The sequence below is a fragment of the Streptomyces sp. NBC_00354 genome, from assembly GCF_036106915.1.
Classification (GTDB): Bacteria; Actinomycetota; Actinomycetes; order Streptomycetales; family Streptomycetaceae; genus Streptomyces.
The window spans coordinates 1-113277 of record NZ_CP107983.1 but is presented as its reverse complement, the minus strand read 5'-3'; the positions used below and the strand labels follow the sequence as shown (position 1 = coordinate 113277).

Annotated in this window: 108 protein-coding genes and 13 pseudogenes (1 of these 121 only partly in view); 67 read left to right on the top strand and 54 right to left on the bottom strand. The window is 68.3% G+C overall.

The genetic code is table 11. The annotated features are described in order from the left end of the window. Positions 1 to 169 carry the end of a hypothetical protein gene (locus OHT74_RS00600; protein ID WP_328618887.1) on the top strand. The gene continues 185 nt to the left of window position 1, outside the view, so 169 of the gene's 354 nt are visible here — the last part of the coding sequence; its start codon lies off the left edge, out of view; it ends in the stop codon at positions 167 to 169. A 152-nt stretch (positions 170 to 321) separates the two neighbouring features. Beyond that, the gene (locus tag OHT74_RS00595) at positions 322 to 534 is read left to right on the top strand and encodes a hypothetical protein (RefSeq protein ID WP_328618886.1); all 213 of its coding nucleotides are present in this window, start codon (positions 322 to 324) and stop codon (positions 532 to 534) included. Positions 535 to 898: 364 nt separating this feature from the next. Here OHT74_RS00595 and OHT74_RS00590 read toward each other — a convergent pair whose 3' ends face one another. Next, entirely contained in the window at positions 899 to 2017 is a 1119-nt protein-coding gene (locus OHT74_RS00590) for a fatty acid desaturase family protein (RefSeq protein WP_328618885.1), read from the bottom strand. A gap of 7 nt (positions 2018 to 2024) precedes the next feature. Next, positions 2025 to 3080 (bottom strand): ferredoxin reductase, encoded by a 1056-nt coding sequence (locus OHT74_RS00585; RefSeq protein WP_328618884.1) that lies wholly within the window; start codon positions 3078 to 3080, stop codon positions 2025 to 2027. Between the two features lie 87 nt (positions 3081 to 3167). On the opposite strand from OHT74_RS00585, the gene OHT74_RS00580 reads away from it, so the two are divergent. From OHT74_RS00580 to OHT74_RS00520, 13 genes are all read left to right on the top strand, one after another. Continuing rightward, on the top strand, positions 3168 to 4307 hold the full coding sequence (locus tag OHT74_RS00580; RefSeq protein ID WP_328618883.1) for a PucR family transcriptional regulator: 1140 nt from the start codon (positions 3168 to 3170) through the stop codon (positions 4305 to 4307). A gap of 922 nt (positions 4308 to 5229) precedes the next feature. After that, on the top strand, positions 5230 to 5415 hold the full coding sequence (locus tag OHT74_RS00575; protein WP_266659460.1) for a hypothetical protein: 186 nt from the start codon (positions 5230 to 5232) through the stop codon (positions 5413 to 5415). A 283-nt stretch (positions 5416 to 5698) separates the two neighbouring features. Next, the gene (locus tag OHT74_RS00570) at positions 5699 to 6112 is read left to right on the top strand and encodes a trypco2 family protein (RefSeq protein WP_328618882.1); all 414 of its coding nucleotides are present in this window, start codon (positions 5699 to 5701) and stop codon (positions 6110 to 6112) included. Between the two features lie 260 nt (positions 6113 to 6372). Continuing rightward, positions 6373 to 6861, top strand: a complete 489-nt coding sequence (locus tag OHT74_RS00565) for a contact-dependent growth inhibition system immunity protein (protein ID WP_328623228.1) — start codon at positions 6373 to 6375, stop codon at positions 6859 to 6861. A gap of 232 nt (positions 6862 to 7093) precedes the next feature. Further along, positions 7094 to 8212, top strand: coding sequence for an IS630 family transposase (locus OHT74_RS00560; protein ID WP_328618881.1), 1119 nt, complete (start codon positions 7094 to 7096; stop codon positions 8210 to 8212). Between the two features lie 401 nt (positions 8213 to 8613). After that, a complete protein-coding gene (locus OHT74_RS00555) occupies positions 8614 to 9249 on the top strand; it encodes a hypothetical protein (RefSeq protein ID WP_328618880.1) in 636 nt (211 codons plus the stop codon). A gap of 511 nt (positions 9250 to 9760) precedes the next feature. Then, the gene (locus OHT74_RS00550) at positions 9761 to 10834 is read left to right on the top strand and encodes a DNA polymerase III subunit beta family protein (protein ID WP_328618808.1); all 1074 of its coding nucleotides are present in this window, start codon (positions 9761 to 9763) and stop codon (positions 10832 to 10834) included. A 40-nt stretch (positions 10835 to 10874) separates the two neighbouring features. Next, a complete protein-coding gene (locus OHT74_RS00545) occupies positions 10875 to 11528 on the top strand; it encodes a hypothetical protein (RefSeq protein WP_328618809.1) in 654 nt (217 codons plus the stop codon). 234 nt (positions 11529 to 11762) lie between these two features. Further along, positions 11763 to 12932 (top strand): IS630 family transposase, encoded by a 1170-nt coding sequence (locus OHT74_RS00540; RefSeq protein ID WP_328618810.1) that lies wholly within the window; start codon positions 11763 to 11765, stop codon positions 12930 to 12932. A gap of 611 nt (positions 12933 to 13543) precedes the next feature. Then, a complete protein-coding gene (locus OHT74_RS00535; RefSeq protein ID WP_328618879.1) occupies positions 13544 to 13918 on the top strand; it encodes a hypothetical protein in 375 nt (124 codons plus the stop codon). Between the two features lie 398 nt (positions 13919 to 14316). Beyond that, the gene (locus tag OHT74_RS00530; RefSeq protein ID WP_328618878.1) at positions 14317 to 14580 is read left to right on the top strand and encodes a hypothetical protein; all 264 of its coding nucleotides are present in this window, start codon (positions 14317 to 14319) and stop codon (positions 14578 to 14580) included. Next, positions 14577 to 14942 carry a hypothetical protein gene (locus OHT74_RS00525; protein ID WP_266659454.1) on the top strand — a complete coding sequence of 122 codons (366 nt, stop codon included), beginning with the start codon at positions 14577 to 14579 and terminating at the stop codon, positions 14940 to 14942. The genes OHT74_RS00530 and OHT74_RS00525 overlap by 4 nt, the downstream gene beginning before the upstream one ends. Before the next feature lie 91 nt (positions 14943 to 15033). Then, a complete protein-coding gene (locus OHT74_RS00520; protein WP_328618877.1) occupies positions 15034 to 15216 on the top strand; it encodes a hypothetical protein in 183 nt (60 codons plus the stop codon). Between the two features lie 94 nt (positions 15217 to 15310). Here the strand turns inward: OHT74_RS00520 and OHT74_RS00515 are convergent, their stop codons facing one another. The 5 genes and pseudogenes from OHT74_RS00515 to OHT74_RS00490 form a co-directional block, all read right to left on the bottom strand. Continuing rightward, positions 15311 to 16768 carry a non-reducing end alpha-L-arabinofuranosidase family hydrolase gene (locus OHT74_RS00515; RefSeq protein ID WP_328618876.1) on the bottom strand — a complete coding sequence of 486 codons (1458 nt, stop codon included), beginning with the start codon at positions 16766 to 16768 and terminating at the stop codon, positions 15311 to 15313. A 420-nt stretch (positions 16769 to 17188) separates the two neighbouring features. After that, on the bottom strand, positions 17189 to 17902 hold the full coding sequence (locus OHT74_RS00510) for an IS110 family transposase (RefSeq protein WP_328618875.1): 714 nt from the start codon (positions 17900 to 17902) through the stop codon (positions 17189 to 17191). 299 nt (positions 17903 to 18201) lie between these two features. Further along, positions 18202 to 18996, bottom strand: a pseudogene (locus OHT74_RS42030) (IS630 family transposase); the annotation flags it as partial. Positions 18997 to 19165: 169 nt separating this feature from the next. Next, a complete protein-coding gene (locus OHT74_RS00495; protein ID WP_328618807.1) occupies positions 19166 to 19933 on the bottom strand; it encodes a transposase in 768 nt (255 codons plus the stop codon). A 56-nt stretch (positions 19934 to 19989) separates the two neighbouring features. Next, the gene (locus OHT74_RS00490) at positions 19990 to 20442 is read right to left on the bottom strand and encodes a hypothetical protein (protein ID WP_266659442.1); all 453 of its coding nucleotides are present in this window, start codon (positions 20440 to 20442) and stop codon (positions 19990 to 19992) included. A gap of 221 nt (positions 20443 to 20663) precedes the next feature. Here OHT74_RS00490 and OHT74_RS00485 point away from each other — a divergent pair. Together OHT74_RS00485 and OHT74_RS00480 are read left to right on the top strand one after the other, a co-directional pair. Beyond that, positions 20664 to 22097 (top strand): annotated as a pseudogene (locus OHT74_RS00485) (NF041680 family putative transposase). Positions 22098 to 22277: 180 nt separating this feature from the next. After that, a pseudogene (locus tag OHT74_RS00480) lies at positions 22278 to 22957 on the top strand (IS630 family transposase); the annotation flags it as partial. A gap of 111 nt (positions 22958 to 23068) precedes the next feature. Here the strand turns inward: OHT74_RS00480 and OHT74_RS00475 are convergent. After that, positions 23069 to 23632 carry a GNAT family N-acetyltransferase gene (locus OHT74_RS00475; protein WP_328618871.1) on the bottom strand — a complete coding sequence of 188 codons (564 nt, stop codon included), beginning with the start codon at positions 23630 to 23632 and terminating at the stop codon, positions 23069 to 23071. Between the two features lie 419 nt (positions 23633 to 24051). Between OHT74_RS00475 and OHT74_RS00470 the strand changes: the two genes are divergently transcribed. Continuing rightward, positions 24052 to 24192, top strand: a complete 141-nt coding sequence (locus OHT74_RS00470; RefSeq protein ID WP_422071002.1) for a hypothetical protein — start codon at positions 24052 to 24054, stop codon at positions 24190 to 24192. Between the two features lie 107 nt (positions 24193 to 24299). Here OHT74_RS00470 and OHT74_RS00465 read toward each other — a convergent pair. Next, positions 24300 to 24440 (bottom strand): annotated as a pseudogene (locus tag OHT74_RS00465) (IS110 family transposase); the annotation flags it as partial. A gap of 154 nt (positions 24441 to 24594) precedes the next feature. On the opposite strand from OHT74_RS00465, the pseudogene OHT74_RS00460 reads away from it, so the two are divergent. After that, positions 24595 to 24879, top strand: a pseudogene (locus OHT74_RS00460) (DUF6766 family protein); the annotation flags it as partial. Positions 24880 to 24922: 43 nt separating this feature from the next. Here OHT74_RS00460 and OHT74_RS00455 read toward each other — a convergent pair. From OHT74_RS00455 to OHT74_RS00435, 6 genes and pseudogenes are all read right to left on the bottom strand, one after another. Continuing rightward, positions 24923 to 26194 carry an IS256 family transposase gene (locus OHT74_RS00455; protein WP_328618870.1) on the bottom strand — a complete coding sequence of 424 codons (1272 nt, stop codon included), beginning with the start codon at positions 26192 to 26194 and terminating at the stop codon, positions 24923 to 24925. 249 nt (positions 26195 to 26443) lie between these two features. Next, positions 26444 to 26896 carry a hypothetical protein gene (locus tag OHT74_RS00450; RefSeq protein WP_328618869.1) on the bottom strand — a complete coding sequence of 151 codons (453 nt, stop codon included), beginning with the start codon at positions 26894 to 26896 and terminating at the stop codon, positions 26444 to 26446. Between the two features lie 55 nt (positions 26897 to 26951). Beyond that, entirely contained in the window at positions 26952 to 27191 is a 240-nt protein-coding gene (locus tag OHT74_RS42025) for a hemerythrin HHE cation-binding protein (protein ID WP_443047765.1), read from the bottom strand. A 91-nt stretch (positions 27192 to 27282) separates the two neighbouring features. Beyond that, positions 27283 to 27498 (bottom strand): annotated as a pseudogene (locus tag OHT74_RS42020) (hypothetical protein); the annotation flags it as partial. A gap of 89 nt (positions 27499 to 27587) precedes the next feature. Further along, positions 27588 to 27983: an STAS domain-containing protein gene (locus OHT74_RS00440; RefSeq protein ID WP_266659430.1), complete on the bottom strand. Its 396-nt coding sequence runs from the start codon at positions 27981 to 27983 to the stop codon at positions 27588 to 27590. Between the two features lie 63 nt (positions 27984 to 28046). Beyond that, positions 28047 to 28715 carry an HSP18 transcriptional regulator gene (locus tag OHT74_RS00435; protein WP_266659428.1) on the bottom strand — a complete coding sequence of 223 codons (669 nt, stop codon included), beginning with the start codon at positions 28713 to 28715 and terminating at the stop codon, positions 28047 to 28049. 127 nt (positions 28716 to 28842) lie between these two features. Between OHT74_RS00435 and OHT74_RS00430 the strand changes: the two genes are divergently transcribed. The 3 genes from OHT74_RS00430 to OHT74_RS00420 all read left to right on the top strand — a co-directional run bounded on the left by OHT74_RS00430 (position 28843) and on the right by OHT74_RS00420 (position 30268). Further along, entirely contained in the window at positions 28843 to 29277 is a 435-nt protein-coding gene (locus OHT74_RS00430) for an Hsp20/alpha crystallin family protein (RefSeq protein WP_328618868.1), read from the top strand. Positions 29278 to 29376: 99 nt separating this feature from the next. After that, positions 29377 to 29772 carry a DUF2267 domain-containing protein gene (locus tag OHT74_RS00425; protein ID WP_328618867.1) on the top strand — a complete coding sequence of 132 codons (396 nt, stop codon included), beginning with the start codon at positions 29377 to 29379 and terminating at the stop codon, positions 29770 to 29772. A gap of 52 nt (positions 29773 to 29824) precedes the next feature. Beyond that, the gene (locus OHT74_RS00420; RefSeq protein ID WP_328618866.1) at positions 29825 to 30268 is read left to right on the top strand and encodes a DUF2267 domain-containing protein; all 444 of its coding nucleotides are present in this window, start codon (positions 29825 to 29827) and stop codon (positions 30266 to 30268) included. A gap of 1065 nt (positions 30269 to 31333) precedes the next feature. On the opposite strand, the gene OHT74_RS00415 is transcribed toward OHT74_RS00420, so the two are convergent. Next, complete coding sequence (locus OHT74_RS00415; protein ID WP_443047680.1) at positions 31334 to 32140, bottom strand: IS3 family transposase; 807 nt, start codon at positions 32138 to 32140, stop codon at positions 31334 to 31336. Next, complete coding sequence (locus OHT74_RS42015) at positions 32059 to 32520, bottom strand: transposase (RefSeq protein ID WP_443047235.1); 462 nt, start codon at positions 32518 to 32520, stop codon at positions 32059 to 32061. Before OHT74_RS42015 ends, OHT74_RS00415 begins: the two co-directional genes overlap by 82 nt. A gap of 56 nt (positions 32521 to 32576) precedes the next feature. On the opposite strand from OHT74_RS42015, the pseudogene OHT74_RS00405 reads away from it, so the two are divergent. Further along, a pseudogene (locus OHT74_RS00405) lies at positions 32577 to 33158 on the top strand (transcriptional regulator); the annotation flags it as partial. A gap of 323 nt (positions 33159 to 33481) precedes the next feature. Next, complete coding sequence (locus OHT74_RS00400; RefSeq protein WP_328618864.1) at positions 33482 to 34207, top strand: dienelactone hydrolase family protein; 726 nt, start codon at positions 33482 to 33484, stop codon at positions 34205 to 34207. 292 nt (positions 34208 to 34499) lie between these two features. Here OHT74_RS00400 and OHT74_RS00395 read toward each other — a convergent pair whose 3' ends face one another. From OHT74_RS00395 to OHT74_RS00380, 4 genes are all read right to left on the bottom strand, one after another. Beyond that, complete coding sequence (locus OHT74_RS00395) at positions 34500 to 36086, bottom strand: family 20 glycosylhydrolase (protein ID WP_328618863.1); 1587 nt, start codon at positions 36084 to 36086, stop codon at positions 34500 to 34502. Beyond that, entirely contained in the window at positions 36065 to 36673 is a 609-nt protein-coding gene (locus tag OHT74_RS00390) for a hypothetical protein (RefSeq protein WP_328618862.1), read from the bottom strand. The genes OHT74_RS00395 and OHT74_RS00390 overlap by 22 nt, the downstream gene beginning before the upstream one ends. Before the next feature lie 248 nt (positions 36674 to 36921). Beyond that, positions 36922 to 37191 carry an aldehyde-activating protein gene (locus OHT74_RS00385; RefSeq protein WP_328618861.1) on the bottom strand — a complete coding sequence of 90 codons (270 nt, stop codon included), beginning with the start codon at positions 37189 to 37191 and terminating at the stop codon, positions 36922 to 36924. Between the two features lie 152 nt (positions 37192 to 37343). Continuing rightward, positions 37344 to 38624, bottom strand: a complete 1281-nt coding sequence (locus OHT74_RS00380) for a nucleotide sugar dehydrogenase (protein ID WP_328618860.1) — start codon at positions 38622 to 38624, stop codon at positions 37344 to 37346. A gap of 154 nt (positions 38625 to 38778) precedes the next feature. On the opposite strand from OHT74_RS00380, the gene OHT74_RS00375 reads away from it, so the two are divergent. The 6 genes from OHT74_RS00375 to OHT74_RS00350 are packed head-to-tail and all read left to right on the top strand — an operon-like array spanning position 38779 to position 44589. After that, positions 38779 to 39750 (top strand): NAD-dependent epimerase/dehydratase family protein, encoded by a 972-nt coding sequence (locus tag OHT74_RS00375; RefSeq protein WP_328618859.1) that lies wholly within the window; start codon positions 38779 to 38781, stop codon positions 39748 to 39750. A 23-nt stretch (positions 39751 to 39773) separates the two neighbouring features. Then, on the top strand, positions 39774 to 40856 hold the full coding sequence (locus OHT74_RS00370; RefSeq protein ID WP_266673740.1) for an MraY family glycosyltransferase: 1083 nt from the start codon (positions 39774 to 39776) through the stop codon (positions 40854 to 40856). Between the two features lie 44 nt (positions 40857 to 40900). Continuing rightward, entirely contained in the window at positions 40901 to 41659 is a 759-nt protein-coding gene (locus tag OHT74_RS00365; RefSeq protein WP_328618858.1) for a WecB/TagA/CpsF family glycosyltransferase, read from the top strand. Continuing rightward, positions 41656 to 42432, top strand: coding sequence for an FkbM family methyltransferase (locus OHT74_RS00360; protein ID WP_266673744.1), 777 nt, complete (start codon positions 41656 to 41658; stop codon positions 42430 to 42432). The genes OHT74_RS00365 and OHT74_RS00360 overlap by 4 nt, the downstream gene beginning before the upstream one ends. Continuing rightward, positions 42429 to 43553: a glycosyltransferase family 4 protein gene (locus tag OHT74_RS00355; RefSeq protein WP_328618857.1), complete on the top strand. Its 1125-nt coding sequence runs from the start codon at positions 42429 to 42431 to the stop codon at positions 43551 to 43553. The genes OHT74_RS00360 and OHT74_RS00355 overlap by 4 nt, the downstream gene beginning before the upstream one ends. Beyond that, positions 43540 to 44589, top strand: a complete 1050-nt coding sequence (locus tag OHT74_RS00350; RefSeq protein WP_328618856.1) for an LCP family protein — start codon at positions 43540 to 43542, stop codon at positions 44587 to 44589. Before OHT74_RS00355 ends, OHT74_RS00350 begins: the two co-directional genes overlap by 14 nt. Here the strand turns inward: OHT74_RS00350 and OHT74_RS00345 are convergent. Genes OHT74_RS00345 through OHT74_RS00315 form a run of 7 tightly spaced genes read right to left on the bottom strand, consistent with a single transcriptional unit; the run spans position 44586 to position 52546 of the window. Beyond that, positions 44586 to 45614, bottom strand: coding sequence for a glycosyltransferase family protein (locus OHT74_RS00345; RefSeq protein ID WP_328618855.1), 1029 nt, complete (start codon positions 45612 to 45614; stop codon positions 44586 to 44588). The genes OHT74_RS00350 and OHT74_RS00345 overlap by 4 nt on opposite strands. Continuing rightward, complete coding sequence (locus OHT74_RS00340) at positions 45611 to 46768, bottom strand: glycosyltransferase family 4 protein (RefSeq protein WP_328618854.1); 1158 nt, start codon at positions 46766 to 46768, stop codon at positions 45611 to 45613. The genes OHT74_RS00345 and OHT74_RS00340 overlap by 4 nt, the downstream gene beginning before the upstream one ends. Next, positions 46735 to 48318, bottom strand: coding sequence for an oligosaccharide flippase family protein (locus OHT74_RS00335; RefSeq protein ID WP_328618853.1), 1584 nt, complete (start codon positions 48316 to 48318; stop codon positions 46735 to 46737). The genes OHT74_RS00340 and OHT74_RS00335 overlap by 34 nt, the downstream gene beginning before the upstream one ends. Continuing rightward, positions 48315 to 49394, bottom strand: coding sequence for a glycosyltransferase family protein (locus tag OHT74_RS00330; RefSeq protein ID WP_328618852.1), 1080 nt, complete (start codon positions 49392 to 49394; stop codon positions 48315 to 48317). Before OHT74_RS00330 ends, OHT74_RS00335 begins: the two co-directional genes overlap by 4 nt. Next, positions 49391 to 50392 carry a GDP-mannose 4,6-dehydratase gene (gene gmd / locus OHT74_RS00325; protein ID WP_266673758.1) on the bottom strand — a complete coding sequence of 334 codons (1002 nt, stop codon included), beginning with the start codon at positions 50390 to 50392 and terminating at the stop codon, positions 49391 to 49393. The genes OHT74_RS00330 and gmd overlap by 4 nt, the downstream gene beginning before the upstream one ends. Next, on the bottom strand, positions 50382 to 51683 hold the full coding sequence (locus tag OHT74_RS00320) for an O-antigen ligase family protein (protein WP_328618851.1): 1302 nt from the start codon (positions 51681 to 51683) through the stop codon (positions 50382 to 50384). The genes gmd and OHT74_RS00320 overlap by 11 nt, the downstream gene beginning before the upstream one ends. Beyond that, positions 51680 to 52546 (bottom strand): glycosyltransferase family 2 protein, encoded by an 867-nt coding sequence (locus tag OHT74_RS00315; RefSeq protein WP_266673762.1) that lies wholly within the window; start codon positions 52544 to 52546, stop codon positions 51680 to 51682. The genes OHT74_RS00320 and OHT74_RS00315 overlap by 4 nt, the downstream gene beginning before the upstream one ends. Positions 52547 to 52649: 103 nt before the next feature. Here OHT74_RS00315 and OHT74_RS00310 point away from each other — a divergent pair, with 103 nt between their 5' ends. The 3 genes from OHT74_RS00310 to OHT74_RS00300 are packed head-to-tail and all read left to right on the top strand — an operon-like array spanning position 52650 to position 54937. Then, positions 52650 to 54095, top strand: coding sequence for a polysaccharide biosynthesis tyrosine autokinase (locus OHT74_RS00310; protein ID WP_328618850.1), 1446 nt, complete (start codon positions 52650 to 52652; stop codon positions 54093 to 54095). Beyond that, the gene (locus tag OHT74_RS00305) at positions 54085 to 54705 is read left to right on the top strand and encodes an arsenate reductase/protein-tyrosine-phosphatase family protein (protein ID WP_328618849.1); all 621 of its coding nucleotides are present in this window, start codon (positions 54085 to 54087) and stop codon (positions 54703 to 54705) included. The genes OHT74_RS00310 and OHT74_RS00305 overlap by 11 nt, the downstream gene beginning before the upstream one ends. Before the next feature lie 43 nt (positions 54706 to 54748). Further along, positions 54749 to 54937 (top strand): DUF6381 family protein, encoded by a 189-nt coding sequence (locus tag OHT74_RS00300; RefSeq protein ID WP_328618848.1) that lies wholly within the window; start codon positions 54749 to 54751, stop codon positions 54935 to 54937. Between the two features lie 213 nt (positions 54938 to 55150). Here the strand turns inward: OHT74_RS00300 and OHT74_RS00295 are convergent, their stop codons facing one another. Both OHT74_RS00295 and OHT74_RS00290 read right to left on the bottom strand, forming a co-directional pair. Continuing rightward, the gene (locus tag OHT74_RS00295) at positions 55151 to 56404 is read right to left on the bottom strand and encodes an outer membrane protein assembly factor BamB family protein (RefSeq protein WP_328618847.1); all 1254 of its coding nucleotides are present in this window, start codon (positions 56402 to 56404) and stop codon (positions 55151 to 55153) included. A 404-nt stretch (positions 56405 to 56808) separates the two neighbouring features. Then, the gene (locus OHT74_RS00290) at positions 56809 to 57090 is read right to left on the bottom strand and encodes a hypothetical protein (protein ID WP_328618846.1); all 282 of its coding nucleotides are present in this window, start codon (positions 57088 to 57090) and stop codon (positions 56809 to 56811) included. Positions 57091 to 57307: 217 nt separating this feature from the next. Between OHT74_RS00290 and OHT74_RS00285 the strand changes: the two genes are divergently transcribed. Continuing rightward, the gene (locus OHT74_RS00285) at positions 57308 to 58225 is read left to right on the top strand and encodes a DUF6891 domain-containing protein (protein WP_328618845.1); all 918 of its coding nucleotides are present in this window, start codon (positions 57308 to 57310) and stop codon (positions 58223 to 58225) included. 58 nt (positions 58226 to 58283) lie between these two features. Here the strand turns inward: OHT74_RS00285 and OHT74_RS00280 are convergent. Beyond that, positions 58284 to 59033, bottom strand: a pseudogene (locus OHT74_RS00280) (NF041680 family putative transposase); the annotation flags it as partial. Between the two features lie 813 nt (positions 59034 to 59846). Further along, positions 59847 to 60134 (bottom strand): annotated as a pseudogene (locus OHT74_RS00275) (HAD-IA family hydrolase); the annotation flags it as partial. A gap of 16 nt (positions 60135 to 60150) precedes the next feature. Here OHT74_RS00275 and OHT74_RS00270 point away from each other — a divergent pair. The 3 genes and pseudogenes from OHT74_RS00270 to OHT74_RS00260 form a co-directional block, all read left to right on the top strand. Further along, positions 60151 to 60333 (top strand): annotated as a pseudogene (locus OHT74_RS00270) (IS5/IS1182 family transposase); the annotation flags it as partial. Between the two features lie 28 nt (positions 60334 to 60361). Beyond that, entirely contained in the window at positions 60362 to 61177 is an 816-nt protein-coding gene (locus OHT74_RS00265) for a hypothetical protein (RefSeq protein WP_328618844.1), read from the top strand. A 262-nt stretch (positions 61178 to 61439) separates the two neighbouring features. Further along, positions 61440 to 61754, top strand: a complete 315-nt coding sequence (locus tag OHT74_RS00260; protein WP_266673959.1) for a hypothetical protein — start codon at positions 61440 to 61442, stop codon at positions 61752 to 61754. Between the two features lie 428 nt (positions 61755 to 62182). On the opposite strand, the gene OHT74_RS00255 is transcribed toward OHT74_RS00260, so the two are convergent. The 6 genes from OHT74_RS00255 to OHT74_RS00230 form a co-directional block, all read right to left on the bottom strand. Next, positions 62183 to 62989, bottom strand: a complete 807-nt coding sequence (locus OHT74_RS00255) for an aminoglycoside phosphotransferase (RefSeq protein WP_328618843.1) — start codon at positions 62987 to 62989, stop codon at positions 62183 to 62185. Positions 62990 to 64109: 1120 nt separating this feature from the next. Next, the gene (locus OHT74_RS00250; protein WP_266673963.1) at positions 64110 to 65186 is read right to left on the bottom strand and encodes a terpene synthase family protein; all 1077 of its coding nucleotides are present in this window, start codon (positions 65184 to 65186) and stop codon (positions 64110 to 64112) included. After that, a complete protein-coding gene (locus OHT74_RS00245) occupies positions 65183 to 66136 on the bottom strand; it encodes a terpene synthase family protein (protein WP_266673964.1) in 954 nt (317 codons plus the stop codon). The genes OHT74_RS00250 and OHT74_RS00245 overlap by 4 nt, the downstream gene beginning before the upstream one ends. A gap of 96 nt (positions 66137 to 66232) precedes the next feature. Further along, positions 66233 to 67318, bottom strand: a complete 1086-nt coding sequence (locus tag OHT74_RS00240) for a polyprenyl synthetase family protein (protein ID WP_328618842.1) — start codon at positions 67316 to 67318, stop codon at positions 66233 to 66235. A gap of 752 nt (positions 67319 to 68070) precedes the next feature. Then, complete coding sequence (locus OHT74_RS00235) at positions 68071 to 68274, bottom strand: hypothetical protein (protein ID WP_328618841.1); 204 nt, start codon at positions 68272 to 68274, stop codon at positions 68071 to 68073. Between the two features lie 536 nt (positions 68275 to 68810). Next, positions 68811 to 68975, bottom strand: a complete 165-nt coding sequence (locus OHT74_RS00230; RefSeq protein ID WP_328618840.1) for a hypothetical protein — start codon at positions 68973 to 68975, stop codon at positions 68811 to 68813. Here OHT74_RS00230 and OHT74_RS00225 point away from each other — a divergent pair. Continuing rightward, positions 68974 to 69699 carry a hypothetical protein gene (locus OHT74_RS00225; RefSeq protein ID WP_328618839.1) on the top strand — a complete coding sequence of 242 codons (726 nt, stop codon included), beginning with the start codon at positions 68974 to 68976 and terminating at the stop codon, positions 69697 to 69699. The genes OHT74_RS00230 and OHT74_RS00225 overlap by 2 nt on opposite strands. Before the next feature lie 51 nt (positions 69700 to 69750). Here OHT74_RS00225 and OHT74_RS00220 read toward each other — a convergent pair whose 3' ends face one another. Further along, positions 69751 to 69924 (bottom strand): DUF6233 domain-containing protein, encoded by a 174-nt coding sequence (locus OHT74_RS00220; RefSeq protein WP_328623227.1) that lies wholly within the window; start codon positions 69922 to 69924, stop codon positions 69751 to 69753. 1723 nt (positions 69925 to 71647) lie between these two features. On the opposite strand from OHT74_RS00220, the gene OHT74_RS00215 reads away from it, so the two are divergent. Next, positions 71648 to 72460: a hypothetical protein gene (locus tag OHT74_RS00215; RefSeq protein WP_328618838.1), complete on the top strand. Its 813-nt coding sequence runs from the start codon at positions 71648 to 71650 to the stop codon at positions 72458 to 72460. Positions 72461 to 72763: 303 nt separating this feature from the next. After that, positions 72764 to 72910 (top strand): hypothetical protein, encoded by a 147-nt coding sequence (locus OHT74_RS00210; protein WP_328618837.1) that lies wholly within the window; start codon positions 72764 to 72766, stop codon positions 72908 to 72910. Between the two features lie 80 nt (positions 72911 to 72990). On the opposite strand, the gene OHT74_RS00205 is transcribed toward OHT74_RS00210, so the two are convergent. Then, positions 72991 to 73503 carry a hypothetical protein gene (locus OHT74_RS00205; RefSeq protein ID WP_328623226.1) on the bottom strand — a complete coding sequence of 171 codons (513 nt, stop codon included), beginning with the start codon at positions 73501 to 73503 and terminating at the stop codon, positions 72991 to 72993. 253 nt (positions 73504 to 73756) lie between these two features. After that, positions 73757 to 74532, bottom strand: a pseudogene (locus tag OHT74_RS00200) (helix-turn-helix domain-containing protein); the annotation flags it as partial. Positions 74533 to 74638: 106 nt separating this feature from the next. On the opposite strand from OHT74_RS00200, the gene OHT74_RS00195 reads away from it, so the two are divergent. Further along, positions 74639 to 75286, top strand: a complete 648-nt coding sequence (locus OHT74_RS00195; protein WP_328618835.1) for a hypothetical protein — start codon at positions 74639 to 74641, stop codon at positions 75284 to 75286. Positions 75287 to 75301: 15 nt separating this feature from the next. Here OHT74_RS00195 and OHT74_RS00190 read toward each other — a convergent pair. Continuing rightward, positions 75302 to 76233: pseudogene (locus tag OHT74_RS00190) on the bottom strand (IS5 family transposase). Positions 76234 to 76286: 53 nt separating this feature from the next. Then, entirely contained in the window at positions 76287 to 76901 is a 615-nt protein-coding gene (locus tag OHT74_RS00185; protein ID WP_328618834.1) for a hypothetical protein, read from the bottom strand. A gap of 28 nt (positions 76902 to 76929) precedes the next feature. Between OHT74_RS00185 and OHT74_RS00180 the strand changes: the two genes are divergently transcribed. Further along, positions 76930 to 77112, top strand: a complete 183-nt coding sequence (locus tag OHT74_RS00180; RefSeq protein WP_328618833.1) for a hypothetical protein — start codon at positions 76930 to 76932, stop codon at positions 77110 to 77112. Positions 77113 to 77613: 501 nt separating this feature from the next. Here the strand turns inward: OHT74_RS00180 and OHT74_RS00175 are convergent. Further along, positions 77614 to 78117: a DUF6233 domain-containing protein gene (locus OHT74_RS00175; protein ID WP_328618832.1), complete on the bottom strand. Its 504-nt coding sequence runs from the start codon at positions 78115 to 78117 to the stop codon at positions 77614 to 77616. 449 nt (positions 78118 to 78566) lie between these two features. Here OHT74_RS00175 and OHT74_RS00170 point away from each other — a divergent pair, with 449 nt between their 5' ends. The 5 genes from OHT74_RS00170 to OHT74_RS00155 all read left to right on the top strand — a co-directional run bounded on the left by OHT74_RS00170 (position 78567) and on the right by OHT74_RS00155 (position 83326). Further along, positions 78567 to 79493 (top strand): MerR family transcriptional regulator, encoded by a 927-nt coding sequence (locus OHT74_RS00170; RefSeq protein ID WP_328618831.1) that lies wholly within the window; start codon positions 78567 to 78569, stop codon positions 79491 to 79493. Further along, positions 79490 to 79822 (top strand): hypothetical protein, encoded by a 333-nt coding sequence (locus OHT74_RS00165; RefSeq protein ID WP_328618830.1) that lies wholly within the window; start codon positions 79490 to 79492, stop codon positions 79820 to 79822. The genes OHT74_RS00170 and OHT74_RS00165 overlap by 4 nt, the downstream gene beginning before the upstream one ends. A gap of 954 nt (positions 79823 to 80776) precedes the next feature. After that, positions 80777 to 81304 carry a hypothetical protein gene (locus OHT74_RS00160; protein ID WP_328618829.1) on the top strand — a complete coding sequence of 176 codons (528 nt, stop codon included), beginning with the start codon at positions 80777 to 80779 and terminating at the stop codon, positions 81302 to 81304. 571 nt (positions 81305 to 81875) lie between these two features. Continuing rightward, positions 81876 to 82520, top strand: coding sequence for an RICIN domain-containing protein (locus OHT74_RS42010; RefSeq protein WP_443047679.1), 645 nt, complete (start codon positions 81876 to 81878; stop codon positions 82518 to 82520). Positions 82521 to 82897: 377 nt separating this feature from the next. Next, positions 82898 to 83326, top strand: coding sequence for a DUF6086 family protein (locus tag OHT74_RS00155; RefSeq protein ID WP_328618828.1), 429 nt, complete (start codon positions 82898 to 82900; stop codon positions 83324 to 83326). Positions 83327 to 83374: 48 nt separating this feature from the next. On the opposite strand, the gene OHT74_RS00150 is transcribed toward OHT74_RS00155, so the two are convergent. Continuing rightward, positions 83375 to 84976 carry an ISL3 family transposase gene (locus tag OHT74_RS00150; RefSeq protein WP_328618827.1) on the bottom strand — a complete coding sequence of 534 codons (1602 nt, stop codon included), beginning with the start codon at positions 84974 to 84976 and terminating at the stop codon, positions 83375 to 83377. A gap of 453 nt (positions 84977 to 85429) precedes the next feature. Beyond that, positions 85430 to 85675, bottom strand: coding sequence for a hypothetical protein (locus OHT74_RS00145; protein ID WP_328618826.1), 246 nt, complete (start codon positions 85673 to 85675; stop codon positions 85430 to 85432). 718 nt (positions 85676 to 86393) lie between these two features. On the opposite strand from OHT74_RS00145, the gene OHT74_RS00140 reads away from it, so the two are divergent. Further along, a complete protein-coding gene (locus OHT74_RS00140; RefSeq protein ID WP_328618825.1) occupies positions 86394 to 86708 on the top strand; it encodes a DUF6207 family protein in 315 nt (104 codons plus the stop codon). A gap of 53 nt (positions 86709 to 86761) precedes the next feature. Beyond that, on the top strand, positions 86762 to 87811 hold the full coding sequence (locus OHT74_RS00135; RefSeq protein WP_328618824.1) for a hypothetical protein: 1050 nt from the start codon (positions 86762 to 86764) through the stop codon (positions 87809 to 87811). 879 nt (positions 87812 to 88690) lie between these two features. Here OHT74_RS00135 and OHT74_RS00130 read toward each other — a convergent pair. Beyond that, positions 88691 to 88999 (bottom strand): annotated as a pseudogene (locus tag OHT74_RS00130) (leucine zipper domain-containing protein); the annotation flags it as partial. 1440 nt (positions 89000 to 90439) lie between these two features. On the opposite strand from OHT74_RS00130, the gene OHT74_RS00125 reads away from it, so the two are divergent. Together OHT74_RS00125 and OHT74_RS00120 are read left to right on the top strand one after the other, a co-directional pair. Continuing rightward, complete coding sequence (locus OHT74_RS00125) at positions 90440 to 91297, top strand: IS630 family transposase (protein WP_443047233.1); 858 nt, start codon at positions 90440 to 90442, stop codon at positions 91295 to 91297. A 442-nt stretch (positions 91298 to 91739) separates the two neighbouring features. Further along, positions 91740 to 92282 (top strand): hypothetical protein, encoded by a 543-nt coding sequence (locus OHT74_RS00120; protein ID WP_328618823.1) that lies wholly within the window; start codon positions 91740 to 91742, stop codon positions 92280 to 92282. An 8-nt stretch (positions 92283 to 92290) separates the two neighbouring features. On the opposite strand, the gene OHT74_RS00115 is transcribed toward OHT74_RS00120, so the two are convergent. Further along, positions 92291 to 92488, bottom strand: a complete 198-nt coding sequence (locus tag OHT74_RS00115; protein WP_328618822.1) for a hypothetical protein — start codon at positions 92486 to 92488, stop codon at positions 92291 to 92293. Positions 92489 to 92502: 14 nt separating this feature from the next. Between OHT74_RS00115 and OHT74_RS00110 the strand changes: the two genes are divergently transcribed. Continuing rightward, on the top strand, positions 92503 to 92709 hold the full coding sequence (locus OHT74_RS00110) for a hypothetical protein (RefSeq protein ID WP_328618821.1): 207 nt from the start codon (positions 92503 to 92505) through the stop codon (positions 92707 to 92709). A 601-nt stretch (positions 92710 to 93310) separates the two neighbouring features. Further along, positions 93311 to 94489 (top strand): IS3 family transposase, encoded by a 1179-nt coding sequence (locus tag OHT74_RS00105; RefSeq protein WP_328618820.1) that lies wholly within the window; start codon positions 93311 to 93313, stop codon positions 94487 to 94489. Between the two features lie 127 nt (positions 94490 to 94616). Here the strand turns inward: OHT74_RS00105 and OHT74_RS00100 are convergent, their stop codons facing one another. Next, positions 94617 to 94892: an EF-hand domain-containing protein gene (locus OHT74_RS00100; RefSeq protein WP_328618819.1), complete on the bottom strand. Its 276-nt coding sequence runs from the start codon at positions 94890 to 94892 to the stop codon at positions 94617 to 94619. 328 nt (positions 94893 to 95220) lie between these two features. Between OHT74_RS00100 and OHT74_RS00095 the strand changes: the two genes are divergently transcribed. From OHT74_RS00095 to OHT74_RS00050, 10 genes are all read left to right on the top strand, one after another. After that, a complete protein-coding gene (locus tag OHT74_RS00095; RefSeq protein ID WP_328618818.1) occupies positions 95221 to 95427 on the top strand; it encodes a hypothetical protein in 207 nt (68 codons plus the stop codon). A 79-nt stretch (positions 95428 to 95506) separates the two neighbouring features. Beyond that, the gene (locus tag OHT74_RS00090) at positions 95507 to 95782 is read left to right on the top strand and encodes a hypothetical protein (RefSeq protein WP_328618817.1); all 276 of its coding nucleotides are present in this window, start codon (positions 95507 to 95509) and stop codon (positions 95780 to 95782) included. Between the two features lie 356 nt (positions 95783 to 96138). Beyond that, positions 96139 to 96360 carry a hypothetical protein gene (locus tag OHT74_RS00085; protein ID WP_283454507.1) on the top strand — a complete coding sequence of 74 codons (222 nt, stop codon included), beginning with the start codon at positions 96139 to 96141 and terminating at the stop codon, positions 96358 to 96360. Positions 96361 to 96541: 181 nt separating this feature from the next. Continuing rightward, the gene (locus OHT74_RS00080; RefSeq protein WP_079403197.1) at positions 96542 to 96931 is read left to right on the top strand and encodes a hypothetical protein; all 390 of its coding nucleotides are present in this window, start codon (positions 96542 to 96544) and stop codon (positions 96929 to 96931) included. A gap of 232 nt (positions 96932 to 97163) precedes the next feature. Continuing rightward, positions 97164 to 97700 (top strand): HNH/endonuclease VII fold putative polymorphic toxin, encoded by a 537-nt coding sequence (locus OHT74_RS00075; protein ID WP_328618816.1) that lies wholly within the window; start codon positions 97164 to 97166, stop codon positions 97698 to 97700. Further along, entirely contained in the window at positions 97701 to 98129 is a 429-nt protein-coding gene (locus OHT74_RS00070; protein WP_328618815.1) for a hypothetical protein, read from the top strand. A gap of 171 nt (positions 98130 to 98300) precedes the next feature. Continuing rightward, a complete protein-coding gene (locus tag OHT74_RS00065; protein WP_328618814.1) occupies positions 98301 to 98711 on the top strand; it encodes a hypothetical protein in 411 nt (136 codons plus the stop codon). 527 nt (positions 98712 to 99238) lie between these two features. Beyond that, positions 99239 to 99907, top strand: coding sequence for a DUF4097 family beta strand repeat-containing protein (locus tag OHT74_RS00060; protein ID WP_328618813.1), 669 nt, complete (start codon positions 99239 to 99241; stop codon positions 99905 to 99907). A 138-nt stretch (positions 99908 to 100045) separates the two neighbouring features. Continuing rightward, positions 100046 to 100855 carry an alpha/beta fold hydrolase gene (locus OHT74_RS00055; protein ID WP_328618812.1) on the top strand — a complete coding sequence of 270 codons (810 nt, stop codon included), beginning with the start codon at positions 100046 to 100048 and terminating at the stop codon, positions 100853 to 100855. 637 nt (positions 100856 to 101492) lie between these two features. Continuing rightward, positions 101493 to 102167, top strand: a complete 675-nt coding sequence (locus OHT74_RS00050) for a hypothetical protein (protein ID WP_328618811.1) — start codon at positions 101493 to 101495, stop codon at positions 102165 to 102167. A gap of 1008 nt (positions 102168 to 103175) precedes the next feature. On the opposite strand, the gene OHT74_RS00045 is transcribed toward OHT74_RS00050, so the two are convergent. The 4 genes from OHT74_RS00045 to OHT74_RS00030 form a co-directional block, all read right to left on the bottom strand. Further along, complete coding sequence (locus OHT74_RS00045) at positions 103176 to 104345, bottom strand: IS630 family transposase (protein WP_328618810.1); 1170 nt, start codon at positions 104343 to 104345, stop codon at positions 103176 to 103178. Positions 104346 to 104579: 234 nt separating this feature from the next. Next, entirely contained in the window at positions 104580 to 105233 is a 654-nt protein-coding gene (locus OHT74_RS00040; RefSeq protein WP_328618809.1) for a hypothetical protein, read from the bottom strand. A 40-nt stretch (positions 105234 to 105273) separates the two neighbouring features. Then, positions 105274 to 106347: a DNA polymerase III subunit beta family protein gene (locus OHT74_RS00035; RefSeq protein WP_328618808.1), complete on the bottom strand. Its 1074-nt coding sequence runs from the start codon at positions 106345 to 106347 to the stop codon at positions 105274 to 105276. 186 nt (positions 106348 to 106533) lie between these two features. After that, on the bottom strand, positions 106534 to 107301 hold the full coding sequence (locus OHT74_RS00030) for a transposase (protein WP_328618807.1): 768 nt from the start codon (positions 107299 to 107301) through the stop codon (positions 106534 to 106536). 1593 nt (positions 107302 to 108894) lie between these two features. Here OHT74_RS00030 and OHT74_RS00025 point away from each other — a divergent pair. Beyond that, positions 108895 to 109590 (top strand): hypothetical protein, encoded by a 696-nt coding sequence (locus OHT74_RS00025; protein WP_328618806.1) that lies wholly within the window; start codon positions 108895 to 108897, stop codon positions 109588 to 109590. 671 nt (positions 109591 to 110261) lie between these two features. Here OHT74_RS00025 and OHT74_RS00020 read toward each other — a convergent pair. Then, entirely contained in the window at positions 110262 to 110537 is a 276-nt protein-coding gene (locus tag OHT74_RS00020; RefSeq protein WP_328618805.1) for a hypothetical protein, read from the bottom strand. A 107-nt stretch (positions 110538 to 110644) separates the two neighbouring features. Here OHT74_RS00020 and OHT74_RS00015 point away from each other — a divergent pair, with 107 nt between their 5' ends. The 3 genes from OHT74_RS00015 to OHT74_RS00005 all read left to right on the top strand — a co-directional run. Further along, positions 110645 to 111088, top strand: a complete 444-nt coding sequence (locus tag OHT74_RS00015) for a hypothetical protein (RefSeq protein WP_328618804.1) — start codon at positions 110645 to 110647, stop codon at positions 111086 to 111088. Between the two features lie 215 nt (positions 111089 to 111303). Further along, entirely contained in the window at positions 111304 to 112308 is a 1005-nt protein-coding gene (locus tag OHT74_RS00010) for a DUF932 domain-containing protein (protein ID WP_328618803.1), read from the top strand. A 232-nt stretch (positions 112309 to 112540) separates the two neighbouring features. Continuing rightward, positions 112541 to 113277, top strand: a 737-nt coding sequence (locus OHT74_RS00005) for a hypothetical protein (protein WP_328618802.1), incomplete at its 3' end; no start/stop codon positions are given.

Below are 113277 nucleotides of genomic sequence, written 5' to 3'. Positions count from 1 at the left end.
CCACGCCCTCATACACCTGCGCACCCGCCTGCACACCACACTCCGCGCAACGACGGGCCTGCGCCCGCCACCACGCTCCCGTTTGCGCCTGGAGGCCGCAGTGCGCTGCGGGGTGCCGGCCTACGCCAGGGTGCTCGGCCGGCAGGCCGACTCTCTTGTGGAGGGGTGACGTGGAGGCGGCCGGATCGTTTCAGCTGATGTGAATGATGCATTCCGCTTTTTCGTTCCGGGCTTCCGCCGTCCGGTCCGCACCAGCATGCCGGGCTGGGCCCTAGCGTCCGCGGTGGCAGTCGTGGCGCGTCCGCGGGAGGGGGCGCCGGGGTGAGGGGGCGGTCGTTCTACTGGTGTCGCTCCTGCCGCGGGCCTCTCTACGTCACCAGTTCCCTCGCGATTCCGGCCGGCTGGGTCTGGGAGATCGACCATCAGCAGCCCGGCGACTGCGCCAACGGGCACCTGATGCCCCTGACCGGCACCGCCACCGTCCCTGAAGACCTGCCCAACGCACCCCGCGTGCTGCTCGTCCTCGGATCCTGACCCCGAACCGCCGGCGCCCAAGGCAGGCATACCCGTCACCCCGTTGCGGGTCTCCTGGTGACGGTCGGGATACGGGCCGCCACGGCGCCCGGCGTGGGGTCGTTGGGCTGCTTATGGACCACAGGAACGTTCCAGCGCAGAGAAGTTTCGCCGACGTGCGGGCGGGCGGCGGGTGGGTGTCGGACTCTCCGATCTACGACGCCCTCGAGCGGCAGTGGCGCCAGGAAGGCCGGGAGGTTCCTGGCGGCGAAGGAACCGCGCCAAAAGGAAGGCACCGGTCGGCAGGCGCAGACCTGTTCCACCGCGGCTGACCGGACCGGCGGTGCCGCCAGTACGGCCGAAAGATCTGAACCAATACCGGGAATCAGGCCGCGACGAGCTCCTGCTCGCGGTCCGGCGTTTTGACCTTGGGCTTCTTGTTCGGCAGTGAGAGCCGGAAGACCTTGCGCCACGCGGAGAACACCTGCTTGGGGAGCGGCCCGGTGACGTACTCCAGCTCGTACTTCTCGAACAGCGCGCGCACCTTCACCGCGACCTCGGCGTACCGGTTGCTCGGCAGGTCCGGGAACAGGTGGTGCTCGATCTGGTGCGACAGGTTGCCGGTCATGAAGTGCATGGCCCTGCTGCCGCTGATGTTCGCCGAGCCCATCATCTGGCGCAGGTACCACTGGCCGCGCGTTTCGTCCTTGATCGACCGGCGCTCGAAGACCTGTACGCCCTCGGGGAAGTGCCCGCACATGATCACCGAGTGGGACCAGATGTTGCGGACCAGGTTCGCGGTGAACGTGGCGGCGAGCGTGGTGAGGAACGACGGGCCCGACAGCAGCGGGTGGATCACGTAGTCCTTGAGCACCTGCTTGCGGATCTTGCGGCCCACGGCCTTGGCCCGCGCGCGGAACTCCGGGTTCTTGCGGCGGCGCTTGTGCAGGTTCTTGGCGAGCTCCAGGTCGTACGCTGCGATGCCGTACTCGAAGAAGCAGGCGTTGATGAAGTTCCACAGCGGCTGGCCGAGGTGGAACGGGTGCCACTTCTGGTCCTCGTCGACGCGCATGATGCCGTAGCCGAGGTCGTTGTCCTTGCCGATCACGTTGGTGTACGTGTGGTGCAGCTCGTTGTGCGAGTGCTTCCACTGGTCGGCTGGCGAGACGTGATCCCAGTCCCAGGTGGTGGAGTGGATCTTCGGGTCCCGCATCCAGTCCCATTGGCCGTGCAGGACGTTGTGGCCGATCTCCATGTTGTCCATGATCTTCGCCACGGACAGACCGGCGGTGCCGAGCAGCCACGCGGGCGGGAAGAAGGAGAACAGCAGCACGCCCCGGCTGACCAGCTCGAGCTTGCGCTGCGCCGAGATGACCTTGCGGATGTAGGCGGCGTCCTCCTCGCCGCGGCTGGCGATCACCTCGTCGCGGATCGCGTCCAGCTCGCGTCCCAGCTCCTCGATCTGCTCCGCGGTCAGGTGGGCGGTGGGGTCGATGGCGGTCAAGGTGCTCCTACCGTTCGATGTCGCAGGGGCCCGCCGCGGCGGACACGCAGGTCTGGATGAGGACGCCCGGCTCGGCCTCGGTGATCTCGCCGGTGCGCAGGTCGCGGACGGCGCCCGCCTTGAGCGGCGTGATGCAGCCGAAGCAGATGCCCATCCGGCACCCGGAGGGCATGAGCACGCCGGCCTCCTCGCCGACGTCCAGCAACGGCGTGGCGCCGTCCGCGTAGACGGTCTTGCCGGTGGCGCTGAACGAGACCTCGCCGCCGTCGCCGGTGACGACGATGCCGGCGCGGAAGCGTTCGGTGTGCAGGCGTTCTGGGACGCCGTGCTCGCTCCAGTGCTTCTCGGCGGCGTCGAGCAGGCCTGCGGGCCCGCAGGCCCAGGTCTCGCGCTCGGCCCAGTCGGGCACGAGTTCGTCGAGACGGGCGATGTCGAGCATGCCGTCCGTGTCGGTGTGCACCTCGGTGAGCCGCAGCTTCTTGTCCGCGGCCAGGTCGTGCAGATCGTTGCGGAAGATCACGTCGTGCGGCTGTGGCGCGCAGTGGACCATGACGACGTCGTCGAACTCGGTGTCGCGCAGCATGCCCATCACGGGCGTGATGCCGCTGCCGGCCGTCAGGAAGAGCACCTTGGCGGGCTTGGCCTGCGGCAGCACGAAGTCACCGGTCGCCTGGTCGAGCTGGATCAGCGTGCCCGGTTTCGCCCTGCGGACCAGGTGGTTGCTGACCTTGCCGTCCGGGATCGCCTTCACGGTGATCGTGACGCGGCCGTCCCGGCGGTTTGTCGGTGAGGTGATGGAGTAGGCACGCCACAGGCGCACCCCGTCGACGTCGACCCCGATCCGCACGTACTGACCGGCCGTGTGGCCGCGCCAGCCCCGTCCCGGCCTGATCACGACAGTCGCGGCGTCACCCGTCTCGGGGTGCACGGCCTCGATGCGCCCACGCAGGTCAGCGCCCGCACGCAGCGGGCTGACCAGGTCGAGGTAGTCCGACGGCAGCAGCGGCGTCGTGACCATCTCCAGCAGTTTCCACGCCCTGCTGCGGAGGGCTGCACTCGTCATGACTCCAGCTTGCTGCGACTCAAGGGGTAAAGTCCTGACCGGATGACGTAAATCTGATCGGCTGAATTGTTCGCAGGGAATAAAATCGTGAGCCATGCAATCCGGAGGGCTGGCGAACTGGCCCTGGATGAGACGACGGTCACCGCGCTTCGGGCCGCACTGAAGACCACCGCCGACGAGGTCGTCCAGGCGATCATCGACGAGGTCCCTCCCTACGCCAACGCCCTTTCGGGCCGCATGGGTGCCACCATCCGCCGAGCCGTCCGTACCGCCCTGGGGCACTACCTGGACCTCGCGAGCGGGAACGCCACAGGCGGCGACGGCGGTGACGCAGCCTACGAGCTGGGCCGCGGCGAGGTGCGCGACGGCCGTTCGATGGACGCCCTACTCAGCGCCTACCGCGTCGGCGCCCGCGTGGCCTGGCGATGCCTGGCAGCGGGTGCCGTACCCGTAGGTCTGCCCGCCGCTGAGGTCGCCAAGTTCGCCGAGCTGACCTTCGCCTACATCGACGAGCTCTCTGCCGCGAGCGCCGCGGGCCACGCCGACGAACTGGCCGCCCGGGGCAGGGCCCACGAGCGCCACCTGGAACACCTGGCCCGCGACCTCCTCGCCGGCGCGAGCCCGGAGGTGCTGCTGGCCTCTGTTCAACGGGCCGGGTGGCAGCCTCCGGTTTCGCTGACCGCGGTCCTTCTGCCCGCCGCCCAGGCCCGGCCTGCCTACCGCGGGCTCGACCCGAGCACCCTCGTCCTCGACGATCTGCCGGACGCCACCGGTGTGCTGCTCGTCCCCGATGCCGACCGATCACATCTCTTGCGGCAGCTGACCGACCGCACCGCCGTGGTCGGCCCGGCCCGGCCATGGACTCGTGCGTCCGCCTCGTACGCACGAGCCGTACGCGCGCGCTCCCTCTCCTGCGATATTCGCGACACCGAGGACCACCTGCCCGAGCTGGTGCTGAGCGCCGACGTGGACGCGTTCGCAGATCTGCGTGCCCGAGCCCTCGCACCGTTGCGGACCTTGCCTGTCGCGACGGCACGGCGGCTGGAGGAGACGTTGCGAGCGTGGCTGCTGCACCAGGGCAGGCGGGACGAGGTGGCGGCGGCGTTGTTCGTCCATCCCCAGACGGTCCGGTACCGGATGTCGCAGCTGCGGGAGCTGTTTCCGGATCTCGCATCACCACACCGGGTCCTTGAACTGACGCTGGCGGTCGGTCTTCGGGTCAGCTGACGCGTACTTCGACCGTCCACGACCGCGTCCGCGAGCAGTCCAGGAATCGTGCCTCGTTCTCGGTGCCATCAGCAGCCCCTTTGGACCTGCTTCAGCGCGAGACCGCCCGTCAGGACGCTGGGGCCGGAGCCGGTCGCTCTTATCCGGGCCCCCAGCTCCTCATCCTCGGCGGCTGCGCCACCTGGGCTGTTTGCGCGTGGCCGGTGTGGGGATGCGAGAGGGGCGGGCTGCGGTGGGGAGTGGCCGGTGTCAGCGTCGGGCGTCAACCGGCTCGCGCGGGATGCGGGCTGCCCAAGCGTGGTGGACCGCGGCCGCGGCGGATGGCGGAGGCGTCCAGGACGTCGTCACCTGCTACGGGGTAGGTTTCCTGTGCCGTTTGAGAAGGTCGGCGAAGAAGGCCGTGAGGATCCGCTCCCCTTCCCCATGAGGGTGCGTGTCGTCGGCCGCAGGCCCGCACTGGCTTCGCGTGGTCTGCGCCGAGGGCGGCAAGCTGTGGAACGGCCCGTCCACCTCCCGCACCCTCCCCGCTGCGGTGCCGCGCCCCGACCTGTTCCGCATCAGGGACTGGACCACCGAGTCCTACGCATACCGGGCCGAGCTGTACGCCTTCGCCCCCGCCCCGATCGTCTCCCCGCGCCCCCGTCCTCGACGAGGATCCCGGCCTGCCCGAGACGTGGTGGAAGGAGATGGTCGCCGCCCTGGACGCCCTCGCCGAGGTCCCGCCTCCGGCGGACCGCGAGGCCGTGCGCGAGGAGTGCCTGCGCCGCGTCATCCCCGAGTTCACCGGCCACCAAGTCCACGACGTCACCTGGGCCACCGTGCACGGCGACCTCCACTACGGCAACATCATCCGCGGCCCGCACATCCTGACTGGGAAGGATGGGGCCGCGCCCCGTACGGCTACGACGCGGCCACGCTGTACGTGTACGCGCTGCTGGCCCCCGAGGCGGCCACCCGTGTCCGGACCGAGCTGGCCACCGTCCTGGACCGGCCCGAGGCACGCACCGGACTGCTGACCGTGTGCGCCCAGGTCCTCCAGGCCCAGGACCGCGTGGACTTCTACGCCGAGCTGGCTGGTCCGATGCGCGATCACCTGGCTCACATCTAGGCGTATTGACCCGGGAGGTTGTGGACGGGTGATGCAGGTCTCGGCTGAGGGATCTTGAGATGGGTGAGGGCCTTCTGGCCTGGTGTGGATTGCGACATCCGCGTCAACACGATGACCTGCGCCATTCTGCTCATACCCGCATGTCATCGCGCGCCGCGCCGTCGGGCAAGCCATTCACGACGATGGCAGGCATCGGCGCGAATGGCCGTTTTGCTTCCCGGCGCCCCGTGGGTGTAGTAGACGGTTCCCAGGCGTCATCGGCTGGGGCAAGGGGTGGGAGCGTATGGAACCGGTTGGGTTGTCGGAGGCTCTGGACGAGTTGCGCAAGGAGCTGTACCGGGGGGGGGGGGGGGCGGACGGCGGGGCCGGCCAGCAGTTGCGGTTCGAGGTGGAGCGGGCCGAGCTGGAGCTCGAGGTCGAGTTCCGGCGTGAGGGCCAGGGGAAGGTGAAAGTCACGGTCGGCGCGTGGGGAGCGAAGGCGGAGGGGGAGGGCGGCCGCTCGCTGGGGTCGGTGAGCCGGCAGCGTCTGACCCTGTCGTTGAAGGTCCAGGACGAGGCGACCGGCGGGCAGTCGTGGAAGGCCAGCCGCGGAGCAGGGCGCGCAGGGGCTCCTTCCGATGCCGGGGCCGGTCAGGAGGACGGGGCGGCCGGGGTCGAGCTGGACGACATGGATGGTGTGCCGCCGTGGGAGCGTTGATCCGTGCAGCCCGGGCGTCTGGCCCTCGTACGGGTGGCGGGGCGGACGGAGGGGTCGGGCTATCTGGTCGGCCCGCAGCTGGTCCTCACCGCTCTGCACGTGGTCACGCGGCAGGCACGGGACCGTGCGGGAAGGCTGGTGAGCGAAGAGCTGCGGCAGGCCGGTGAACTGTCCGTCCTCGTCGGGCATCCTCGCGTCGACCGGCACGGTGCCTTCAGTCTCACCCCCGTGCCCCGGGCGGAGCGGCGGGCCCGGGTGGGCTGGCCCTACCCGCTGGGCGTGCACACCTCGGAGAAGCTCGACCTCGCCCTGCTCTGGCTGGACTGTCCCGTCGAGACGGCGGGGGAAGCGGTGCGCTGGTCCAGCTCGCCGACCACATCAAGCAGAGCATCGAGAGGGGCGAGGTCCCTCGCCCATCGGAGCTGCCCGAGACCCGTTGGGAATGGCATGCGCGTTTCCCCGAACTCGGACAGTTCCTCGGCGGCTGGTTCTCGCAGGACATGCCAGACGAGTTCACCGACCACGAGGCGGCCGTTCGCGACTACGCCGTCTCGACGGACCGCACTCTCGTGGCCCGCGTCGTCGGCGAGATCCGCGAGCTGCTCGCACTCGGACTGGACGAGGCCGACCACGCAGTCGCCGTGGCAGAACTGGGAATGGAGCTCGAACCGCCGGGAGACCACTCTCCGGGCAGCTGGCTCAGTGCCGTTGCCGATGAGCTGAGCGGCTTCCGGCCCAAGCACGTGTAGCCGGCTACTGCCGGTGGCGACGGCGGTCCCCTCAGGCCCGAGAACGGCGTACTGGGGTATGGACTCCAGCTCGACGACCGAGCCAAGGCGAGGTACTTCGACCCCACCCTCGATCAGCTGGCGGTGTAAATCCTGCAACACGCACTTCCTTAGTGCTGTGACCGGGAAGGTTCGCCGGGTTGCTCGTTGTCCTGGTTGGAAATGGCTTACCCAACCAGGGTGGGGAGGCGGGATGGCGCAACTGGTCCGGGTTCGCAGGCTGACCGAGCAGGAGGGGCAGAAACTTCAGCACATCGTCCGGCGAGGCAGTACCAGCTCGGTGCGGTTTCGGCGGGCGATGATGCTGCTGGCCTCAGCCAGCGGCAGCACGGTCCCGGTCATAGCCCGTCTGGTCCAGGCGGACGACGACACCGTCCGCGACGTGATCCACAAGTTCAACGAGATCGGGCTCGCATGCCTTAAACCTCAGTGGGCAGGAGGCCGTCCCCGCCTGCTCAGTCGTGACGACGAGGACTTCGTCATCCAGACGGCCACCACCCGACCGACCCAGCTCGGCAAGCCCTTCACCCGCTGGTCGATCCGCAAGCTCGCCGATCACCTGCGCAGGAACATTGCCCGGCCTGTCCGAATCGGCCGCGAGGCACTGCGGTGCTTACTAACCCGGCGCGGGATCTCCTTCCAGCGCACGAAGACCTGGAAGGAGTCCCCGGACCCGGACTTCGACGCCAAGCTGGACCGGATCGAGTACGCGATCAACGAGCGGCCGGACCGCACCTTCGCGTTCGACGAGTTCGGCCCGCTCGGCATCCGCCCCACCGCCGGATCGTGCTGGGCCGAGAAGAGTCACCCCGACCGCCTCCCGGCGACCTACCACCGCACCCACGGCATCACCTACTTCCACAGCTGCTACTCGATCGGCGACGACCAGATGTGGGGCATCAACCGGCGCCGCAAGGGCATCGACCACACCTGGGCAGCCTTGAGAACAATCCGCGCCGCCCGCCCGGACGGCGCCCCGATCTACGTCATCCTCGACAACCTGTCCGCCCACCTGAACTGGCGAATCCGCAGGTGGGCCGCGAAGAACAAGGTCGAACTGTGCTTCACCCCGACCTACGCCTCCTGGGCTAACCCCATCGAAGCCCACTTCGGACCCCTACGAAAGTTCACCCTCGCCAACTCCCACCACCCCAACCACACCGTCCAGACCCGGGCCCTGCACGCCTACCTGCGCTGGCGCAACCAGAACGCCCGACACCCCGACGTCCTGGCAGCCCAACGACGCGAACGAGCACGCATCCGCAGCGAGAAAGGCATCCGATGGGGCGGCAGACCACGAACAGCAGCCTGACCACCCAACACAGCGAACCTTCCCCGTCACAGCACGGTCAGGCCCGTGCCGACACAGTCGGTGCCACCCGGCGGCGGCCACGCGTTCGCGCGGCACTTGGATCACCCAATTGACATACCTCGGCGGTAACGAGGTCCGGGACATCGGCTGGGCGGGGTAGGTCGTCACGCGGCGATGACGCCCTTCTCGGTCCACACAGCCCGCAGCCCAACCATCGGGCGCAGGACCGGACGACGGCCTCCGCGGCTTCCACGTTAAACAGGTCAATCGAGTGAAGTGGCTGTTTCCCCTGCCGTTTGCGCATCAATAGGGCATTCCGGGGCGCTACATTTCCCCCGATCGGCTCCCCCGCTCGCTCCCGGAGTCGATGGTGGATCTTCAGGGGACAGGAGAAAATCAACGTGGGAACGCACGGTTTGAGACGGCGGTTGTCTGCCCTGGGCACGGTGGTGGGGCTGGGCGTCGCGCTGCCATTCGCCGTAGGGGCCACACCCGCCTATGCCCAGGCAGAGGGGATCTTCGCGAAGAGCCACGAAGGGAACTTTGCCCAAGGCGGGCAGGGCGTCTACAAAATCACCTTGACCAGCTCCGGCTCGGATCCAATTACCACCGGTGTGCGAGTAGCCGACGCCCTTCCGTCAGGGCTCACACTCCAACAGCTAAATGTTTCCGGCCCGCTGGCCTGGGAATGCGTCGTGGAGGATACCCACTTCACGTGCGACGCCTTCTTCGGCCAACTGGAGCCGAATCAGAGCGCCGTGTTCACGGTGACGGTCGGTGTCGCAGGCGACGCTCCCTGCACCGTCACCAATACGGCTACCGTTTCCGGCGGCGGAATCGGCCCTGACTCGTCGAGTGACCCCACCACCATCACCGGCGGCAACTGCAACGGCGGCAACGGCAACGGGGGCTCGATCCTGCCGATCAATCTCAACGGCGTCATCCCGATGTTCAACAACATCACCACCAACAACAACATCAACAGCCCTGGCGCGAGCAACAACAGCCGCCAGAACTTTGGGCTGAACACGCCCTGAGTCTGTGGCGCCAGGTCCCCAGAGCGACGGGAGCTGAGCCGCCGTCACGCATCCGCGAAGCCCCAGCCGTCCAGTCACTGGCTGGGGCTTCGCGCTACCCCGCTACGCGGCGACCACCCCAGCCTGGGTCCACAGGGCGCCTCAGGCCTTGCACCGTGCGCAGGGCTGGGCGCCGGCGCCCCCGTAGACCTCGAGGTGCCGCCGCACGCGCACGGGTGTGTGGACGCGAGCTCGCGGGACTCATCGCCTCCCCACGCTGGTTGGGTAAGTCATTTCCAATCAGGACAACAAGCAACCCGGCGAACCTTCCCGGTCACAGCATTAGATGCGTCGATCACGGCAGGCCGTGATCGACGATAGTGCAGTTAACGTCAATGCCGTTGACTTAGTGGTCGAGTTTGGAAGTCCTTCGGGGGTTGACGCTGAGGAAGCTCCCGTGCCTGGTGGTGGCGTGGAACGCGCCGAGGGGCGAGTTGACCTTCAAGTTGGATGAAGGTCAACAATCGGGTCCATGGACGGCACCACGGAACTACTGAGCATCAGCGCTTTCGCGCGGCGAGTGGGTCTCGCTTCGAGCGCCCTGCGTTTCTACGACGACTGCCGCGTTCTGCGGCCAGCGTGGGTTGACGGGGCGACCGGATACCGCTTCTACAGCCCTGCTCAGGAGGCCCGTGCCGCTCTCCTGCGCAGTCTGCGAGAAGCGGGACTGCCGCTGGCCGAGGTCACCGTGGTACTCGATGGGCCCGAGCGTGAGGGCCGAGAGGTGTTGGAGCGGCACCTGGAGAGGATGCGGGACCAGACTCAGACCGCCAAGGCCGCCATCGCGGTGGCTCTGCGTTCCCTCTCGACTGCCGACAGTACGACGGAAGCGCGGATCGGCGGCGTGGAGTTGGCCAGTGCAGTACGCCAGGTGGTGCCGGCCGCGGCTTCCGACGGGGAACACCCTGCGCTGGGTTGCGTCCTCATCGAATTCGAAGACGGCGAGGTTCGTCTGGTGGCCACCGATCGCTATCGCCTGTCGATGCGCGTCCTGAGGCTAGCGGCACTCGACGGAGGGCCCCGCCGTCTGCTGGTGCACGCGGCTGACCTGATCGAGTTCGGTCAATGGGCAGCGCGAGTCCACCAGGTCACCATCCAGGTCGGACCGGACGGGGCCCGAGCACGCAGTACGTCAGAGTCCCGTGTCCTGGTGACGACCGATGACCTGTTCCCTGCCTACCGCGAGATGCTCTCGGCTCTGGCCCCGCCCGAACACCGCGTGATCGTGGATCGCCTGGCCCTGCGTGACGCGGTCAACAGCCACGCAGACGCTACACACCTCGCCTTGAGCTTCGCCGGCGACGAGCTGGTCGTCTCTCTCGCCGATCACTCCAACGCCGTCACCCTGCCTGCGATCTGCCATGGAGACCTGCCCCAGCGGATCGGGTTCGACCCTGCCGTCCTGGCTCCCGCTCTGGAGGCCAGTGTCGGGCCCGACGTTCTGCTGGAGATCTCCGCCGTAGACCGGCCTGTCGTGGTGCGTTCCGCAGACCAGGGCAGCTTCACCACGCTGGTCATGCCCGTCTCCCTCAGCACCTCCAGCTGATTCTTCCTCAACACCGCACCTTCATCACCCCAGGAGAACCGTGACCGACCCCCAGAACATCGTCGTGCAGCTGTGCGTGCAGGGTATGCAGGCCGAGACCGAAGGACGAGATGCCCGAGCGCGGGACCTCTTTCTCCAAGCGTGGGAAGCGGCTGAGGACGACTACGACGCCTGCATCGCCGCGCACTACCTCGCCCGGCACCAGCCAACCCCGCAGGAGACCCTGCGCTGGAACCAGGAGTGCCTGAACCGGGCCGACAAGGTCGGCGACGACCGTGTCCGCGGCTTCTACGCTTCACTTCACGGCAACATGGCCCGCGCCCACCGGGACCTGGGCCAGATCGACCAAGCCCGCGAACACTTCGAGTACGCAGCGAAGCACATCGACGACGTCCCAGCAGGCCCCCACCAGCAATGGCTCCGCTACCGCATCGCGGCAGGACTGCGTGCCACCGCCCCGGCCGCACCACAGCAGCACGAAGACCCGGTCGGCGAACTCCTCACCAAGCTCTGCGCCCGCACGGACCTCGAAGCCCTGAGTCTGCTGCTGCCTCCGTACATGGGCAGCCTCGGCACACCTGAGGACGAGGAGAGCATCACCGCCGCCCTGCGCATGCTCCATGCCGAGCGTCGCCTTCCCGACGAGGAGCAGACCGCCCTCAGCCACGCAATCAAGGTGCGGTTCGCTGTGTGAGCACCCGATCCTCGGTGACACGCGCGTAGGCAACCGGCCGCCTTCCTCGGTGCCGATGGACCTTCAACGATCACGCCGGCCCTCCGACCTCGCGGTCGGTGGGCCGTCATACGTGCCAGTCACTACCCGCTCCTCCTACCTCCCCGAACGTCCAACGAGGTGGCAGGAAGAGCGGGGGACAGTCGAAATCGCTCACGCTTATCGGCCTGCCGCAGGATCCAGGGGGACAGGCACTTGTCCATACGCGCTGCCGTGGCGGTGGTGCTGACCGCCTCCGAGCGCCACCGACTGAAGAAGATGGCTTACGGTCATAAGACTCCTCACCAAGCCCGGCAGCGTGCAGCAGTCGTCCTCCTGGCAGCACGTGGCTGGGGTAATGGCAGGATCGCCGCCGAGACCCACCTGCACGTGGACACGGTCCGGACCTGGCGCGGCCGGTTCGCTCATGGCGGGCTGCCAGCCCTGGCCGACCGCAAGCGCTCAGGGCGCCCCGCCCGTTTCACTCCCGTGCAGGTTGCCGAGGCCAAGGCGCTGGCCTGCCAGTTACCCGCCGAGACCGGCGTACCGCTGTCGCGCTGGTCCTGCCCTGAGCTGGCCGCCGAGCTGACCGCGCGCGGGATCACCAACACCGTGTCCGCGTCCACGGTGCGCCGCTGGCTGCGCGAGGACGCGCTCAAGCCCTGGCAGAACCGGTCCTGGATCTTCATCCGTGACCCGGACTTCCGTGCCAAGGCCCAGCGTGTCCTGGACCTGTACGCCCGCACGTTCGACGGTGTCCCGCTGGGCGAGGACGAGTACGTCGTCTCCAGCGACGAGAAGACCTCCGTCCAGGCCCGCTGCCGCTGCCATCCGACCCTGGCCCCAGGCCGGGCCCGGGCGATGCGCGTCAACCATGAGTACGGTCGCGGCGGTGCGCTGGCCTACCTGGCCGCCTACGACGTCCACCGCGCGAAAGTCTTCGGCCGCTGCGAGCCGAAGACCGGAATCGTCCCCTTCATGAACCTGGTCACCCAGGTCATGACGACCGAGCCCTACGCGAGCGCCAGACGCGTCTTCTGGATCGTCGACAACGGCTCCTCCCACCGGGGGAAGAAGGCCATAGACCGTCTGACCAAGGCGTTTCCGAACGCGGTCATGGTCCACACCCCTATACACGCCTCCTGGACGAACCAGATCGAGATCTTCTTCTCGATCGTCCAGCGCAAGGTCGTCCGACCCAACGACTTCACGGACCTGACTCAGGTCCGGAACCGGCTCCGAGCGTTCGAAGACCGCTACAACGCCACGGCACAGCCGTTCCAATGGAGGTTCACCACCTCCGACCTGGACGATCTACTGGCCCGGCTCGACCGACACACATCCGCCGACCGACAAGAAGAATCCTCCGTCGCCCTGGCAGCCTGATCAACCCCCGAAGGACTTCCAGCGCCGACCACTTAGGGGTCTGGTGGGGGTGCGACGGCCGCGATGACCTGGAGGGTTTCTGCTGGCCGTCGGGTTGGCTGTGGTGGTCGTGGCCGGTCCGGGTTCCAAGAGAGGAAGCGGGACATCTTGCGCTTCGCCTGGCGGATCACTGCCCGGAGTCTGCGAGGCGGGTTGATCTCCTCCTCGAGTTCACGGGCCACCGTGGAAAGGTGCTGAGGGGGGAAAATCCCTGTTCAGCGAGGTGATGCTCCGGCGGGCTGCCCGCAGGGCCGCGGCGAAGGAGAGCCGGTCCGGATCGAGGGGTTCGCTGCGGTTCACCGCTGCTCTGTGCATCAGGATTCTCAAGCCGGTGTAGAGAACCAGGTGCGCGTAGATTACCGGCGCGCGGCCCTTCGCGGGCGGCGGATGGCCGGTGCCCACCCAGCACCTTCACCAGGTGCCCGCGCGGTCCGCTCCTTGCGGCCTGAGGTACCCGTCGAGCTCGAGCGGCTGGTGGCGGAGCTGCTGAGCAAGGATCCGCAGCAGCGGCCCGCGAGCGCGGCAGCCGTTGCCCGGCGACTCCAGGCCCTTGCGGCTTCCTTGCGGCTTCCTTGCGGGTCGCCGAGGCGACCGTCGCCATCACGGCGGGCGCCGGCACGCGGCCCCGGACGGGTCTCGCCTCGAGAGTGGTCACGCCGACCGAAGGCGTACCTCGGCGCCAGGCCGACCGGGCATCGCGGCCGACGGCCTGGCGGGCCGGGGCCGGGACGGCGGCCCTGGTCGGCGGACAGCTGGCGGCCTTCACCGCCTTCCCGGACACGGCAGGCGCTCTGCTGGGTGTCCTGGCCAGCGGCTGCGTCGCGGCCAGCTCCCGGCTGGAGGCACGCCACGACGACACCCACGGCGTGGACAGCGGGCAGAGCGTGGTCGGGGTGTTCGTGGCGCTGGTGATCGCCTCGGTGACCATGGTCTTGCTGTGGGGGTGAGCGCGATGCGGTGGTGGGCCGCGGTCCTCGTGGGCATGGTGACCGGGCCGTTGCTCGTGACGGTCGCGGCCGGCGTGCGGGCCCTGGTCGAGCAGGTGCTGCACCGCGGCGGGCAAGAGGCCGAGTTCGCTTCCACCGCCGGTCTACTCAGCGGGTCCCTGTGCTGTGCGCTCGTTGCCCACGAGCCCAAGGACCTGTCGGGGGCATCATCGCGGCCGGAATCGGCGCCTGGGTCGCAAGCAGCCTGGCCGTCGGGGTGCTGTTGCCCTCCTCCAGGCCCGGACTAGCAGCAGTTCCAGTTTCGAGCTGCGGGAGTCGTTCGGCTGCGCGAAAGGGCGCTACCCCCGGTTCCTCCTCTTGCTAGCGGCTGGTATCAGCGGCTAGCTATGGTGGTGGGTATGGGAAAGCAGACGAACATCCGACTGGACGAGGGCGTCAAGGCGGCCGCAGAGGAAAGGGCCAAGCGCCGCGGTTTGAGCCTGCAGGGGTACGTGGCCGATCTGATCGAGCAGGACGTGAAGGAGTCACGCGCCGCCTTCATGGCCGGCGCCTCGGCGTTCCTGGCCAGCTACGCCGACCGGTTCGAGGCGGAATTCGGTGAGGACCGGTACCCCGGCCTGCAGGCAGGACAGGCAGAGACCGCGCCGAGGGACGCCGCGTGAACCTCCGGATCGACCTCGCCTGGATCTTGGCAGTGGCCCAGCAGATCCCAGGGGATCCCGAGGTCGTCGACTACGGGGTGCCGGTCGCGGCAGAAGCACGTCATCGTGCGGAGGTCCTCGACCACGAGGTCTACCCCGAGCCTCACCACAAGGCGGCGGCTCTGCTGTGCGAGCTGGCCAGAAACCCCAGCCTGGAGGTGAGGAACCTGCTGTTCGCAGCCACGGTGACCGCGGCCTACCTGGCGGCGTGCGGTCTACCCGTGAGCCCCGGCCTGGACACCGTGCTCCCCCTGACCCGCGCGGCACGGGACGGGCTCCCGGTGCGGGAGGTCGCCGCTCAGCTCAAGGCTTGGACGAGCTGATCCACCCGCCACGACCCACGGTCTGCGGGGCGGCGTAGGTGAGGGCTCACGGGGAGGAGATCGCGGTCGAGGGCGAGGCGGGCTGCGTCGGATGGGCGCCCTGTGGTCCGGGTACACGGACCAGGGGCTGGTCCTGTCACTGATGGCCAGCGCCGTGGTCCTGAACAGCCTGTGGCGCTCGGGCACCCTGGACCGCGCCCCGCCGCCCAATGCGGACGGGACACAGGATGAGGAACCCCAGCCGATGCCCGGCTGGGGTTCCTCGGTGCGGTGAGTATCGGTCAGCAGGTGGAGTTGCCCACGCCGTAGACAGCTCGTGTACGCGTCGGCGGACCGCACCCCATTGCGATCACCGTGGATCAGGCGGGTCAGCGCTGCAGGGTGAGCAGGCCCGGCCGGTACGGCAGTTTCAGGTAGTCGGTGCCCGCCGGTGTGTTGGTGGGGAGGCCCTGGTAGAGGAACTGCAGGTTGCAGGGATCGATGGTCTTGGACTGGTCTGGGTTGTTGCGGACCAGGTCGCCGTGACTGACGCCCTTGGCCCAGGTGGAACCGCTGTTGGCCTGGCCCGCGAAGGGGCTGCTCTCGCTGCCGGCCTGGACGGCCCACGGACCGTCCAGGCTGGAGGCGGTGAACGAGCGGAAGTAGCGGTTCGTACCCTGCGCCTCAACGATCATGAGGTACTGGTTCTGGCCCTGGACCTTGTAGACCTCCGGCGCCTCGAACAGAAGGTCCGTTGTGTCGCTCATGACCGTCGTGTACGAGGAGCCGAAGCTGCTGGGGAAGTTCCCGATCGGCATGCTGGCCCGGTAGATCTTGCCGTTGTCAGCGGCGAAGAACAGGTACATGTTCTGGTCATCGGCGATCATGGTCGGGTCGATCGGGGCGTCCTTCTGGCCCTGGGGGCCGACGGGGAGGCTGCCGGTGAACAGCGGCTGCGAGGCGGACCAGCCGTTGGGGTTGGTGGGGTCGCTGGACGTGCGGTAATAAAGCGGCCACTGACTCCACTGGGACACCATCACCCAGACGTTCTTGGGCGCGAAGTAGAACACTTCGGGCGCCACCGCGGGATCGTTCATCCCCGTCTGGGTGGCCGTCGCCATGTCCGACCAGTTCGTGAAGGGACTGAACCCCGTCGAGCCCCACGACGTTCCGTTGGAGGTCGTCCCGTAGACCAGGTGCTTGCCGTTGTACGTGGTGGTGCTGAAGTCCTTCAACGCGACCTGCCCGTTCGCCGGCTCCGCCAGCGGGCCCGTCGATGTCCAGCGGTAGGTCGACGGAAGAGCGCACGTGCCGGTGCCGGTGCCGGTGCCGACGTCGGCGACGGGGACGAGCTGCCACTGCTGGTTGCTGCCGCCCCAGTCGGCGTACTGGACGATCTTGCCGCCGTCGGCGGTGGAGGCGCTCTGGACCTCGAGGGCCTTGCTGCTGTGGCGGTTCAGGAGGCGGACGTAGCCGCCGGCGGAGTCGGCGAGGCGGAACTGCTGGTTGGTCGCGTTGAGGTCGCTCCACTGGACGACGTCGGTGCCGTCGGCCGAGGACCAGTTGTAGTCGTCCAGGACCTTGCCGGAGTTACGGTTCTGCAGGCGGTAGTAGCCGCTGCCGGAGTCCAGGAAGCGCCACTGCTGGGCTTCGTTGCTGGAGCGGGTCCACTGGACGACTGGCGAGCCGTCGGCGGTGGCGAAGTTGTAGTCGTCCAGCGCCTTGCCGCTGTTGCGGTTCACCAGCACGTACCACTTGCCGGTGTCGACCGAGGCAGCCGAGGCGGACGACGGGTTCACCATCGCCAGGAAGCCAGCCACGAAGACCATCGAGAGCAGGGCGGCCATCCGCGGCCGCCATCCTCGCCGTGTCGAGGTTCGTGGAGCTGTACCGAGAGCGTTCATCTGCACCCTCCTAGGGGCGACTTGGGCAGGGGTCGGTCCTTCTCGGTGCGTGCGTGCGTGCGTGCGGATCGGGCACGGCACGTCCGAGGCGGCGGCAAGACGTGACCCCTGCGGGGTGGGGACACCGGATCTCCGACGCATTGTTAGCGCTAACAATTTGAAAGTCGAACATCTGGTGTGTTCACGGAGAAGACCATGGGACATGAGAGGTCGTCAAGTACCATGCCGCAATCTGTCCGTTACTGAAGCGCCATCAGAATCTCTTGCCTGTCAGAGTTGTTGACGGGATTGGTGTGAGCGCTCACACTCTTCGGCGCGGGCGGCAGTTACTGAGGTTTTTCAGGGTGGTCGGTGGGTCGAGTGTCAGGGCTCGTGGTTGTCACCTGCGGCTATGAGCAAGATGGCCGCGCTGTCCGGGCCAACCCCGGTCAGCTCCAGCAACTGCGGGTTGTGGGCCTGGGTGATGGAGGCGATCCGGCGGGTGAGGGTGGTGGTCTCGGCGGACAGCTGTTTGATGCGGTGGGCCAGCAGGTGCAGAGCTTGGTGCACCGCACTGGCTTGCGGATCCAAGCCGGCGCAGGCCGTGAACAACCTCGGGTTCGACAACCCGGCGAGGGATTCACGCAGCTGTGATGGAGCGCTGACCAGGAGTGCCTTGAGCTGGTTGATCGCCTGGGTCCGGTTGCGGACCGCGGAGTCCTTGACGACCTTCAGGACGCGGAGGTCCTCGACCGGACCGTTCCTGCTCTTCGGGGCGCTGGTGGCCCGGCCGCCCAGGACAGCCCGGGCGGCGGCTTCGGCATCGACCGCGTCGGATTTCCCCGAGCGTCGTCGCGCCGCGCGGTCCGGCCGGTTGACCTCGATGACTTCGATGCCTTCAGCGGCCAGGTGCCGGGCCAGCCCGGCGCCGTAGGAGCCGGTTCCCTCCACGCCGGCTCGCTGGACCGTCCCCAACCGGCTCGCCCAGGAGAGGAGTTCCCCGTAGCCCTTTGCTGTGGCGGGAAAATCCTGGGTACCCAGCAGGGCACCAAGAACGGTGACGACAGCCGCAACGTGCACGTCTTTGTGAGTGTCCACGCCGAGAACCAGCACGGCGGAGTGCGTGGGTGGCTGAGTGTTGCTGCTGTGCGGGATGCTGAGGGCGGTCGTTCGTCTCTCTCGATCGCTTCGGGACGGACGGATGGCCACCACCGGGCCGGCTGGGCGGTCAGGACTGTGAGGATGCCTGTCGCGAAGGCCCCTATCGGGACACGCCCGCCGGGCCCGGCGGCAGCAAGCCCCGCACGGGCCATGACCGACAGATCAATCTTCGAGACACAAGGTCAGTCACAGACCGGGTCAGGCCATGACCCATGCGGAACCCCACCAGTGTCACAGTCCCAGACCACCACGATCGGGCCGCCGAGCTGGATGTGTGCCCGCACCAGCAGGTCGCGGTAGTCCTTCCAGGCAAAGCTCTTGCGTGCACCCTTGCGGAGGAGGTGGTGTCGGGGGCGGTGGATGAGGCGGCTCTTCTCGCCGGGTTTATAGCAGCACAGGGCGGCGACTGAGGTTCGGCGGCGGGACCTGCCACGGACGCGGATGAGAGGGGTGAGCCCGCGCCGGCCCCAGGTGCGGGCGCGGGGCGGCGTCATCGAGAATCCGGCTTCGTCCTCGAAGAGGATCCAGGCCCCGGACGCCGCCGCGAGTCTTTTACCCGAGGCCACACCTCCTTCTTCCAAAGCTCCACCGCGTGCTCGTCACGCTCGAGTGCTCTGCGGGCGGGAGCCTGCCAGGACCAGCCGTGCCGTTTCAGCAGCCGCCACACCGTCGCCACCGACAGACTCACCCGCAGACGCCGACGGGGTCACCGTCTGGACCCGGACCAGAGTCCAGCGTTCGTCTTCGAAGCCGTACGCCGACGGGCCCTTGCCGAGTTCCTCCTCGAGCACAGCGAACTGTTCATCGGTGACGGTCGGGTTGTTCGCCGGACCCGCCGAGCGCAGGGCCTCCATGCCGCCCTCGCGCCAGGCACGACGCCAGCGTTCCACCGACCGGACACTCACCCGCAGCTCTTTCGCGATGACCGCGGTCTTCTCACCCGCCGCGAACCTTTCGCCGGCCTGAAGCCGGATCCCCTCACGAAACGCCCGACGCTCAGCGGTCAGGCCCCCGCCCTCTGGATACCTCACCTCACCGGCATACCGGAGGGATCATGAACCGTCACCACCCGACGACAACCCGAAATCCTCAGTAAGCGTTCTTCGACACCAAGCCAGCCTAAAACCCAAGGCTGCTTAAGGCTTGTCCCGTAAATGATCTTTGAGTCGCCCTGGGCAGGGTCGGTCGCGATCTGCTGGCCTATCCGGCGAGGGCGAGGTTGTGCAGGCGGGCGATGCCGAGCATGGCGTGGTGGACTCCGTCGCCTTTGAGTCGGCAGTCGCGGAGGATCTTCCAGGTCTTCATGCGGGCGAAGGTGTGCTCGATGCGGGCGCGGACCTGTTTGTGGGACTTGTTGTGCGCCTGCTTCCAGTCGGGCAGGTCTTCGCCTTTGCGGCGGCGGTGGGGCATGACGAGTCCGGTGCCGGGATAGCCGCCGTCGGCGATCGTGAGTGTTCTGCCGACGGCGGCTTTGGCGCCGGATTCCTCCCAGGCCTTGCAGTCGTTGCGGTTGCCGGCGGGCGGCCGGCCGACCACGACGACCAGGCGGGTGTCGGCGTCGATGACGATCTGGTGGTTCGTGGAATATCGGTAGTTCTTGGACTGCTCTGCCACGGCGTGGTCGCGGGTGGGCACCAGGGTGCCGTCCACGATCAGCACGGTGTCCTTGGCGAACCGCTTGCGGGGCTGCAGGGCGAGCATCGGCCCGAGGTGGTCGACGATCCGGTCCGCCGCCGACTTCGAGACCCCGAACAGCGGAGCGAGCTGGCGCATCGTCAAGTTCGTGCGCCAGTACGCCGCCACGAGCAGAGCACGGTCCTCCAGCGGAAGGCTCCACGGCCGGCCCTTGCGGACCGCGTCCGCACCCTCGCGCCGCAACACGGTCACCAGCTTCCCGAAACAGCGCGGACTCAGACCCGTGAACGGGGCTATCCAAGACGGCTCCGACGCCGTGATCACACCAGCCACACCAAGATCATCTCACCTGTGACCAGCAGTTACGGGACAAGCCTTAGTTAGCGCACTCAGCGCACGAAGTCCGTTACGGTGCCGTGGTTGTCGGGAGAGGTCAGGCCCCAGAGGATCAGTCCCACGATGATTGCCAGCAGGATCAGCCCCGGCACGTTCTCGGGCCCCCAACCGACGGGCTGCCGAACCGGTGGGCCGGGTGTGGCGTCGTCGCGTGCAGCGTTGGAGTCGGCGCGCTGCCAGGGCGCGACATCGGCCTCACCCCGGGCGATCCGCGCGGCCACGTGGCGTACGTCGGCCGCGTGGTAGGTCGGCTCGCGGGTCAGGTCCGGGGAGGGCGCAGCCGAGGTACGTACGCTGTTGGCCCGCGCCACGGCCGTGATGCTGATCGGCCTGATCTGCGGCCAGATCTCCCGGACTTCGGCCTTCGTCAGCCAGCCTTCCCCGTCCTGATGGCCCTGCTCGTCCGCTGCCCCCATTCGAAGTCCGCCCCCTCGCTCGCCGATCACCCTTGGCTTGATACCCAGTCCGCCGAAAGATCACCCGGCCGGGCAGTCACACTCGAACTCACGCCCACCGTGATCGGTATGGCAACGGCTTCTCAGCTTGGTGTTTATCCTCGCCCGTCACCCGACCTGCTGATCTGCGGTGTTTCCCAGGACAGCAGAGGCGGCTGTTCTCCACGCTTCGAGATGTCGAGTAACGAAGCACCAGAGAACGGCCGCTGCGTATGAGTCTCCCTCCCGACGTGTCCGGACGCGAGGCATTGGATGTGTTGTCCCGCTTTCGGGTCGAGTTCTACGAGAGCCTTTACGCCCGGGCCGACGTGCTGTTCGAGCTCACCGACGCGGTCCTGTGTGCGGACGGGCCGGTGAACACCCTGGTCGAACTGTCACTGACGGCCGAGCACCGGCGCGGGCACGGTGCCTTGTACTCGGCCCTGGACCGGGGCTGGACCGAACCGACGCGCCTGCGTCGCGCTCTGGCCGGGTTGCCGCTGCCGACGGGCGGATCGTACTGGCCGTCGACGTCAGCAACTGGCTCCGCCCCGACGCTCCCACCAGCGACGACCGGCTGTTCTGCCACGTCTATGGACGAGGCGACCGCAGCTCGGACCAGCTCATCCCGGGCTGGCCGTACTCCTTCGTCGCCGCGCTGGAGCCCGGCCGCACCTCCTGGTGCCGGCTACTGGACGCCGTGCGCCTGGGGCCCGCGGACGATGCCACGCTCGTGACCGCCGCCCAGCTGCGCGAGGTCGTGAACCGCCTGGTCAGTGCCGGGCACTGGAAGCCGGGCGACCCCGAGATCCTGATCGTGATGGACTCCGGCTACGACGTCGCCTACCTCTCCCACGTCCTGAAGGACCTGCCCGTCGTGCTGCTCGGACGCCTGCGCTCGGACCGCGTCATGCTCCGCGACCCGGGCCCCGCCCGCTCGGGACCGAAGGGCGGACGGCCCCGCCGGCACGGCGGCATCCTCACCTTCAGCAAGCCCGACACCTGGCACCAGCCCGACGTCACCACCATCACGGACACCACCCGCTACGGCAAGGCCGAGACGATGGCCTGGGACCGGATGCATCCCCGGCTCACCACCGCGGCCCCTGGCTGGAGCGCGCGGAGGAAGAACTGCCCGTACTGCACGGCACGTTGATGCGACTGAAGGTGGAGTACCTGCCGGGCGACCGAGACCCGAAACCGGTCTGGCTGTGGTGCTCCGCTGCCTCGGCCACGCCTATGGATGTGGACCGCTGGTGGCAGGCCTTCCTCCGCCGCTTCGACCTGGAGCACACCTTCCGGCTGATGAAACAGACCCTCGGCTGGGCCGCGCCGAAGGTCCGCCGCGCCGACACCGCCGACCTTTGGACCTGGCTGATCATCGTCGCCCACACCCAGCTCTGTCTCGCCCGGCCCCTCGCCGAAGCCTCCGGCGCCCCTGGGAGCGGCGGACCGAGCCCCGCCGCCTCACCCCGGCCCGGGTAAGACGGGGGTTTCGCAACGTCCGCGCGACCGCGGCCCGCCCGGCAGCCGCACCGAAACCGTCCCGCCCCGGCCCTGGACGACCCCCCGGCTCGAAGAACAAGCACCGGGCCAGGCAGCACCACGTCGGCAAGATGGTCAAACGCGCCGAGTCGATCAAGGAACACCAAGCCCGCAGAGGATAAACGCCAAGCTTAGAACAGGGAACCCGAAAGAGTCACTCAGTCAATACCAGATCCCGTAACCCGCACTGTGCTGAGCCGCATGCGTGCACGACACCTGTCGCGCTAGCCGCCCAGCTGTCCGACTGATTCGATCAGGCAAGTACCGGCCACAGCGGACTTCTACGGATCAGTAGCCCTACCTCCCCGCAGGTGCCCGCCCGGCGGGTCGCCGAACGCGATGAGCAGGCCGTCACCGCATGGCGGGAGGCGACCTGGGCGGAGGTAAAAGGGCCCGGGCGGCGTGTGGGGGTTACGTCTGTTTCGAGGACGAGGCCGGCTTCACCCGCAGGCCGCCCCGGGGACGGACCTGGGGCCGGCGAGGTAGCACCCCGGTCGTGACGGTCAGCGGCCGGCGTTCGGGACGGCTGTCGGTGGCCGGACTGATCGAGATGCGACCAGGCTCGAGGACCCGGCTGTGTCACCGTCTGCGGAGCCACCCTGCAGGCAAGGGAACACGTCGCAGCATGAGCGAGCGGGACTTCATCGCGCTCGTCGACGGCGTTCATCACCTGGTCAGAGCGCCGATCGTGCTGGTCTGGGACCGGCTCGACACCCACGTCTCCCGCAAGATGCGTGACCTTGTCGCCGAGCGGGAGTGGCTGACGGTCTTCCTGCTACCCGGCTACTCGCCCGACCTGAACCCCGTCGAGGACGTGTGGGCGCACATCAAACGCAGCCTGGCCAACCTCGCCGTCATGGCCCTCGACCGCCTCGAAGCACTCGTCCGCAACCGGCTCAAACGACTTCAGTACCGGCCCGACACCCTCAACGGCTTCATAGCCGGCACCGGCCTCGCCCTCCATACCCCAACGTCACCTTGACAAGCCGAAGTCAGTAACGACGGATCTCCGGCGCAGGACACCAGTACGACTCCTGCGGTCCACCTACCGGTTCCGGTGGGCGTGGATGCAGAACGGCCGTTCGCACCGTGGCTACTGCTGCTCCCACTGCTCCTTGGTGATCTCGTACCGTACGCCGCCATGCTCGGAGCCCTCGATCATCTCCATGTCGGAGGGAGTAGGGATGGTGTCCGCGAGCGTCATTTCGAGCTTCTCCATGATGTTGCGCGAACCGTGGTTCACGGACATCGTCGCAGCCCAGACCATGCGCACACCGAGCTCTGTGAACGCCTTGCCCAGCAAGGCCCGCGAGCCCTCGGTGGCATAACCCTTGCCCCAAGCCGCCTGCCGCAGCCGGTAGCCGAGTTCGGCTTCGTCCAGCGGGCCCTCCGGCTCGGGACGCAGGTGGAACCAGCCGATGAACACGCCGCCGTCCTTCTCGTGCGCGGCGAATAGTCCGAGGTCGCCGCCCCACTTCTCGTAACCAGCGAGGATTTTCGGCAGGTCGCGCTGACGGACGAGTCCCGGCGCGGTCGGATTGCCGCCGGTCAGGTAGCGCATCACCGCCGGGTCGCTGTCCAGCTCGATCAGCAGGTCCGAGTCATCGGCAGTGAAGCGGCGCAGGGCCAGGCGCTCGGTCTCCAGGTAGGTGTCCACGAGTCGATCATGCCTGCAGCAAGTCGGTCAGCCCAACGATTTTCCTCGGCAACTCGGAGGCGTTGCCATGACGTCGCAGGATATAGAGATGGGTGCGGCCTGGTGCCGGCCCGTTCCCCGTTGCCCCTGAAGGATCGGTCGCTTTCCTCCCGTGTCCCTCGCCTCCGCCGTGCCCGTCGTGCTGACCGCCTACTAGCGCCACCGGCTGAAGAAGATGGCTTACGGCCACAAGACCCCGCGTCAGGCCCGGCAGCGGGCAACCAATGTGTTATTGGCGGCCCGAGGGCGTCCCAAGGCCCGGATAGCCGTGCAGACGCGGCTGCACGAGGACCCGGTGCGCACCTGGCGGGGCCGCTTCGCCTCTGGAGTATGACGCCTGTTTCGGGCGGCCCCAGAGCGGTGGCGACTGCCCGGCGGACATGAACATCATCGCCCGGTACACGGAATTCCACCCGGCCTCGCACTACAGGCCGACGCAGCTCATCGAGACCGCCATCGTCCTGGCCCTGGCCGCCGCCCTCTACGCCGCCTTCCGGCTCGTACGGGTGCGCCGCGGCTGACCACCCACCGGCACCGTGGACACGGCCGAAGCCGGCACCCTCTCCGGGTGCCGGCCTCGCGCCGTGGAACAGTGTGCGGAGATGTCGCCCGGATGCTCTTACGGATGTCAAGCAGCGATAGTTGACGGGTGGCTGTGAGCTGCTGCGTGGGTGTTTTGCCTGGTGAGGACATTGAAGACGTCGCGGGCGATGTAGCGTTTGAGGCAGCGCATGATCTCCTTCTTCGACATGCCTTCCTTCGTTCGCCGGTCCACGAAGCCGAGAACGTATGCCTCGTCGTCTGGTTCCACTGACTTATGGCTGAGCGCCCACTTGGCCAGACGGGCCGACTACTGCGCTCCGTCACACCGGGCTCCTCTGGTCGGGCCGACCATGGAAGAGGGGTGGCCTCGAGGGAGGCCCGGGACCGTTATGGCCCTGCTCTTCGTGCTGTCATGGCTCGCCCAGTCAATCGCCGGTACGGCCGCCTACAACGAGCAGCAGCTGCGTGAACTCCTGCCGCCAGTCTCCTGGGGTGGCTACCTCGCCTCCGCCGACTTCTGGAACCGATCGTTGCAGAACTGGCAGTCGGAACTCCTGGCGGTGGCCGCCATGGCCATTACCTCTCCGTCTACCTGCGTCAGCGCGGGTCCCCGGAATCCAAACCCGTCGGCGCCCCGCCACACCTCCACAGGAGTCGAGGGCTGACCCGACGAGGGCGTGTCAGCGATCTTGTGTAAGTCGGCTGATTTCATTGGATGCTGAGCCGGTCCTCGAAGAAGAGTGAGAACTGGTTCAGTGCCTCTTTCCAGTGTGCGGCGACGTGGTTCGCGTCGCGCGCTTTGGGGTTGATCTGTTCGCGGACCGCGAGGTAGAGAACCTTCAACGCGGCCTGCTCCGAGGGGAAGTGGCCGCGGTTGCGGGTGGCTTTGCGGAGGCGGGCGTTCATGGACTCGACCATGTTCGTGGAGTAGACCACCGTCCTTATGGCCGGCGGAAACGCCAGGTAAGGTGTGAACTCCGGCCAGGCCGACCGCCAGGTCCGCACGATCGCCGGGTAGCGTTCGCCCAGCTCAGAGGCCTCAAACACGTCAAGGGCCTGTTCGGCGGCCTGCTCGGTGGGGGCCGTGTAGATGGCCTTCAGGGACGGCACCAGTTTCGGGTGGTCCCGCACAGACGACAGCCTGAGCGAGGCTCTGGTCAGGTGGATCACGCACGTTTGGACGGTGGCCTTGGGCCAGGTCGCCGTGACCGCGTCGGGCAGGCCCTTCAACCCGTCGCAGACGACGATGCAGACGTCCTCGATGCCCCGGTTCCGCAGCTCCGACAGGACTGCCATCCAGGTGGTGGCGCCTTCGCCCTCGGCTCCGACCCACAGACCGAGGACGTCCTTGCGACCGTCCATGTCCACGCCGACGGCCAGATAGACGGGCTTCGAGGTCACTGAACCGGACCGGATCTTCACCCACAAAGCGTCGATGTAGATGATCGGCCAGACCGCATCCAGGGGCCGGTTCTGCCAGGTCACGAGCTCGTCGATCACGGCATCGGTGACCTTGCTGATCAGATCGGGACTGACCTCGACCCCGTAGATCTGCGCGAGGTGGGAGCGGATGTCCCGCACGCTCATCCCGCGGGCGTAGAGCGAGAGGATCCGGTCATTGAACCCCGCCAGCCGGCGGGCGTTCTTCGGGACCAGCCGCGGTTCGAACTCGCCGTTGCGGTCCCTGGGCACCGCCAAAGTGACCGCGCCGGCATCGGTCAGGACCGTCTGGGATGACGTCCCGTTGCGCGAGTTCCCCGACCCGTGACCTGCGGAATCTCCACGCTCGTAGCCGAGATGTTCACTCATCTCGGCTTCCAGAGCACGCTCCAGAACAGCCTTGGTGACCTCCGTCAGCAGCCCGCCCTCACCCAGCAGGGCCGCCCCGGAGGCATCAGCCTTGTCCAGCAACCGCTGGACGACCTCATCGACCGTCTTGTCGCCGGCCACGGACGCGGCCGCTTCGTCTTTGTCCGCCATGACTCGTCCGATCCGCCCGGCCCAAGGGCCCGAGGCCGAGCCCCGGGCCAGGCTGTCACATCACGGACTTACACGATCTTTCTGACACGCTCCCCGACGACGACCGACTACGGCGGCGCGGTCCCCGTCTCCTGGTGCGCCGAGCACGGCGACGCCGTGGGGCCGGTGTTGGAGTGGCACCCCCAAGGCGGGATCCGTTGTACGGACCTGCGCCTGGGCCGTCTGGCCGGCGGAGCTCTGTCCGCGGATCTACTGGGTGAGGTGGGGGAGGGAGTCTGCGTCCCGGAGCTGTGTGAGGCGTTCGGCGGTTTCGTCGGGTTCGTAGACGTCGATGATGCGGGCCACGGCGCTGATGGCGTAGGTGGCGATCCACTGGGCGTCGTCGAGGTGGTGGCGGGGGTCGGCTCCGTCGTCGGCCAGGGCCATGACGGTGTCCGCCGCTGGGCCGTGCATGGTGACGTGTTGGAGCCAGGCGCGTCCGGCGGGGCCGAGGACGGCCGGGCGGTGGAGGGAGATGGAGGGGTGGGCGAGGACGGCATCGTGCAGTAGCCCGGCGAGCTGCTGGCGCGCAAATGCCGTGGTGGTCGGGCAGGCGGCGCTGTCGGCGGTGGCGGAGGCGATGGCCTCCGGGTCGTGGGTGAGGTGGGCCAGCATCAGGTCCAGGGCGGCGCTCTCACCGGCGATCTGCTGTGTACTGATCATGCCCGGTATAACGACGAGGCCCGGCTTGGAAGGAGACTTCCGACAGCCAGGACGGCTACTTCTTGGCGCTGGGGACGGCGAGCGGGCTATCGGGGGCCTTCTTCTTGGCGGCTTCCATCTGTTCGCCGACTTCGGTGAGGCGGTTGCGGCCCATGGCCTTGCGGATGTCGGGGAACCACTCCTTCTCCTCTTCCTCGACGTGGTGGCGGACGCTCTCCATCAGGACGCTCATTTTGGCGTCGAACCGCTCGTCGCTCGGGTCGAGGTCCTTGAGTTCGGAGAGCATCCACAGCACGACGTGGTGTTTCCTCGATGCTTTCCAGGACGTGGTCCTTGGTGTCGGGGGCGGCCTCGCGGGCGGCCGGGTAGAAGATCTTCTCCTCGATCCAGGTGTGGGTGGTGAGTTCCTCGATCACCTGGTCGGCGATCTTCCGCTTCTCGGCGTGCCCGTCGTCGCCGGCTTTCTCGAACTGCTTGAACAGCTTCTCCACGGTCTTGTGGTCTTCCTTGAGCAGCACGATCCCGTCCACGAGCGCCTCCTGAGCATCGGTATACCGGGCGGCGCGGCTGGCCGCCCTGACGCCGTCTACCCGGTGCGGCATGGAGCGCCTCGCCCGCGGCAGGGGTTTGGCCCGGAAAGGCGATCTGCCTACGCCGTACGCCGGTCAGTACCTGCACACCACCGGCCTGCCTACTGCAGGCCGTCGGGGTATCCCATCGGAATGCGGCCGTCGGTCGGCGGGGCTGCGTCCACGGGGAAGAGGGGCAGGGCGCCGGTCATCTCCAGGAGGCGCTGGAGCTGGTGGTTGGGGGCTGCCAGGCGGATGACGGTGTCGGTCTCCTGCGCTGTCCGTCGCGCGGTGAGGAGTGCGTTGAGTGCCGAGGAGTCGCAGAAAGTGAGGCGGCTGCAGTCGACCACCACGGGCTTGGCCGACGAGGCGTGGGCGAGAGCTTCGGTGAGGGCGAGCCGGAGGGAGGGTGCCGTCTCGATGTCGATCTCGCCGACGGGCCGGACCGCGACCGTGTGCTTCAGGACGTCCACGGCGACGTCGTTGCCGCCGGCCTCCCGGGGAGGGTGTTCGGCCATGGTGGATCACTCCTTGGGTCGACAGGCGTGGTCCCGACGCCGGTCGAGGGTTCGGGGTGCGGATCACATGCTGCGCTGGTCGTGGGTGTCTTGGCGGAGCTGGTCGGCGTGTCGGGTCAGGGCGTCGATGCGTTCGGCAAGCTCGGCGTCCCCCGGCCGCAGATGGGGCCGGGCGTCGGCCAGAGGCCGGACGAGGCGGGAGACGTCGTTGTCGGCAAGGGCCAGGTTCAGGTCGTCGACGGCGGAATCGGCGCTGGCGGGGAGACCGGTGAGGGCGGTGACCTGGCCGGCGAGCCGGCGCAGGTCGGCCGCGTTGTCACGGGCCCAGCCATTCACGGTGCGGTCGGCTGCGCGTGTGTCGCGGGTGGCCTGGACCCGCTGCTCGCCGGTGCTCCCGGCGGTGCCGGGGCGCAGTCGCAGGTAGCGGCGTTCGGCGGCCTGACGGCTGGCGACCCCGAGGGGTCCGGCAAGGTCGGCCCAGCTCGCGCCCTGGCTGCGGGCGGTTTCGATCAGCCCGCTCTCCCAGCCGGCGAGCTGCTCACGGACCTCGCGCAGCATCAGCAGTGCGGCCAGAGCCGGGTGCGGCCCCGAGTCCGGTGCGTGCGCCGCTTTAGCCGTCGATGCTCCCGCGGGAGGTTGCTGCGCATCCCTTACGGCCTGGTCGATGACCTCCAGTGCCGCGGCGGCGGCAAGGAAGGGGATCTGCGCGCGGGGTTGGGCGGCCTCGTTCATGGCACTCTCTTCCTCTGTCACCTTCTCGATGACTCCTTGCTTGTCATCGCTTCGATGACATGTTACAACGGGAGCACGTTGAAGCGCATTGGCAGTTCCTGCCTGAACCAACTGGAGGTGTTTCGCGATGTTGATGCGCACTGACCCGTTCCGCGAGATGGACCGGATCGTCCAGCAGCTGTCGGGTACATCGGGGACCTGGTCGAAGCCGTCCGTGATGTCGATGGACGCCTACCGCGAGGGCGACGTCTATGTGATCGCCTTCGACCTCCCCGGAGTGAGCACCGAGGCGATCGACATCGACGTCGAGCGGAACATGCTGACCGTCAAGGCCGAGCGCCGACCCGCAGAGAAGTCCGACGGCGTACAGATGGAGCTCTCCGAGCGGCCCCTGGGTGTCTTCTCCCGCCAGGTCATGCTGGCCGACACCCTCGACACCGAGCACATCGAGGCCGACTATGACGCGGGTGTCCTGACCCTGCGGATCCCGATCGCCGAGCGCGCCAAGCCGCGGAAGATCGCCATCGGTGGCGAGTCCGGCCGCAAGCAGATCTCCGGCTGAACAGGCCGGCACCAGCGGCGGAGGACGGGGAACCGATCCCCCTCCGGCACCCCGTCCTCCGCGCCCCCTTGCACCCTCCCCCTCCCCGGAGGTGACGTGATGCCGATGCGCCGGGAGGCGTTCCTGGCCCACGTCCAGGAACGCGGCGAGTATCAGACTCGGGAGGAGGCCGAACGGGCGGCCCGCGTCGTCCTGGCCCTGCTGGGCGCGCACCTGGTCGGCACCGTGCGGGCCGAGCTCGCAGCCCGGCTCCCCGAGACGTACGCCCTGATCCTCCTCAACCCCCTGCAGGCCGCGGAACCGCTCTCTCCCGAACGCTTCGTCCGTGCGACCGCGGCCTGGATCGAAGGCGCCACCGAGAAGACGGCCCTGTGGGACATCGGCGCGGTCCTCTCCACCGTGGCCGCCGCAGCGGGCGACGTCCTCATGCGCGAGGTCCTGCTCCAGCTTCCGCCCGGGTACGACCTCCTCTTCGGTCACCCCCAGCCCGCCTGACCGCCGGCACCGGCCAGAACGACCCTTCGAAGAGAAAGGCAACCGCAGCACCATGTACGACCAGCCTCGAGTGAACCCGCCCGTGACGGCCATGACGTTCGACCAGATGCTGGAACGCGTGCGCTACGAGGGCGCCTACCCCACCCGTGAACGCGCCGCGGAAGCCGTCCGCACCGTCCTCGCCGCCCTCGGCCGCCAGGTCACCGGCGACGAACGCGTCGACCTCGCACAGTGCCTGCCCGTCGAGGCCGCCCTCACCCTGACCGCCCAGATCCCCGACACCGAACAGCTCACCGGCTGGGGCTTCATCAAAGACATGGCCTCCCGCACCGGCGCCACCCCGGCCACCGCCCGCTGGGACACCGGCGCCGTACTCGCCGTCGCCACACGCCTCGCCGGCCCCGACCTGCTTGCCCGGATCCTTCGCCGGCTCCCCGGCGGCTACGCGCTGCTCTTCGGGCAGGTCGAACTGCGGCAGCCCCAGCCCGCCGCCTGATCCCGCCTCGCAGCAGTCGCGGCAGAGCCCTCGAACCCTGCAGAGGCCGCCCGGCAGGACTTCAGCTGCCGCACTCCGCAATGGCGAGCCGAGGCGGCGGTGCGACAGGATGCGGTGCCGCCCGCCAGCTGCCCCCGAGAGCAGAGACAGGCCGCGTTCGAGGTCGATTACCTCACCGTCGAACACGCGAAAATCTATGACGGCCGGAGTAGACATTGGGTGGTGGCGTGGTTATGGTTTCTCTTGTAGCCCAGAGAGACAGCAGGCCTGGCAGAGACGAACTGCCGGGCAGCAGTACCCGCAGTACACGTAGTTGCAGTGCGCATGACGGTGCGGTGGTGGAGTTCCGAAGCCAGGGTTGTTGCAGGACGGCGACGGGACTGGCGACCGGACCGGGCGGGCCCGCAGTGATCAGGGGCTGCCGTGAGCAGGACCGCAGTTAACGCAGTGGCAGTACCCGTAAGTGCAGTTCGCAGTACCCAGCAGTGAAGTCAGTGAGCTGTACCTCGGTGAAGGCGTCGGCTGCGGGCGCGCGCACCGGGAAGTTCGGCAGTGGGGTTCTAAGCCAGAGCAGACGCAGGATGGGCGACGGGGCTGGCTGCCGGAGCGTGGCGCTTGGTCGGACCACGAGCAGTAAAAGAAGTACGCAGTACCAAGTGGAGCAGTACACGCAGTTCGCAGTTCCCCACTTGGTAAGCAGTTGATCATCCGAGGGATGAACGGAGGAATTGGGCGCCATCAGGATCGCCCGGGCGGAAGTCTGAGCCCGGGTACCGCAGGACATCGATAGTGAGGTGGTCTCCGGTCAAGCAACCGCGATCCCCGCAGCCCCGACAGCGTTCCGGTCGGGTCCGCGGACACAGAAGGCCGGCGCAGTGTCAGGGCCGGCAGATGGTGTAGTAGTTCCTTCGGGGCCCTGGTGCCGTACGGCACCAGGGCCCCTCCACGCGTTCCCAACGTTTCACAGAGAGGTGCAAATGACAGCAGATGACTCGTTCGGCCGTCTCGACGACGACGACTACCCCTGAGCTTGCTCCGCTTTGACGGACACCATTGGTGTGGTGGTCAGGCTGCGAGCGCGGTCTCGTATTCGGCGGGACTGCGGTAGCCGAGGCTGCTGTGCAGCCGCTGCAAGTTGTACCAGCTCTCGATCCACTCGAAGATCGCGGTGCGGGCGAGAGCCCTGCTGGGCCAGGGTTTCGTGCCGAGCAGTTCCCGTTTGATTGTCGCGAAGAAGGACTCGGCGAGGGCGTTGTCCCAGCACTCTCCGGTGCGGCCGACCGATAGCCGGACGTCGAACTCGCCTGCCAAGGAGGCGAATTGCTGGCTGGTGTACTGGCAACCGCGATCCGAGTGGAAGATCACCGGACGGGTGGGGCGGCGCCGCCGGCAGGCGGCCTTGAGAGCGTCGGCGACCAGGTCGGTCCGCAGATGATCGGCGGTTGCCCAGCCGACGACACGGCGGGAGGCGATGTCGATGACGGTGGCCAGGTAGAGCCAGCCCTGATTAGTCGGGATATACGTGATGTCGCCGCACCAGCGGACGTCGAGTGCGGCCGGGTCGGGTGCGAAGTCGCGCCCGATGAGGTCGGGCCTCGCGGCGGCCCGCGGGTCGGGGACGGTCGTCAGGTGTCGCCGCCTGCGGTGCCGGCCTTGAAGTCCGGCGTCCCGCATCAGCCTGGCGACGCGGCGCCGTCCGCACCTCTGGCCCTCGCGTTGCAGGACGGCATGGACGCGCGGGGCCCCGTAGGTGCCACGGGAGTACTCGTGGGCTTCGGCGATCTTCTCGGTCAGCTCCAGGTCACGGACCGCACGGGGGCCGGGAATGCCGTTGCGGCGGGCATAGAAGGCGGTGCGGGAGACCTTGAACAATTCACACGCACGCTTGACGTTGTGGTTGCTCTGCTTCTCCGCCTCGATGAACGGCTGCACCGCCACCGGGTCTCCTTCGCGAAGAAAGCCGTCGCACGCTTGAGGATGTCGACGTCCTCGCGCAGGCGGCGGTTCTCCCGCCGCAGCGCGGCCAGCTCCTCGCGCTCGCTGCTGGTCAGCCCGTCACGCTCGCCCGCGTCGACCTCGGCCTGCTTGACCCAGTCCCGCACCGCGGTCTCGGTCAGGTCGAAGTCCTTGGCTATCTGACCGACCGAGCGGTCACCGCGCCGGCACAGCTCGACGATCTCGGCCTTGAACTCCGACGTGAACGAACGGCGAGGGCGAGGCTTCTTCTTCCCCATGCTCTCCATGATGGACATCCTCCCGGGGACGAACCCCAGATCTCGAATGTCCGTCAAAGCGGATCAAGCCCAGTGAACTCGCTGCTGTGCTCCGCCACCAGGGCCAGGAAGCCGCGGCCCAGGGGCACATTGAGGCCGCTGTCGCCCGCGTGGAAGCCACCGGCCTCGCGACGGACGCGCAGGCCTCCGCCTTCGCGCAGATGTTGTGCAGCACTGCGTACACGGCCGCCATCGCCGGAGACCGGGACCAGGCCCTGACCATGATCCGAGAAGCTGCCCGCGCGGTCCGAGATCTGCCAGCCGTCGCCCCCGCCGGCCGTCTGTTCCCGATCACCCCGGCGGCTGTCGACCTCTACGCCGTCGGCGTCCACTGGGCCCTCGGCGACGCTGGGACCGCGCTCGAAGCCGGCCGAAATCTGCATGCCGCCCAGTTTCCGACCGTCGAGCGCAAGGGCCGCATGCACACCGACCTCGCCCGCGCCTGGTGGCAGCGGGCCAAGCCCGAGCAAACAGTCGGCGAACTCCTAGCCGCCGCCCGCCTCGCCCCGGGGGAGGTCCGCGACCGCCCCGCGATCCGGCAGATCGTGGACGACCTCTACACCAGCCATTCCGACGTTAGCGGAGTCCGTGAACTCGTCGCCCTGACCGCCACGTAAGCTCTGCATCAACTGTCGGCAACTACTCGCCGAGCCTGACCGGCACGATCTCGACGCCGCGTGCGCCGGTCGCTTCCAGCTCCTGGCTGCGCGTTCCAGATCCGGCTCATGTACCTCCCGACGGTGCCGGACTGCTGCGCCGGTACCCCGAGGACATCCTTTGCACCGTGCCCAGGGCAGGTGATCCGATAACGCTGCCGCGGGAACGGGGTTTGTGACGGATCTGGTGAGCCATCGCCGCATTTCAGAGGCACACCCGCGCTGTTCTGCCAGCGGCAGAACACCGGCCCGACCGGGCTCGACGATCACTACAGTCCAGTCTCGTGACGACGATTACGACGCGTACGGTCGAGTACCCGGCCGACGGTCTAACGATGATCGGGTACCTCGCGCTCCCGGCCGGTGTCGACCGCCGGCCCGCGGTGCTGCTTGGACCAGAGGGCATGGGACTCAGCGACGTCGAGCGCCGCCGGGCCGATGCTCTCGCCGAGCTGGGATACGTAGCGCTGGCCTTCGACCTTCACGGCGGGCGCTATTTGGGCGATCCCGAGGAGATGCTGGCCCGTTGCATGCCGCTGCTCGCCGACTCCGACCGGATGCGGGGCATCGGTCATGCGGCGCTCGACGAGTTGCGCGCCGAACCGCGGACCGACCCCGACCGGATCGCCGCCGTCGGCTACGGCACCGGGGGCGCCATCGGGCTGGAACTCGGGCGCGACGGCGTCAACCTGCGCGCGATCGGGGCAGTCAACGCACTGACCACGGGCCGACCGGGCGAGGCAGCGCGCATCCGCTGCCCGGTGTGGGCCGGGGTCGGATCGGAAGACCCGATCATGCCGCCCGCGCAACGGGACGCGTTCACCGCCGAGATGCAGGCCGCGGGCGTCGACTGGCGCCTCGCGGTCTACGGCGGCGCCTTGCACGCCTTCCACCACCCGCCGGTCGACCACCCCGTGGTCCCCGGCGTCGGCTACCACCCACGGCACGCGCAGCGAGCCTGGCGCGATGTCGTCGACCTGCTCGCCGAGTGCCTGCCCGTGACGGAGTGATCTGGTCAGCAACCGTGATTCCGGGCCGCGAACCAGGCCGGTCGACCGCCACCGGCTCCGGTTTGTGGGACATCACCACAGCTCAGAGAAACTAAAGGATGCCGACCCGAGGATGCGGTTCTGCTCAACCGCATGCAGATCATGCAACTGGAGGCGACAGCAGCACCAACGCGCACTGCGTGATGCGTCCTCCCGCATGGAGAAGAGGGAGTGCCCAGTCTGAGTTCGAGCGGATCGTGCTCTACGGCGTCGCCGAACTGCCGGATCGGGAGTACCCGCCGCCGGGTCACGGCTACCCGCGCTCGTGAGCCGGACGCCGTTCTCCGTGCTGGAGGCGGTGGTCGTGACGGCCCAGGGCCAGGTTGCCCGGCTGGGCCAGGCCGGGCCAGCCGGGGTTGTGCCCGACGGCCGCGACGACCGGGGTGAACGCGGTGTACGTCGCCGCGGGCTTCGGCGATCCCCAGGTCTGCTGGGCCAGAGCGCGCAGCGGGTACATGATGCCGGCGGCTATCTGTTCCTCGGTCTCGGCGGTGGGGATGTCGCACCAGACGTGGATCACCGAGCCGGGGTTCTTCGCGGGGTCGGACAGGGTGTTGCCGCCCTCGAAGCGGTCGGGGGTCCAGGTCTCGTACATCCACTTGGTGTCGGGCTTCGGGCCCCCGAGCACGTAATAGGTGGGAGTCCAGGACTCGTTGGCCACGATGTGCCCGGCGTCGGCCAGTTGCTGGGGAGTGAGGCCGTAGGTGTACCAGTACTCGACGATGATGCCGGGGTGGGGGCGGAGCGTTCCGTCGTCGGACTTGATGCCGTCGTTCCACATCCGGGTGGTCTTGCCGGCCGCCCGGACCAGGTCGTCGGCCCAGTTGACGAACCCGTAGTAGGTGTCCTTGGCGGTGGCGTTCGCGCCGTAGTGGGCGCGGGCGTAGCTGAGCAGCTGCGGGTACTTGGCGTAGTCGGTGACGTATTCGTCCGCGCCGATGTGCCAGTACGGGGCCGGGAACAGCGGCAGGTACTCGTTGATCAGGTCCTTGATCAGCGCGTACGAGCCGGGGAGCGAGAGGTCGATGAAGTCGGGGCTGACCGCGCCCGAGCTGCTCTTGAGCTTGAGCTCGGGGTGCGCGGCCAGGACCGCGGTCATGTGCCCGGGCGTGTCTATTTCCGGGACGATGGTGACGTGGTACTTGCGGCCGAGCTCGACCAGGTCGGCGATGTCCTGCTTGGAGTAGTGGTCAGCGGAGACGATCTCCGGGTGCGTGGAGCTCTCCAGGCGGAATCCGTACGTGTCCGACAGATGGAAGTGGAAGTAGTTGAGCTTGAGGTACGCCAGCTCCTTGATGTGCTGCTTGAGCCAGTCCACGGTGAAGAACTTCCGCCCCTGGTCGACCATGAGCCCGCGCTCGGCCTTGGCGGGCCAGTCCACCGCCGTGCCGGCCGGCACCGTGGCGGACTGGTGCAGGAGCTGGAGGACGCTGCGGGTGCCGTAGAACACGCCGGCATCGGTCCCGGCCTGGAGGGTGAGGGCTCCCGCGACCGTCATCCTGTAGCCCTCGGTGGGCAGGGCGGTGCCACCGAGGCCGAGCCCGATGTCACCGGCGGTCGGGCTCCCGGTGACGACGGCCACGCCGCGCCCGGCCAGCGCGCCCAGGTCCTGCGCGAACGTGGCGGCCTCGTCCGCCAGCTGGGCGGTGGAGGCGGGGTCGACGACGATCCGGGTGGCGTCGGTGAAGGTGTAGGTACCGGTGCCGGCCGTCCATTGGCGCAGGGCCGGTACGGTCTGCGGCGGCCCGGCGGCCGCCTGGTCGGGGCCGGCGCCGGCGCCGGGTATCGCCAGTGCGAACACCGGGCACGCGGTGGCGATCAGCAATCTGAGCAGACGCATGGCTGCCTCCAGCCGGGTATGGCCGAGCGGAGTATGTGGGGTGCACCAGTGCAGCGCAGCGCGCCGAGGTGGTCTCCTGAAAGCGTGAGACGCATCCTGTTCCTCGTGAGCTGGACGTCATCGGCACTGACACCGGCCGCATCGGCGATCCGCTGTCTGACACCGTCCACTTCCGGATCGACATCGTCATGAAGCACCACATCGACCGCATGCTCCTGTGAATCCACTGCCGCCGTGGGTGCGGCCAGGGCGGCCAGATCGGATTGCAACCCGCCTGGCCGAAACGAAGGGGCGATCTTGAAACCCTCCAGATAGACATCCGCCCAGGCCACGAAGGGCAAGGCCCGGACGGCACCGAGGTCGGCAGGCCGGTACCCGCACAGATAGGTGCTCTCCGGTACGTACTCATGGATCACTACGCCCAGCTCCGCGAGCTGCTCCTTCTCCTGCACCGAGGGGATACGGGTGGTCTGGACGAGGAGGTAGTTGGAGGTGGACGCGTCCTCCGAGACCAGTGACGCGCTGGCCAGCGCGTGGGACTGCCTCAGCGGACCGATGGTCACACCGTTGATGGTGATCCGGGCCATGGCGGGCTCCAGGTATGTGCGCGCGACTGAAACGATGACATCGCGTGTCCATGTAATCACTTTATGTCACACATTGCGACCTTCCGTGGCGTGAGGGACGCGCCATGCCGGCGGCGGGCTCTCGGGCGGCCGACGGCGCCACTCGGCTCATGGATTCCGCACCCCTCTGTGGCTGCCCACTCCTGGCCGCCATGGCGTGTGCACATCACGCGAGGCGTTGGCAAGGAACGTGCCGACCTGGGGGTCTGTCAATCGACGATTTTCAGTCCCCGGGCTGTGGCGAGGGTGGTGGTCATCCACGGCACAGCTACGTGGCGGAAGCTGTGCGCGAGGGGCTCGAGGCCGTTCTGCTCGAGGAGCCTGAAGATCATCGCCGAGTTGTCTGCAACGGAGGCGAGGTGGGTCCCGCAGCACGGGCAGAAGCCGTGGTGCAGGGTCGGCCAGAACGCATACCAGGTCGGCTCGCCTCCGGGACCGGTGCAGGTCAGCTCCTCCCTGCGGAACCCGACCCACGCCATTGCTGGTGAGCCGGAGATGAACGTGCAGTGCTTGCAGAGCGCAGGTGGGGGTCGTGTGCCAGTCGCCTCGTAAGCGATGGCTGATGGTCGCCCTCGCATGCGCCGCCGCGTGGTCATATGTGTCGCCCAGCCCTGACCGTGGCACCGTGCGGCTACAGGCGGTCGATCAGGTCTCCGCGGCAGCGGTTGCGGGCGTCGAAGACGTACGTCGCATGGCGTTCCACCAGGCTGTAGTCGAGGCCGTCGTGGTCGGTCAGGACAACGACTGCGTCTGTAGTCGCGATCTCCGCCTCGGTCAGCTCGACGCACAGCACCCCGGGCGGCAGCAACTGTGGATCGGCGTACGGCTCCACGGCCCGGACGCGCGCGCCGCGTGCCATCAGCAGCTCGGCGACGGTGGCGGCGGGGGACTCCCGTACATCCCCGGTGTTCTTCTTGTACGCGAGCCCGAGCACCAGCACCCGTGCGTCGGCCAGCGGTCGGCCGAGCCCGGCGAGACCGCCTTCGATGCGCCCCACCACGTACTCGGGCATGCGTTCGTTGATCTCGTGGGCGAGCGAAACGAAGCGCACATCGTGCTGGAGCTTCTGCCGTACCTGCCAGGAGAGGTGCGAGGGGTCCACCGGCAGGCAGTGACCGCCCACCCCGGGGCCGGGCGTGAAGGGCATGAAGCCGAACGGCTTGGTGGCGGCCGCGTCCACCGCTTCCCAGATGTCGACGCCGAGGGGCCGGGCGCACATCGCGAGTTCGTTGACCAGCGCGATGTTCACCTGTCGGAAGGTGTTCTCCAGCAGCTTGGTCAGCTCGGCGGTGCGCGGGGAGGAGACCGGCACGGTCCGGGTCACGATCCGGTCGTAGAACTCCGTGACGGCTTCGAGAGAGGCGTCGTCGATGCCGGAGACGACCTTGGGAGTGTTCTCCAGCTGCCAACGGGCGTTGCCCGGGTCGATGCGTTCCGGGCTGTACCCGAGCCGGAATCCGTCGCCGGCCCGCAGCCCGCTGCCCACCTCCAGGATCGGCAGGAGGATCTCCTCGGTGGTGCCGGGGTACGTCGTCGACTCCAGCACCACGACCGCACCCGGACGCAGGAGCGGGGCGACCGACCGCCCCGCGCTTTCGACGCACCGGAGGTCCGGGGCGCCGTCGCGCAGGGGAGTGGGCACGGTGATCACGCAGACGTCGAAGGTGCCCGCGTCGGCGTAGTCGGTGCTGACTCTCAGCCGCCCGGAATCGAGCAGTGGCAGTAGTCGTTCGTCCGGGATGTCCTCGATATACGAGTCGGCGGCCTCCAGCCGCTTGACGCGGTGCTCGTCGGTGTCCAGGCCGGTGACGCGGAAGCCCGCCTCCGCAGCACGCACCGCCAGCGGTAGCCCCACGTATCCCAGTCCAACTACCAGAACGTTCCGTCGTACTGAGGTCTCTGCTGGTCCCATCTGACGTTTCTCCGATCTACGTGCGATGTGAGCCGTGTTGTTCGTTACAGATTGTGACAAAGCGGGCTACTTTGTCAGTGGCATATAACAAATGCCGTTCCGCATCACTCGGATACCGCAACCGAACAGGCGGCGTATGAATCCCTCGACGTACTTGATCACTGGCGGTGCCGGCTTCATCGGCTCACATCTCACCGACGCCCTGCTCGGGCAGGGCCATGCGGTCGTCGTGCTCGACAACCTCGCCACCGGAAGCGAGAGGAACCTGGAAGAGGCCCGACGGAATCCACGCTTCCGATTCGTCCACGGCTCCGTACTCGACCAGCTGCTCGTGGACGAATGGGTCCGCCGGTGCGACACGGTGATCCATCTGGCCGCCGCCGTCGGCGTCCGGCTGATCGTGGAGCGACCTCTCCAGTCCTTCACCACCAACCTCCGCGGTACCGAGACCGTCATCGAGGCGGCCCACCGCTACCGCCGCAAAGTGCTCGTCGCCTCCACCTCGGAGATCTACGGCAAGAACTCCTCGGGACCACTCGCCGAGGGCTCCGACCGGATCCTCGGCAGCACGAGCGTGGCGCGCTGGTCGTACTCCACCGCCAAGGCCGTCGATGAGATCCTCGCCTTCGCCTACCACCGCGAACTGGGCCTGCCCACCATCGTGGTACGGCTGTTCAACACGGTCGGACCGCGGCAGAGCCCCGCGTACGGGATGGTCGTGCCCCGGTTGGTGCGCCAGGCCGTCGAGGGGGAACCGCTCACCGTGCACGGCGACGGCACGCAGCGGCGCTGTTTCGCGCACGTCGCCGACGTCGTCGACGCGCTGCTGCGGCTGCTTGCCCACCCGGACGCGGTCGGCAAGGTCTTCAACATCGGTACGAACGAAGAGACCACCATCGCCGGGCTGGCCGCCCGCGTCGTCGCACGCAGCGCCAGCAACTCGGACATCCGGCTGGTCCCCTACCACCAGGCGTACGGCGAGGGTTTCGAGGACATGGAGCGCCGGCTGCCCGACACCGCACGCATCCGCACCCTCACCGGCTGGCGGCCGCAGCGCACCCTCGACGACATCCTCGACGCGACCATCGCCGAGGCGCGTGCCGAGCGCGTGCCGCTGCCGGCCTGACCTGCTCTGAGAGGACCTTCACCGTGCCCTACGCGCTTGCGGCCGCGGCGGCTGCCCTGCTGCTCACCGCCGTGCTGACCGAACTCCTACGTGCCCTCGCCCTGCGGTGGCGACACGCCTGTGCCGGTCTCCTGGACCGGCCCGGCGCGCACAAGGCGCACACCCGCCCCACCCCCCATCTGGGCGGGGTCGCGGTGGCCGCGGGAACCCTCGCCGCGGCCACCTCGGGACTGTGGACCGGGCAGGCGCCGCTGGGCCCCGAGGTCGGCACGCTGCTCGCGGTCGCAGCCGCCGTCGCCGTGCTCGGACTGCTCGACGACCTGCGGCCGCTGGGGCCCCGGGCGCGACTCGTCGTCGAGACGGGTGCCGCGGGTGCCGTCGCGTACGGCAGCGGACTGGGGCCGCTGACCGGGGCCCTCGCGGTGCTGTGGATCGTCTTCGTCACCAACGCCTTCAACTTGCTGGACAACTCCGACGGAGCAATGGGGACGGTCGCTGCCGTCACCGCACTGGGGCTCGCCATCTGCGCGATCATCGAGGGCCGTACCGGTCTCGCCCTGCTGCTCTGGGTACTGGCCGCCGCCCTCACCGGTTTCCTGCTGCACAACTGGCATCCCGCCCGGATCTTCCTCGGCGACTGCGGCTCGCTGTTCACCGGTTTCGTGCTGTCCTCCGCCGCTGTACTGCTGCACACCGGCGACACCCCGGCGCGCACCATGGGCGCGGTGCTCGCCTTCACCCTCGTCGTCACCGCCGACACCGCGCTCGTCCTCGTCTCCCGGCGCCGGGCCGGCCGCCGACTGCTGCTCGGCGGCACCGACCACATCGCGCACCGGCTCCAGCGGCTCGGGCTGACGGTGCAGGGAACGGCCGTGGTACTGGGCGTCACCGCGTTCGTCGGGACGGTCATCGGGCTGCTGATCCACCACGCCTGGCTGCCGCCCTCCGTCGTACTGCCGGTGGCGGTCGCCGCGCTTCTGGCCCTCGGCGGACTGCTCAGGGTGCCGGTGTACGAGGCCGGTCGGGTTGGCCAGCCCAGGCGCCGGGGCCGACGGACCGTTGGCAGACCCCGTGCTGCCAGGGCGATCGATACGGCAAGCAGTTGACGGGCAGGGACGACGTGCGCCTGCCGGCCACAACGCGTGCGGATGTGTCCACCGACCTGACCACCGTCCTGTGCGCCGGGGTTCCTGTGGCCGCTGCTACTCCGGCCGCCGCGGCCGCCGCGGTCGTCCGGCTCGCAACCGAGGGCGTGGCGGCCGACGTCCACCTCTGCAACGCGTACACGATCGCCCTCGCCGACCGGGACCCGCGACTGGGCCAGGTGCTGCGGACCGCGACGCTCAACCTCCCCGACGGACAAGGGGTGGTGTGGGCCAACCGGATCATCCACCGGAGCCGCTCCTTGCCGCCGATGCGGGTGTACGGCCCCGACCTCTTCCTGGACGTCTTCCGAACCGGCCAGGATGTGGGCCTGCGCCACTACCTCCTCGGCTCCACCCCCGCGGTACTGGAACAGCTGGGCGCCGAGCTGCGCGCCCGCTTCCCGCGCGCCCTGATCGTAGCCGCCGAGTCGCCGCCGTTCCGCGAACCGACCGACGGAGAACGGCAGTCGCAGCTTGACCGGATCCGTGCGAGCCGTGCCCAGATCGTCTGGCTCGGCCTCGGCACCCCCAAACAGGACTACGAGGCCGCCCGGCTCGCCGCCGCGCACCCCGCGGTGTTCGCCGCCGTCGGCGCCGCATTCGACTTCGTCTCCGGCAACAAGCCGCAGGCCCCGCTGTGGATGCAGCGGCACGGCCTGGAATGGCTCTTCCGCCTCTGCAGCGAACCGCGCCGGCTGTGGCGCCGGGTGCTGTGGGGGCATCCCCGTTTCCTCTGGGCCGCATACAAAGGAGCACGACAGTGACCCTCTTTCACCGTGCGCGCAGCGCCATGCAGCGCCTCGGCATCGATATCGCCCGCTATCCGGCAAGCTGGAGCGGTCAGCAACTCGTGCAGTTGCTCCGAAAGTTCGATGTCGGCCTCGTCATTGACGCGGGTGCACACGCCGGCGGCTACGGCACGATGCTCCGCCACTCCGGCTATCGCGGCCGTATCGTCTCCTTCGAGCCGCTCACCGGCCCACGCACGGAGCTCCACCGCAGGGCGGTGTCCGACCCGGCCTGGGCGGTCCTGCCGTACGCGCTCGGCGACCACTCCGGCACCGTCGTCATGAACGTCGCGGGCAACGCGGGTGCGAGCAGCTCTGTCCTTCCCATGCTCGAACGCCACCGCGCGGCCGCCCCGCACGCCGCCTACCTGAGCCGACAGACCGCCGAGATCCGCCGCCTCGACGAACTGTGGGAGCAGATCGTCGCCCCGGGCGAGCGGGTGTTCCTCAAGATGGACGTGCAGGGGTACGAGGCGCATGTTCTGCGCGGCGCCGGTCGGTACGCGAGCGAGTGCGCCGGCATCCAGACCGAGACGTCCTTCGTGCCCCTGTACCGGGACGGCCTGCTCTTCGACGACGCCCTCGCCCTCACCCAGGGCGAGTTGGGCCTCACCCTGATGTCCGTCGTGCCCGGGTTCACCGACCCGCGCACCGGCCAGATGCTCCAGTGCGACTTGGTGCTCTTCCGCGCGGACACCGCCCCCAGGGACGGGCGCATGCCGACCCAGGTGGCGCGGGCGGCCCGGTGAGAAGAGCCGTCGTCGTCCAGCAGTACGTGCCGGGCTACCGCCTCGCGTTCTACGAACGCCTGACCCGCGAACTCGCCCGCCGAGACATCGAGCTGACCATCGCCCACGGCCGACCCTGGGGCAAGGACATCCGGCGCGCCGACGCCTGCGCCCTTGCCGGAACGGTCCTACTGTCGCAGCGCACCGTCCGCCTCGCCGGCCGCCATCTCGTCTGGCGGGGCCTGGGCCCCCTTGCCCGCGACTGCGACGCCCTGGTCCTCGGCCAGTCCCTGCACAGCCTGGAGAACTACCGCGCACTGCTTCGCCGTGGCGGCCCACCCGTCGGGCTGTGGGGCCACGGCGGGACCTACACGCGCAGCGACCCGGCCCCGCTGCGCGCAGCCAAGCGCGCTCTGACCCAGCGGGCCCGCTGGTTCTTCGCCTATACGGAGAAGGGCGCCCGGCACGTCATCGCCGAGGGCTTCCCCGAACAGCGGGTCACGACGGTCCGCAACACTGTGGACACCAGGGCCCTGGTCGCAGCCCGTTCCCGTATCCCCGGCACCGAACTCTCCGCCCTGCGGCAGTCGTACGGGCTGCGCCCCGGCCGTACGGCCCTGTACGTCGGCGGCCTCGATGCCGCCAAACGTATCCCGTTCCTGCTGGCGGCGGCCGACCGGGTTGCGCAACTGCTGCCCGGCTTCAGGCTGCTCGTCGCGGGCGACGGGGCGCAGCGCCACCTGGTGGAGGAAGTCCAGCGTGCGGGCGGTCCCGTCGTGTACGTGGGGACGGCCACCGCTGAGGAGAAGGCCCGGCTCGGCGCTGTCGCCGACGTCCTGCTGGTGCCCGGCGCGGTGGGGCTGGCTGCGGTTGACTCCTTCGCGCTGGACACGCCCCTGGTCACCACCACCCACGCCGCGCACGGGCCCGAGTTCGAGTATCTGCAGCACGGTCGCAATGCCCTCGTCGTGGATGGTGGCCTGGACGCGTACAGCGCGGCCGTCACGGATCTGCTCACCCGGCCCGTCCTCTACGACAGACTGCTTTCCGCCTGCCGGACGGATGCCGAGCTGTACACGGTCGAGTCAATGGCTCAGCGATTTGCCGACGGGGTGGAAGGCCTGATCCATGCCGGTATCTGAGAGCTGGTGGCGCAGTCGCAAGGTCCTGAGACGGCTCGGTATCGGCGCCGTCGTGCTGTTCGCGGTGACGGCGGGTGCCGGCTGGCTGCTCTACCAGCGGCTTGACGGCAACATTCGCACCGACAAGGCCGCGGCCCGGGCCCTCGCCGCAGACCACGGCAAGCGGCCCCGCCCCGCGCCCGGCAAGGCCCAGAACATCCTGGTGCTCGGCTCGGACAAGGAAGCGAACTGGGGCAGCGAACGCTCCGACACCGCCATGCTGATCCACCTCTCCGCGGACCGAAGCCGGGCTTCCGTGGTCAGCATGCCGCGCGACCTGATGGTGGACATCCCCAGCTGCCTGCAGCCGGACGGCTCCCGCAGCACTGCCCAGCACGCCCCGTTCAACTGGGCCTTCCAGTTTGGCAGGGCCGCCTGTGCGGTCCGTACCTTCGAGGACCTCTCCGGCATCCCGGTCGACCACCATCTCGTCGTCGACTTCTCCGGCTTCAAAAGGGTCGTCGACGCTGTTGGGGGCGTGGAGGTGAACGTGTCCGAGAAGATCCGTGAGCCTGAGTACAACATCACGCTCCAGCCCGGCAGGCAGCTGCTGCGCGGACAACGGGCACTCGTGTTCGTACGCACGAGGGTGGGAGTCGGCGACGGCAGCGACCTCCAACGGGTGGAGCGGCAGAAGCAGTTCATTCGGCAGTTGTTGAAGAAAGCGCAGAGCGACGGCGTGCTGACCAACCCCACCAAGCTGTATCCGCTGCTGGACGCGGCGACGTCCTCGCTGGTGGCAGACCCCGGCCTCGACTCGCTGGACGAGCTCTACCGGCTGGTGAACAGCGCGCGGACGATCCCGGCGAGCGCCACGCAGATCTTGACCGTTCCGAGCGTGGAGCACCCCGATCAGCGGGGCCGTTACACGATGGTCGAGGATCAAGCCGAGGCCTTGTTCCGGGCGATTCGCGACGACCGGCCGCTGCCGAAGGTCTACAACGCGTACGAGAAGGACCCGTCCGGCCGGTCCTTTCTGGACGGCTCCGACTCCTAGCAGTCCAGGGCGGCGAGCCCGGCCCATGGGTCGGTGGGAGGGGCGGGCAGCAGCGGGATGTACGGCGAGAGCATGTGGAGCAGGGCTTGGCGCTCGGTCAGCCGGGCACGGGCCCACTCGCTCATCCACCGTCCCTGCACGAGAAGTTCCTCGGGGTCGCGGCGAAGCAGTTCGCGGACCCGCCCGGCCGCGGCGCGCGGGGTGTCCATCAGGTGCAGGCCGCGGTCGGGACCCGGTAGCCAGCCGAGTCCCGGCTGGCGGGAGGTGACATGGACCCGGCCCGCGCACATCGCGATCGGCAGCCGGTCGGAGAAGTAGCCGGTGTGTTTGCGATAGCGGTCCCAGCCCGCGCTGATCAACGCCCCCTCCATGATGGTCAGCTGCTCAGGGAAGGGGACGGGGCCGCGTGCGCAGGGGCCTCGCCATCCCGTGCCGTACACCGCGAGCCGCGCTCCCGCGACCTTGTGCAACTCCGCGACAAACAAAGCCCGTTCGCGATCATCGGGGATCAGTTCGATTCCTAGGTACGTGAGCCGCTTGCCGACCAGCGTCACTCCGCCCGCGGCCGGCTCCGGGCCGCGCGGTGCGGCGAGCAGATGCAGCGGCGCTACGTGCGGCACGTACCGCACCGGCCGGCCGCAGGCCCGACGCAGCATCGCGGCCTGCCCACCCGCGGCGACGCTGAAGACTTCTACCGCGGCCCGCATCCAGGCTAGGTTCCGCTCGCGCAACGGCTTGGTGAGCCCTCCCCACGCGTCGCCCTCCCACACCACGACCGGCGGCTCCCCGGCGGTCCGCAACCACTTCCGGACATGCCGGTTCGTCCACGGGTACGACTGGGGGGACTGGACGAAGACCAGGTCCGGACGGGAGGAAGGCAGTTGGTCCCCGGCGGCAGGGACGGCGCACGCGTACCGCAGCAGGCCCGCATCGGCGAGGTCCTCGAAGGCACGCGCGAAGCGGGTGCGCGGGCCGGAGGGCTCAGGTTCATTGCTGATCTGCAGTACGAGGGGCGTGGTGGTCATGGGCGGCTGCCTTCCGTGGTGAACCAGCGTGTGTACGCGGCGGCCACGTCCCGCAGCTCGAAGCGGCCTGCCGTCCGCTGGCGCCCCGCCGTCGCGAGCCGGGCCCGCAACTGCGGGTCGCGGGCCAGCCGGCTCATGGCGTCGGCCAGCGTTTGGGGCGAGTCGATGTCCACGGCGAGGCCGCCGTCCCCGGCGACCCAGGGCACCGCCCCACTGCGTTCACCCACGATGACGGGGAGCCCCATGCCCATCGCCTCGGCTGTGATCATCGAGAACGACTCGATACGGGACGGGTGGACCAGAACGTGGGCCTCGGCGGCGATCCGGCGCAGCAAGGTGTCGTGCGCCAGCGGGCCGGCGAATTCGACCCCCGCGGTGAGCCCGTGTGCGGCGGCCCACTGCCGGGCCGGTCCCCCCGCGTCGTGTCCGTCGCCACACAGCAGCAGCCGGGCGTGAGGGAGTTCGACTCGTAGGAGCGCGAAGGCGCGCAGCAGCGTGGCCGTGTTCTTGAGCGGCCCCCAGCCCTGGACGGCGGTGGCGAACATCGGGGCGGCGTCGGGCGGCGCCATGGCGCTGGGCAGATGCTCCATCCGCACCCCGTTGGGGATGACCTCGATGGGCCGTCGTACACCCAGCACCCGGCGCAGATGCTGTGCGGTGTAGGGGCTGTTGGCGCTGAGCGCGGTGGCGCGGTGGACGGCCGGAAGGGCCATGGAGTGGCGCAGCCAGCGGTAGGCGCTGCGCATCTCCCAGGCGTAGCGCAATGGGGTGTCGTGTGCGGTGACGAAGGAGGGCAGGCCGCTGGCGATCGCGGCCAGCGCGAACTCGTACGTCCAGTGGGCGCTGACCAGGTCGGCGGGGTGAGCCCGCATCGCGGCAGCGAGCCCTCGGCGTTCAGCGCGGAACAAGTCCTTCAGCCGGTGTCTGGCCCGCGCGCGCTGCGGTACGACGACGAGGTCGATGCCGTTGCCGCTGTACACCTGCCGCCCGGCGACGGCGCCGCTCAGGGCGTACACCGTCAGTCGGTGCCCCTGCTCCAGCCAGGTCCTGGCGAGCCAGCCGGTGCACGGTCCGCTGTAGACGGCGGGTAGCCGCGCGGGCAGCAGGTGCTGGAGGGGGGTCAGATCGACGGGGCCTGCGAGGCCGATGTGCATGGGTGGCTCCTCGGATGGGATCTGACGAGACCGTGGCGGCGAGCCGTGGCATAGACGGGCAGACGGGTGCGGAGCACGGCGCAGGCGAGGGCCACCGGGAGCATGGCGCCGAGGCCCAGCAGCAGCCCGTAGTGGGGGGGATGGGAGCGCAGACCGAGCGCGGCCGAGAGACCGAGTGCCGTGCCGACCGCCGCGTGCACGGCGTGCGCGAAGAGCAGCGGACGTACACCGAGGACCTTGGCGGTATGCCAGTGGGCGAGCTGGACGAGATGACCGGCCAGCGGGGCGACCACGGTGGCGCAGGCGGCGAGCAACAGGCTCTGGTACGCCCAGGCGAAGCAGAGCATCAGCGCGGTCGCGCCGATGGCGGCGAGCTGGGCACGCAGCAGGGCTCTGGTGTCCCTGCGGACGGTGTCGACGGAGCTGGCGGTGGAGCAGAGCATCCACAGTGCGGCCCCGGCTGCGAGCACCGGAACCAGGCTCGAGGCCGTCTCCCAGGTCGGCCCCAGCAGCAGGAGCAGCGCGGCCGGCCCGAGACCGGCGAGGGCGCCCAGGCCCATCAGTCCCACGGCGGATGCCGAGCACAGCACGTCATGCACCGCCTGCGGAGGAATTCTCCCGGCCGCGCGGGCGTCGGCCAGCGCCGGGGTGACGGCCCGGTGGAGGCCCTGCGCAAGGACGGTCAGCGGGATACCGGTCAGGAGTGCGGCCCGCGAGTAGTGACCGGCCGCGGTGGCGCCGAGGGTGGCGCCCGCCAGCCACAGTGGGGCGTTGTTGGTCGCGGACTGTACCAAGCCGTACCCGGTGAAGAAGCCGGAGGAGCGGAGAAGTTCGCGGGCCGGAACGGGAAGGCCGACGGGCAGCCGTGCGGGCGCAGCGGGCACCGACGGTGCGCCGTGCTCCGTCGGCGCCTGCGCCGCGGACGCCGGGCGGGGACGGCGGCGCCACGGCCGTGCGTCGGCCGGGGAGCGGCGCCGTTCGGGTAGCAGGGCGCAGGCGGCCAGGGCCAGGGTGCAGGCCGCGGACAGCGGGAACGCGGTGGCCAGGGCGTAAGGGTTCCAGCCCGCCAGCAGTAGCGTCAGTGCCAGGGCCGATCCCGTGACCTGGCCGGCCAGTTCGGCGCGTACCGCCCTACGAGGACGCTCCAGCCTGCGCAGTGCAGCGACCGCCGCCAGCGCAGCCGGCTGGACCAGGAACTGCGCCGCCAGCACGCGCAGCATCCCGGCCGTCTGCGGGCCTTCCCAGACCGCTGTGAGCAGCGGGGCGGCGAGCAGCGCGGCGCAGAAACAGACGAGCCCGAAGGCGGCGGCGAGTGTGAAGACAGTACGCAACAGGCACCTGGTTAGCTGCTCGGCGCGCAGCACACAGGTGGCCAGGCCAGAGTTGGCGACGTAGCCGAGCAGGACGGTGACACTGCACGCGGTGGCGTACGCGCCGAAGTGGTCGGGGGACACCAGGCGCGCGGCGATCGCCGTGTAGCCGAGCTGGAACAGCATTCCGAGCGCGGAGCCGCCGTAGTTCCAGCCGAGGCTGCGCGTGACTGCGCTCATACGCCGACGGCGTCCATCGCGGCGATCTCCTGCCAGGGGTCGGCGCGCGGTGCGGGCACTGTAGCCAGGTGGCGGGTGAGCATGTGCCGCAGCGCGTTGGTCTCGGTGAGCCGGGTACGGACCCACGTGTGCCCGGCGAGTCCGGCGGCATGCAGCTGTGCGGGGTCGGCGCGGAGCAGTTCGGTGACCCGGTCGACCGCTTGGGCGGGGGAGTCCACCAGGTGCAGGCCGCACTCCGGGCCCGGCAGCCAGCCGGTGTTCAGGGGCCTGGTCGTGACGTGCGGGCGTCCCGCGAACAGACTGATCGGCAGCCGGTTGGAGAAATAGCCGTCGCGGCCGGGGAAGTGGTCCCAGTTGGCGCTGATCCGGGCGGTGCGCAGGGCGTCCACCTGGTGGTCGAACGGGACGGGTCCGAGTGCGCCCCGGCCGCGCCAGCCGTGGCCGTGCACGGCGAACCGGCAACCGGGCAGCCGCTGCAGGGACCGTACGAACCGCCGACGCTCCCGAGCGCCGTCGATCCGCTCGAACACCCCGAAGCGCACGAAGCAGCTGCCGATGTGCATCACGTCGTGTGCGGTGGCGTCGACGCCCGGGACGGGCGCGTCGTCCCAGAGGCGATGGGGCACGGTCTGCGGGATGTACCGCACTGGCCGCCGGGTGTACCTGCCCAGGAGAAGGGCCTGGATGCCGAGGCCCGGAGTGAAGACGGTGTCCGCGTACCGCAACCAGGGCTCCATGGAAGGCAGGACGGGTTTGCGCCCGCCCCACGGGTCGCCCTCCCACATCACGACGGTCGGTGAGCCGAGGCGCCGCAGGAGGTCCGCCACATCCGCGTCGGTCCAGGGGAAGTTGCCCGGTGTCTGGACGAACAGGACTTCAGGTCGGGCCCGTTCGGCGGCCCGGCGAATTTCGGCCAACGCGGCCGCGCGGCCTGCCGCCAGCAGTGCCGCGGGGGCGAGCGGCACATGAGTGAGCGCGCCGTCGACGGCCAGGGCACGGAACGCGCCGCCGAAGCTCAGCCCCGGGCCTGGCGGTTCGCGGTCGTTGGTGAGGTGGAGGACGGTCGGAGAGATCACCGGGCCACCTGCCCCTCGGGCAGTTGCGCGCCCAGCTCGGCGTCGGTCATGAGACGGGCCAGGTCGGGGGTCAGCACGGTCGGCCGCCAGCCCAGCTCGTGTTCCGCCTTCGACGCGTCGCCGATCAGGTCTGGCACCTCGGAGGGCCTCAAGTAACGCTCGTCGAACCGTACGTGGCGCTCCCAGTCGAGGCCCGCGCGCTCGAAGCAGAAGGTGAGGAAGTCCCGGACGCTGTAGCTGGTGCCCGTGGCCACCACGTAGTCATCCGGCCGGTCGCACTGGAGCATCCGCCACATCGCGTCCACGTATTCGGGTGCGTAACCCCAGTCACGGCGGGCCTCCAGATTGCCGAGGTGCAGGTACTCCTGCTCGCCGCGGGCGATCCGGGCCGCGGCCCGGGCGATTTTTCGGGTCACGAAGGTCTCGCCGCGCCGGGGTGACTCATGGTTGAAGAGGATGCCGTTGACCGCGTGAATTCCGTACGCCTCACGGTAGTTGCGGGTGATCCAGTACGCGTACACCTTGGCGGCGGCGTACGGGGAGCGCGGGTGGAAGGACGTCGTCTCGGACTGCGGGGGCGCCGTGATCCCGTACATCTCCGAGCTGGAGGCCTGGTAGAAACGGCACGGCAGCCCAGTCATCCGGATGGCCTCCAGCAGACGGGTGGTGCCAAGACCCGTGGTGGTGCCGGTGAACTCGGGCTCGTCGAAGGAGACGCGGACGTGCGACTGGGCAGCCAGATGGTAGACCTCGTCGGGCTGGATGTGCTCCAGGAGGGCGGCGATCCGGGAGCCGTCGGCCAGGTCACCGTAGTGCAGGCGGAGCCTGGCGTCCGGCTCGTGAGGGTCCTGGTAGAGGTGGTCGATCCGCTGGGTGGTGAAGGTGGACGAGCGGCGGATCAGGCCGTGCACCAGATAGTCCTTGGAGAGCAGGAGTTCGGCGAGATACGAGCCGTCCTGTCCGGTGATGCCGGTGATCAGCGCGGTTCTACGGGACATCTGACGGCTCCTGGGTTGCGGAGGTGGGCAAGGGGGTTCCGTGGAGCAGAACGCACCACACCACGGTGAGCAGCAGAACGGCGGCGGACAGTCCGCCGAGAGCACGCAACGGAGCCTCGGTGGTGCACGCCACGATCAGCAGGGTCACCAGCGCGGTCGAGAGGCCGCTGGTGTGCGCGGAGGCCCGCCGGGCCTGAACGACCAGGGAGCTCACGAGTAGACACAGCCCGGCGAACCCGATCAGACCGGAGGCCCCGAGCGTTTGCATGACCTGGCTGTGCGCCTGGCCGATCCAGTGGTCCGTGGTGCCGAAGAGCTCCAGTCGGTGGCCCGGGCTGAACAGAGTGGGCCCGTAACCGAACAGCGGATTGCGCTCGAACTCGGTATAGGCGAGCCGCCAGGCAAGGGTGCGTCCGTTGAAGTCCCCGTACATCGGATCGGCGGCGAGCCGGGCGAGCGCGGCCTGTACGGGGGCCGCCAGCAGCACCATCAAGGCGGCGGCGCCCCCGAAGACGGTGAGCAGCTGCCTGCGGAGCACGGTCCGGCCCCATGCGCCGTGCACGAAGAGCACCGAGGCGGCGCAGATCCAGCCTGTTCTGGACTGGGTGAGCGTCAGCGCGAGGAGCGCAGCAGCCGCATGGATCGCACGGCCGCGCCACCGCCCCACCGGGGTGACTTCGAGGAGCAGCGCCGCGGCCATCAGGGGCCCCAGATGGTTCGGGTTGGGGGCAAGGCCCATGAACTGGCCCCAGCCGAGGCCGAGGAAGTCCCGCCCCCCGTCGCCGTGGGCGGGCAACAGGAAGGCCCAGCCCGGTGCGACCAGGATGCTGAGCAAGCTGCCCCAGACGTAACAGCGCAAGATGAACCGGAGTTGGCGCAGCACCTCGGGGAAGGGGCGGCGTGGGCACAGGTAGAGGGCGGCGAACAGCAGCGGCGCGAACACCACTGTCGCGTCCAGGGCGCCGTGCTCGCCGAACACGGCCGACAGGACGGGGCCCGCAGCGAACGCGACGGCGGCCCAGGCGAGCCCCTGGCCGGTCCTGGATGGGCGTGCACCGGCTCTCGCGCCCTGGAACACACCGCGGGTCACCAGGGCTGCCGCCAGGACGGACACCAGCAGGATCACGCCCTGGGAGAAGAGCAGTTGCAGGCCGGAGAGGGGTTCGCCAGCCCCCGTGCCGAGCCCGTGATAGAGATGGGGGACCAGGGGGGCCACCGCAAGGGTGCCGAGGCCGGTGATCCACAGCAGCAGGGCGCCGCCCCTGCCGACCGGCGCGATCGGCCCGGTCACCGCGGGTACTCCCCGCCCCCCACGCGCCGCCCGGCCAGAGCCAGCGCCACCGTCTTCAGGTACGGCGAGACCATCAGCAACGGTGCCCATGGCCATGCGTGCCGTCGGCAGTACACCCACCACTGGCGGGGCGGCAGTTCGCGCTGCGAGGTGACGCGGCGCAGTGCCTCACGCACCCCGATGCCCGGTTCGCGGGAGCCGGTGTCCGGTGGGTTGCGGTCGCAGCTGCCCACGTGGCGTGGGCTCACATAGGCGGGGATGCCGGCCCGACGGGCGCGGAAGCCGTGGTCGTAGTCACCCATGCCGTGCCGGAAGACCTTGTCGATGTCGCCGATTCGTACATGTACTGCGCGGGGCAGGAGCACCACGTTGCCGTTGTACGTGTCACAGGGCTCGGGCCGTCCTGTGGGCTCGACGAGGGTGAGTGCGCGGCCGCTCCGTCCGGAGTACGTCGTATGCGCGCCGTTTCGCGCGCGCACCGCGCCGACGACGACGGCGCCGGGCCCGACGGTCCGTACGGTGTCGAGCAGGACGGCGAGGGCGTCCCGTTCCAGCACCACGTCATCGTTGAGCCAGAGCTGGTACTCCCAGGGCGGCAGGCCCGCGGCTTGGCTGTTGCGGCTCGCGATGCGCATGCCCTGGCCCCAGTAGACGTCGTCGCCGACCGTCACCACCTCGACCCGCGGGTGCGCCGCACGGACCGCCTCGGGTGTGCCGTCGGTACTGCCCGCATCCACGAGGTGGATCCGCACCTCGGTGTCCTCGGGCAATCCGCGCTGCACGTGCAGGGCAGCGAGGGCGGACAGTGTCTTCTCGCGGCGGTTGTGACTGGTGATCAGCACGGCGATATGGGCTGGCAGCACGAAGGACTCCTCCGGTCAGGCCCCCATGGTTGCCAGACAAGCCCGACAAATTAGTCTAACCTGGCCGGGCGCGCTGCCCGAACGACCCGATGAGGTGCACATCTTGGAACTTCGCAGGATCCTGAGAGTGCTGGCCAGGAGCTGGCTTGTCGTGATCGTCTGCATCCTGCTCGGGGTCTGTGCCGGCTGGGCGGCCACTGCGCTCTCGACCCCCATCTACCAGGCACACGCCCAGCTGTTCGTCTCCGCCCAGTCCGGTGGCGAAACCAGCGAGCTCCAGCAGGGCAACAGCTTCTCGCTGGCCCGGGTCCAGTCGTACGCATCGATCGTGACCAGTCGTCAGGTCACCGGGCACGTCGTCTCCTCCCTCGGCCTCGACGCCACGCCAGACGAACTCGCCGGCCGGATCACCGCGGAAGCACCGATCGGCACCGTGCTGGTCAACATCACGGTCAGGGACACCGAGCCGCGTCGCGCGGCGGCCGTCGCAGATGCGGTTGCCTACCGCTTCAGCGATGTCGTCGAGCGCCTGGAGACCCTCGACGCCCCGTCCCCCAACAGGGTGGCCAAGTCCCCGGTGAAACTGGGCGTCACCCAGACGGCCTCGGTCCCCTCGGCCCCGGTCAGCCCGCGTCCTGCTCTCAACCTTGCCGCGGGCCTGATCGCCGGTCTTTTGCTGGGCGCAGGGGCCGCCCTGCTCCGGGAAACCCTCGACGTCACCCTCAAGACCGCAGACGCCCTGGCTGCCCTCACCAGCCTGCCCGTACTCAGCTCCATTCCCTTCGACAAGAACAGCCCGCAGCAGCCGCTCGCCGCCGGTGCCGCAGGGCACTCGGCGCGGGCCGAGGCCTTCCGTCATCTGCGGACCAACCTGCAGTTCGCCCAGATCGGCGACCGGCCTCGGGTCATCGTCGTCACCAGTTCGCTACCCGGCGAAGGCAAGACCAGCACCGCGGTCAACCTCGCCTTCTCGCTCACCGAAGCCGGCACCTCCACCTGCCTCGTCGACGCCGACCTGCGCCGCCCCTGCGTGGCCCCCACCCTCGGGCTCGTCCAGGACGCCGGCCTCACCAGCGTGCTGATCGGCCAGGCGCGGATCGGGGATGTGATGCAGACGGCGGGCAGGCTCTCCGTCCTGACCAGCGGCCCCGTCCCGCCCAACCCCACCGAGCTGCTCGCCTCCGACCGGATGGCGGAATTGCTGCGCGAACTTGCCGCTGGCTACGAGGCCGTGGTCGTCGACACTGCCCCGCTGTTGCCCGTGGCCGACACGGTGGCCCTCGCCACTCTCGCCCACGGCGCACTCCTGGTCGTACGGGCCGGAAAGACCCCGCGCGACCGGGTCGCAGCGGCGACCGAAGTCCTGCGTACGGTGGGGGTGCGGACCCTCGGCACGGTCTTCAGCATGAGCCCGAAGCCGAGGCAGGGGGGATACGGATACGGATACGGCGACCCGTCAGCCGCGCAGACCCCGCCGCCGCGTTCATGCGCCGAGGATGAGCTGCTCCGCGGGGCGAGGCTGCTGAGAGGTGGGGTCAATGGACGCTGATCCAGTCCGCGGGCTGGAAGCCGAAGACCGGACTGCGCGAGGGCATCGAGGAGACGTACCCAGGGCTGACGCCGCGGCTCGGCTGACCATCCTCTTCATCTGCACCGGCAATGTGCACCGCTCCCCGCTGGCCGAGCGGCTGCTGGCTGCCAGGCTCCCGGAAGCGCGGGTGGGCAGTGCGGGCACCAGGGCCCAGCACATCGCGGGCATACATCCGGCGACCGGTTCCGTGCTGAAGCAGCTGGGCGGGAACCGTGCCGGGTTCACGTCCCGGCTGTTGAGGCCTGAGCTGGTCGCAGAGGCCGATCTCGTACTGGGTCTCGAGCGGGAGCACCGGGAGACGGCCGTACGGCTGTGGCCGGTGGCCCTGCGCAAGTGTTTCACGGTCAGGGAGTTCTTGCGTCTGGCGCAGGGGGAGGTGGTCCCACCCCGGGAAATGATCGCCCGGGCCGCGGCCGCCCGCGGCAGTTTGGCGCCGGTGGAGCGGGCCGCAGACGGGATCGCAGATCCCTGGGGTGCCTCGTACGACGTACTGCTGACGTGTGGGCGGGAGATCGATGAGGCGGCCGCGGAGCTGGCCGGGCTGCTGGCGGAGCGGGGCGGCCCGTAAAGCCAACTAGGGGGCACGGTTGATCTGAGGCTGATCCTTTGGAGTGAGCGTTGCAGGCGAGTCCGGCAGCCGCGCCCAGCAGATGCGTGACCAGGCGCAGAAGCTCGAGCACGCCGCGGAGCGGGCCACCGACCCGGCGGAGCGACTGCGGCTGAAGGACAAGGCCCAACGGATCCTGGACCAGGACAAGAAGGAGAGCGGCCGGGGCAGCGGGGACATCGACCCCATGTGATGGCCCCAGTACCTGAACCGGCCGGTGGCCGCCCACGCGATCTTCTGTGCGTGAGCAAGACACCGGCCGGTGACGACGTCCACCCGGACCTGGTGGCCACGCTGGCCCGTCGCCGGCACCTGCCGGCCCTGCTCGAGCGGCACGTGCCGCTCGGCAAGTGATCGACAGGATGCTGCCCAGGGGTTGTGTCGCCTGAGGGACTGCCAGACCGGGTCATCCGATGGCCGGGTAGGCCATTGCGTCCGTTCCCTTGAGCGTCAGGCCTACGTACTCGTTCACCGCGTAGGGTGCGATGCCGGGGGACGTAGGCAGATCCTCACCCGTGCGAGCGTCCATCGCCAGCGGCCCGCTGTCGGTGCTGCCGTAGATCCGGCCGCGCCACACAGCAGTCACTCGCGGCGCGATGCGGTCGGCAGCCTTGTCCGGCAGTTTCCATCGGAGCTCACCGTTCGCGGTGTCGAAGGCCCATACCGAGAGCCCCTGCCAGTTTCGGAAGCAGACGAGGGTGCTGACGCCGTCGAAGTCGCAATCGGCGGGTCCGAAATCCTCCGGGAGTTCTTGCCTTACCACTCCGCTCTCCGGGTCGACAAGGCGGTGGAAATCGACGTCGTTCTTGCTTCGTCCTGTGACGCTGACGAGTTGGGGTCCGCCGGCGCCCACGCCGGGATATTGGCTGTCCTCCCCGCGCCAGCGCTGCTCTCCGGTGTTCAGGTCGTATCCGGCAGCAGCTTCGTACTGACTGTTGATCTCGTCCTCCGTGATGCCCACCACGGTGCCCTTCGCGATCCTCTGTGCCTTCAGCAGGTCGCGTGTCCACAGCACCCGGCGGTCTACCAGGTCGATGGCGTAGGTCGTCGAGCCGGAGGGCTTGAACGCGCCGACGGTCACCAGCGCGACACGCCCCGAGCTCCCGGCGATTCGCGCGCTCAGCGGGCTGGGCGCGCCCTTCGCCCACTCCGGAATGTTCAACGGCAGTCGCCATTCGACCCGTCCACTGGCCGCGTTCACCGCGGTGAACTCCACGAAGACCCGCTCGGCGTGCGTACCCACCGCTGGCTGCTTCACGACGAACGAGGCGAGGGCCAGCGGGGAGGCGCGCTCCGTGATGGACACCGGGTGCGTGAACAGGAAGGAGCCTTGTCCGTCCGCCTGCGGATCCGTTACCGGCGTCGCCTCGGGTTTGATGGCGGCTACGGCGCCGCTGGTGGTGTCGATGGACAGCAGGCTTTCCTGCGTGGCCACATAGGCCTTCTCCTTGTAGAGCGCCACCGGATTCCTCAGAAGCTCCATGTCCTTGCCTTTGGCGGTGAGGAGCCCGGCGGTGGCTGCCTTCGGCATCAGGACACCGGCCTTGGGATCGAACTTCGCCGGCGGAGCGAACACGGCGCGCGCGGACTCCGACGAGGTGCCTGTGGATACGTCGGGTTGTGGACTGCAGCCGGTAGGGGCGGCCGTCAGCAGCAGCACGCATGATGCCCAACGGCCGACGGGACGGCTCAAGTTCACGACAACCTCATCCACTCGATGATCAGATGATCACTCTACGGTCGGAGTGAAGTACACCCGAGCCACCGTGCCGCGAACTCCGGGTTCCGGTCCACGCCTGCGGACGGCCGTCCGGTGGAGACCGTTCCTTCGGCCTGCGGCCGGTGCGGCGGGCACTTGTCCTTGGTGCTCGTTGACGATGTCGAGGGCGGAGCCGAGCGGGTGTGCGCTGGTTGCGGCGTCCGCGCGTTCATCGCGGATAGAGAGGAGTCCAGGGCGGCCGCGGGTCCCGGTGGGCCTGCTGCTCGTGCGGGAGCGAGTACCGGGAGCTGCGCACCGCGCTGCTACGCCGCGCTTGGTTGTCTATGGGGCCGCGGAGGCTGTCCTCATGCGATGGGCGTCGTGTGATGTTCACTGAGCATTTTCAGTGTGGCCACCGATCGGGGGATGCCGGGGGCGGCGTGTTGGTGGCAGAACGGACGGGGCTCCTCGGCGGTTGAGGGAGGAAGTCGGTCACCGACGTCGAAGCCCTGGAGTTCACCGACGATCAGCCGCGCCACCTCCATGACGTCTTCACGAAGGCGACCGACCAGGCTCGCAGGACGACGGACCGGTACGACGACCGCGAGGGCGCCACCGCGCCGCGTCCGGTGCGCCAGGACGACCAACGCGCGCACCTTCCCCGTCCCGGCACGCATCGCGGTCCGGAAGCTGGCCGCTGAGCTTGCCGCTTATCCTCTGCGGTCGATGAGTGCCGGGCCGGGGGTAGCAGGAAACTGAGTGACCGGGCCTCTGCACGGGATCGGATTTGTCCTGGGCCGTCGCAGTGAGCTGCGTCGTGGGTCCCGGAGGTCTGCTGTCAGGGGGGTGTGTCAGAGTCTGCGCATGCTTGAGATCGTGGTGAAGACGGAGAATGGGCAGCGGCACGTTCGTGTGTCCGCCGAGGAGTTGGCTGGGCTGGTCCGGCGAATCGGCGGTGAGGGTGACCGGTTTCTGGTGGTCCATCGGATACCCGACCTCCCCGACGTCTTCGCGCAGGTCTGGCACGAGGCCGGCGGGGACTACACGCTGGAGCACCGCGACGGTGCCGCCAGCCGGCACTTCCAGGTGTTGGTCGACGGCTCCGAGGCCGTGATTGAGGCCATGACCGGCTGGGCCCGGCAGGGGTCCGGTTGGAACACTGATCTGACCTGGTCGCTGCTGGATGTGGGCCCGACCCGTGAGGTACCGCCGCTCGCCCTGGACGAAGACGAGCGCGAGGAGTTGGAGAAGCGCGTCCGCGAGGTGCTGGTCGGCGGCTACGCCGACCGCGCCGAACTGGCGGAGCTTGCCGAGGAGTACCTGGTCACCCCAGACCGTCGGCCCGTATCGCGCGAGCAGGCGGAGGTGCTGGCCGACCGGATGTGGCTGGAGCGTGTCGCGGAGCAGGCCGAATGGCAGGGCGAGACCGACCCGGAACGGCTCACCCGCGCGTTCACCGCCCTGCAGGAGGCTGGTATCACCGCTCGCGAGAACTTCACCTGTTGTCGCAGCTGCGGCCAGTCCGAGATCGGCGGCGAAGGCGGGACCGACGCCCGTGGCTTCGTCTATTTCCACTCCCAGTGCACGGACTCCGCCACTGCCGGCCACGGACTGACGCTCCTCTACGGAGGCTTCGACGGCTCGTCCGAGACCACCGCGGCCATCGGCTACGAGGTCGTGGCCGCTCTAGAAGCAGCGGGTCTCCAGACCGATTGGGACCGTGACCCAGGCCGGGCCATCACCGTCATCTCCCTGGAGTGGCGCCGCCGCCTGGTCGGATAGAGATCGTCTCCAGAGTGTCCGTTCGGCATGGCCGCAGCGTTGGCCACCCGTGCAGCGGTCACGGGGCCAATCCAGTTCGGCGGAGCTTGGTGACTGCCTGATCGTGGGTGGGCTGGCGGTAGGGCTGGCCAGTGACAAATTCGAGGCCGACGTCGTGCCGTGTTGCCGGGTAGCGGTTCTTCGAGTCGGGCGGCCGTCCGGGGCCTGGGCGCAAATGTTTGGGAGCAGCTGCTGGCGAGGGCAGCCGCGCATGGAGGTTCCGGAACCCGCGGCGGACGCGGGCCGGTGTCAGCTTGTTCGGGCGGCCGGTTTCTCCCAGGGACGTCGCAGGTCGATGGCGAGCGGACGGTCGAGGCTGGGCTGGGTGTGTGCGGTGATGATCAGCCAGGTCCATCGCTCGGCGGCCTCCGGTTCTCGGATCTTTGGCTTGGTCCAGCCCATGGTCTGTTTGATCATTTTGAAGGTGTGCCCGATGTCGAACCGGCGCAGAAAGGCATGCCAGCAGCGGTTCACGTCTGCGTCGGTGGCGTCCACACGTGACCACCAGAGCCAGATCGGCTTTGGATTGCCGCCGGATGGCAGGTGCTCGACTTCGAGAAGGATGACGGTGCCGGAGATGATGGGCAGTTCACCATCGTGGGCGAGCCAGGCGGCTTTGCGGGTCAGCCGGAGTGGAGACGGTCCCAGGCAGGTCGCCGAGGATGAACTCGCCGCCGTGCCTGGGCGGGCGCCCGCCCTTCGGGTCGTAGACGCGGGTCGGGGTCGGCCGGCGCATCACTCGGTCCGAACCATGCGGTCCTACTCCTTCAAACACCCGGAGCTCTACCCTGAGGATCCTGAGTCCCTGACGCCCAGTCAGGACGACAATGGCATCTGGGGGATGGACTATGAGCGCTGACAGCGTACTGTTCATAGTGGTTTTCGTAGTTGTCGTCGCGGCCCTTGCCAAGTGGGACGACATCGTCTCGTGGCTTACTGCCGGTGACGCCGCGCCCGAGGGACGGGAATGGAAGAAGCCCGCCCCCGTGGCGCTCTCAGCGGCGCAGGAGCTCCTCTTGGCTGAGATTTACGCAGCCTCGGCCGACTTTGCACGCCGAGCCCAGGCCCAGGGCATCGCTCCGCATAGCTTGAAGTTCCCCGTGGGAGAGGAACCGGTGTCGGTGTGGCACCTCATCGAGGACGGTTGGCCCTCGATCGGAACCAACGGCGTGCCTTACACGTACGACTCGCACGAGTACCACGCTAGACCGTTCGCCTGCGTGATCCGGCCGAGATATGGATGGGCTTCGACGAGGGAGTGGGGAAGTACAAGAAGGTCCTCAAGCGGACACTCGCCCGCAAGGGTCTACAACCGCAGCCGCGCCGGAAGAAGCCCTCCAAAGCCACTGAGCCCAATCCGCGCCAGGGCGGCCGGCGCCGCCCCCCGCCCAGATCAGACGACGGACCGTACCCCCATAGCAGGGACCACCTCTTCTAGACGGTGGGCCCTCTCTGTCGCGGGGCTACCGGCACCGACTGCTGCCGCCTCGCCGGCACACGAGCCCGCGCCGAACACGCAGAAGCGGGCTGTTCAGCCGCGTTAACGCCTGGCCGGAGCCGCCGGAGACCGGCCAGGCCTACGTCATCTGAGTGGGACACGCCCTGGGACCAAGGGCTCGGCATCCAAGTGAGCTGCGATGCGCGTGATGGTGCTGGCGTTGTCTTCGAATAGATGCGCCTGCATGCCCGCCGCCTGGGCGGCCTCAACGATGACTGCAACATCGTCGATGAACAGGCAGTTCTCCGGCAGCACATCCAAGCTGGCGCATACAACCTCGAAGGCACGCGGGTCAGGCTTCTCGATGCCGATCTCGTGCGAGTAGAAGATCTGCTCCACCAGTTGGTCGAAGTGATACAGAGTCGTCTCCCGCAGGCCGCCCGCCTGCGGCTCACGCGGCGGACGGCCACCCGGCTTCGACGAAGAGCGCTACAAGAAGCGGAACACCGTCGAACAGGCCATCAACAAACTCAAGCACGCACGAGCCGTGGCCACCCGGTACGACAAGTGCGGCTGCGTCTTCCTCGGCACCGTCACCGCAGCCGCCCTGGTCATCTGGCTCCGAACATGACCGACCGAACAAGTCCTAGGCTCTACCCGTGTCCGACTACCAAGATCCTTTCGCTGTCTGCTATCCCGCCCTTCTGCCGTGGGCGCAGTCTTCCCGGCAGGACGATCTTCACCGTGCTGTGCGGACCGCCGTGGAACGCTCGCTTGTGGTGCTGTGGGGCGACATAGACCTGGAGAAACCGGCGACTGACGCCGACGTACACGCGATCGTCGTCGCCTCTGACACGTACGTCCAAGGCTGGTTCGACGCCGTGATCCGCCCTGCTGCCCACTATCCCCCGAACAACTGGGGATGGCCGTCCTCGCTGGGGGTGTGGCTGGATGCCTCTAAAAGCCACGGCCGGGGCAGGGCCTTTCGTCACACCATCGCCGAGAACCTCGACTTCTTCGCCAGGTTCCCTTTCTGGGAGACGCTGCACCTGGTCGGATACGCCGAGCACGCTGCCCGAACGACGACGGGAACTCCCCGGCAGCGGGCTGCCGGTGCCACTGCTGAGGCCCTGCGGTGGGCTTGGGCCCGGCACGCCGACAGACTCGGCTGGGACGACGCCGAGTGGTACGAGTACGTCAAGGTGAACGAGCTGATCGGCTGGACGACGGCGGCACTGCAACTTCCCGGGGTGAGGCCGTCCCAGGCTGCCGACCGGGTGGAAGAAATCGCCGGGCAGAAGTGGGACCACTGGTCACCGTGGACGTCGGATGAACTACCGGCGCCGTTCATCGCCCAGGCGGCGCAAGCCGTGGCGGACTGTGTGGCGACAAGCGCGGCTACGTCTTCCTCGGCACCGTCACCGCAGGCGCCCTCACCATCTGGCTCCGAACGTGATCGACCGGACAAGTCCTAGCTAGGGCCTGTGTGATGTCGTGATCACTTCCTGGGTTCTGTCCTCTTCGTGGGGTGGAAGCCGGTAGGACTGTGGTCGTGACTCGTAGGCAACTCACCAATGCCCAGTGGAAGTTCATCGAGCCGTACCTGCCGATCGGTAGGTACGGCCCGTACCCGGAGCGGTTGCGGGAACAGTTCGATGGTGGTCCAGGCCCCAGGCCAGCACCCACGCCGGTACCCGACACTTCGCCAGTACGCTGATCTTGTTAGCGTCCTTTGCCATGACGACTGACGATTTCCGCTGTGATCTCACTGCCATCTGCAAGGCTGCGGACAGCGGTTACCTGCTGCAAGTGGTTCGCGAGGGAAGTCGCGAGCCCCTCGCCGAGAAGGACCTCTCGCACTGGCCTGACTGGCCGACATTCCCGGCCGACGCAGCCCATGCGGCGGGGTGTGAGCTCGTCATGCTCGGCTACATGATCTGGCCTGACACGGTCACCTCCGACTCGCTGATCGGATGGCGTCCTCTACAGGGCCAGCAGGCATGGTCGGCGAAGGTCGGCACCTTCGCCCAACTGCAGGCCGCCGGTATCTGACGGCAGCAGGCTGCGAGGTCGTCTGGCCGCAGGCGGAGTGTGGTACCCGACTGAGCACGCATCTGGCCAGGCGGGCCAACTACGTCGGTCAGTGAAACTGAGCAGTCGTCATGTGGGAGTTCTCGCTTCGCTGTCCAGGAGGATTCTCTTTTCGGTGTCAGGGGTCTGGGTCTGGGCGGTATAACGGGGTCTCCAGGTTCCGCGGGCTGTTGAGTTGGGGATGGGGTCCTGTTCGGGGTGGACAGGTAGTGAGGACCAGTTGGTCATCGGGTGTGCTCGCCTGCGCGGACAGTCATGGTGGCCTCTTGCGATCGAGGGTCTCCGGTGTGTCCCGCCGAAGGCCTGCGGCTGCGCATCTGGCTGCATCGGGCGGGGCGTACAGATGCTTGGGTGCGGCTTCACCGGCTACCTGGGACCGGTGGCCGCGGTCAGCTCCAGTGTGCGGCCCATGCGCGGGCGGCGGCGATCGTCTCGTCGAGCTCGGTCATCCCGTATTTCTGCCAGGCTTCCCAGGAGCGCGCCTCGGCTTCGGTGAGGGCGCGTACGGCTTCGCGGGGGGCGCTCGCGAACGCGGGGATGGACTGTGCCCAGCGGGCCGCCTGTTCGGGGGTCTGCCAGCCGTCCAGGACGAGCCGCATCCCCCACAGGGCGGCGTCGATCCAGGCCGGGCCGCGCATCGCCCAGGCCCAGTCGGTGAGCCACACCCGATGGTTCTCCCCGATCATGAAGTTGCTGGCGGCCGGGTCGGAGTGCACGAGCCGGTCACCGGTGAACAGGTGCTCGTCGGCCGGGTTGCAGTACTCACCCCACCGGTCCCACGCTGTCCTTGCGAGTGTCTGGGGCGCGGGGCGCACGCTCAGCTCGCGCAGCACGGCGGCGATCGGCTCCAGGTGGTCGCTGCTCTGGGCGAACCACGCCCACGGGGTGGCGGTCACGCCCTGAAAGGCGACCAGCAGCCAGCCGCCCGCCTCCGTCCGCCACAGCACCTTCGGCGCGCAGGTGGGCAGGAACGGGTTGACGGCCGCCTCCGCTTCGAGTTCATCCAGCCGCTCGTGGTCCAGCGGGAGCCCCTTGATGAACTGCTTGGGGGCGCCCGGAGGGAAGAACAGCGAGGCCAGTGAGCTGCTGGTGCCGTTGTCCATGTCGACGCGCGGGCAGTCCGGCCCGACCCGGTCGGCCACGGCCTGCCGGGTGGCTTCGGGGAGGTCCTCGTACGGGAGCCGGTCCACGCGCACAGCAGTCAGCTCTCCTTATCGGGGCTGGGGCGGGTTGGGCGGCATCGGAGGGTTCTTGTCCGGGCGGGTGGGGGCGGTCGTCGGGCGACCCTTCGGCGGAGTGGAGGTGGGAGCGGCGGGAGGACGGCGGTGGAGTAAGGGGGTCGTCATGGCGGCGAAGCTACCGGTCGCCGGCCGGCCACCGCCGGGCATCGCAGGGATTGGCCGAGATCCTCCCCGGACAAGGCCCCATCGCTTGGTCCGCCTCGGCCTGAGCCTCGCACGTGCGCGCGGGGGAAGGCCCCGGACTCTCGAATTGTGGCCCACGAAGCCGCGAGCGGCCGGCCGCCGGGGCTGGCTTGGTGCCTGTTTCCCGTCCCGGGGTGCGCTCGTTGGTCGGGTATGACCCTCCTCTACCACTACACGTCGGTGGCCCATCTGCCGCAGAAGCGGCCTGGAGCACGACTCGCTCTGGTACCCCGTCCACGACGCACCGCATGACGTCGGCTGGCCCGTGAAGATAAGTTGATCACCGGCTGGCTCGAGGCTGGCCTGGTGAGGCCGCGGTCCCAGGAGCCGGGCGGTACGCGCTGGCAGTGGCGACGATTCCCGCATTGAGCCCGTTGGCGGGTGGCTTGCGCGCTACGCTCAAGATCACGCCGTGCGGACAGGAGTGTGCGGACGAGGGCAGGTGTCCCAGGCGCTCTGGACAGCACCTGACCGCACGAGGTGCCCCCGCCGGCCGGCGGGGGCACCTCGGCGACATTTCACCCGGGCGTGCGGCGGTGGTGTCCGGCATGGCAAAGCCTGCATCCCGACGCGGGCCGATTCCGCCCCTTTGCCCGTCCGGGGTGTGCCGGAGAAGCGGTAGCGGGGCCACGGCGTCGTCGTACGCGGCACACGCCGCTGTAGCGGGCCGCGAGGACATCCAGGGCCCGCCAGAAGGATCCGCTTCATGGACCGGCCGCCTGCGCTGAGTGCCTACGGATCCGCGGTTTGTTGTCATAGTGCGTAGGGTGGCGGTGTGACGGAAACCGAGGCCACGGGCTACGACTGTCTCTCGTCTCGGTCAGCGATGCATCAGGTCAGCGGCTTCCCTGGTGCTGCGAGCTGGACGTTTCCGTGAAATCGAGTGGCGTGATCACGCTCGGCCCGATGGCGGCATCGAGATGCCGGGCGGGTCGAGGGTGCTGGGAGACCGTCTGTGATCTGTACGGTCGGTGAACAGAGTGACGGTCCCGCTGTGGATGGGACGGTGGACCAGCTCCGCAGAGCCGTGGTATCGGGCAGCGAATCGTGACTGTTCCAGGTTCCCCGAGATCACGTACTCCAGGTGACGCAGGTAGGCACTTTCGGGCCCGCTCTCAGCGCCCAGCCGCGAGTGACGGAGAGCAGTCAGCATGTCAGCGACCTGTTTTTCCTTGAGAGTCACAAGGCCGACGATCTTGTCGATGGCCTGCTGGAGTGTTGCCCCGGTTTCGAGCAGGACGCACACCGCGTTGACGTGGTCACCGCAGAAGTGTTCGGCGCGGAAGGAGAAGAGGTCGTTGGAAAACAGCAGGTGCTCGGCGCAGGCCCAGTGCAAGGGGCGTAGCCTGGCTAGAACCGGGTCTGGGAGATCGACGCCTGCCGCGTATTCGGTGAGGATGAAGTAGACCCAGGCGGCCAGGCTCTGTTCCACGCGCACGCTGGTGTAGTTGGCCAGGTCCAGGACTGAGCCCCGTTGGCGTGAGGATACTTCGCGGAAGCATCCGGTGGCGAAGTCTTGTGTGGCTTCTACCAGCCTGTGACGTTGCCGTGCAGGCATCCGCTGGGCCATCGTCTGCCAGATCTGAGCCAGCGCGCTGCCGTGGGCGGTAGCCGGCGGCCCGCCTTGCATCACCTGGAGTGTGTCTTCGAGGACCTGCTTGGCATCGGTGTGACTCTTAGGGCCTGCCTGCAGGAACAGGTCGTCGAAGGCGAAGAGGAACGAGGTGAGCCGGGCGAGGTCGTAGAACCGGTCTTCGTCGGTGACCGGGTAGGTGAGCGCGGTCCACAAGGCGCTCCGCTGGGCAAGGAAGGCGTCTCGGGCATGGTCGGTGGCAAAGGGGTAGTGCTCGGTCAGCCAGCGGTCGTGCCGGGGCTCGAGCCTTTCGATGTTCGGGTGCCGGTGCTGGGCCAGTAGGCGGGGGATGGCGCAGAGCTCGTAGGTGGCGCCGTCGTCGATGACATGAGTCATGGCAGCAGGTCACCGCTGTCCGGGTCCGTGCCACCGACCCATCCGTCGTCGGAGTACCGGGTGGCCCCGAACGCTTGGTACCAGGTGTGCAAGCCGCTGGCCGCTAGCGCCATGTGGTGCACGACGCGCTCCACGGCTTGCTGGTGGGGGCCGAAGTCCGGGAGTGCGTCGACGAGGGCCGTGAACTTGGCGGCATCGGCGGCATAGATGCGGTACATCTCGTCGCAGGCGTCTTCGAGTCCCAGGCCGCGCTCATGCTGGAGGACGAACGCCAGGTTGATCGTCTCGCCGTCGCCGCTGCGGGGGATCTCCTTCGCCATGGAGTAGGCATCGTTCTGCCATGCCGTCATCCGCGCCAGCAGGTGCATGATCTGTCGGAGAACCGGGTGCGTTGCAATGTGGTCGGGCAGTGGGACCCCCAACTCGAGTTCCACCAGAGCGCACCAGGGGTACATGCCGATGCTGTAAGGCCGGAACTCTTCCAGTTCGGCAAGGGAAGGGACACGGTTGTCCAGCTTGAAGGGCGCTTCACTATCCATGCCCGTGAGGATGAAGTCCCGGTGCACGGAGGAGAACCGGCTCAGCCACGCCGGAGGCATCACCTTTTCGGCCCGTGCCCGCACGTCGGCGATCATCCTCAACACGGGGTGCTCGTCGGAGTGGGGCTGGGCGCCGTCCAAGAGCTCTGCGACGCGCCTGGCCAGAGAAACGAGTTCACTGTGAGGACTCATCCCGAAGTAGTCGTCGACGTGCGTTAGCCAGAGTGTGTGCAGGGCGGTGATCAGTGCCCTCTCGTGCGAGAGGGGGCGGGGGAAGCAGTACGCGGCGGCGAGGTCGAGCCTCTGCCGCCGGTACCGCTCCCGCCCTTCCTCGGGCAGGTGGACCAACTGGTCACACCACGTGCTGTACTGCGGCGCCAGCGTTTCGGAGTAGGGGCTGACGTCGCGCACCGTGAAGCGATCCGGGAGCTGGAATCGGTGCGGCCTGACAAGCTCGGCCAGGGAATGTGTGGAAGGCAAGGTGGGTCTCCGCTCTTGACGTGTCGCTCAGGCGTCTCGGGTCGTGGTGTCGTGGGCGATCTGACGTAGGGCGTCAGTCGCGGCGGCGGGGAACGATGCTTTGTCCAGTAAGCCGAGCGCCTGGTCACGCCGTGAGGTGATCATGCGTTCGACGCTGTCGCGGGCGCCGGTCGCGATGAGGATGTCCCGGATGCGGGCAGCGCCGTCCTCATCCAGGCCAGGATCGCCGACCAGCCTTTCCAGGACCTGACGCTGGCCGTCATCAGCGCGCTGCAGGCCGTGGGCAAGCAGGACCGTGTGCCTTGCGTCGCGCAGGTCTTCCGTGCACGACTTACCTGTCGTACCGAGAGCCCCGAAGACTCCGAGGAGGTCGTCACGGAGCTGGAAGGCCTCGCCGATGGGCAGGGCGAAGGCGCTCAGCGAGGCGAGCACGTCCGGGTCCGCGCCGGCGAGCGCGGCGCCGATGTGGAGAGGCCGCTCGACGGTGTACTTGGCGGTCTTGTAGTGCACGATCGCCATGGCCCGCTCAGTGTCGCTGGTGGGTTGGCCAGCGGCGACGACATCAAGGTACTGCCCGCACATGAGCTCGGTGCGCATACTTCCGACGATCGGCAGAACGGCAGACAACTGCGCGGCGGTCAGGCGCGCCGCGGGAAACAGCTCGTCCGACCAGGCCAGAGCAAGGTCACCTAGAAGGACGGCGGTGCTGGAGCCAAGGTGCTCCGCCTGTGCGGGCGAGCGCCCCTCGTGGTGGAGCTCGGCGAGCATTCGGTGAAGGGTCGGCCGGCCACGACGGGTGGCGGAACAGTCCATCACATCGTCGTGGATCAGCGCGAAAGTATGGAACATCTCCAAGGAGGCGGCCGCGTGAAGCACCAGAGCCAGCTCTTCCCGGCCGCCGGCGGCATGCCAGCCCAGCACGCACAGCAACGGCCGCAGCCGCTTGCCGCCGATGAAGAGGAAGCCATGCAGCGCTTGCCTGGCTTCACTTGGCAGATGGCAGACGGAACCTGTGTCCAGCTTTTCAGCCAGGAAGCCTTCCAGCACGGCATCGACGGCATGACGGACATCCCGCAAGTCCAGCGTGGCCGTATCCACGGAGTCAGGCGTCATCAGCCAGCCTCTCCCCTCCTGCTCTTCGGACGGCCGCGACCCGGCGCGTTGGCGCACAGATCACAGGTGCACCAGGGCGCGCTGCAGACTGGGCGAACACGGCCACGTGCCAGGGCGGGTGGGCGCAGAGCGGAGACGCTTACGCAAAGAGGGCGCTGCCGAACAAGGCATCGGGCCACAGGCAGACCGGCCCGAGCAGGTAAGACCGCATAGCCGCCGATGTGCCCGTCGGCTCCCTCGCCCATTACCCTCGCCCGTCGAGGAATTGAGGCATCGCGGAAATTTCGGCGTCCTCGCTCATCCCGACACCTCTGGAAATAGTCACGCCACAACCAGAGGAATGCTACCGAGAGTGCCGCATTGGATACAATAAGTGATTTTAGCCAGGCCGGAATCGCAGTCCGTACACAAATACTTAGATATCGGGCGCAGCCGCGTACGGACGGGCGGGGGTTCTTCCGCTCGGCGAGGGCGTCGACCTGATCGGGCCGGAACGTGTCGAGGCGCGGGGTGGCGGTGAACGCGTCGGGCGGGACGCAGCGTAGGACGAGCGCGCCGCCGGTGTCGGGGTGGGCTCGGGCGTGGTCGAGGGCGGCGTCGAGCCGGCGGGCGAGTTCGAGCAGGACGCGGACGGGCAGGTCGGGCAGCCCTTCGAGGCCGATCTGGTGCTCGTGGACGCTGGGGGGGTCGGCGAGCGGCCAGCCGGTCATCCCGGCCGCGAGGAGGCGCCGGTGGTGACGTGGGAGGTCTACTCAGCGTTCCTGCGGTGGCGTGGGCGCGAAGATGGAGACGCACGACCCCACGGACGTCACCGGCATGTCAGCGGCTGCCTCTTCGTCAAAGTCCGCCCCCGCAGATGTCACCGGGACGTCGGCGGCCGCCTCTTCGTCGAAGTCCGCGCAGCTGTTGGGATCATTCCCGGCTGCCGCGACGATGGCGATCCCGTTGAGAGCCATGACCGCAAGAGAATCACGGACGAATTGGTCGGAGCTGCTGTACTCCTGGTCCGTGCTGAGGGAACGGTTGGGCACGTCCCCCGGGGTCGGGGCGGCGGAGGCCGTCACGGCGCCTGAGGCCATCAGTACAGCGGTGCAAGCCGCGGCCACGAGGGTGCGGGCAGTGCGTCGGGATTTCATTGATGACTTCCTCTCACTTGGCCATGCGTCGTCAGGTCAACCGACAATCGGCGGGCTGGTCACGGCCACGCAATGATGATTCTTCCGGGCTCTTTGATCGTGATCGCGGCGACCCTGCCGGACATCATGGCCTGGGTGCGCGACCTCTCTCTGATGTCCGGGACTCGACCGCATGTGACGCCGACCCCCACTGACACGCTCCATGTCGCCGCCCACTGACACGCACATGTCGTCCGACAACCTGCGGAAACCTGACAGGTCGGCAGTTGGTCGTTCGGTCCGCTGGTGCAGCGGGGTCCTGGCCTCGCAGAGGCTGGGCCAGGACCCTGAAGCGGGTTTTGCCCCTACGGCTGTGCTCACTGCTCGCCGGTGTCCGGGCTCCAGACGGCTGGTGCGCCGCCGCGCCATTCGATCAGCAGCTCGTCGTCCAGGTGGACGTCTCCTCCGCCACCCTGCCGCCGCCCGCTCACTCCGGCATGTCGTGGTGTGCACTGGTGGGGGTGCCCGTAGCGTGCGGTCATGCCTGATGTTCTGTCCGCCCGGAAACGGTCGACGCTCTTCGACCGGTTGCGGAACGGTCAGGACGTTCCGACCGCCGAGCGGGCCGCGGGCCTCGAGGTGCGGGAGGTGTTCACGGCCGCCCGCACCGACACGGCTCTCGCACTGCTCCTGGCCGGCACCGACCCCGACGAAGTCGGTGCCTCCGGCATCACGGAACGCGCCGAGTATCTGCGGCTCCTGGCTCTGGGCTGCACGCCCAGCCTCGCCTCGCAGATCCTCTTTGACGGTGCTGGAAAAGCGAGTCACTGGCGCCGAGACGATCCGGCGTTCGCGAGGGCTTGCGACGCGGCCAAGGAACTTGGCGCCGGGCAGCCCGCGCCCGCTCGGGCGCCCCGTTTCACCCCCGAGCGCCGGCGTGCCTTCCTCGACCACCTGGAAACCGGGCTGTCCGTCACTGCTGCCGCGGCCCAGGTAGGGATCACCACCGCCGTGATCTATCAGCGCCGTAAACGCGATCCTGCGTTCGCCGCCGCTATGGACGCCGCCCACCGCGCGCACCCGCGCACCCCGGACACCATGCCCGGCGCCGATGACTGGGAAGCGTTCTTCGGTAACCTCCGCCCCGGGGTCGCGCTGCGCCAAGCAGCGCTTGCTGCAGGCATCCGGCCCGAGGCCGTCTACCACCGCCGCCGCGCCGACCGTGCCTTCGCCCACCGCACCGACCAGCAGCGAACCGCCCCATAGCCCCCTGGGGGACAGGCAGCGGGGCGTGGCGGTCGCCGTGTCCTGCGGGAGTCATTCCAAGCCGAGTGCGGCATCGGGCCGGCAGTGCGGGCAGGCGGGTACCCCCTCGGCCAACGCCCTGCGCGCCTCGTCGTTGCTGATGGCCGTACAGCGCTTTCGGCTGTCCCAGCAGCCGCCAGCATGGACGCGGACCGGCAGCCGGCCCACCCCGATACCGCGTTCGATCAGCCACGCGGGCGGCTCGGGCGCAGGCCGGCGCCGCGCGGCGAGCGCCTCGCGCTCCTCTGCGATGGTCAGCGCGCGTTCGGCGCGGACGAGCTCGCCGCGCAGGTAGGTAACAACGGTGCGCAGGCGCGGCAGGTCAGGAGGGAGCTCGGAGCTCGGACACGTTCAGCCCCCGTACTGCGTCTTCCGGGCGGCCTTGCAGGCCGCGCACAAGGGCGAGGCGCCGACTCCGTAGCGGCAGGTCTGGGTGCCACTTCTCTGCACCGACAGCGAGATCGGCGCCGTCATCGCGCCGGCCGAAGACCTTCACGTTTCGACAAGTCCTCACCCGGGTGCTCGGCTACGGACGTGCGGACGCCGTACCCTCGCGTGCAGGCATCTGACTGGCCTCCCCTCGAGGCTCGGCGGCGCCCTGCCCAACGAGCCAGAGATGCTGCAGTTGACACCGCAGCATCTCGCGGCTGGCCAGCCGCAGCCACACGCTTGACCTCTACTGCCCGCTTCGTATGGCCAGCACCCACCAGACGACTGGTCCCGCTGCCAGAACGATCAGCAGTAGACAGCACGGTAGTGGGGACGGCGCCTTGAGGGGTGGCTGGGCTGCTATCTGCGGGGCCACTCGGCGCACGTCGTCGGCGTGATACCACCTCTTACCGGCGGACCCGGTAGTGGTCATCCAGCTGTCCGTACGGACCCGCACTCCATGGGCCAGCGCATTTACATACACCGAGCGAGCACCGACGCCCGGCCACAAAGTGCTCACCTGGCGCTCCGTCAGCCAGTCGCCCTCCAACTCGTCAGCCATATCTTGCCCTTCTCCCAGCAGCCAGTGACACGGCATCATGAACTGTCCCATAGCCAGGCGTAGTTCGCCCCTCCCATCGCTTCTCGGGGTTCCGACGCGCCGATCCGCTTCCCGGGGTCTGACTGCCGCCCGACCCCGAATCACGGCGACGGGGCGTGAGCACCGTTAGTGCAGTCAACAAGCCATTTTGCGCAGGGTCCGGTCTGGCTGGGGGCCCACGTGACAGGCTGCGGTCTGGCGGTGGGGGAGGTCATGGCGGTGCTCCTCGGCGTGCGTACAGCGTTATTCCATCATGTGTTCGATTTCTGGCACGAGTGTGTGCAGGTCACCGGCCGCTCAGCTGTGACTTAGCGCTCTACTTGGCCCTTTAGCGTGGTAATTGGCCTCGATGCGCGTTCTAGTTGGCCCGCGGAGTGACGGAGCCCGCCTCTACCTGCACGTCTTCGGGGAGAATACCCGTGCTGGCCGTCCACAAGGCATGCGGCAAGCTACGGACGCATGACCCTCTCATCGCGCTTCACCCTTCCGGGCCAGGTCCGAGCTGTGGCCACGTCCGATCCCTCCGGGCCGTTGACCGTGACCGGCTACGGTGCGAATCCCCTGGTGACCGTGATCACGAGGGTCGACCTCTCAGGCAAGGTAGCGTGGCAGCGGACCTATCCCGGGACCGGCAGACCGCAATCCCGTCTGTCCACGGAGGGCACGCTGTGGGTCGCCTACCCGGATGGCGATGGCCGGCTGCTGGACGGTGTTCTGCCAGACGGATCCACCGGCCCCACCGCCCGCCCGGAGTGCGGCCCCGATGAGGAGATCGGGGCGTTCGTCCTCCTCAACGACGGGTTCGTCATCTCTTGGGTCAGTGCCTCCCGCCTGGTCCGTGGAGACCGAAGCCGGCCCACGTCTGTACCGGAGCCTCGCGTGGCCCGATACACGCGAGACGGCGAGTGCCTCTGGTCCGCGCCGATCGTGCTCGGTGCGGTGTCGTTCCCAGGGGTGGTGGAGATGGGAGTCCGGACCGGATGGGAGATCCAACGGCGTAGGCCTTGGGTCCCGGAGGAGATCGGCGTAGACCACTGGGAGCCACTGCTCGTATCGGCCGACCGGATCGCAGCCACCTTCACCGACGCACGGGGCGGCATCGGACGGACGTTCTTCCTCGACCTGGACAGCGGCGAGACCGTCTCGGCCACCTCTCCCGCTCCTACGGGCCGAAAGGCGATAGCGGGCCCCGGCCAGTTCCTGATCGGATCTCAGGGCTATGGCGCGTTCACGACCGGCCGTTTCGGCCGGGACGGCGCCGAAACCGCGCGCTGGGCCAGCCACGGGGCCATGCTCGTCGACAGGAACGGCAGCGCCAGCGGCCCCGAGCTCGAAAACCACCTGCCGTCGAGATCACGCTTCCGGCGGCTCGCACCGGACAACGGCCTCGTGGACGGACCGGCGCTGACGGGCTTCTACACGTCCTACCCCGCGATGGACTGCGAGGGAACCGCAGTGTTCTGGCGCGACGGCAAGCTACTCGCCGTGGACACGGACCTCGCCGGACACGAGCTGTTCGCCATGGACGACAGCCGAGCAGTCATCGGTCGCGCGCTCCTGCTGAGCGCCGGCAACGTCGCCATCTCCCTGGACAACGAGGTACTGGTCTTCCGTACACCGCTGGGTCCCCTGGCCGAGGGTCCCTGGACGTGCGGGGAAGGGAACCTCCAGGGCAATCCTCTGCTGAGCTGAAACCGCCGGCGCTGCGCCGGCGGAGTCTGGCCAGGTGCGCACGCGCGAAAAGGAGATGCCAGCTCTGGCCTGCGCATGCAGGATCTCTGCATGTCGACCGACGTCAGTGGAATGATCGAATGCCGGCCGGGGGCCCGCCTATGGGGCCCGGTGATGAGGACTCCGTATGGGAGGTGGGCATCGATCTCTTCCTCCTCAACAGGGGCAACGCCTACGACGGCCTGGCCTGTCTCTTCGGAATCCGAAACTCCTACGGTTTCCGTCCCCTGGCGGAAGATCGTGGCTTCCCGGACGATGCCTCGGATGGGGCTGCGAGCTGAGTTCGCCGGCTACGGCGGACCCCACGATGTGCACGGGACCACCTGGCTGACCTGGGCCGAACTGGACACCACGGACTGGCCCCAGTCGGTGTCGATCCCTGCGGCAGAGGCGACGGGTTCGTGTGCCTGAGGCGTTGGTTTCCTGCCAAATCCAGTAGGGATCTTTGTTGGGGCTCTTCCCAACTTCTCTGGGTGCACATGGTCGGGGGGTCATGCCTGGCCCCGTGCCCGGTGCCGCTTCGTGTACGACCAGGTCACGGCCGTCATCAATGCCGGGATGGCGCACAGCGGGGCGAAGACGAAGCCCCAGACGGTCTGTGCCGTACCACTTGACATGTACGTCTGGCTCTCGACGGTGAAGGCGACCACGAGTTGCCACAGTGCCACCAGGACCAAGACGGCCGAGGCGGTCCAGGCCAGCGCGGCGAGAGTTCGGGGGCGCAGCGGCCGCCACCGGTCGCTGACAAGTAGCAGCGGGAACAGGGCGGCCAGCTCGGCGATGACGGAGAGGCCGACGACGTACGCGATACCCCACCCCGGGATGTCGAAGACGTCGCGCAGGACCTGGTCGCTGTAGCCGACGTAGACACCGGATGCCATGGCGATGCGCCACAGACCGGACGGGACGGCGCAGAGGGCGATGGCGTGGGCGGCGCGGCGGGCCCAGACAGGTGCGGTGTCAGAGGTAGGGAGTGGAGCGGTCGCTGTCGTCATGACATACATGCTGGCCGTGGACATGGCAGCCACGCATCGTCCGCTACGGCGGACCGTCTCCACTGTGCGGGGGAGGGCGCACCCCGCTGAGGTACAACCTGAGCGGGGTGCGCCCTCCGCCGAAACCGGCGATCAGCCAGACCATAGAGCCTCACTCGCTGTCACGGGCCCGAGCGAGGAGGAACCACTGATTGTCATTACTGACTTCGGCTTTTCAAGGTGAGGCTGGTGCGTCGAGGGTGAGGCCGGTGCCGGCTATGAAGCCGTCGAGTGTGTGGGGCCGATCGAGCAGAGCGATGAAGTCCCGCTCGCCCATGCTGCGACGTGTTCCTTTGCCGGCGGGGTGGGTCCGCAGGCGGTGACACAGGCGAGTCCGGGAGCCGGGCCGCATCGCGATCAGGCCGGCCACCGACAGCCGTCCCGAGCGGCGCCCGCTGACCGTCACGACCGGCGTGATCTCGCGCCGGCCCCAGGCCCGTTTCCGGGGCGGCCGTCGGGTGAAGCCGGCTTCGTCCTCGAAGCAGACGTAGCCCCCGCAGGCCGCCCTCGCCCTTTTACCTCCGCCCAGGTCGCCTCCCGCCACGTACTCACGGCCTGCTCGTCGCGTTCGGCCACTCGCCGCGCAGGCACCTGCGGGGAAAACCCGAGACGGTGCATCAACCGGGTGGCACTCGAGACGCTGTAGGAAATGTGGAACTTCCTGACGATCAGCGTGACCACCCTCGATGCGGTCCACACCTGGTCCTCCACCCAGCCGTGCGAGGCCGGCCGCTGCTCCAGATACACGGCCAGCTTCTCCAGACACCGCGGGGACAGGCGGCACCGTGACCCGCTCGGACCGCGGGAAGCCAGAGCCTGAACACCGCCGTCCCGCCACAACTGGTGCCGCTGATAAGCCGACTTCAAGCTCACCCGCAGCCGCCGCGTGACTTCCGACGGCTTGACCTTCTGCTCGAACAGTTCAGCCGCCTGCATCCGTACCGCCTCGCGCCGCTGACGTCCTGCCGGAGTCAGCCCGCCCCCATCCGCATATCTCACACACCACGGATACAGTCACCCACCCACACCCATCAGGAACATCGCAACGATTCACCCCAACGAGCTCAAGTCAGTAACTACACGGCATTGGTACTAGCCTGTCCCGATGGGACTCGACATCACGGTGCTCATGGTCGACTGGGAGCACCTGGCGCGGATACCGGCGGACGACAGGGTGAACGTACTGGGCGATGCCGCCTGCCCCGACTTCTCCTCCGAGGCGTGCGAAGATGCCGACTACGCCGTGACGGGCGGCTGGGTGTGGCAGCGGCAGGTGTCCTGGTGCGCAGAGTACCGGTTCCACGGAACCACCGGTTCCTACGGCTGGCACCCCCGATTGGGCAATGCCTGGGAGGACGTCCGGACCTCGGTGGCGCTCGAACTGCGGGACGCCCTGGACCACTTCCTGCGCGGCCTGTTCTGGGACGACCCGGACGACCTCACGGGGACGGACCCCACGGCCGCCGCGGAGGAGGAACGGCCCGCCGCGCGCGGCTTCCCCGACGACCCCGCTCCGTGGCGCCCCCGGGTGCTCCTGCTCAGCGCCCCCGACGAGGTGTCGGAGCTGGTCCGCTCCTGGCAGGTGGCCGCGCCCCGGCTGGAGGAACTGCGCGGGCCCTTCGAAGCCGAGGCCGCCGGCTGGGCGGGCCGGCCCGCCGGCTTCGACGCCGCCGCAGCGCTGTTGCGCGAATGGGGCGACGTGGCCACGGAGGCCGGCGCCCGCCGATGGGGCCTGGTCGGTCTCCCTTTCTAGGACTTGTCCGGTCGATCATGTTCGGAGCCAGATGGTGAGGGCTGCGGCGGTTGCGGTGCCGAGGTAGACGTAGCGGCGTTTGTCGTATCGGGTGGCTACTGCCCGGTGCTGTTTGAGGCGGTTGATGGCCCGTTCGATGGTGTTGCGTTTCTTGTAGCGCTCTTCGTCGAAGCCGGGTGGCCGTCCGCCGCGTGAGCCTTTGCGCAGGCGGGCGGCCTGGCTGTCGGTCTTCTCCGGGATCGTGTGCCGGATGCCCCGGCGCCGCAGATACTCGCGGCAGGGGCCATTGCTGTAGGCCTTGTCGGCCGCAACGCTGTCCGGCTTCTTGCGGGGCCTGCCCGGGCCGGACTTCGGGACGCGGATCTTCTCGAGCACCGGTTTGAACTGGGTGCAGTCCGCCCGCTGACCTGGTGTGACGATCAGGGACAGCGGGCGGCAACGGCCGTCCGCGCTCAGGTGGAGCTTGGTGGTGAACCCGCCGCGCGAGCGGCCCAGGCCCTCACCTCCCGCACCACCTCCACCAGGCGGGCGACGAGGCTCTGCCACGCGGTTTCGCCCTGGTGTTCTGGAACTTCGGCCCCCTTTGAGGCGGGTAATGGCGGCGGGTCGGTGCGGGCGCCGGCCGCGTGCTGATGAGCCCGCACGATGGTGGAGTCGACCGAGATGTCCCAGTCGATCTCACCCGCCGCGTCCGCGGCGGCTTGGACCTGCTGGAGCAGACGCTCCCATGTCCCGTCACCCGACCACAGTCGGTGGCGTTCGTAGACGGTCTTCCACGGCCCGAACCGTTCGGGCAGGTCACGCCACTGCACGCCGGTCCGCACCCGGTGCAGAATCCCGTCGATCACCTGCCGGTGGTCCCGCCACCTGCCACAACGCCTGTTGCTGACCGGGAGGAACGGCCGCAGCCGTTCCCACTCGGCATCAGTCAGATCACCCCGTCCCATGTCCACATCAACGACCCGGACACGGACTAGTCACATGATCGGCCGGACAAGTCCTAGGCGAGGTCGCCACCATCCGCGAACACCACAAAGGTCTGCTGAGCCAGCCACGCCGGTGTCCTGGGGGTCGTTTGGCGCTTCTGAGCACTACCGCCCGGCGCGCGACGGCTTGGAGGAGGCTCCTCACCAATCTTCAGGTCGGCCAGTTGACCTGCCCGGCTCTTGACCTGAAGTGCATCCGGAGCCTCGTCTTCATAGAACCTGAGGGATCCGATCCCGACTGCGCTATCCCCGAGTTGGTGCGTTTCGTGAGCCCTTGCGGCCAGCCAGCAGAGCAGCTCGCCGACCTTCTCGAACTCGTCGGGGTGGATCTCCTGGCGGGACGTCAGCGACCAGCCCTTCCACGGCAGGTCCGCGCGACGGGTCAGTGCCGAGCAGAGCACACCACCCACCCGCCAGGCTGTGCCGTCCCCGGCCAGCAGCGGATAGGGGTCGTCCTCAATCTCCGGGACCCCAGAGTCGTCCACCACTACGACCGGGAACTCGGTGACGATGGACAGGCGCTCAGGTTGGGGCCCGGTCCCCAAATGCCAGCTCAGCTCGGCGAGCTCCTGCTCGGATATCTCGTCCCTCAAATCGACGGCAATCATCAGCTCATAGATGTCACTCACCCAGACTCTGTCCTGCCAGGTGCTGACCATGAGGCAGGGCGGTGCCGAGAGCACCCTGCCGATGTGCGCATGGGCGGATGCGAACACCGGCGCCTCGGTCGGCGTGGTCACCCCGGAGATCGTGGGGCAGAAGCCCGGGTCCGTTGACCTGGCCAAGGTCGCCGAGACCACCCTGAAGGTGCGAGCCGAGTCCCGGCAGCCGATCGGCTGACCGCCGCCGCTTCCCCTCGCACCGGGCCGGGTATGTGCGGCCCCAGTCGGCCAGCGGCTCCGCTGTGCTCGGACGCCCCAGACGGCGACAGGCAAGCTGTACAAAACAGCCGCGCTCGAGTGGCACCCCGACACCAGCGACGGCGACCACAAGACCTTCCAACTCCTCCACGCGGAAGATCTTGTGTGTGGAGTCGACGTCTGATCAGGAGCACGAGGTGCGTGAGCGTCTGCGGGCACCTGGTCTCGCGCCGGGTACCCGACTGCGTCTGGACTGCATACGGCTGATGGGACGGGGCCTGACCGTGCCCAGAATCCCGGCACACGGGGGCCCGGGTCGTGTCGCAGACGGACCCGGCCGCGGCGGGGCCTGGGACAGGTAGCCGCACACCAGATCCAGCGCCGCTGCCCAGCCAGCGATCCGCCGCGCGCCTTCCCATCTCGATGAGGGGCTGGCGGCCAGGATTCTCCCGGCACTCCTTCTCTGAGGCCGTCGGGCCGTTCACGCGTCGGTGCTGGACGTGTCCCTCTGACCGTGGGCGAGGATCGGCAACAGGGTCTCGGCGGCGTCGCATCCGGTGCACGCCGCCGTCCCGGGCAGTGCGAGGACGTCAAGCGCCGCCGTCGTCCTCACCGCCACCGCGCGGTCGGTAGCCAGCCGGCACCCTGCTGCGTGCACAGTGGCGGCCCGCCCGCGGGCGGGGCTGTCCAGTACCCACGCCCAGGGCACGGCGGGCGCCGCCGCGGTGACGGGATGCCGGTGGGTGGGCACGGCAGTGAGGTCGACGCCGGGGATGGGGCGCAGCTGCGCGGAGGTCACCCACGTCGCGAACTCGATCGGCTCGGCGCCGCCGCCTGCGGCGCTCTGCCAGAGCGGGACCCCGACCCTGTACATGAACAGGCCGGATTCGAGCTGCTGGCGTTCGTAGAGCCGTACCCGCTCGATCTCCTGCCCGTCGGGCAGGAGCAGCGTGATCGGAACGGGCGGTGAGGCGGAGTCGGTCACGGTCAGGTACGCGCGAGCTGCTCCTGCCGGGCCTGCTTGCACGACAGACACAGCGGGTTCGCGGGGGCACCGTAACGCGCACACGGCTGGTGGCTTCTCTGCACTAATCAAGGCGAGTCGGTCGGGGGGCAGGGCGGCTGCCACCTGATGGGCTGTCCTATAACCGTGGTGGATCAGTGCACGGCGTCGGCTGCGGTGCATCGCAAGGCGGAAGGGCGCACCCATACCTGCCGTATTCGGGTGTTCCGTGCGCAGCGGGGTGCCGTAGCCGGCGTCGTGCGCCCGCCAGGAAGGTGCTTTCACTGGATCACCTGGTGGTCCAGGAGAAGATGGCGCGGAATGAAGTGCGGCGAGGTGCCAGCAGCCGTGGTGATCCAAGGGGGCGGCCTAAACCCTGTTGTGTCCGGCCCGGTTGAGTCTCCCGTAGGGGGAGACGTAAGGCTGGGGGCATGCACAGCGACGCGCAATATTCGATCGGGGAGTTGTCCCGCCGGACCGGACTGACGGTGAAGACGATCCGGTTCTACTCCGACCGGGGCATCGTCCCGCCGACCGGCCGGAGCCCGGCGGGCTACCGGCTCTACGGTCCGGACGCGCTTACCCGCCTCGAGCGGCCCCGCAACATGCGGGAACTGGGGCTCGACCTGGCGACGGTGCGCAGGGTACTGGACCGGGAGGCGTCCTTGTCGGAGGTCATGCAAGCGCACGCCGACGCCTTGGACGTGCAGATCCGTACCCTGCGCCTGCGCCGCGCCCTTCTTCGAGCGGTCGCCGGACGCGGCCGCCCTACTCCTCTGGAGATGGACCTCGTGCACCGACTTGCCACGCTCTCCCGGACCGAACGCCACCGACTTGTGGCCGACTTCATCGACGAAGCATTCACGGGCCTCCACACCAATGCCGAGTTCGTGAGCCTGATGCGATCCGTTCTGCCTGAACTACCCGACGACCCCACGCCCGAGCAGGTCGATGCCTGGGTGGAACTTGCCGGACTCTGCCAGACCGCGGACTTCCGGGGGGCGATCCGGCGGACAGCCGAGGACCAGGCGGAAGAGCTCTCCCGGAGGGACGGCATCGCGCTGCAAGAGTCCCTCAACCTGGCGATGCGCGAACGGATCAACGAGGCTGTGTCTGCCGGGCTGTTTCCGGCCTCCACCGCAGACACATCCCCGGCCGACCCACTGGGAGAGCTCTACGCCCAAGCGTTCGAGCGTGCCGGGGAGAGCGATCTGGGCCGCTGGATCCTCGCCCGCCTGCGAACGAGCACCGACCCGCTCGTGGAGCGCTACTGGCAGCTACTGGCGACGGTCAACGGATGGCCCCCGTCATCCACCCTCGCGCCGGTTCACTCCTGGTTCACAGGGGCAGCGGCATGAGGACGCGCGACCTCACGTTCGGCTTGTACGCGGATACGGAGGGGCTGGCCTGGGTCAAAACGCTTGTCGAGGACGCCGTGGGCTCCCGCGGCGCCCGGATCGTCGGTGTGAGCGCGACGTCGTCCGCCGACGCGTACGACTTCCTGGCACAGCAGTGGGCCGTGGAACATGCCGCCCGCAGCAGTGGCGCTCGACAGCCGATCGAGTTGCGTGTCCGCTTGGTGTGTTCCCTTCGGAGGCGCAGAACCATCCGCAACGCGGTGATCGCGGCCCTGTGCCCGGAGGGCACGGCCTCCCACCGCTGCCGCGTCCCGTGGATGGCCCTCTGAAAGGGGAACGCAGGAGGCGCGATGCCAGACGTCACGGGCGCGCGTCATCCGCAAGACACGGGAACATGGAGCAGTTCGCTCCGGAATCGGAGTCACCGGTGCAGTTAACGTGCCAGCGCGCGCAGGGCCCGGTCTGGGACGGGGACCAGGTGGCGACCTGCGATCTGGCGGCGGTGGGGGACGTCATGGTGCGCTCCTGGGTGCGGTGGACTCCCCATTCCATCATGTGTTCGATTTACTGGCCTAGCGACCCGCCCGGCGCCCCTGCCGTCCTTTTGTGACTGAGCGCGATAGGTGGCCCCTGAGCATTCCGGTTGGCCCGTGTGCGCGATGGTTGGCCCGACCGTATTTCGCCCTGCGAACGGTGTCCGGCTTCTCGGCGGTTCGTGGTCGGGATGTGTCCCTGGATGTCCAGCAGTCGGCCGGCGGAGGCGGTCGGGCAAGGCATGATCGAGTCCCTTGGGATTCGATGGTGGGGGTGTGGTGTGAGGGATTGGCGGACCGATCCGACGTTCGCGATGTGCCGGGCGTTGGTGGACGGAGCGGATCTGGCTTCGTTCGCGGGAGGCGCGTTCGATGTGCGGGCGGTGGTGGCCGGTATCCAGTCCGGGGCCCAACGCGGGTTGCTCCTCGATGCCGTCCCGTGGGGGAACTTCCCCTACGGGGACGATGCCCAGGAGGCCGTTCACCTGCTGCACACAGGCCAGAGCCCGCTGGCCAAGCGACGGACGCGTTGGGGGGCCTGTGTGCCAACGACAGTCGGGCCGCCGCCGCCTTGGCCGTACCGTTCCTGATCCCCATCGCCACCGATGCCCACCACCCACACCGTGCCGTCGCCCTCGATGTACTCTCCGGCCCGCCCGCGCTCGGTACCACGGCGTCGCCTCCCGCGATGAACTCCTTCTCCACCGCACCGATCCTCGGCGCCACGCCCCCGACGACTACGGCGTCGAGGTGACCGGCTACCCGGCAGGCTGGTCGGTGGCCGCCGCCCGAGCCGCGATCACCGCCGAAGCACCCGTGCTCCTGCCCCTTCTCAACGACTCCGACCCCACCATCCGCATCGACGCCGCCTACGTTCTGGCCACCGCCGCCGACCCCGATCACACGGTCCGAACCGCCCTCTCCACCAGGTTCGCCACGGAGCATGACGCCTTGGTCCGCGCCGCCCTGCTCCTCGCCGCCGCCGAGACCACCCGGGCCCACGCACATCCGCCAACCGTCTCGTGGTTCCGCGAGCGGTGGCAAGACCGAAGGGAGGCCCCCGAAGTCCGCCTGGCCGCGGCGATCGGCTGGTTCTGCCTCACTGATGAACCCGCCCCCGAGGACCTTCACCAGACCGTCGACGCCTTCGCCACAGACGAACGCGCGCACGCCATGGACGCCCTGCCGTGGATGAACGCCGCCGCCGGATCCGGTGAACCGGGACTTCTGCGCTGTATTCGATGCATGCTCCACCCCGAAGAGCCCACATTTCCGTGAAGAATCTTGCTGACCCTCCGCCAGCAGTAGGTACGTACCACGTGAGCTGCGCGGATTCGATGTGACGAGAGGCTGGTGGAGCCCGAGTCAAGATCGTTCACGGAATGTATGCCAGAACCCGTTCTCGTGAACACCGCCTATTCGCGCTCATGGCTGCGTAGGTGAAAAAACGAAGAGCACCTGTCGGCTGATTCGGAGAGCACTGGTCGCCCGTTCGTGCGTGGAATGTTGATTAGAACTGGCAGCACCGGCTGGTGTCGAAACCGCAGCGACGGAGATAGACGGCTCTCGTACCGTCATGGGGCACGAAGGCCAGCCATTCCCCACGCCCACACCGTGATCATCACGGCGCGAGGTGGGGTCACGCACCCACCCCCGTCTCCGCCTTCCCGTCTGTCAGAGATAGGAGCCCGGGGCTGTCGGGTTGCGGGCCCATGCTGGGGCCATACCGTGGAAGTGCACCCCGTTCTCTCGTTCCTGAGGGCAGCAGTCCCTCCCCGTCCATGGCGGGTCGGTTCACAAAGAGTCTTCCTACGCGCCCTGGCAGTACATCGAACGCCCGGTGGTTGCGATGCGCCGACAAACTCTTCTTCTTTCCCTTCTGATCCTTTTACTGGTAAGTCTGGGACTCGCGCCCGTCAGCACCTCCGCGGGCCCCTGCGACATCTTCCCAGATGGGAAGTGTCCGACCTTCGGGGATCCTCAGCGACCACCGGACTTCGGTAGCGGATGGTGGAACATCAAGAGTGGGTTCACCCAAGATCTGGTCCTCGCCGCCCCCTGGGAGTTGGGACTCCGAGAGTTGAACCGACCTGTCCGCCACAGGATCACCCTGCAGCCCAACCGCAACGAGGTAGGCCAGCAGTTCCGCTTCCGGCCTATCAACGGCAGTTTCCAGATCGAAGTGCGGAACACGGGACTATGTCTGGAAGGCAGCAGAAAACCGGACGGAATGGCGATCATTCGCCAAAATCATTGCGACACGCCATCCGACGCCCAGAATTGGCGAATCGAACCTGGTCCGAAAGGCTTCTTCAGGATCAGGGCAGCACAGAGCTGGGCTGGCACGGCAGCGGGAGGGCGATGTCTCGACGCAGCCTCTGCGAGCCGGACCGCGCCCCCAATAGGAGCCTACCTGCAGGAGTTCTCCTGCCATGACGGCGAAAACCAGGCTTGGGTGTTCGTGGACGCGTCCCCCCCGCCCTACGTTGGGTGAGAGAGGGAACGGCTGGGTGAGAGAGCTAGTCGGGATTCGGCAGCACCAGAGCCCCTCGTCGTGTAGAGCACAACCAAGCTCCCGAGGGAAGTGCCCAGGTGTTCTCGAACTCACCTACAAAGCCAATGCTCACGAGAACGGGTTCTGGCACACATTCCGTGAACGATCTTGGCTCGGGCTCCACCAGCCTCTCGTCACATCGAATCCGCGCAGCTCACATGGTACGTACCTCCTGCTGGCGGAGGGTCAGCAAGATTCTTTACGGAATGTGTGCCAGAACCAGAACGGGTTCTGGCTCACTTTCCGTGGAGGGCTGACTGACCGTAATGTCATGTGCTCGCGACGCTGGCCGGTATGACCAGCAGGGAGGGGCTGCATTGAGCCAGTACTACGACATGGGTGACCAGACCCTTTGGAACCCGTCCAACGGGGCCTCCCGGCTGTTCATGAGCCAGGTGAGCGTCCACCAAGTCGAACTGGGTCTGCCGTCCGGCATCGGCCCCATGCAGGCTGACGAGTGCCAGATCGACCCTCTCGTGTTCAAGGAGTTTGTCGACGCCCTGCTCGCGTGGCACCGGAGGACGAGTCACGCAGTCATGGTTGCCCTGTCCGAGGGATTCGTCGCCACGGTGCTGGTCTTGGCGGAGAGGGCAGGCATCGAGGTGAACTGGCTGCCAGCAGGCGTCGCCGAGGACGGCGGCCTCAAGGATGTTCAGGTGCCGGCGGCCCCGGTTTCCCCTGAGGGGGCTTGGGCAGCCGCCCTTAAGTGCAAGTCACGCGAGCTGGGCCGCTTCATGGCGGCCTGAGCCTGGTCTGCCTCGCGAAGTGCTCGGAAGCCATCAGAAGGCGATGTCCTATGAGTAGAGCAGGACACGCTTGCGGAGGAGATCAAAACCGGCTCGGCCGAACATCTGGCGTTTGAGCATCTTGATCCGGTTGACGTGTCCTTCGACGACGCCGGAGTTCCAGGACAGGGTGAGGCTGGCCGTGACGGCATCACGATCGCGGTCGATGCCGGCGGCCAGGGTATGGATGGGTGGCAGATCGTCCTGCCGGACGGCGTCGAGCCATTGCTGTAGACGTTCGCCCTCGCGCTCGGTGAGCATCCGTGCGAAGGACCGGACGTGCCCGGTGAGGGCGTCCAGTTCCGGGCAGTGGACCAGGACCGCCTTGAGCCGGAGTTGTTCGCTCTCTGTGAGGGTGTCGGGGTGCCGGAGAATCCACCCGGAGACCGTCCGCGGGGTGGGCGGCCGGGCGGAGACCGGTCCGGGCGAGAGGCGTTTTTCCCGGAGGTAGGCGCGAACTCGCTGGTAGCTGCCCTTGTAGCCGAACGGCACGATCTCCTCCCACAATGCCCAGGCGTTGCTGCAGCCCTGGTTCCAGCGGTCGTCCAGGTAGGGCTTGTACTCGTCGAGGACGGTGGGGCGGTTCTGCCACTGCCCCTGGAAGAGGTCTTCGGGAGCGACGGCGTCGGCCAAGCGTTTGACGGTGCGGTGGGTCATGTGGAGCTGGCGGCCGATCGAGCGTCGGCTGTGGCCGGCCGCCAGCAGCGTGTGGACGATGGCGTGCCTGTCCCGAATGCGGTCGGCGAACCGGTGCCCTGTTGGCCATGGCGATCCGGTCATCTGCGCGGGCGGCGGAGCCGCGACCGCGGAATCGGCTGGCTCACGAGCCAGGACCCCAAGGCAGCCGCGGTGCTGGGCGACGCATCGCTCGGCGGCCTCGCTCAGGTTGTGCCACAAGTGCCACCTGTCTGCGACTTGGATCGCCTGGGGCGCCCCGATGGTGGCTCCTTCCGCAAAGAACGGAGCGCGGTCGCGGCAGATGACCTCAATGCCCGGGCGTTCAGCCAGCCACGCGGCCAGGCTGGATGCTTCCCGGTCGGGCAGCATGTCCACGGGCCGCCGGGTCTCGACGTCGACCAGCACGGTCCCGTAGAAGCGCCCTTTGCGCGTCGCGTACTCGTCGACCCCGACTACCCGCGGCGCTGCTACATCTGGATCGGGCAGGGCCTTGACCAGTCGCAGAACGGTGCTGCGGCTGACAGCCACCCCGAAGACACCGGCCATGCGGGCGCCTGCCCGGCCGGCCAGCGCGAGACCGACCGCAGCCAGCGTCGCCCGCAGGCGCTCGGTCCACCGGCCGTACCGCCGGGTCAGCCCGGCTATCTGTTCGACGAAAGTCTGCCGTTCGCATAACGCGTTCCCGCAGATGAACCGGCGGACCCACAGGCACAGCCGAACCCGCTTCCCCGCACTGGGCACGTCAGCGGGATACCGCATATAGGAGCTGTGAACCCGCTCCGACCAGCTCATGCACCCAACGCAGTCGGCCCCGACCAGCGTGCACCGGGCCTCTATCAATACCGCCTCGTCGTTCACGTCGATCGACAGCACCGCGATATCCGCGATCGACGGGAACAGCAGCTCCTCCAGCTGGAGCACCGTCTCTTCCACGGACCCGAACTGTCAGCCCATCCACGATCGCCACCGATGGTTTTCAGGCAACTGTCGGACGGTAGGAGCGACCTCCAACCGTCACTCACGGTGCACGCTTCACGGAAAGTGAGCCAGAACCCGAGAACGGGAGGCAGCAAGCCACAGGGGGTCGTGAGACGCCTAGCGCGCAGGCGGCACGGATGACTTCCTTGGTGGCGGCCCTCGGGCGGCCGCCGATCCGGCCGCGCTCGCGGGCGGCGGCCAGGCCGGCCGCCGGGGGTGACGGCATCCAGGTTCTCGTGCAACGAGGTGAAGCCGATTCTGCTCGCGCGGTTCGCCATCCTCGCGGGCCAGCTGTTCGACGCCACACACCCGGGCCGGCCGCTGGTGGAGCGGGCAGCCCGGGTGGACCGGCCCGGCGTCAGCCGGGCGCGTCGTGCGACCCGGTGGTGCGGGGGCCGTGAGCCCGTCTCAGTTGCCGATGCCGGAGCTGCCGATGCCTGAATTGCCGATGCCGTGGCTGCCGATGCCCGTGTTGCCGATGCCCGCGTTGCCCAGACCCCAGTTGGCGATGCCGGCGTTGCCGATGCCGTCGTTGAAAGCGCCTGCGTTGCCGATGCCTGCGTTGCCGATGCCTGCGTTGCCCACGCCGTCGGCGCTGGCCGCGCCGGCGCCGCAGATAGCCAGCACTGCCGCGGCGCCCAGCGCGGCCGTCACACGGAGAAGAGTTGTGTGCATCGTCGCGTACCTCCTATTTTGGGACTATTTGCCCCCTATCTCTAGCATGCGGCCGTACCGGATACGGGGATAAATGTCCGAAGCTGCCGTGTCGCCCAGATGCCTCGTCCGACGGGGTGCGGGTCACAGGTCGGCGGCCCAGAAGACCCGCCCACCGCCGAGGCAGCCGTTGTCCCGGAGCAGCGCTGTACCGATGCTCCCCGAAGGCCGGACCCAGCCTCGGGGGACGCCCGGGCCGTCGGTACGACTTTCCAGCGGTGGGCGGTGCCTCCCGTCGTCATGAACAACGGCTCGGCGCCGACGGCCAGGGTGACTCCCGAACTGCTGTCGAAACGCTGCTCTTCGACGTGTACAAAGCCAGGGCATTTCGTCCGGGGCGCAGGTTGCTCGGCGCAGGCCGATCGTGGGCGCGCATCAGGCCTTCCGGAGGCAACCCGCTTTGCCAGGAGCGCCGCGCCCGTCTCCTCGAGTCACGACACGAGCCTCCCCACCCCGGAGCCTGACGCGGCGCGGATTCCGGTCCTCGGCAAAGTCACCGCAGTCCTCCGCGCGATCTGATCCTGACAGTCCGGCCGTACGAGGCCCGCGGGCAGGCGTCGGTTGCCGCCGCCTCGCCCGGACCGCCCGGGATCGCGGCCCAGACCGACGCCGAGGCCGGGGCCTCGTCACCCTGCCCCGGTGGAAGTCACCCCTGCGGGTGGTCGCGCTTGCCAAGGCGAACCAGTCCGCGGAGGGCAACGTCGCCAACGGCATGAACTCCGCCGATGAGGTGCACGTCAGCGAGCCCGGCCTCGCAGTCCTGGACGTTGCCGGGCACGACGAGGACACCGTCCGCGCCGTCATGACCGCCCTGGACAAACTGTGGGCCACCTCGGGCATCAGCCCCGTCATCCACTACCCCGGCCAGCCCGGCGCACGGGTCCGCATCCACGCAGACATCCTGCGCCCCGGCACAGGTAGCCGGCCCCTGCCAGCCGGCCGAACCCACGAAGACGGCGGTTTCGGGGACTGACCCTCCGGTCGGCGGACAACTGCCTGTCGGTGGGACCTGATAGCAATGCCGTCATGATCAGCAGTGACGAAATAGGCGCCCTTGCCCAGAACCTGACGAGCCGGTTCGTCGGCCTGCTCTGGAGCGAGGAGGACATGCGCAAGCTCATCGGCTGGCTCGGCTGGGAGTGGGCCAGCGGGCCAGGCGGGCCGCGCGGGGCGGTGACCGGGCTGCCAGGCGGCGACGCCGTGCTCGTCCCGGTCGGGCCCGCCGAACGGGAGTGGGCCCGGCTGCAGGAGTACCTCGAGCTCGTGGTCCCGCTGACCAGGCCCGCACCGGAACCGCGCGCGCAGGCACAGGAATTCCGGCGGGCGGCGGACGCGGTGCGCCAGGTGCTTGGGGACGCGACGTACGCCGGCAGTCACGGGAGCACCGCTCCCTACGGGCGGCGCGGGCCGCGGCCCTTGTGGGGCAGTCCGTTCCTGCGCTGGCGCCAGGACCGGGTGACCCTGGAACTGCGGGCCGGGGCGGACGGCCCCGAGCTCGTGCTGCAGCCCAGCGAGGCCTGGGAGACGTGGTACTCGCTGGCCGGACGGGGATTTGCCGGCGTTCTGGAGGACTGCGGACACTCCTTGCAGCATCCGCGGTGGGAACTGGCCGGGGACTGGGACACTCTGAGAGTTTCGATCGGCGCGTTCCTGCGGACCCTGCCCGCGGTGACGTTGGCGCTAGGGATGTCCCACAACCTGTCCCTGTACGGGCGGGTCGGCGACGCCTCGCCCATCATGTTCGACATCGTCTGCGACGGACGCCTCTACCTCGGGTACTGCGAGTATCAGGTTCAGGAGGCGGCGCGCGGCGAGAACGCGGCCAAGCTCGGCTGGACCCGCCGGGAGTCGCTGCCGCCCGGGCACATCCGCCCCGGAGACGACGGCAAGCCGCCGTGGCGTATCGATGCGGGCGGTCCCGGAGAAGTGCAGGCCTCGGAGATGGCTGCACTGATCGTGCGCACGGCCCAGGCCGCTGGCGTCACCAAGGCCACCGATCTGATCATCGGGGGGGAGGGCGAGTACCGGCGGCCGTACGAGCTCCGCTTCGCGGAACTCGCGCTGGCGACCGGCTGAGCCGACGGACTCGAGTCGGCCGAGCGTCTGGGCTCAACGAGCTTGAGTTCGGCCGACTCCAAGGACAGGAAGAACACCGCCACCTCTTCGCGTGCCCCAATACCCCGGCGCGCCTCAGGCAGGGAGCGCGTCGGTCAGCTCGCGGCGGGTGCGTTTCGGATGGACTCTCATCCCGTCCTGCCAGGTCGCCATGCAGTAGCACTCCCGTCCAAATCTTGAGCCCACCCTAGGACGAGCCCGTCGAGGCCCAGGCTGGTCCACTCACTGTCGGTCCAGCTGCCCTGATCGTGCGCACCCGCTCAGACCGCCAGCGTCACCAAGGCCACCGGTCTGATCAACGGTGGGGAGGGCGAGCGCCGGCGGCCGTACGAGCTCCGCTTCGCGGAACTCGCGATGGCCGTCAGCTGAGCCGACGAGCTCCCGCCCTGCGGCCGGGGCCACCCCTCGTGGCCCCGGCTTTTCGCACACGGCAGAGGTGGTGTTCGCTGCAGCACCTGTACGTTCCGCAGGACGTCCGGCCTGATGGGAAAGCCTTGTAGGCAGGTAGATTTGGGCCGCCTTCCAAGGCGAACTGCAAACCTCGGTGTGAAATCCGTGCGGCATTTCCTCCTTCGCTGCGCCTTCGGCGAGCCGCGCCGGCAGGGTGGCCGGAGCCCATTGCGCTCGTGGGCGTGGGTGCGGACCGGCTCGTGTGCTTTGCGCGCAGCGTCAAGGAACCATGCGCGCCTTGCAAACTGTTGGAGGTCGCCTGACCAAGGTCATCCGGGACATGGCCGGCCCGCTGGAGGCCTGTCCGGCGTCCTCTGCGGCCGGTGAGCCAGGGCTGCCTGGTCCTCACCGTGCCAGGACCGGCTGCGCACCCTCGACGTGAGCGAGAAAGACCGCGTCCTGGCCCAGCCTGAGGTAGTGGGCGATACGGGCGGGTCCCCAGCGCCGCAGGAGGCGGACCTTGATGATCCGCCGTTCGGTGCGCGTCGGCGTCCGGCGGGGGCTGTGGTGGGGGCGTGAGGAATGGTCGGCCATGCCGGCCTGGCCCGCAGCCCGGTAGCGGGCAGCCCACCGCTGGGCGGTGGTGGGTGAGACCTGGAACCGTTCGGCGGCCCGACGCAGGGGCCAGCCGTCATCGACCACGCAGCGGGCCAGCCGCAGCCGTCCGGTCTCGGTCAGGGGTGCATTACGGTGAGACATGAGGGCCTTTTGTCGTTCGGTGGAGATGTCGCAATCCACACCGAACGACAAAAGGCCCTCACCCATTCAAGACGCCTCAGCCGAGACCTGCATCACCCATCCACAACCTCCCGGGGCAATACAGCTAGGTCCCCTTCGCGCATGGCGGGACGGCTACAGAGGCGGGCAGGTAGAGAGCCAAGGCTTCTTCTCGCATACCGGGGGATCAGGGTAACGCGGCGGTGTCGGCGGTGTCCCGATGCGGACCTGGCGAATCTCTCGCTTGTCACCGCCCGCTCCGCCGGTGCCTGCGGGGCGGCGGTTCCATGGGGCTGGACCGCAGTCACCGGCGCAGCCTTCCTCGCCGTTACCGCCCTTTCCGCCGTCGGTGACGGCGGACGCGGGGGCGGGCTGTCTCACGGCCGTCGTGGCGGCGGTTGCCGGAAGGATGACGCCCCCGGAGAGGAACGCGGTCGAGGCGAAGACCATCGCGAGACGCAGGCCCCGCCGTGTGGGCTGTGCGTCGTTGTGGGCGTGAACGCCATGGGTCATGGGATTTCTCCTTCTGTCGAGGGGTTTCCCGACGTGCCCCGGGGAATCGGGGGGCCGGCTGGCGGCTCGGTTCCGGCCGGGACCGCCGTGCCGGGAAAGCTGGCGGTTCGGTGAGCGGGAAAATCCTCGGCGAGGATTTCCGCCACCCCTGCGGCCCCGTGTCCATGTCTGGTGGGGCCCACATCTTCAGTAAGCCCGACCGGCACAACGCCGTCACGCTCCGACAACTCGGGACTTGACGGATCCGGAGACGCCCGGTATATCCCTGCGGAACTGTTCGCCGGACAGCCTCGGACCGTTCGGGATAGCCCGAGGACCAAGGCCCACTCTCGCGTGTGTCCGGCCAGCTCAGCGGTCGGCGGGTGGTTTCACGCCCACTCCATAGCGTGGTGCGCTGCTCTTGGGTGAGTTTGTGGCGGCGGGTTTTGGTGTTGGTGAAGTAAGCCCCGGGCACGCCAATCGCGTCATGACCCTGACTTTCGTGGCTTGACCTGGCGGCATCGGGCACACTCTGTGCGCCGCTCCCGGGTGTCGGCGCGCCGGGTGTGCCCAGATGCCGCCAGGAAACGGCGGGAGGTCCGCCTGCCCGACCTGTTCGAGTGGGAGCAGGACCGCCCCGGACGGGTGGCTGGTGCGCCTGCCTGAGGCCGGGGACGGGGCGCGTTCGCGGCGGCGGGCCTGGGGATGGCCTTCGTGAGGGTGGTCCCTCACGGCAATCGTGATCATGGCCGGGCAGCGGAGCGATTCCCTGCGATTCGAGCCGGTTCTGGAAACAATCCGGGTGCCCAGGCTCGGCCCGGGACGGCCGGGCAAGCTTCCGGGCCGAGTCCGCGCGACAAGGCGTACGACTTCCGTACGAATCGCTCCTATTGATCAGAAACGGTTTGGGTTCTGGGTCGTTGGAGGGGCGTGAGCGATCTGGTGGGGGACGCGCGGCATCTGTCGCCGTCGGTGCAGGAGGCCCTGCGGCTGCGGGCGGTGGCCGCGTTGGTGGCGGGGCGGGACCGTGAGGACGTGGCGGCGGTCTTCGGGGTGTCGCTGAAGGCGGTCGACACGTGGTGGGCAAAGTGGCAGGCCGGCGGGCGGGAAGCGCTGGTCATGCGGCCTCGCGGCAAACCGGTCTGGGTGCATCAGCTGCTCGGGGAAGCGGAGCAGACCGCTGTGCGGCAGGCAGTCCTCGATCACCGGCCCTGCGACGTGGGGTTGAGCGGGCAGTTGTGGACGCGGCGGCTGGTGGGCGAGCTGATCGCGAGGCTGTACCGGCTGCGGCTGACCGAACCGGGGTTGGGCAAGTACCTGCGGCGGTGGGGGCTGTCCTTCCAGCGTTCGGACAAGCGGGCCGTGGAGCAGGACCCGGAGGCCGTGCGCCGCTGGCACGAGGAGACCTGGTCGGCGATCTGGGCGAAGGCGAAGAAGGACGGCGGCGAGGTCCTGTTCGCCGACCAGGTCGGCATCCGCTCCGACCAGGTCACCGGCCGCACCTGGGGAGAGAAGGGGAAGACTCCCGTCGTGCGGCGGACTGGCAACCGGTTCTCGGTGAACGCGATGTCGGCGATCAGTACCAAGGGCCGGATGTACTTCATGGTCTTCGCCGAGAGCTTCACCGCCGAGGTGATGTGCCGCTTCCTGGACCGGCTCGCCGGCCACTTCGACCGCAAGGTCCATCTCGTGGTCGACGGGCACTCCGCCCACCGCTCCAAGAAGGTCCGCGACTGGCTCGCTGCCCACCCCGACGACGTCGACGTACTCGCCCGAGCTGAACACTGACGAGCTGGTCAACGCCGACCTCAAGCACAGCCTGCCCAAGCAGCACCAGGGCCGTAACCAGGCCGAACTCGCCGCCGAGACCCGTCGCTTCTTCCGCAGACGCCAGCGTCAGCCGCACATCGTCCGCGGCTACTTCGGCGGCCCGCATGTCCGCTACATCCTGGACGAGGACCCCATGAGTTTCTGATCAATATCTGCGACACATTCTGTCCCGGGTTAACGCTTTCATCCCACATCGCTTGCGCTTCTGCGCATCTCCAAGATGCGTAGCCACAGTGGGCGACCTAGATTGGAGCCGGACGTAAAATCATGTCTGCCCCATCGCCCAAGCTCGTAAGCGGCGCGTGATACGTCAAGGCAGCGACTGGAGTGAGACACCTCGCCCTAAGGTGGCGCTCGGAAAAGGGACGTCATGCAAAGAAACCACTCACCCTTTGGATCCGTGCTCCTCCGCCGCAGACTCAACTCGCTAGCAGCAATTGCCGTGCTGTCCGCCTCACTGCTGGTGGCCAACTCCGGAGAAGCGCAGGCAAGGATCTCCCAGGTACAGGACGGGTTCGAGGGCAACCCTCGGGCAAATTGGGTAGTAGCGACTGGTGGCTCAGCGTCCGCTGGCTTCGACCTCGCGCTCGGCGCGGCGCACTCCGGCGACAACAACGGATGGCTGCTCGCCAGGGACGGTTGGGCCTTCGAAGGTTACTGGGTGCCGACGAACTCAGTACCAGGGAATGCGCAGTGTGCAGCGCAGTTCTACATGAGGTCCATCAGCAACGCGCAGGTCGGCATCGAAATTTGGGATGCCCACGACCACCTGCTCTTCTCTACGTACCCCTTCATCAAGGGTAGCGACTCATATCAGGCAGTCGATACGCAGCGGTGGAACCTTAATGGAGTCAATCCGGTTTTTGTCAAGGCAATAATTGGCGCAGATGGATTCTTTAAATTTGTGCGCCTGGACGACATGACCATGCAGTGCTACTGGTGATCCCTGTATCAGCTGCACCGCATGGCGCAGACTGCCCGCCTGCTGGCGGTCGACGCCCAACCGGCACCCTCGCCCGGCCGCAGCTCCTCGTCCTCGGCCGCCACGATGAGGCGGGCCGCCTGCGCGCGGTCGGCCGGACGGTCCCGCTGCGGCCGGAGCAGGCCCGGCAGGTGGGCGAGCACTTGGCCGCCGCTGGCCCGGGGCACCTGTGGGAGGGTGTGTGCGGTTCGCTTCGGCGTGGGGGAGCCGTGACGTCCTGGACGTGGTGCTGGTCCGCCCGGAGCTGGTGGCGGAGGTCAGCGCCGACCGGGCCGTGGACCGGGGCGGCGTCTTCCGGCATCCGTTGCGGTTCAAGCGGCTGCGTCTGGACGTCCCCGTCGCCGACGTGCCGGTGTTCGGGGAAGGCGTACAGCCCTTCAGCGGCTGACCTGCCGCGGCCGCGATGGCGCGCGCGGGTTGGATGCAGCCGTAACCGGGCAGCTGCTGAATCGTTTATCCATATCGTCGCGTCAGATGCACAACCGCTCCCCCCTTGCGGTGCCGCGACCGGCCCCGGGACGCCCCCCTGTCCCGGGGCCCATCTGGTCTGACGGGCAGGTGCGGGCTCGCTATTGCCGAGGCTTTCCATGGCTTCGCCCTGGACGCCCGTGCCTGCTGGGAGCATCGGTGGGTAGGTGAGAGGTCTCGCCCGTGCCGCCACCGCAGGAGCAGACGATGGAACCAACGACACGATCCCGCCCGTCGGCGGACCTGTTCCCCTTGAAGGTTGTCGTCTGCGGCTTTTGCCGGGCCACTGCGGTCACGGGTGGAGCGCGGACTCTCAGTGCCGAGGGAGAGTTCCTGTCGGTGACCTGGCATACCCCTGCCTGCCCGCACCACGCAGCCGATCTCATCCTCGCCGAGGACCACCGCTTATGAGGTCGGCCGCAAGGGAGGCCAGCACAGCGACCCTGTGGAGGGGTGAGGTTCCCCCGATGCGGGAAGTGGTGACAGAGGGTCAGATGGGTCTCATGAGAGGAGTCCAGACGATGCCTGCACCGAGGGAATACCCGCGGGAGTCGCGTGAACGCGCGGTCCGGATGTACCGGACCACCGAGCCGAAGCCGGTGATCCGCCGGATGGCCGAGGAACTCGGCGTGCATCACGAGGCTCTGCGCAACTGGATCCGGCAGGCCGACGCCGGCGAACGGGGAGACCTGCTCACGACCGCCGAGCGTGAGGAACTGGCGGCCCTGCGGAAGGAGAACGGACAGCTCAAGCGGGCGAACCCGGCCCAGGTGACAGGACTCCTCGACGAGCACCCGCACCTGGGGGTCGAGCCCATACTCCGGGAACTCCAGATCCCCTCCTCCACCTACTACCGGTGGCGCCAGGCCGAGACCGAGCCGTGCGAGCGACGCCGTCGGGACGCCGAGCTGACCAGCAGGATCCGTCAGGTCCACGACGAGTCCGGCGGGATCTACGGCTCACCGCGTGTGCACGCCGTCCTCAAGCGCGAAGGCACCCGAGTCGGCCGCAAGCGCGTCGAACGTCTCATGCGCCAGGCCGGCCTGGCCGGGATCAGTCCCCGCCGGGACAAGGGCTTCACCCGACGCGCCCCGGACGCCGAGCTCGCTCCTGACCTGGTCGAGCGCGACTTCACCGCGACCGGGCCGAACCGGCTGTGGGTCACCGACCTGACTATGATCACGACGTTGGATGGCCCGCTGTGGCTCTCCGCGATCCGCGACGCGTTCTCCCGCCGGGTCGTGCCCTGGGAGACTTCCGCCCGCGCGGACGCCGACCTGGTCCTGACCACCCTCGAGTACGCCCTGGCCAGCCGCGAGCCCATCGCCGGCGAGCTCATTCACCATGCGGACCACGGTTGCCAATACACGTCCGTGAAGCTCACAACACGCCTGGTCAGAGCCGGTATCCAGGCGTCCATGGGATCGGTCGGCGACTCGTTCGACAACGCCCTCTCAGCCCCCGTCGCGCGGCCCTGCACGCCTCGCACAAGGGGTTGGCAGGGGCCCCGTACCGCGCACATGGCGAACCGCACCGCGCGCATGGGCCGGTCTGGGAGGGGGACCAGGTGGCGACCTGCGGTCTGGCGGTGGGTGCCGGGGCGGGGAAGGTCATGGCGCTGCTCCTCGGTGCGGGGGTCCCTCTATTCCATCATGTGTTCGATTTTCTCGGCGAGGGGGCGCGCCGCAGGTCAGCGGTAGGTCTGGTGGCACAGCGACGCGATGGCGGGGCTGGTGACGCCGGCACCCGGTCTGCCTTACGCGGGCCGGGGAGTGCCGAGGGTGGTTGCACGGGGCCGTCACGCTCGGAACGTGACGGCCCCGCAGGTCACGCCTGCGACTCGACGTAGTGCCGAACGAACTCTTCCTCGCTCAGGGTCTCGCTCTTGTCGGTGTCGGCAGCGAAGAAGTTGTGGAACGCCTTATCCATGGCGATCGGGTCGATCGGGCCCTTCTTGGTGGTGTAGTCCATCATTTCCCGAACCGTGAGGCGGCCGTCCCGGTCCTTGTCGATCTCCTGGAACAGCATTCTTGCTTGACCCTCTGCCTGAGCTCGCTGGCTGTCGTCCATGCCTGCCTTCCTGATCAGCACGGTGCTGATCACCAGTGACCCTTCCCAGGTCCGTGGTGGTCGTCGCAGGAGGTCCCTCGAACGGTCGGACGTATGAATCCGTCGGCGAGATGTGCGCCAAGGCCTCCTCACCGCCTTCGTCACCACGCCGAATTGCGGGTCGTTAGCGGACGTTGTCCGGGTCAACAGGGACCAGCGGCGCATGCCGCCACCGTGCCGCACCCGTTTCGCGCCGGATGGGCCGACTCTGGAAGGGGGCGACTGCGAGGGAGGCCCCGCGGATGGTGCTCAGACCACCGGTCGAGCCGATGCTGGCGCAGACTGCGGAGTCGTTGCCGGCCCCGGGCATCCCTTCGAGGGGGTGCGGTTCACGGCGGCGTGGGGGAGCCGTGACGTCCTGGACGTGACCCTGGTCCACCCCGAGCTGGTGGCGGAGGTCAGTGCGGACCGGGCGGTGGACCGGGGCGGCGTGTGGCGTCACCCGCTGCGGTTCAAGCGGCTGCGCCTGGACGTGAGTGTGAAGGACGTGCCGCGGTTCGGGGAGGGCAATGCCGCGGCTGCTGGCTAAGCACCCCGCCCAGGCCGCGCGGGAAGGGACACGGGGAGCGCCTTGGAGGGACCTCCCGACGCGGTGACATTCCTTGGGCGTGATCGTTTCCCAGCGCATGAAGCCCATGCCGCGCATCGTCACTGTCGCCCTGTTGGCCGCCCTCCCGCTCACCGTCGCCGTTCCCGCCTTCGCCGACGGCCCCAATGGCCTTGGCGACATCACCGCCGACAAGGTGCCCGAAGCAGCCCTGGCGGGGGCCGCTGGGCGGGCCAAGCCCAATGTCCCGTTCGGGTTCGGCAAGTTCGCCCAGGATCGCGCAAACGAGGCATTCGCCAAGGTGCAGGGCAAGAAGGAAGCAGTAGTCAACTCATAAGGCGGCGGCCGTGGGGCTGTGTGAGTCGAGTTGCAGGGACGGCCATGGGCAGCCTTTGTGACAGAGCTGAGAGCCTGCGGGACGCCGCCTGAGAGACCCCTACGACGAACCCCAGCGCGGGCTGCCACCACCCGATGGCGGCCCACGCTGTCGTGTGTCCGGGGCCGGCCCCAGACGCCCGCAGGGGTGAACCCTTGGGAGGGCATGCGGTTCGCTTCGGCGTGGGGGGAGCCGTGACGTCCTGGACGTTGTGCTGGTCCGAACCAGCCTGGCCCTGCTGGCCAGGGCCAGAGCACTATCACCGCTGATAGCGGCCTGGCCCTACCCGCAGGGCCGGGCCTGGGAGACTAGGGATCATGACCGACCGTCGACCGCTCTCGCTGCCCGCCTTCTCCGAGCCCGCTTCCGACGCTCCCGTACCCGCCCAGGCGGGTGGGCGCCGGCTGATGCCGGTCGAGCAGGGCGCCGACTTCCGCCAGCCGCCCGGCGAGACCGAGCCCGAGCCCGCACCCGCCCCGGCCCGACGTCCGCTCGCCCCCGGCGGCCTCACCTTCTCAGACCCGGACCGCCATATCTGAGCGCTACCACCACGGGTTGCGCCACGTCTAGGACCAGCTCACCACCTAGCCCCACCGCCCGGTGTGCCAGCGCCTCCACCTGGACAGTGGTCGTAGCCGGCCCGGCTCCCGCCTCGGATACCGTGTTCCTCTACGGGGTGCCATAACGGATGTGACGCCCCCCACCGGAGGTAGTCAGCGTATGAGTTCAAAGCGCAGCAAGAATCCAGCCCTGCCCGTACTTGACGACGCATTCCGACTCGCGTCGGTCAAGGACGCCGAAGAGTCCACCCGTGACTTGGCCGCGCGGCTGGCCACCACCGAGCTGCGCCGCGTTTCCCACCCGGGCCGGGTCACCTGGGAGCCCACCGATCAGGCCGAGCCCGTACCGGTCCCGCCGACTGTGGTCGACGGTGACGGGGACCTGTGGCTGCGGGACCGGGGCACTGGCACCTGGACCATGCCCGAGTTCAACCCGAAGGAGTTCCCGGCCCGCTGTGGCGAGGTTCTGACGTGGAACCAGCTTGCCCGCGAGTTCGGCCCGCTTACCGCACTGGCCGACGACCGCCGCATCGGCGGCGGCCGGCGCTGACCGCGCAGCCTTCTGGTGTCGCTGGTCGGTGAAACTGGGTCCGTAAAGTTAACGGCTCTGTCTCACATTCGGTGGTGACGGAGGGTGGCTAAGGTCGTTGACCCAGCTCAGCCTCAATGCGTCCCATCGAGCTATCCAACAGCAGACGCCGTACCTCATCCAGCCGTAGTCATCACGGAAGCGCGGTCACAGAAGCCGCTTTCAGGGTTCTGACCGGAGTTCCAGTTCCGTGATGACTACTGCTGTCGCGAGTGTGGGTGCGGACGGTGAGTTCAGAGCAGTCGCCGACGCGGGCCTGCGGCCCGGGCCTCGCGGGCCCGGGCCGCGGGTGCCGTCACGCGTCGGGGTTCTTGCCCTCCGCTGTCTTCTTGATCCGGTCGATCTGAAGTTTCGCGAGTCCTTGCAGGTCGTCCGCTTCGCTGCAGGAGTTCCCTTCGGGACCACTCCTGATGCCGAATGGATCGTCATGGGGGACAAAACAATGAAGAACATGCCCGGACACGTCTACTCCAGCGATCCGACTCACTGGGGCAACTTCCGCCAATTCGAAACCCCAAACGGCTCCCGGGTTGTTGTCGAGCACACCGACGATCCCGCCGGACCGCACTTCCACGCAGGCGGACCGAAGGGACGCACACTCGAAGACCAGTCACGATCCGGAGTGAATTTCGGCTGGGACAACACCGTCGACGGCTACGGGACAATGGAACGCTACCGAGCCATCGACAAGCCCGGCGGAGACCACCACTTCTTCTACGAGGGAAACTGAATGCGGACCAGCGAGGACAACCTCATCGAGCTCATCCGGAGCAGTGGCCTTGAGGTGGACGCGGTCCAGGGCAACGAACCCGGCCCATCGGTCGACATGGCCTGGCGCGCCATGGCGGGTTTCGGCGTGGAGCCCAGCGCATCCTTCCCCTTGAAGGGAGACCTTGGGGGAGTCCACCAGCTGTGGCTTGAACATGCCCGTCAAGCCGATGTCGTCATCGACGATGGGACGTTCCTCCTCACGGCGGTCGTGACCGGAAGCTCCGAGGTCGGCTGGGTCCGTGTGCGACTCACCGACACCGCCGACGTATCCCGCCTCGTCGATGACCAAGGGCGAATCGAATTCATCGCCCGGTCCCCATCCGGCCACCACATCTGCGGTATCACCGCAGAGGAATACGACTACTGGATTGTCAGCCTGAACCTCTGACGGCGGCCACATCGGGGTCACGCATCCGACCCGGGTACCACTGGCCATGGTGCCCCGAAAGGCAGCCGAAGCTGGGACACCTTCTCCCGGTGGCGCGGGTCAGATAGAGATCATGGAATTCGAAGACCGAGCCGGACTGATCCCAGTCGGCCCACCCACGGAGATCCCCAAGTGACAGAAGCAGATCCCGGCGTCGTGGTCACCTGGGCCCCGGGCGACACCACGGTCCGGTGGAGTGGGCCGGCGGGGAGCGCCGAGAAGTCGTACGAGCGTCCGCCGCAGGATGTCATGGCGTGGCGGGAGTACGACGAGACGCTGGTCGTGGTGGTGGAAGCCATCAACACTGCACCGTTCACCCCGTCGGACAACGCGGTGGTCTTCCGGGCCGACGGCTCGGAGCGGTTCCGGCTGCACCCGCCGCGTGGCCTGGTGTACACGCCGAGCGAAGTGCACGGCTTCTACCTCGCTGTGCCGCAGGACGGCCGACCGCTCATGATCATGGTCACGCGCAACGCGGGTGATTTCCAGGGCCGCATCGACCTGGAGGCCAGCGAGATCGTGGACACCAACACCTGGCGATGAGCCAGGGCTGCCTGGTCCTCACCGTGCCAGGACTGGCTGCGCACCCTCGACGTGAGCGAGAAAGACCGCGTCCTAGCCCAGCCGCTCCACGACCCCGACCGGCCAGCCCAACTGCGCACGTGCCGCGGACGGTCGCCGAACTGCGCGCCGTGGTCCCCGCCCAGGCGGCCGCCTGCATCGCCCGCGAGGAGCGCGCGGCGGCGAAGGAGAAGCGGCGTGAGGCGCAGCCGCCGAAGAGACCGGGCGCCTCGCCTCTGGCAGCAGCAGGGCCGCCGCTGTGGCTGACAACCAGGCAGGCCATCCGTACCGCGTTCCGCAGCCCGCTCGCAGCGCCCCCGGCAGAGCCTTCACCTTCAATCGATTGCAACGCAGAGGGCGTTCTCGTTGCATTAATTTGTAACCCATTGCAACAATTTGCCGAGTCTGAGCTGCGCAAACACCATTCATACGCAACGAACATGTTGAAGAATCTCTGAACGCAACGTAGCTTTTCCTTCATCGGAAACAACGAGCCGAAGGAAAGCACCATGCAGAAGTTCGACACCCCCGCCCCGATCGCCGCCGTCCTGGACATCCCCGCGGGCCGCATCCGCTTCGTCGCCGCCGACCGCACGGACACCGCGGTCGAGGTCCTGCCGGCGAACGCCTCGAGCGGCCGTGACGTGACGGCCGCGGAGCAGATCACGGTCGGATACGCCGACGGCGTCCTGCGCATCCAGGCCGCACCGGCGAAGAACCGCACCCTGGGCAACTCCGGCTCGGTCGAGGTGACCGTCCAGCTGCCCGCCGGCTCGCGTATCGAGGCGAAGGCGGCCGGTGCCGAGTTCCACGGTGTCGGACGCCTCGGCGACGTCACCTTCGAGGGCGCCCAGGCCTCCGTCAACCTCGACGAGGCCGCAAGCGCCCACCTCAGCCTCCTCGCCGGTGACGTCTCGGTCGGCCGCCTGGGCGGCCCCGCGGAGATCAGCACCCAGAAGGGCAACCTGACCATCGCCGAGGCCGTGCGCGGCACGGTCCGGCTGCGCACCGAGCACGGCAACATCTCGGTCGGCGCCGCCGCCGGAGTCTCCGCCGCCCTGGACGCCGGCACCTCCTACGGCCGCATCCACAACTCCCTCAAGAACACCGAGGGCACCACCGCCCTGAACATCCACGCCACCACCGCCTACGGCGACATCACCGCCCGCAGCATCTGACCCGCAGCCCCTGAGCAGTCACCCGGCCCGAAGAGGCCGAGGAGAGCCCCGAAGTACGCGGCGCCGCACTCCCTGTTCGGACATCACTGTCAGTCCACCGCTGTGATTCACCTCTGACCCCGGAAGTAGAGGCAAGCCATGAACTCCATCAAGCAGTCCGCCTGGACCGGCATGGTGTCGATCGATGACACCGCACTGGCCGTGACCGATACCGGCGGTTCTGGCCGCCCCGTGGTCTACCTCAACGGCTCCTACGCCGACCAGTCGCACTGGCGGCGCGTCATCAGCGCCCTCGGCAGCGACTACCGGCACATCACCTACGACGAGCGCGCCCGCGGCAAGTCGAAGCGCGCCACGGACTATTCGTTCGAGGCGTGCCTGCGCGACCTCGACGCCGTCCTCACGGCCAGGGGCGTGGAACGGCCGATCCTGGTGGGCTGGTCCTACGGCGCCATGCTCGCCGTGCACTGGGCCGCCCGGAACCCGGACCGCGTCGCGGGGGTGGTGTCCGTGGACGGCGCCATGCCGCACGAGTGGCTCGACGACGCCGCCCGCGAACAGATCCGCAAGCTGTTCCGCAAGATGAGCCCGCTGTTCCCGATCGCCCGCCCGCTCGGCCTGGCCGCGCGGATGAGCGCCGCGCAACACGCCGAGATCAACATCGAGATCAACGAGCTCTGCACGCCCGCCGCCCTCAACCCGGTCTTCGACCGTGTGACCGTGCCGGCCCGGTACGTGCTCGCCACCGGCGGCAACCTCGGCGGCGACCCGAAGCTGATGGAACGGATCCGCGCCAACCTCGACCCGGTGGTCGCCCGTAACCCGAACATCCGGGTCAGCGCGAAGGTCGTCAGCAACCACTCCAAGATCCTGCGCAAGGACTTCCGAGCCGTCGCCGACGCGGTACGCGAGATCGTCGCCATCCGCGAACACCACAAGGTCGGCTGAGCCAACCACGCTGGTGTCCTGGTGGTGGTTTGGCGTTTCTGAGCACTGCCGCCCGGCGCGCGACGGCTTGGAGGAGGCTCCTCACCAATCTTCAGGTCGGCCAGTTGACCTGCCTGGCTCTTGACCTGAAGTGCATCCGGAGCCTCGTCTTCATAGAACCTGAGGGATCCGATCCCGACTGCGCTATCCCCGAGTTGGTGCGTTTCGTGAGCCCTTGCGGCCAGCCAGCAGAGCAGCTCGCCGACCTTCTCGAACTCGTCGGGGTGGATCTCCTGGCGGGACGTCAGCGACCAGCCCTTCCACGGCAGGTCCGCGCGACGGGTCAGTGCCGAGCAGAGCACACCACCCACCCGCCAGGCTGTGCCGTCCCCGGCCAGCAGCGGATAGGGGTCGTCCTCAATCTCCGGGACCCCAGAGTCGTCCACCACTACGACCGGGAACTCGGTGACGATGGACAGGCGCTCAGGTTGGGGCCCGGTCCCCAGATGCCAGCTCAGCTCGGCGAGCTCCTGCTCGGATATCTCGTCCCTCAAATCGACGGCAATCATCAGCTCATAGATGTCACTCACCCAGTGAACCCTACGACCGGCGCACCCTGGGTCGGCTCCGGCATGCGGGGCTGACGTAGCGTTCGGGCATGAGCATGTCGCAGCCCCCTGGCCCTTACGGGTCTTCGCAGCCCCCGAATCCGTACGGTGGACAGCTGCACGCCCCGCAGTCCTCACCCCACCCGTACCAGCAGCAGTACCCGGGTCACCCCTACCCGCCGCAGCCGTATCCCGGTCAGGGTGTGTGGGGCCAGCCCCCGATGGGCTCGCCGCGCAAGAAGCGGACGGGCATGGTGATCGGGATCGTCGCGGGCTCGTTTGTGGTGCTCGGCGTTCTCGGATTCGGCGTGAGGCTGCTGGCGGGGGCCGGATCCTTGGCGAGCGGATCCGGCTTCCCCGAGGCCCGGTACCGGCTCACTGTTCCCAAGACCATGCTGGACGGCAAGTACGAGCTGGTCCAGGACCTGTCGGACACCGAGGGAAAGAAAGCCCTGAAGGGCAGCTACGACTCGAAGATCCGCAATCCGAAGCCGGTCGTCGGCCAGTACACCTCCAACTCCCCGAAGGGACAGGGTGCCCTGGTCTTCTCCGGGATGTACGGCCAGTTCAAGGACCCCGATGGCGCCCGTAGGAAGATGCTGGGCGGCGCGGCGGACGCCGAAGGTGCGACCCTGGCGGTCCCCGCCCGGGAGATCACGCCCCCTGGTTCCGGCATCACTGTGTCCTGCCAGGTGCTGACGATGAGCAGCTCCGAAGAGGACTGAAGATCTTTCCCCAACTGCAGCGTGATCGTTCCCCGGCCGTCCTTCTCATGTGGTTGATGCGAAGAGGGCGCCTCGGGCCGGATACTGTCTGGCCAGGGAGACGGTGGCGCCGGAGCGCGGTCGAGGGGGAGTGTGTGGATCATCCGAGGGCTTTACCCCACGGCGAGCAATCCTGGACCTACCTGGACGAACACCTGTGGCATACGTGCGACATCCTCGCGGATCTAGTGAGTGGCAGGTTACAGAGGCGCCCACGTCTCGCTACTTACGCGCGGCTTGCTCCGAATGAGCGCGTCCTGGCGGTGGGGCCAGCTCAGCGGCTGACTTGGCGCGCCCGGGGGAACGGCAGCTACCAGCACACGAACGTGGTTGCTGTCGGCCGTCCGTCATTTGTCATCGGCAGCATGCTGGGGTCTGCTCTCGGAAATGCCTCACGCCGCCGTGCAGCAGCAGCCGCTGCGCAGCCTCGCTGGGTCCTGGACGGGAGTGGGGAACTCACGGTTACTGATCAAGGCGCTTACTTCGGCCATCCGCACGCCCCTGTTTCCCTGTACTGGACTGGCGTGACGGACAGCATCGATCTGGTCGGGCCTGAGGACTTTCAGATCGCGCTCCGCACCAATCAGGGAGGCCACTGCACTCTGCGGTTTCACACTCCGTGGGCCTCTCTACTCTTCGTCCTGGCCGCGCGAGCACGTTTCACAGCTCATCCCCGACTGCTCCACCATGGCTGGCTCCCGGCCGATTTCGAGAACCGGTGTGCTCGCATGGGCCGACCCTGCCCACTCGTACCTCCGCTTGTACCGGATTCACCTGCCCGGTGAAGCTGCGGCGGCCACGCGATAGGGACGCTGGGTCGATGTTGGTCGCTTGGCTTCGTTCACAGTCGTGGTTGGCAGAGGCTACTGCCCAGGTCAAACGCGCCAGCTGGTTCCCGAAAGAGCCATGGCTTCCCAACTGCAAGATCGCCTGCTTAGTGGTCGGCGCTGGAAGTCCTTCGGGGGTTGATCAGGCTGCCAGGGCGACGGAGGATTCTTCTTGTCGGTCGGCGGATGTGTGTCGGTCGAGCCGGGCCAGTAGATCGTCCAGGTCGGAGGTGGTGAACCTCCATTGGAACGGCTGTGCCGTGGCGTTGTAGCGGTCTTCGAACGCTCGGAGCCGGTTCCGGACCTGAGTCAGGTCCGTGAAGTCGTTGGGTCGGACGACCTTGCGCTGGACGATCGAGAAGAAGATCTCGATCTGGTTCGTCCAGGAGGCGTGTATAGGGGTGTGGACCATGACCGCGTTCGGAAACGCCTTGGTCAGACGGTCTATGGCCTTCTTCCCCCGGTGGGAGGAGCCGTTGTCGACGATCCAGAAGACGCGTCTGGCGCTCGCGTAGGGCTCGGTCGTCATGACCTGGGTGACCAGGTTCATGAAGGGGACGATTCCGGTCTTCGGCTCGCAGCGGCCGAAGACTTTCGCGCGGTGGACGTCGTAGGCGGCCAGGTAGGCCAGCGCACCGCCGCGACCGTACTCATGGTTGACGCGCATCGCCCGGGCCCGGCCTGGGGCCAGGGTCGGATGGCAGCGGCAGCGGGCCTGGACGGAGGTCTTCTCGTCGCTGGAGACGACGTACTCGTCCTCGCCCAGCGGGACACCGTCGAACGTGCGGGCGTACAGGTCCAGGACACGCTGGGCCTTGGCACGGAAGTCCGGGTCACGGATGAAGATCCAGGACCGGTTCTGCCAGGGCTTGAGCGCGTCCTCGCGCAGCCAGCGGCGCACCGTGGACGCGGACACGGTGTTGGTGATCCCGCGCGCGGTCAGCTCGGCGGCCAGCTCAGGGCAGGACCAGCGCGACAGCGGTACGCCGGTCTCGGCGGGTAACTGGCAGGCCAGCGCCTTGGCCTCGGCAACCTGCACGGGAGTGAAACGGGCGGGGCGCCCTGAGCGCTTGCGGTCGGCCAGGGCTGGCAGCCCGCCATGAGCGAACCGGCCGCGCCAGGTCCGGACCGTGTCCACGTGCAGGTGGGTCTCGGCGGCGATCCTGCCATTACCCCAGCCACGTGCTGCCAGGAGGACGACTGCTGCACGCTGCCGGGCTTGGTGAGGAGTCTTATGACCGTAAGCCATCTTCTTCAGTCGGTGGCGCTCGGAGGCGGTCAGCACCACCGCCACGGCAGCGCGTATGGACAAGTGCCTGTCCCCCTGGATCCTGCGGCAGGCCGATAAGCGTGAGCGATTTCGACTGTCCCCCGCTCTTCCTGCCACCTCGTTGGACGTTCGGGGAGGTAGGAGGAGCGGGTAGTGACTGGCACGTATGACGGCCCACCGACCGCGAGGTCGGAGGGCCGGCGTGATCGTTGAAGGTCCATCGGCACCGAGGAAGGCGGCCGGTTGCCTACGCGCGTGTCACCGAGGATCGGGTGCTCACACAGCGAACCGCACCTTGATTGCGTGGCTGAGGGCGGTCTGCTCCTCGTCGGGAAGGCGACGCTCGGCATGGAGCATGCGCAGGGCGGCGGTGATGCTCTCCTCGTCCTCAGGTGTGCCGAGGCTGCCCATGTACGGAGGCAGCAGCAGACTCAGGGCTTCGAGGTCCGTGCGGGCGCAGAGCTTGGTGAGGAGTTCGCCGACCGGGTCTTCGTGCTGCTGTGGTGCGGCCGGGGCGGTGGCACGCAGTCCTGCCGCGATGCGGTAGCGGAGCCATTGCTGGTGGGGGCCTGCTGGGACGTCGTCGATGTGCTTCGCTGCGTACTCGAAGTGTTCGCGGGCTTGGTCGATCTGGCCCAGGTCCCGGTGGGCGCGGGCCATGTTGCCGTGAAGTGAAGCGTAGAAGCCGCGGACACGGTCGTCGCCGACCTTGTCGGCCCGGTTCAGGCACTCCTGGTTCCAGCGCAGGGTCTCCTGCGGGGTTGGCTGGTGCCGGGCGAGGTAGTGCGCGGCGATGCAGGCGTCGTAGTCGTCCTCAGCCGCTTCCCACGCTTGGAGAAAGAGGTCCCGCGCTCGGGCATCTCGTCCTTCGGTCTCGGCCTGCATACCCTGCACGCACAGCTGCACGACGATGTTCTGGGGGTCGGTCACGGTTCTCCTGGGGTGATGAAGGTGCGGTGTTGAGGAAGAATCAGCTGGAGGTGCTGAGGGAGACGGGCATGACCAGCGTGGTGAAGCTGCCCTGGTCTGCGGAACGCACCACGACAGGCCGGTCTACGGCGGAGATCTCCAGCAGAACGTCGGGCCCGACACTGGCCTCCAGAGCGGGAGCCAGGACGGCAGGGTCGAACCCGATCCGCTGGGGCAGGTCTCCATGGCAGATCGCAGGCAGGGTGACGGCGTTGGAGTGATCGGCGAGAGAGACGACCAGCTCGTCGCCGGCGAAGCTCAAGGCGAGGTGTGTAGCGTCTGCGTGGCTGTTGACCGCGTCACGCAGGGCCAGGCGATCCACGATCACGCGGTGTTCGGGCGGGGCCAGAGCCGAGAGCATCTCGCGGTAGGCAGGGAACAGGTCATCGGTCGTCACCAGGACACGGGACTCTGACGTACTGCGTGCTCGGGCCCCGTCCGGTCCGACCTGGATGGTGACCTGGTGGACTCGCGCTGCCCATTGACCGAACTCGATCAGGTCAGCCGCGTGCACCAGCAGACGGCGGGGCCCTCCGTCGAGTGCCGCTAGCCTCAGGACGCGCATCGACAGGCGATAGCGATCGGTGGCCACCAGACGAACCTCGCCGTCTTCGAATTCGATGAGGACGCAACCCAGCGCAGGGTGTTCCCCGTCGGAAGCCGCGGCCGGCACCACCTGGCGTACTGCACTGGCCAACTCCACGCCGCCGATCCGCGCTTCCGTCGTACTGTCGGCAGTCGAGAGGGAACGCAGAGCCACCGCGATGGCGGCCTTGGCGGTCTGAGTCTGGTCCCGCATCCTCTCCAGGTGCCGCTCCAACACCTCTCGGCCCTCACGCTCGGGCCCATCGAGTACCACGGTGACCTCGGCCAGCGGCAGTCCCGCTTCTCGCAGACTGCGCAGGAGAGCGGCACGGGCCTCCTGAGCAGGGCTGTAGAAGCGGTATCCGGTCGCCCCGTCAACCCACGCTGGCCGCAGAACGCGGCAGTCGTCGTAGAAACGCAGGGCGCTCGAAGCGAGACCCACTCGCCGCGCGAAAGCGCTGATGCTCAGTAGTTCCGTGGTGCCGTCCATGGACCCGATTGTTGACCTTCATCCAACTTGAAGGTCAACTCGCCCCTCGGCGCGTTCCACGCCACCACCAGGCACGGGAGCTTCCTCAGCGTCAACCCCCGAAGGACTTCCAAACTCGACCACTAAGGCTTGTCCCGTAAATGATCTTTGAGTCGCCCTGGGCAGGGTCGGTCGCGATCTGCTGGCCTATCCGGCGAGGGCGAGGTTGTGCAGGCGGGCGATGCCGAGCATGGCGTGGTGGACTCCGTCGCCTTTGAGTCGGCAGTCGCGGAGGATCTTCCAGGTCTTCATGCGGGCGAAGGTGTGCTCGATGCGGGCGCGGACCTGTTTGTGGGACTTGTTGTGCGCCTGCTTCCAGTCGGGCAGGTCTTCGCCTTTGCGGCGGCGGTGGGGCATGACGAGTCCGGTGCCGGGATAGCCGCCGTCGGCGATCGTGAGTGTTCTGCCGACGGCGGCTTTGGCGCCGGATTCCTCCCAGGCCTTGCAGTCGTTGCGGTTGCCGGCGGGCGGCCGGCCGACCACGACGACCAGGCGGGTGTCGGCGTCGATGACGATCTGGTGGTTCGTGGAATATCGGTAGTTCTTGGACTGCTCTGCCACGGCGTGGTCGCGGGTGGGCACCAGGGTGCCGTCCACGATCAGCACGGTGTCCTTGGCGAACCGCTTGCGGGGCTGCAGGGCGAGCATCGGCCCGAGGTGGTCGACGATCCGGTCCGCCGCCGACTTCGAGACCCCGAACAGCGGAGCGAGCTGGCGCATCGTCAAGTTCGTGCGCCAGTACGCCGCCACGAGCAGAGCACGGTCCTCCAGCGGAAGGCTCCACGGCCGGCCCTTGCGGACCGCGTCCGCACCCTCGCGCCGCAACACGGTCACCAGCTTCCCGAAACAGCGCGGACTCAGCCCCGTGAACGGGGCTATCCAAGACGGCTCCGACGCCGTGATCACACCAGCCACACCAAGATCATCTCACCTGTGACCAGCAGTTACGGGACAAGCCTTAGTTTTTCAGTAAGCAAGTCTTCGACTCAGCGCGGACTGACGAGTATGGCTGCCTGGTTTGGAAGATCACCTGACGCAACTTGTCGCCGCGGCCCATCCAGCGTTCCAGCCTCGCCTGAATTCCGCTCCTCCCTCCCTAGGTACAATCAACTTTCCGGTGGGCTGGGGGCAGTTGTCGGTACGCTCGCTACCCGCTTTTTGGCCCGCAGCAAATCCCTTCTTGTAGTCATAGGACTGTCCGGTTGGGGCGGTCGGGGCGGTTTCTTCGCTGCATTTCGCCTGCTTGAACGCCTCCTTGTACGCATACGTGTAGGACGCCCGATAGCGGTCTGTGAAGCCGTCTGCGTAGTCACCTGCCCCCGGAGGCCTCAACCCTGGGTTGGGATTGGCTGGGTGACACGCCATGCCGTCACGCTCGCCTGCGACCTTGCCAGGCCTGAATCCCGCGATGCACCCCTGATGGTAGGGGGAGTCGTACCCGGGGCTGTCTATTTGGATAAGCCTGCAAACGCTTGGCATCGACGCAACCTCTGCCGCCTGCCTGGGTGCTGAGGCATGGGCCGTGAAACTTCCGGAAATCGCCAGCGACGCGAGGAGGGGCGCGCCAAATGTAACAAGACATCGCCTGCAGTGCATTTCATTCCCCTTTCTGCCCGATATGCTGTTGTGCTAATTCCACAAGTGCGACGCTACTCTGGACAGCCGGGAAAGAAGATGGGCGAGGGGCCGGCCGTACGCTGGTCGCATATGAGATGGAATGGCTTAACCGTAACGGAGGTACCCAGCCTCAGTTTCTGCCTATCTTTACCATCATGCAACCTCACTCACACCCTGCGGACGTGTACTGCGATAGAGGCTTAAAAGGCGAGGGCCGATGTCGAGGCCGCAGCAGGTGCTCAGCCGAATGGATGGGCTGCGCAGCCTGGTTCAGCGCGGAAGGGCCGGGCGACTGAGGGGGACAGCGAGGGGGAATCTGAGGGGGGTCCATGAGGGGGAGCGCGAGGGGGAGTCTTAGGGGGAAACCACTCCGCTGAGGGCCTTGCATTTTTGCTGGTCAGCGCCGGTCTCGGCGGTGGTGACCAGTCAGACATTTCTTATAGGGGGTTGAGGGGGTGGGGGAGTTCGGAGGCGTTGGGGTCTGTTCTGGCTGGCTCGGTTGTGCTTGGGCTTGGGGTTGAGGGGTGTTGATGGGGTCGCTGTAGGCAGGTGTGACTGGGGCTGGGAGGTGAGCACGGGAAGGGCGGCGATTTGGGCGGGGTGGAGCGGAAGGGGAGAGACCGGGGTAAAAGGCCGGGGGGTGGGTGAAAGAGATGTGGCCGACGCCCACTTCCGCCGAGGGCGGGTGGCAAGGGCGCCGGCCTACCGAAGAACACACCTTGGGAGAAACCCACATGCGTCTCAGGGCCGAGCATAGCGCTCGGGCAATCCATCGGCACACCATGCCGCTCGGATGCGGTACCTTTTTTCACGCATGCGTGATCACCGCCCTGGCGGATCCGAGTGTATTGGCGTGCCCTGCACGTCTCGCCTATCGGGAGGTCGGAAGTCGTGATCCGTGCTGGACGAACCGCGGTGGGGCGCCGTGAGCTTGCCAACGTCCTCGGGCTGAAGTGGTCCAGCTTCGAGCGCACGAAGCCGCATACGGCTGCTGACTTTCCGCTGCCGGTCAGCGCCGAAGGCGCACTTGTCCTCTTGTGGGACCTGGAGCAGGTGGAGGCTCACCGCGACGGCCGGCCGCAACCGGTCATCCCGGCGGTCGACCGCGAGGAGGACCTCCTCGACCGCCGTGAGGCGGCGCTCCTGCTCGATGTGAAGCCGCGCAGCGTGGACAGCTACAAGACCGACCCTGGCCTTGCCGGCCATGTCGTCGTCGTGGGCGGGGTCGAGCACTGGCCGCGCGCTGCGGTGCTCGCGTACGCGGCCGGCCGCGGCGCCATGAGCGCTCCCAGCGGTCGGCCGAAGGGATCGGGTGACATGGTCCCCCGGGACCTGCTGCCCGGCCGCATTGCCGAACTCCTCGACGCCAACCCCGCGGTGACCGCGTCGCACGCCGTTGAAGTCCTCGGCATTTCGACCCCTGCCGCCCAGCGGCACCTGCAGCAGGAGCGCGCGGTGCGCATCGTCGCGCTGATGCGCACCGAAGCGGGTCTCGATGCCGAAGGGGCTGCTGAGCGCCTCGGCTATCCGCCGGCGGTCCGCCGGGCAGCGCTGAAGGCCGCTCAGGAGCTCTACGAGGCCTCCTAGCACCCGACCCCGACTTGCCCTTGAGGGGGCCGCAGCTGTCCGGCTGTGGCCCCCTCAAGGCATTTCAGCCAGGCGGGGGGCGGGCGTTGCGGGTCCGGCGCCGGCCCGGGGGTGAGCGGCTTCGCCGCCCACCCCCTTGGCCGCGGGCGGTCGTGAGGTCCCGACCGGCTCCGCTGCGCTGCGCCGGCCGTGCCCTCACGACCGCCCGCGCTGCGGGGTGTGGTGGCGGGTGGAAAAGGCAGGGGTGCGCGCTGCGCGCGCAGAATACCCCTGCCTTTTCCACCCGCCACCACACCCCTTGCCCTCCGCGCTTCGCGCTCCGGGTCCAGCCGACACCAGCCCCGCAATGCCCGCCCCCCGCCTGGCTGTAAACCCCCTGCGACCTGCGAATACATCACTCTTTCGGGGCGGGCTGTGAAGGCGTTCCCGCCCCCAAATGACGTTAGATTGCGGTAGAATTCTCTTGTTGGTGAGGGGATGTGGCAAGACCCCACCAGCACCGAAGAACCCCCGAACCTGCGAACCCAGGGAGAGCTGTGACCACGGACACCAAGCCCTTCGCCCTGATCGTGCACAACGACGGCAGTTTCGTCCTCACCGACTGGACCCCCTCCACTGAGCCCCACGAACTGACCGGCCGTGAAGGCATCCCCCAGACGGCCCGGATGGGCTCAAAGCGGATCGACGACACCCTGACCGCCTGGTCGGACGACAACGCGCTCTGGGAGGACGTCCAGGTCAACCGCAGCGCTCAGCGGTTGCTCAACACCCCGCACACCCTCTGCGGCCCGGTCGTACTGACCGGCGCTATCCCCCACACCTGCGCAGCCTTCGCAGAGGGCCTCACGCAGGACCAGGTGCTCCAGCTCATCGAGCGTCACCTGACCACCAAGCGCGTGCTGATGCGCAGCCTGCACATTCCCGCGCAGCCCGCTGACAGGCGTCACGGTCGGCCGGGCCCCTGCCCGGCCGACCCTGTCCCACCCTGCGGGATCGGGAGTGGCACCCGTCTCCGCAGGCCCCACCGCGGAACACCCGAGAAGAGGGCACGCCCATGTTCAACTTCCCTTCCCATGACGTTCTCGCCGCGCGAGAGCTCGCGCGCCGTTCCATGGTCCTGCTGCGGTCGCTTGCCCGCGTCGCCGGTGAGGGTGTCCACCACCTCACCGTGGTTCTTGCGACCGAGGACGTCGAGTGCATCGAGGCCGAGTGCATCATCGACGGGCCAGTGCTGAGCGAGGACGACGAGAACGACCCGGTCGTGTTCGCCGCGCTCCTTCTGGCCACGACGGCGACGGGCGTCAACGCCATGTTGGCCACACGCACGATGGGCCCGGACGGCGGGGTGAGGTTCATGTCCTGGATGGTCAGTGACCTCGCCGCTTTCCCGGCCACGGCCGCGCAGAGCCACATTGCCTACTGCATTGCCGAGGACCGCGACCTGTCCGACCCGCTTCCCCCGGCGGTCAGCTTCGTGGACGCCCCCGCCTTGGCCTGAGCGGCCCCGGTCGGCCGCCGAACCCGGCGGCCGACCGTCCCGACCCGTGAACCCCTTCCCCGTACCGGCCCCCCGGCTGCATCGACGCTGACAAGGTGCGGGCCGTGATCCCCGCGTACGCGAACACCTCGAACGACTGACCACAGCCCGCCTGCGGCGGGGGAGTGGCACCCCCGCCGCAGGCGTAGAGCACCCCACAAGAAGGAGAAACTTTCGTGGCACACGAAATCGAGCAGTTCAGTGACGGTACGGCCGCGTTCGTCAGCGCTCGTGAGAGCGCCTGGCACAAGCTGGGAACGGTGACCGCCGACGCGCTGACCGCCGAGGACGCTATGCGTTTGGCGGCCCTGGACGGTTGGAACGTCCGTTTGGTCGGCCTGCACGCCACCGAGCTGACGGCAGAGGGCACGACGCTTCTGGACGTGCCGAATCACCGGGCGAGCGTCCGTACGCATCCCAAGACCGGGCGCCCCGAAACCCTCGGAGTTGTCGGCCCCGACTACACGCCCGTCCAGAACGAGGAGCACGCCGAGTTTCTCAACTTCCTGGCAGACGAGTCCGGCGCGCACTTCGAGACGGCCGGATCCCTGCGAGAGGGCCGACAGGTGTTCCTGACCATGAAGCTGCCCCAAACGATGACCATCGGCGCCAGTGACAACGTGGACCTGTACATCGCGGCTTTCAACAGCCACGACGGCAGCAGCGCATTCCGCATCGTCGTCACACCTGTGCGGGTGGTCTGCGCGAACACGCTGCGCGCCGGACTGCGGAACGCAAAGAGCAGCTACACCGTCCGCCACACCTCCGGAGCACGCGGCCGCATCGCACAGGCCCGCCAGGCCCTGGGACTCACCTTCAAGTACGCCGAGGAGTTCGAGAAGGCCGCACAGCGCATGCTCGACGCAGAGATGACCACTCCCATGCTGCGCACGGTCGTCGACAAGCTGTGGCCCGTCGCCGACGCCGACAGCACCCGCAAGAAGAACAACCAAGAGTCCCGTTGGTACACCATCCGCAACCTGTTCGAGCAGGCCGACACGCAGGCGGGCATCCGGGGCACCGCGTGGGCGGGATACAACGCGATCACCGAGTACGCCAACCACATCGCCCCCGCACGCGGTGCCAGCCCGGACCTGAAGAGCGCCGCCCGCGCTGAGCGCGTGATCTCCGGCACCGCCGACGACGTGATGGAACGCGCCTTCCACCTGATCGCCGTCTGACCCGCGCCCGCCCCGGCACAACCGCCCAGGGGGGGCGGGAGAAACCTCCCGCCCCCCCCTGCACGCCCGCCTCACCGGAGCGGACATGACATCGCACCGCATCCCACTTCCCGGAGGACCTCTCATGACCTACACGGATGACACGGAAAGCCGGACAGTGAGCACCCTCAGGCTGTCGGCGCGGATTTCGGAGTCCGGGCAGATCACCCACCTTCCGGCGAGGGTCCGCCCCGTGAGCTGGACGGACCTCTGGGCCCGCGCCGGGCAGTCCCACAATCTGGAACGGACCATCCAACTGCGGGTGAAGGCGTGGGTGGATCCGTTGTTGAAGGCGATCGAGAACGAGGCCATGCCGGCAGAATCAGCGCACCTGTACAAGTCGGAGGAGGCATGGAGGGCTGCGGCCATCCGCCAGACCCGCCGTACGGCAACCGACCAGGCTCACGCCTACATCAACCGGGAGATGGCCCGCGAAGCACTGGCCCGGATCGATGCCGAGGGCCCTGCCTTCTGGCCCGTCCGCTGGCAGGACGAGCCGACCATCTTCCTCGTGCAAGGCGAATGGACCGTCACCGTGTGCGCCAGCGGAACCGACCACCAGGCCGTCAGGCAGGCATTCGCCACCGAGCTGCCCCAGAGGGCCGCCGACGTCGTCGCGGACGCCCACAACCGCATCCCGCGCTCCGCGAAGACCGTCCGGCACGCGGTCTGCCCGGACACCCCAGCCAAAGTCCGCAAGGCCTGGCAACGCGACCGCCGGAAGGGGACAGCACCCCAGCCTGCTACGGGCAGCTACGTCCCCGGCAGCTGGGTCATCTGGCAGGACCCTGCGTCGGGCCGCACGATCAGCGGGATCGTCTCGCAGTGGACCCCTGGTTGGTCCTCCCGAGACGGCGGCAAGCGCGGTGTCATCCCGTCAGACGGCAGCGACCCCGTCGTGATGCAGCTGGACCCGGGAGCGGATCGGCG

What these genes read in the sequence shown, in the direction of transcription:
- OHT74_RS00585 (WP_328618884.1), bottom strand. Translation starts at nt 3,080, where the DNA reads ATGACGAGTGCAGCCCTCCGCAGCAGGGCGTGGAAACTGCTGGAGATG.
- OHT74_RS00570 (WP_328618882.1), top strand. Translation starts at nt 5,699, where the DNA reads ATGGAACCGGTTGGGTTGTCGGAGGCTCTGGACGAGTTGCGCAAGGAG.
- OHT74_RS00560 (WP_328618881.1), top strand. Translation starts at nt 7,094, where the DNA reads ATGGCGCAACTGGTCCGGGTTCGCAGGCTGACCGAGCAGGAGGGGCAG.
- OHT74_RS00550 (WP_328618808.1), top strand. Translation starts at nt 9,761, where the DNA reads ATGGACGGCACCACGGAACTACTGAGCATCAGCGCTTTCGCGCGGCGA.
- OHT74_RS00530 (WP_328618878.1), top strand. Translation starts at nt 14,317, where the DNA reads ATGGGAAAGCAGACGAACATCCGACTGGACGAGGGCGTCAAGGCGGCC.
- OHT74_RS00520 (WP_328618877.1), top strand. Translation starts at nt 15,034, where the DNA reads ATGGGCGCCCTGTGGTCCGGGTACACGGACCAGGGGCTGGTCCTGTCA.
- OHT74_RS00515 (WP_328618876.1), bottom strand. Translation starts at nt 16,768, where the DNA reads ATGGCCGCCCTGCTCTCGATGGTCTTCGTGGCTGGCTTCCTGGCGATG.
- OHT74_RS00470 (WP_422071002.1), top strand. Translation starts at nt 24,052, where the DNA reads ATGAACATCATCGCCCGGTACACGGAATTCCACCCGGCCTCGCACTAC.
- OHT74_RS00455 (WP_328618870.1), bottom strand. Translation starts at nt 26,194, where the DNA reads ATGGCGGACAAAGACGAAGCGGCCGCGTCCGTGGCCGGCGACAAGACG.
- OHT74_RS00450 (WP_328618869.1), bottom strand. Translation starts at nt 26,896, where the DNA reads ATGATCAGTACACAGCAGATCGCCGGTGAGAGCGCCGCCCTGGACCTG.
- OHT74_RS00440 (WP_266659430.1), bottom strand. Translation starts at nt 27,983, where the DNA reads ATGGCCGAACACCCTCCCCGGGAGGCCGGCGGCAACGACGTCGCCGTG.
- OHT74_RS00435 (WP_266659428.1), bottom strand. Translation starts at nt 28,715, where the DNA reads ATGAACGAGGCCGCCCAACCCCGCGCGCAGATCCCCTTCCTTGCCGCC.
- OHT74_RS00430 (WP_328618868.1), top strand. Translation starts at nt 28,843, where the DNA reads ATGTTGATGCGCACTGACCCGTTCCGCGAGATGGACCGGATCGTCCAG.
- OHT74_RS00425 (WP_328618867.1), top strand. Translation starts at nt 29,377, where the DNA reads ATGCCGATGCGCCGGGAGGCGTTCCTGGCCCACGTCCAGGAACGCGGC.
- OHT74_RS00420 (WP_328618866.1), top strand. Translation starts at nt 29,825, where the DNA reads ATGTACGACCAGCCTCGAGTGAACCCGCCCGTGACGGCCATGACGTTC.
- OHT74_RS42015 (WP_443047235.1), bottom strand. Translation starts at nt 32,520, where the DNA reads ATGTCCATCATGGAGAGCATGGGGAAGAAGAAGCCTCGCCCTCGCCGT.
- OHT74_RS00395 (WP_328618863.1), bottom strand. Translation starts at nt 36,086, where the DNA reads ATGCGTCTGCTCAGATTGCTGATCGCCACCGCGTGCCCGGTGTTCGCA.
- OHT74_RS00390 (WP_328618862.1), bottom strand. Translation starts at nt 36,673, where the DNA reads ATGGCCCGGATCACCATCAACGGTGTGACCATCGGTCCGCTGAGGCAG.
- OHT74_RS00385 (WP_328618861.1), bottom strand. Translation starts at nt 37,191, where the DNA reads ATGGCGTGGGTCGGGTTCCGCAGGGAGGAGCTGACCTGCACCGGTCCC.
- OHT74_RS00380 (WP_328618860.1), bottom strand. Translation starts at nt 38,624, where the DNA reads ATGGGACCAGCAGAGACCTCAGTACGACGGAACGTTCTGGTAGTTGGA.
- OHT74_RS00350 (WP_328618856.1), top strand. Translation starts at nt 43,540, where the DNA reads ATGCCGGTATCTGAGAGCTGGTGGCGCAGTCGCAAGGTCCTGAGACGG.
- OHT74_RS00345 (WP_328618855.1), bottom strand. Translation starts at nt 45,614, where the DNA reads ATGACCACCACGCCCCTCGTACTGCAGATCAGCAATGAACCTGAGCCC.
- OHT74_RS00340 (WP_328618854.1), bottom strand. Translation starts at nt 46,768, where the DNA reads ATGCACATCGGCCTCGCAGGCCCCGTCGATCTGACCCCCCTCCAGCAC.
- OHT74_RS00335 (WP_328618853.1), bottom strand. Translation starts at nt 48,318, where the DNA reads ATGAGCGCAGTCACGCGCAGCCTCGGCTGGAACTACGGCGGCTCCGCG.
- gmd (WP_266673758.1), bottom strand. Translation starts at nt 50,392, where the DNA reads ATGTCCCGTAGAACCGCGCTGATCACCGGCATCACCGGACAGGACGGC.
- OHT74_RS00305 (WP_328618849.1), top strand. Translation starts at nt 54,085, where the DNA reads ATGGACGCTGATCCAGTCCGCGGGCTGGAAGCCGAAGACCGGACTGCG.
- OHT74_RS00285 (WP_328618845.1), top strand. Translation starts at nt 57,308, where the DNA reads ATGCTTGAGATCGTGGTGAAGACGGAGAATGGGCAGCGGCACGTTCGT.
- OHT74_RS00260 (WP_266673959.1), top strand. Translation starts at nt 61,440, where the DNA reads ATGACGACTGACGATTTCCGCTGTGATCTCACTGCCATCTGCAAGGCT.
- OHT74_RS00250 (WP_266673963.1), bottom strand. Translation starts at nt 65,186, where the DNA reads ATGACTCATGTCATCGACGACGGCGCCACCTACGAGCTCTGCGCCATC.
- OHT74_RS00240 (WP_328618842.1), bottom strand. Translation starts at nt 67,318, where the DNA reads ATGACGCCTGACTCCGTGGATACGGCCACGCTGGACTTGCGGGATGTC.
- OHT74_RS00235 (WP_328618841.1), bottom strand. Translation starts at nt 68,274, where the DNA reads ATGGCTCTCAACGGGATCGCCATCGTCGCGGCAGCCGGGAATGATCCC.
- OHT74_RS00225 (WP_328618839.1), top strand. Translation starts at nt 68,974, where the DNA reads ATGCCTGATGTTCTGTCCGCCCGGAAACGGTCGACGCTCTTCGACCGG.
- OHT74_RS00230 (WP_328618840.1), bottom strand. Translation starts at nt 68,975, where the DNA reads ATGACCGCACGCTACGGGCACCCCCACCAGTGCACACCACGACATGCC.
- OHT74_RS00210 (WP_328618837.1), top strand. Translation starts at nt 72,764, where the DNA reads ATGGGGCTGCGAGCTGAGTTCGCCGGCTACGGCGGACCCCACGATGTG.
- OHT74_RS00205 (WP_328623226.1), bottom strand. Translation starts at nt 73,503, where the DNA reads ATGTATGTCATGACGACAGCGACCGCTCCACTCCCTACCTCTGACACC.
- OHT74_RS00195 (WP_328618835.1), top strand. Translation starts at nt 74,639, where the DNA reads ATGGGACTCGACATCACGGTGCTCATGGTCGACTGGGAGCACCTGGCG.
- OHT74_RS00180 (WP_328618833.1), top strand. Translation starts at nt 76,930, where the DNA reads ATGAGGCAGGGCGGTGCCGAGAGCACCCTGCCGATGTGCGCATGGGCG.
- OHT74_RS00170 (WP_328618831.1), top strand. Translation starts at nt 78,567, where the DNA reads ATGCACAGCGACGCGCAATATTCGATCGGGGAGTTGTCCCGCCGGACC.
- OHT74_RS00165 (WP_328618830.1), top strand. Translation starts at nt 79,490, where the DNA reads ATGAGGACGCGCGACCTCACGTTCGGCTTGTACGCGGATACGGAGGGG.
- OHT74_RS42010 (WP_443047679.1), top strand. Translation starts at nt 81,876, where the DNA reads ATGCGCCGACAAACTCTTCTTCTTTCCCTTCTGATCCTTTTACTGGTA.
- OHT74_RS00135 (WP_328618824.1), top strand. Translation starts at nt 86,762, where the DNA reads ATGATCAGCAGTGACGAAATAGGCGCCCTTGCCCAGAACCTGACGAGC.
- OHT74_RS00105 (WP_328618820.1), top strand. Translation starts at nt 93,311, where the DNA reads ATGCCTGCACCGAGGGAATACCCGCGGGAGTCGCGTGAACGCGCGGTC.
- OHT74_RS00085 (WP_283454507.1), top strand. Translation starts at nt 96,139, where the DNA reads ATGACCGACCGTCGACCGCTCTCGCTGCCCGCCTTCTCCGAGCCCGCT.
- OHT74_RS00080 (WP_079403197.1), top strand. Translation starts at nt 96,542, where the DNA reads ATGAGTTCAAAGCGCAGCAAGAATCCAGCCCTGCCCGTACTTGACGAC.
- OHT74_RS00075 (WP_328618816.1), top strand. Translation starts at nt 97,164, where the DNA reads ATGACTACTGCTGTCGCGAGTGTGGGTGCGGACGGTGAGTTCAGAGCA.
- OHT74_RS00070 (WP_328618815.1), top strand. Translation starts at nt 97,701, where the DNA reads ATGCGGACCAGCGAGGACAACCTCATCGAGCTCATCCGGAGCAGTGGC.
- OHT74_RS00060 (WP_328618813.1), top strand. Translation starts at nt 99,239, where the DNA reads ATGCAGAAGTTCGACACCCCCGCCCCGATCGCCGCCGTCCTGGACATC.
- OHT74_RS00055 (WP_328618812.1), top strand. Translation starts at nt 100,046, where the DNA reads ATGAACTCCATCAAGCAGTCCGCCTGGACCGGCATGGTGTCGATCGAT.
- OHT74_RS00050 (WP_328618811.1), top strand. Translation starts at nt 101,493, where the DNA reads ATGAGCATGTCGCAGCCCCCTGGCCCTTACGGGTCTTCGCAGCCCCCG.
- OHT74_RS00035 (WP_328618808.1), bottom strand. Translation starts at nt 106,347, where the DNA reads ATGGACGGCACCACGGAACTACTGAGCATCAGCGCTTTCGCGCGGCGA.
- OHT74_RS00015 (WP_328618804.1), top strand. Translation starts at nt 110,645, where the DNA reads ATGTTCAACTTCCCTTCCCATGACGTTCTCGCCGCGCGAGAGCTCGCG.